The sequence below is a fragment of the Burkholderia sp. SRS-25 genome, assembly GCF_004343765.1.
Lineage (GTDB): Bacteria > Pseudomonadota > Gammaproteobacteria > Burkholderiales > Burkholderiaceae > Burkholderia > Burkholderia contaminans.
The window spans coordinates 170,006-282,010 of the sequence record NZ_PTXM01000004.1 but is presented as its reverse complement, the minus strand read 5'-3'; the positions used below and the strand labels follow the sequence as shown (position 1 = coordinate 282,010).

The following is a 112,005-nucleotide window of genomic DNA, read 5'->3' as shown; positions in this document are numbered from 1 at the left end:
ATGCTCGACACCGTCGCGCCGGTGTGGGACGGCAACGAGACGTTCCTGGTGCTCGGCGGTGCGGGGCTCTACGGTGCGTTCCCGGTCGTGTATTCGACGCTGCTGCCGGCGAACTACCTGCCGCTGGTGCTGATGCTGGTCGGGCTGATCTTCCGCGGGGCGGCGTTCGAGCTGCGCGCGAAGGCCACGCGCACGCAACACATGTGGGATCTCGCGTTCATCGGCGGCTCGGCGCTTGCCGCGTTCTGCCAGGGGATCGTGCTCGGTTCGCTGCTGCAGGGCATCAAGATCGAGAACAACCAGTTCGCGGGCGGGCCGTTCGACTGGCTGTCGCCGTTCAGCCTGCTGTGCGGGATCGGCGTGCTCGTCACGTATGCGACGCTCGGCTGCGGCTGGCTGATCCTGAAGGTCGACGGCGAGCTGCAGCGCAAGATGCGGCTCCTGATGAAGCCGCTCGCGGGTGTGCTGCTCGCCGTGATGGGCGTGGTCAGCCTGTGGACCGTGATCGGGTTGCCGGCGGTCGCGCATCGCTGGTTCGGCAGCGGCAACCTCGGCTGGTTCCTGCCGGTGCCGGTCCTCGTCGTCGCCTGCGTGTGGGGCATCTTCCACACGGTGAAGCGCGCGCACGAGGCCACCCCGTTCCTGCTGACGCTCGCGCTCGTGTTCCTCGGCTACACCGGGCTCGTGATCAGCATCTGGCCGAACATCGTGCCGCCGTCGCTGTCGATCTGGGACGCGTCGTCGAGCCCGTCGAGCCAGAAGTTCGCGCTCGTCGGCACCGTGATCGTGCTGCCGATCATCCTCGTGTACAACGCGATGCAGTACCGCGTGTTCCGCGGCAAGGTGCGCGAGGGCGATATCGGTTATCACTGAGCGGCCATCGCTGAACGCCGCATGATGTGACGGGCATGGCGGGCGCGGGCGTATCATCACGCGCAGCGCGTTGCCCGGCCCGGCATGCACCCGACAGCGGCCCGCCACGCGCGGGCCGTTGCGCATCGGGCGCCGGCGCGCCGTTCGATGCATCTCCTGGCAGTCGAGAAAACACCATGATCGTCCGACCACAACAAAACTGGCTCAGGATGCTGTTCGTCTGGAACGGCTCCGTGCTGCAATCGATCATTCCGCAGCTCGTGTTCATGGCGATCGTCAGCACGCTGGCGGTCTTCACGAACGGGCGCATCTTCGGCGAGAAGATTCCCCTCAACACCGCGCCGTTCACGCTGTTCGGGCTTGCGCTCGCGATCTTCCTCGGGTTCCGCAACAACGCGAGCTTCGAGCGCTTCAAGGAGGCGCGGCATCTGTGGGGCAACCTGCTGATCGCGGCGCGCACGCTGACGTCACAGTTCAATCGCTACCTGCCCGACAGCGTGAACGACGCCGAGCGCAACCGGCTGGCCGACCTGCTGATCGCGCTCACGTATGCGCTCAAGCATCAGCTTCGTCATACCGATCCGACCGCGGACCTGCAGCGCATTCTCGGTGCGCAGCGCACGGCCGAGCTCGGCGGCAAATGCTTCAAGCCCGTCGCGATCCTCGACGAGCTGCGCGGCGGCATCGTCCGCGCGCTGGGCCGTGCGCCCGGTAGCGACGCGACCTGCTGGATGTTCGAGACGCAGCTCGACGAGGTCGGCAAATCGGTCGGTGGTTGCGAACGCATCCTGTCGACGCCGATTCCGTTCTCGTACAGCGTGCTGCTGCATCGCACCGTGTATGCCTATTGCGTGCTGCTGCCGTTCGGTCTCGTCGATTCGACGGAGTTCTTCACGCCGCTGATCTGCGTGTTCATCTCGTACACGCTGATCGCGCTCGAAGCGATCGCGAGCGAGGTGGCCGAGCCGTTCGGCCTCGCGCCGAATGCGCTGGCGCTCGATGCAATGACGCGCACGATCGAACGGTCGGTGCTCGAACTGGGCGACCGTCCGATGCCGGAGGAATTCGTGCCGGCGTCGACGTATCAGATCACGTAGGCGGCGGGGGCGGTAGTGTAGTCGTCGGTAAGGTTGATCGGTCGGATCGGGAACGGTTGTGTAGACTCGGGCTCGTTCAATGGAGCCCACACCATGCAATTGCTCGATCACGTGTCGATCGGCGTTCCGGATATCGATCTGGCACGCCCCTTCTACGATGCCGTCATGGCTGCGTTGGGCGCGGCGAAGGTCTATGACCGAGCCGGTGCGCTCGGCTATGGCGAACGTTGCAGCGCGAATGACCCGGAATCGACTTTTCTAGCGGTGTATCTGGATCCCGCCGAAGTCGGGACGAGCAAGCGGCACTGGTGTTTCAAGGCCGCATCGCGCGAGCAGGTGCATGCGTTTTTCGAGGCGGGCCTGTCCACGGGCGGCCAGTCCGACGGCGACCCCGGATTGCGGCCGCATTACCACGGCGACTACTACGCGGCCTTTCTGATCGATCCGGCCGGCAACCGGGTCGAGGCCGTGTGTCATTCGGCGGGGGCGGTGCGCGAGGGGGCGTGACGGTGGTGAGCCCCCGCGGTCGTCAGTTTTCGATCGCTTCGGAGTCCCACGTCCCGAGCGATATCGCTTTGTTCAGCATGCCGACGGTCAATGCATGTCGCCGGAACGTATGAGGCTTTCCGAGCAGGTATTTTCGCAACGCGTGATAGAGCAGCCCCTCGCCCTCCATCAGGAAGTAACGCCCAAAGTCGTAGTCTCCGCGATCGACGTCGAATCGGGCGAAAAAGCGTTCCATGAAGATGTCGGCGTCGTCTCCGGTCTGCCCAAGGTCGTCCGAGAGGGAGGTTTGCTCTGTAATACGGCGCTTGTCCGGGATAGCGGCTTCCTTGCGAACGAACGCTTCCAGCGCTTCCCAGTTGTGTCGGTCGCCCATTAGAAAATCCTGTCCTCTGGTTTCACAATCCGGTTGTACCGGTAAATGGTGCTCCGGACAATATGGAAGACATCCGTTCCAAGCATCACCCAGCCGACACCCGGTAGGGTTCGTCCGACAAACACAGCCAGCCGATGCGTCAGGATTATCCGCAATCTCTTGATGCTGTTCAGCGTGACGGTCGGCAATACCTTGCGCTTGAATTCATACCGAAACAGCGACCTCGACATGACTGATGCGACCGACGTGCCTCGGGTCGTGCCGGATGGTTTGGCTCGGGTTGGAAGAATAGGAAGACCGGACAGTATCAGAACAACGGCTTCGACATCGTCGATGCCGATCTGCTTGCAGATTTCGTCTGCGGCAATCAGGAAGAACAACTCGATCGGAGTCAGGTCAGGTTCGTTTTGATAGCTATAGGTATTCACGTGGTGCCCGCCGGGATGCAGGCGAGGCAGGCCGTACGCGTTGTACGTCCCGTTCGCCGTCGTGGTTGATGGCGGGCTACGTTAGCGAAGTGCTCTTTGCGGGGCAATGTCGGGGTAGGCCGGCGGCTGCGGTGGCGTTGACGAGCGATTCACGCGAAAACCACACGACCGCCGTTTCCGGTCGCGTGGTGGCGGAAGAGCGGCACGGGACCATCGCGCAGCCGATGTTTATCTTCGATGTGATGCCAGGGATGAAAGGTTTTCGAATCGTTGCCGGGTACGTCCCATATCAACGCCCGGTCCAGCGTGCAGTGCGTGACAGGTGCAATGCACGCCGCGAAGGTCACTCAATCGAAATACGTCAACCCCATCGCACCCTTCACCTCGGCGAGCGTCGCGCCGGCCACGTCCCGCGCATGCAGCGTGCCGCGCTTGAGGATCGCCATCACTTCGGCCTTGTCGGCCTCGAATTCTCGGCGGCGCGCGCGGATCGGCTCGATCAGCGCCTGCAGCCGCTCGTTCAGCACGCGCTTGACGACGCTGTCGCCGAGCCCGCCGCGACGGTAGTGCGCCTTCAACTCGTCGACCTTCTGCACGTCGGGCTCGAACGCATCCAGGAACGTGAACACGACGTTGCCCTCGACCTGGCCGGGATCGCTCACGCGCAGGTGGTTCGGGTCCGTGTACATGTCCTTCACGGCCTGCGTGATCTCGTCCGGCGTCGCGCCGAGCGTGATCGCGTTGCCGAGCGACTTGCTCATCTTCGCCTTGCCGTCGATCCCCGGCAGCCGCGTGACCGCCGACAGCACGGCCTCGCATTCGACCAGCACCAGCTGCTCGACGGTCGCGTTGAAGCGTCGCACGAGTTCGTTGGTCTGCTCGATCATCGGCAGTTGATCGTCGCCGACCGGCACGTGCGTCGCCTTGAACGCGGTGATGTCGGCCGCCTGGCTCACCGGGTAGGTCAGGAAGCCGGCCGGGATGTCACGCTCGAAACCACGCAGGCGGATCTCTTCCTTGATGGTCGGATTGCGTTCGAGGCGCGCGACCGTGACGAGGTTCAGCAGGTATTGCGACAGCTCGGCGAGCTCGGGCACCTGCGACTGCACGACGATCGTCGAGATCGCCGGATCGATGCCGACCGCGAGATAGTCGAGCGCGACCTCGATCACGTTCTCGGTGACGCGCTGGCGGCGGCCCATGTTGTCGGTCAGCGCCTGGGTGTCGGCGAGCAGCAGGAACTGCTTCGCTTCGTGCTGCATCTGCACGCGGGCGCGCAGCGAGCCGATGTAGTGGCCGAGGTGCAGCGGGCCGGTCGTGCGGTCGCCGGTGAGGATGGTCGGTCGGGTCGGGTGGGTCATGTTGGTCGTTGCTCCGGGTTATCGAAGCCGCCAGCCATGGTGTCCGCGCAGAAACGCAAATGCCGCCATCGCTGGCGGCATCACGTTTGGGACATGCAAAAGGAAACGGGCCGCCTGGGTCAGGCGCGCCACCAGCAATGCACGTTCGGCGAGGCGGGTTTCGTTTTCATCGCGGCAGTATAGCGTAGTGGCCGGAAGACCGTGCGCGTGCGCGTCAGCGGATGACCGACTCCATCGCGAGGTACGCGGTTTCGGCCGACGGCCACAGCAGGTACAGCAGGCCGGCCATCAGCAGCAGCGCGCCGGCGCGTGCCAGCGGCGTGCGGTCTTTCTCGCGCGGAGGGCGGGGGAGCTGCTTCGAGTTCTTCATGCTTCAGACTTGCCGGCGCGTAAAGCGCCGCTCCAACGGTTGCTGCAACGGGGTCGGGTGGGGCGACACCGGGGTGTTGCGGGTTTGACTACGGCTGGGGTGCGGTTCAGTGCACCAGCGCGCGAGGGCGGGGTTGCCGGCAGCGCGGCATCAAAAAAAGGGACGGTTGAATGTCCGGCTGCCGTCGATACCGAGGCGACGTGCATCCTACCAAATCGTCGCCATGGGCACAGTCAAGAATTGTCGGGATGGGGTGGCGCGATCCCGGCCATATCGTGCGCGCGCAGCGCCCGACTTCACAGACCTTTCTCGCGGTTCGTCCCTACAGCGGTCCTGCCGAACTTTCCGGCGAGACCGTCGCACGTCCATTTCCGGGAGAACACCATGCGATATCCATTGCAGCCCGCCGACTGGGGCGCCACGCCGCCGCGGGCGGACCTCGAGGGGAGGTAAGCCATGAGCCACGACGCACTCGACCCGCTGCTGCGGCAATTCGCGGAGAAGCGATTGGGGCGGCCCCTCGCGCCGGCCGAAGAACAGATGCTGCTGGAGCAACTGCCGAGCAGGAACGGGAACCCGCCCGCGCCTGCCGCTGCCACGGCCGCACCGCTGCCCGCCGCGAACCGGCCGTTGCCGCAGTCGAAAACCCGGCAGGAGGCACGTGAACAGGTCAAGCATTTCCTGCAGCTCAACCAGCAGAAGGCATACGAGAAGATGCGCGGCATCCTGCAGACGATCGACGCACAGAACGAGACGACCCTCGGCATGCTGGCGTCGGAACAGCGGAAGGTGTCGGGCGTGCTCGACGCGCATGAGCCGCCGGGCGACGCGCAGGCATCCGGCGCGGCCGAGATCCAGGACAGCACCCGCGAGGCGCTGGCGATGATCGGCGAACAGCTGACGGACCTGATCCGGCAGGAAATCGACGCATGCTTTCGGCAATACGTCGATTCGCTCGCCGAACGGCTCATCGCCCGGCTCGACGCGATGGACGCGCGGTCGCGAAATGCCGACGCCGCACCGGTCGAACCGTCCGAACCGGTCGCTGACGTCGCCGCCGCCGTTCACGATCCCTCCGGCCAAGCGTCCATGGAGTAGCACGCGGGGCATTCGGCAGAAAGCAGAATCGGCCGGCCCCCGATGTGCGATCTCTCAACTACGTGAACCAAGGAGCAACAAATGACTGATACGTGCCAAGTGTGCCAGGTCAATCCCGCGATTACCGATGCGGTCACGCAGGTCAACGTCAAGGTGGTCGCGGAAGCGCCGGCAATGGCGATGGGCTCGCTGTACCAGGCCCAGAGCCATTCGCTCAGCATCCTGTTCGAGAACGCGGTGCAGCAGCAGTCGCAGGCCGCGATCCAGTCGCAGACGTCGACGAACGTGGGGACGATGCAGCTCTATACGATCGGACCGGAAAGCGCGGGCGCGGCCGCCACGGAAATCGGCGCGAACGGGATCATCTCCCTCCTGGCCGACGTGATCGCGATCGGGAAGGCAGTCAAGCCCTGACGCGCCATCGCAACGCCGTGGTCGAGCAGCGGCGCAAGCGGCGCGAGCCGCCGCCGTGCCACGGATCCGCAGCATGGCCGCCGGCGCCTGAACAGCGGTGCCGTGCGGTGTTCCGGAGTAACCGACAGAGCGGGCAGCGCCGATTCGATGCGGTGCCTGTTCGCGAACCAGGAGAAATATGATGGCAAACGACGCAATCGACCCGAAAGTACCGACGGACCCGAAGGACCCGAAAGACCCCTGCAACTGCAAGACGTGCGCGGTGAACGCCGCGATCACCGACGCGGTCACGCAGACCAACGTCAAGGTGGTCGGCGAAGCGCCGGCGATGGCGACGGGCTCGTTGTACCAGGCCCAGAGCCATTCGCTCAGCGTGCTGTTCGAGAACGCGGTGCAGCAGCAGTCGCAGTCGGCCGTGCAACTGCCGACTTCGACGAACGTGGGCACGATGCAGCTGTACACGCTCGGGCCGGCAAGCGCGGGCGCCGCCGCGACGGAAGTAAGCTCGAACGGCGTGCTTTCCGTGCTGGCCGACGTGCTCGCGATCGGCAAGGCGCTCGCCTGACGCGTAGCCTGGCGTCGACGCCGGGCGGCGGCCCCGATCGGTGGCTGCCGCCCGGCACCCGATGTCGGCTCGACGCTCGCGACATATCGACGGCCCCGTGCGGCGCACGTCGCCGGCCGCCCCCCTCATGCTTTCGCCGCGACAGCACTGTAGCGGCGAGCCAACCAGGAGCAACGACATGCCGGAACAGGTTTCCGCCGCGGTGACCGATGCGGTCACGCAAGCCAACGTCAAGGTGGTGGGCGAGGCGCCCGCCGTGGCGTTGGGCACGCTCATGCAGTCGAACAGCCATGCATCCGCGATCCTGCTGCACAACGCGGTGCAGATGCAGGCGAACCAGGCGATGTCCAATCTCGCCGCGACGACCGTCGGCGTCATGCAGCTCTATGCCGGCTCGCCGGCGGCGGCGGCCGGTGCCGCGCGGTCGGCGAACGACAGCTTTGCGTCGCAGCTGGCCGCCGTCGCGCAGCTGATGAACGCCATCGGCCACTGGCGCGGCTGATCCTCCCCGCGCGCCGCCCGACCCGGCGCACGCGATGTCCCCGCGCCGCGGCACCGCACGACGTGCGTGCCCGGCCGTCAATTGGCGTCGACGATGGTCCGGAGCTGCTCCGGCTTCTCGATCGTCACGCCGTGTTCGTGAAGCCGGATCAGCCCGTCGCGCTGCATCTTCCGCAGGCTGCTGTTCAGTCGCGGCCGGCTGACGTTGAGCATTGCCGCGAGGACGCTCTGGTTCTCCGGCAACGGCACCTCGAGATCGTTCCCTTGCATGCGGTTCAGCAGATGGCGCGCGAGCCTGGCGTCGAGCCGGTACAGGCATGCCGATTCGACGAAGTCGCTCAGCTGGTGGATATGCCGGCACAGCTGCTCGTGGACGCGCCCCATGAATTCCGGGTTGGCCAGCAGCGGCGCGAAGTACGGGCGATGCAGCAGCGAAATGCGGCAGTCGGCGCTCAACTGGGCGGTGAAGTGGCGCCGGTGTGCGCGAATCAGCGTGTTCTCGCCGATGAGTTCGCCCGGCATCGAGTGGCCGAGAATGATCTCGCGTCCACCGGGTTCGTGCAGCGTCTTGTAAACGTGCCCGCGGTGCACGAATGCGACGAAGTCTCCCGGATCACCCTTGAAGAACAACAGGCGATTGCCGTGTTCGGGCCAGGGTGTGACATGCCGCTCGATATGCGCGATCAGGCTTTCCGGGAGGTCGGTGAGTATCGGGATATGGCGCAGCGTTTGAGCGTCAGCAAGGGCAGGCATGTTTTCCGCGCGAGGTTGTTTGTCGATACGGCTACCTAGCGAAAAACGCTGCCTTCGGCATTGCGTGAAAAATCAATAATGAAAGGATCGAGATAATCGGCAAGCAGTCCGGACAGGGCGGCACGTCGGCGGCAACGGCGCTTGGTCGATCGACATGGGGCGCTGCATGCCGGCGCTCGAGCAGTTCGCGGCGGCAGTCGTTCCGTTTCATCGCAATGCCGTTATTCAGGCCCGGCGCCGCGCCTGAAACAACGGATCGGGCTATGCCGGAGAATTGAAGTTTCCGTTCATAATAATCAAGAAAATTTACTCGGTCCGATTATCGTTATAACAGTGTTACGCGGGTAACAGCGCCATTACCGGAGTCGAATCGATTCTGTGTTTTCCAAAAAAAGGAAGACACGGGATGACAACCTCGAACCAGCACGCTGCCCCGACGCCCGAGTCTTCGGCGCAGCAGCTCGATCGCACGTGGCGCGAAATGCAGGGGAAATTGCGGCGCCGCGCGCGCCTGCTGTGCAAGGGCGATATTCACCGCGCCGACGAACTGCTCTCCGACACCGCCCTCAAGGTCCACATTTACCTGCAGCGCTCGCCCGAGCGCGTTCAGAACCTGGCCGGTTTTCTCTTTCTGGTGCTGAACCACGCGTTCCTCGATGGCGCGCGCCGCCGGCTGCGCGAAAGCGGCATGCTCGAATTCGATCCGGGCTGGGACGACGATCACACCGTCGAGCTGGCCGGCCACGCGCCGTCGGTGGAGCAGCAACTGCTGCTTCGACAGCAGTTGCTGCGTCTCGAGCAGGCGTTGTCCACGCTGCCCCCGCAGCAGCAGATGCTGTTCACGCTCAAGTTCGAGGAGGACCGGCCCTATCTGCACATCGCGGCGACGCTCGGGATCAACGAGCCGCTTGCCCGAAAGCGCGTCGAGCTGTTGCGCAAGAAGTTGCGCGAGGAACTCGCGTAAGGGCGTTCACGAACGCGGGCACGCAGCGTTCCTAACGGCATGTGCGGCATCGCTGGCCTGCCGTTCCTTCAATCGCATGCCGGAGCCGGGTTCCGAGGAGGCCGCGTGGCAGACAAAGTCAATGAGCAGATTACCGACGCGGTGACGCAGAGCAACGTCAACGTCGTCGCGGGATCGCCGGCCCAGGCGCTGGGCACGCTTTACCAGATGTTCAGCCAGGCCGTCGGCATCTCGGCGCAGAACATGACGCAGCAACAGGCCGCGCTGAACCAGATTTCGAACGCCGTCGTGTCGAAAGCGGTGGCCATGATCCTGTCCGTCGAAGCATCGCCGAAGGGCGGGTCGGGCGGTGGATCGGGCGGCGGGGTGGGCGGCTTGCCGCAGGTTCCTGCGGCCGGGCCGCAGACGGGTACCACGCATTAGCGCGCGATGACTCTCGGGATACCTGAATCATGAACATGAAAGGCCTTTTGGGTGGACGCGGTGACGGCGCGACGCAGACGCCGGACGACGTCGCGGACGCCGCAGCCGAAATCGCGACGCCGGCCGATGCCGCGTCGCGCGCCGCAGCACCGAAAGCCGGCGCGCGCGCGTGGCCGGTCAACCGGCTGCGCAGGCTCACCGATGCGCTGAAAGCGCCGAACCAGGTCGCGGATGCGGCCGGCTCCGGCGGCTCGGCGCTGCAGACCGTGCAGGCGATCAACGCGGAGGCGGCGTCCTACGCGACGACGCAGATCGCCGTCGGCCCGAACATGCTGATCACGCAGGCGGGCGGCATGGTCGCGCAGGCCGCGGCGAACTACTTCGAGGCGACGACGTCGCTGGCGATCGCGGGCAAGAGCGTGCTGATGAAGGATCTGGCGCAGAAGACCGTCGACGAGAACGTGGCCGGCATGGCAATGGATGCGGTGGGCCTGCTGTTGACCGATCTGTTCGTGGCGACCGCGGCGATCGTCGCGGGTGCCGCCGAGGCGATCGAAGGGGAGGCCGCCAGTGTCGCACTCGACCGGATCGACGAGAGCCTGCAGAAGTACCAGTCGCTGCTCGACAAGAAGGGTGCGTAGGGTGCGCCGGCGCTGCCGCCGCGCGCTGCGCGGGCCGTGTCGTCGACGGCCCCGGCAGGCGCGAAACGACCGGCATTGAATCGATGCATGCGTGGTCGTCCGCGTGGCGCGGATGATCGCGCCGATGCGGAACGTCGCGGGCAATCGCCGTCCGCACGCACACCGCCGAAGCATCGACCGACACGACCCGCCGGGCCGTCAGGCCCGATCCGGGATGTGAGCGGCGGGACCGACGCACGTTCGCTTCCCCGAACCCGTCGCGGCCCGCTACCGACAGTCCTGTCAGTCACGTGAGGAACCCATGCCCTACATCATTCACAACGTACACGGTCCCGCGCCGCTGGCGGTTGGCGAGCGCACCTGGGGAGATGCGACGGAAATCGATTTCGGTGCGATGACGAGCTGCATCACGCTCGTCGAGCAGGCACCGGCCCAGCCCACGCAGGTGCGCGGCATCCACCTGTCGATCGTCAGCGCCGACGGCACACGGGTCTACGATCCGGCGGCGAACGTGGCCGGCCAGGTCGAGACGATCATGCAGCAGAGCGGCGATCTGCATGCATGTCTCGGCCGTATCGACCTCTGGCAAGCCAGCCAGACGCAGGAACTGCAGGATTTCTTCGTCGGACTGATGCAGAGCCTCGACATGCTCGACTGGGTGCAGGTGCCGGACGGCAACCTGCGGGTGAGGATCCACGGTGGCGTGATGCAGTATCGGCATGGCGCCGGTGCATGGACCAACGTGTAGCCGGCAGGATTCGTTGAAGCCGGCGCCCGCTGAGTGTGCGGGCGCCGGTTCGAATGGCACGGCCAAACTTCGTCATGGACAGGTGGGGCGCAAGAGGGGACGTGGAATGGTTGAGATGCCACCTGCTCGGAATCTCGTCGCCCGGATGTCACGATGCAATCTGCGTTGTCGTCCGCGAGTTTTCACCGGCTCCCGCGACGCGAACCGCATTCACCGGAGACGTGGGTTCCCGGCACCGTCATGCCGCTCGACTCAAGACGCGCTACCGGCCAGAAGCGATTACACCAGCCAAGCACCCGCCGACGATCGTAAGGTAGCCGTCGGCCGATTGCATTAATGAACTCCGTTACGCACACGTGATTATCGTGCGCAGGGTTTTTTGCGATCCCGTCGTGAATGCGCTCGATTATTGACGAAAATAAAACGAGCTCACGGTTGCTTCTTCGCCAACATTTTTTTAATAACTCGGCCTGCCTTGTCCTTGCTAAAACCAACGCCATCTGCTTTATTTACTCATACCAAATCAGGATAAAACGCTACGGGGTATCTCGGCTGCTTTGCCCGGCATTCGTGCCTGGCGAATCGGCATCGATTCACCATGGCATTCCTACGATCTGAAAGCGCAGCCCCTTTCCCGAGGTCGTGCTGCGCCTGCTGCGCGTGTCCGCGCCCCATGGAGGCGATCAGGCGACCACGCGGGCCCGCCTATGGCCCGCCGATTAATGCTTTCAAAATACCAAGCGCCATTTTAATAAAACGAATTCAATTGAACGTGAGTTTGATTGATTTATGAATTACCTGCTTACGTTCAAAACCTGGCGGCCCAACCGTAACGCTACCCACGAAGGGGACTGGACACATCATGAATAACGCACCTGGAGTCAGAGTTCGTCCGTCGATCGAATCGTTGCAAGCCGAATATCTGAAAGGCAACAAAAAGCCGCTGGAAGACGTGATGCGCGCGTGGAAAGGCATCAAGGCATTGCCGCCCGACGATCCGAACTCGTTCTTCATGATCGGCGGCTTCCACGGCGAGCCGTTCCGCGGCGCCGGCTGGGGTTCGGCGTCCTACTGGGGCGGCTACTGCAACCACGGTAACGTGCTGTTCCCCACCTGGCACCGGGCTTACCTGCTGCGGCTGGAACAGGCGCTGCAGAGCATCCCCGGTTGCGAGCAGGTGATGCTGCCGTTCTGGGACGAAACCAGCGAAGAGTCGCTGACGAAAGGCATTCCGTGGGCGCTGACCGCCCCGGATTTCGAGCTCGACGGCGAAAAGATTCCGAACCCGCTGGCCTCCTTCTCGTTCAACCGGGCGATCACCGACAACATCAACGGCGACAATCCGAACTACAGCAAGCCGCTGCCTTACGTCACGGTTCGCTACCCGTTGTCGGGGCTCGTGGGGACCGACAAGGACAAGGCCGCCACCGAGAAGCACAACGCCAAGTTCCAGGACGCCAAGGAGAACGTCGTCATACTGAACCGCAACGTCGTGGACTGGCTCACGTCGTACATCGTCGTGAAGGGCGACGTGGTGCCGACCAACGTGAAGAGCAAGTTCGAGCAGTGCCTGGACGCGCCGAACTACACGGTGTTTTCCAACACGTCGTCCGCGGCCCAGTGGAACGAGAATCTTCCGGACGGCGCGATCCCCGTGGTCCCGCTCGAGTCGCCGCACAACGATATTCACCTTGCCGTCGGCGGGTTCGACGTGCCGCACGGACCGAACAAGGGCGATTTCGCGCCGATTCCGGGCGCCAACGGCGACATGGGCGAAAACGACACGGCGGGCCTCGACCCGATCTTCTATTTCCACCACTGCTTCATCGATCGCGTGTTCTGGCTGTGGCAGAAGCGGCATGGCTACACACAGCACCTCGACGTCATCGCCGAGTATCCGGGCACCAACTCCGTCGACGCGCAGGGGCCGACGCCGGGCGTCGTGCCCAACTCGTGGCTCACGCTCGAAACGCCGCTCGATCCGTTCAAGAAAAGCGAGAACGGCAAGGAGCGCGCCTACACGTCGCTCGACTGCATCAACATCGAGGAACAGCTCGGCTACACGTACGGCCCCGGTTCGCTGGAAAACCTGCCGAAGTTGTCGCTCGCGGCACCGACCGTGCCGGCCGGCAACAGCCGCAAGATCGTGCGCGTGTCCGGGCTGAATCGTGCGCCGATCGCGGGGTCGTTCCTCGTGTCCGCGTACGTCAACGTGGACGGCGAACGGCAACTGCTCGGCACGGAGGCCGTGCTGAGCCGCTGGAGCGTGCAGTCCTGCGCGAACTGCCAGACGCACCTCGAAGTGAAGGCGTTCTTTCCGCTGAATCACTTCGCCGAAAGCGCGGTGCAGGATGCGCAGTACGACGTCGAAATTCATACGCGCGACGGCGTACGCCTGCAGACGCCACCCGCGTCACCGCCCGATTCGCAAGCCGTCGTCGGCGCGGCGCCGCAACCCGTACGGAAACTGTTCCGCCTCGAGGTCCGGTAGCGGCGGCGCGTGACGAACCGGCGCCGTTGCCCGGCGCCGGTTCACCTCGGTACTTCGACAACGTGGACATGACGGGGAGACGCGGGCATGAGCTATACACCCGAAACCGGCAGCCTGGTGGGGCTGTGGACCTATCGCAGCTTCCTGAACGATCCCGACCCGGCCACCGCATTCAACGACCTTGAATTCGGCCTCGGCACGATCGAAATCGCGCATGCGCCGGCGGGCATTTTCAAGGGACGCATTTTCGGTCCGGGATGGGAACTGCAGCTCAACGGCTGGATTACCTACGGGAATCCGGGCACGGTGCGATTCCAGGGGCGCGGCGTGGTCAGCGGCGAGGAATGGGTATACGACTACGTCGGGTACGTGAGCGCGCCCTGGCCCAATGGCGTCGACCAGCGCCCGGCGCTGACGGGTTCGATCGTCCGTACGGTGCCGCATGCGAGCGGCAACGGCGGCGTCGCCCCGGCCGGGGTGGTGTGCTCGTGGTATGCGGTCATGCGAGATCCCGCCTGAGCGGCCATGACTGCGCCGACTGCACCGCCGGCCGACCCGGCCAGGCGTCCGGCGACGGTGACGGTGACGAACGCGATTCGCGCATGCGTCGGGATCGGGCCTGCGCGAACCGCTGTTATTTCGCTATCCGAACGGGTATGCGGTGCGATGGCATTCGCACTCCTCGGCTACCTGGCTTGCGACTTGCCGACCAGGCTGCACGGTGCCCCTTCCAGCTGGATATGGAACGGCATCGGCGCAATGGTTTGCGGCATCGCCGGCTATTCGATGAAAGGCGGAGTGTCCGGCGGGTGCGCGCGCAGGGCGATGCTCCAGTGCGTGGGGGCCATCGGCGCGGGATTGACGCTCGATGCGATACGGTCCCCCGTCGATGCCATTCTCGGCATCTGCGGCGGAACGCTCGATGCCGGCGCCATGTGGAACATGCTCGTGCTGCATCTCCAATGGTTCCCGATGTCGATGCTGGCCATGCTGGCGCTGCTGATCTTGCGCGAGGCCGACCGCAAGGACCGGCGCCGACGTGGCGCGGCAAGCATGCTCGTTGTGGTGCCGGTGCGGGTCGCGCTCGAATTCGCGGGGATGCAGCTCGTCATGGCGCTCGGCATGACCGCGATCAGGGCATCGGCGTTCGCTGCCGGGCTGCGTTGGGATACGAGCGGCGTGGCAGTGTCGATGCTCGCCAGCATGCTGGCGTTCTACGCATTGAGCGATCGGGCGGCGCGCGCAGAGGGGCGTTGAATGGTCGATTGCGAAATAGGAACGGCCATATTAAAGAGGCGCGGCCATCTCTTGTCAGACGAGGCCGCGTCCAGGTTGATCTGGAAAGGTGTGTTGACGCGGTTTGTGCTCAGCTACCGGAGCGCTTTGGGAGCGGAATCCGAGTTTTAACCCGCGTCACACGGACGTTGCACGTACTCCGGGCGGCGGTCGTGACTATTCACGATGCTCGTGCTCGTGCTCGCGCCACGGATCTCGATCGCGCGGATGACGATGCCTCCACTCGTCGCGTTCCCAGTAGCGATGGCCGTCCCAGTAGCGGTCGCCGTGCACGCCGATCTCGACCGATACACCCGCCCCCGGGGCGGGCTCTCGCTGTTCGTACCTCGGTTGCGGTGAACCGTAGCCTTGCGCGAAGGCCGTGCTGGTCGCGGCGAGTGCGCCGCCGGCCACGAGGGTCGCCAGAATTCGACGCGTTGCAATTGTCAGGGGTTTCATCGAGCCGTCCTCCATTGAATGCCGACCACGACTCACGCGCATGATTCGTTCCCGTATGGAGCGGCAGATGCCTCGCTCGCCATTTCGACCCTGCGGCCGCGTCACCTTGCAGCCCGTGCCGACCCGGTGTCGGAACGCATGATGTCTCCGTCTGGAGGCATCACTGATCCCCCAGCTTTTTTCTCGTCAACAACCACAAAAAACATCATTTCGCCCACGTCTGGCTGTCAGCAGAATGTCTCCATTCCCACTCGCACGACGACACGAGCACTCGAGCCTCGCAGCGAGCCGCACCTCAAGGAGACACCCGTGGCAGTCGAAACAACCTCAATCGATACGCTCGTCGTCGGCGCCGGTCAGGCCGGCGTGGCCATGAGCGAGCACCTGGGCAAGCTGGGCGTACCGCATCTCGTGCTGGAGCGCAGCCGCATCGCCGAGCGCTGGCGCACGGGCCGCTGGGATTCGCTGGTCGCGAACGGCCCCGCGTGGCACGACCGCTTCCCCGGCCTCGAATTCGACGGGCTCGATCCGGACGCGTTCGCATCGAAAGACCAGGTCGCCGATTACTTCGAAGCGTATGCGCGCAAGTTCAACGCGCCGATCCGCACCGGCGTCGAGGTGAAGCAGGTCATGCGCAATGCCGGCAAGCCGGGTTTCATCGTCGAGACGTCCGACGGCACGATCGAGGCGAACCGCGTGGTCGTCGCGACCGGGCCGTTCCAGCGCCCGGTGATTCCGCCGATCGCACCGGACGACGCGCGCCTCGTGCAGATTCATTCCGCCGACTATCGCAACCCGGCGCAGCTTCCGGAAGGTGCGGTGCTGGTGGTCGGCGCGGGGTCGTCGGGCGTGCAGATCGCCGACGAGCTGCAACGCGCGGGTCGCCAGGTGTACCTGTCGGTCGGCCCGCACGATCGGCCGCCGCGAGCATATCGCGGCCGCGATTTCTGCTGGTGGCTCGGCGTGCTCGGCGAATGGGACAAGGAAGTCGCGACGCCCGGCCGCGAACACGTGACGATCGCGGTGAGCGGCGCGCGCGGCGGCCATACGGTGGATTTCCGCAAGCTCGCGAACCAGGGCGTGACGCTCGTCGGGCTGACGAAGTCGTTCGACGGCGGCGTGGCCGTGTTCGAACGCGATCTGGCGATCAATCTCGCACGCGGCGACGAAAACTATCTGTCGCTGCTCGACGCGGCCGACGCCTATGCGGCGCGCAACGGCCTCGATCTGCCGGAAGAGCCGGAAGCCCGCCGCATCCTGCCGAACCCCGATTGCGTCGCGCATCCGATCCTCGCGCTCGACCTGGCCGGCGCGGGCGTCACGTCGATCATCTGGGCGACCGGCTACGCGGTCGACTACGGCTGGCTGAAGGTCGACGCTTTCGCCGACAACGGCAAGCCGCAGCACCAGCGCGGCGTGTCGAAGGAGCCGGGCATCTATTTCCTCGGGCTGCCGTGGCTGTCGCGGCGCGGCTCCAGCTTCATCTGGGGCGTGTGGCACGACGCGCGGCACATCGCCGATCACATCGCGATCCAGCGCACCTACCTCGAGTACCACGACGCATCGCGGCGCCGCTCGACCGCGCACGCGGAGCAGGACGGCGCAGCGCCGCCCGCCGCGCCGTCCGCCGATACGCAGCCGCTCGCCGACGCGGTGAACTGACCGACCCCATGCCGCCCCCCGCACCGCGTCTGCTTCCGGTGCGGCGGCGTGCCCCCTGACGACTGAAGGATTCCGATGAGCCAACCCACCCATACCCGTATCCGCATGTTCAACACGAAGGATACCTACCCGAACCAGACGCTCGACAACGACCTGTGCCAGGCCGTGCGGGCCGGCAACACCGTCTACGTGCGCGGCCAGGTCGGCACCGATTTCGACGGCAGGCTGATCGGCCTCGGCGATCCGCGCGCGCAGGCCGAGCAGGCGATGAAGAACGTCAAGCAGTTGCTGGAGGAAGCCGGCAGCGACCTCACGCACATCGTGAAGACGACGACCTACCTGATCGATCCGCGCTATCGCGAGCCCGTCTACCAGGAAGTCGGCAAGTGGCTGAAGGGCGTGTATCCGATCTCGACGGGGCTCGTCGTGTCCGCGCTCGGCCAGCCGCAGTGGCTGATGGAAATCGACGTGATCGCCGTGATCCCGGACAACTGGCAGCCGAACCGCGCACCGGAGGCAACATGACTTTCTCCATCGTCGGGCGTTGCCCGGAGACGGGCCAGCTCGGGATCGCGATCAGCTCGTCGAGCATCGCGGTGGGCGCGCGCTGCCCGTGGGTGCGCGCGGGCGTCGGCGCCGTCGCGACGCAGAACATCACGCTGCCGGCGCTTGGGCCCCAGATCCTCGACCTGATCGAACACGGGCAGCTCACGCCCGCCGCGGCGCTCGACCGTGCGCTGAGCGCGAACGGCTGGAGCCAGTACCGGCAGGTCACGGTGATCGACGGGCAGGGGCAGACGGCGTGCTTCACCGGCAAGGAAGCGCTCGGCACGCATCACGCGGTGCGGGGCGAGCAATGCGTGGCGGCGGGCAACCTGCTGGCCGCACCGGCCGTGATCGACGCGATGGTGCGTGCGTTCGAACAGGCGCCCGGCCTGCTCGCCGATCGGTTGCTGGCCGCGATGCACGCGGCGATGGCGGCCGGCGGCGAAGCGGGGCCGGTGCACTCGGCCGCGCTGAAAGTGGCCGGCGACGTGACCTGGCCGATCGTCGACCTGCGCGTCGACTGGGCCGATGCCGACCCGATCGGGCAGCTCGACGCGCTGTGGCAGGCTTATCGGCCGCAGATGCAGGATTACCAGACGCGCGCGCTGAACCCCACCGCCGCGCCGAGCTACGGAGTGCCGGGCGATGAATGACACGTCGAGCCGCGCACTGCTGGAACGGCTGATCGGTTTCGCGACGGTCAGCCGCGATTCGAACCTCGAGATGATCGGTTTCATCCGCGACTATCTCGCGGGTTTCGGCGTCGAAAGCGAACTGTTCTACAACGCGGAACGCACCAAGGCGAGCCTGTACGCGACGATCGGGCCACGCGATCGCGGCGGCATCGCGCTGTCGGGCCATACCGACGTGGTGCCGGTCGACGGGCAGGCGTGGACGGTCGAGCCGTTCCGGCTGACCGAGCGCGACGGCCGCCTGTACGGTCGCGGCACGGCCGACATGAAAGGCTTCATCGCATCGGTGCTCGCGGCCGTGCCGGCGTTCGTCGCGCGGCCGCTGAGCGTGCCGGTGCATCTCGCGTTCTCGTACGACGAGGAAGTCGGCTGCCTCGGCGTGCGGCCGATGCTCGATGCACTGGCCGCGCGCGCGCACCGGCCGCGCCTGTGCCTGATCGGCGAGCCGACCGAACTGAAGCCGGTGCTCGGTCACAAGGGCAAGCTCGCGATGCGCTGCCACGTGAAAGGCGCGGCATGCCACTCGGCGTACGCGCCGTCGGGCGTCAACGCGATCGACTATGCTGCGAAGCTGATCGGCCGGCTCGGCGAGATCGGTGCGGCGCTCGCGCGGCCCGAACGGCACGACGAACGATTCGATCCGCCGTTCTCGACCGTGCAGACCGGGCTGATCAAGGGCGGCCGCGCGCTGAACATCGTGCCGGCGGAATGCGAGTTCGATTTCGAGGTGCGGGCGCTGCCGGATTTCGATGCGCACGACGTGCCGAGGAAGCTGCAGGACTATGCGGAATCCGAACTGTTGCCGAGGATGCGCGCCGTGCAGCCCGATACCGACATTCAGTTGCAGCCGCTGGGCGCGTATCCGGGGCTTGCGACCGCGCCCGACAGCGAGGCCGCGCGCCTGCTCGCGATGCTGAGCGGCTCCGATGCCTTCGGCACGGTCGCGTTCGGCACCGAGGGCGGGCTGTTCGGGCAGGCCGGTATTCCGACCGTGGTGTGCGGGCCCGGCAGTATGGACCAGGGGCACAAGCCCGACGAGTTCGTCACGCTCGACCAGCTCCACGGCTGCGACGCGATGCTGGGGCGGCTGGCCGCCCATCTCGTTGCGGCCGCCTGACGCGGCGCGCCCGATCGACACGCACGCCCCGCATCCCGCGGCGCGTGCGTTTTCGTGTTCCCTCCGGTTCCCTAGCGCGCCGTTTCCGCGACGATCTGCGCGAGCCGCTCGCGGCAGAAATCGACGAACGACTGCGCCTGCTTCGTGAGTTGCCCGCGTTTCAGCCGCGCGCTCACGAGCCCCGACGGGCTCACCGTTTCGCTGAGGCCGATCGTCACGACGCGCTGGCCGTCGTACGTGTATTCGGAATGCGGGCGCGTGACGAGCAGCGAGAAGCCGAACCCCTGGCCGACCATCCCGCGCACCATCTCGATCGACGGCGACCCGAACACGATGTTCGGCGTGAGCCCGAGTTCGTGAAAGAGGCTGACGAAATACGTGCGGCTCGGCTGCACGTCGAGCAGGATCATCGGCTCGACGCAGAGGTCGCGCAACGACACGTGCGTCTGGCCCGCGAACCGGTGGTGCTCCGGCAGCAGCACGTACGGCTGCTGCGGCGGCATCAGCGGCTCGGTCTCGATCGTGCCGTCGAGATCGTGGTCGTACATGAGCGCGAGATCGAACGTGCCGGACGTCAGGCCCTGCACGAGTTCCTGCTGGTCGCCGTCGCGCAGCCGGATGTTCACGCCCGGGTAGCGCTCGCGAAAGCCCGCGATCAGTTGCGGCAGATAAAGCGGCGCGACCGTCTCGAAGCAGCCGATGTCGATCTGCCCGGTGATCACGTCGTTGTCGGCCAGCGCGTTCTGTTCGAATTCGTGCGCGATGCGCAGCAGTTCCTGCGCTTTCCGGTAGAAGCGCGTGCCGCTCGGCGTGAGCGACACGCCCTGCGCGTGATGGCGGATGAACAGCTTCACGCCGAAGCTTTCCTCCAGACCCTTGATCGCGCTGGAGATCGACGGCTGCGCGATGAAGAGCTGGCGCGACGCCTCGGCCACGCTGCCGGATTCCACCGTCGTCACGAAGTATTTCAGTTGCCGCAAAGTGTAGTGAGCCACAAGCACCTCTGATGCACGGCCCCGGCGTGCCGCCGCGGGCGCAATCTGTCCATGGTTGTGCGTAGCACCTTACCCGAAAGCCTCCCGGTGCCGAAATTTCCGCTGCAGAGCTTTTTCGTATGTCCCGGAAATATTTTTAGTATTTTCCGGTCGCGAGGGTCGTGGCGCACCATCGTCTCCAACCTGGATCACGACGATCACGAAGCGGTTGCCTACGCGGCAACGACGCATGTCTTCCGTTCCCGCATGCGCGTCGTCCGCTTCGTTCGACATCGCCGCGCGTGCACGCGGCGCGTCGTCGCTCGCGCATCCGGACCCGATTGCAGGCGCGACCCCCAACGCGCGCCGGCTGACACGGCAAGCGCGGATCGCCGCGCAGGACAGGAGACATCACCATGACGAACGTGGACCGCAACGCGTCCCCGATGATAGAGAAACACACGATCGGCTACGTGCCGCCCGCGGAGCGCCACGGCAAGGTGCGCGACCTGTTCACGCTCTGGTTCGGCGGCAACATCGCGCCGCTGCCGATCGTGACCGGCGCGCTCGGCGTGCAGCTCTTCCACCTGAACCTGATGTGGGGCATCGTCGCGATCGTCGTCGGCCAGGCGGTCGGCGGCGTGCTGATGGCGCTGCATTCGGCGCAGGGGCCGCAGATGGGCATCCCGCAGATGATCCAGAGCCGCGCGCAGTTCGGCTCGTGGGGCGCGCTGCTCGTGACCGTGATCGCGGCCGTGATGTACGTCGGCTTCTTCGCGTCGAACATCGTGCTCGCCGGCAAGTCGGTGCACGGCATCGCGTCGTCGGTGCCGGTGCCCGTCGGCATCGTGATCGGCGCGGTGGGCTCGGGGCTGATCGGGATAGTCGGCTACCGGTTCATCCACATCCTGAACCGGATCGGCACGTGGGTGCTCGGCATCGGCATCCTGGTCGGCTTCTGGATGATCCTCACGCACGTGACGACCGACGATTTCCTGACGCGCGGCGGCTTCAACTTCGCCGGATGGCTCGCGACGGTGTCGCTGTCGGCGTTGTGGCAGATCGCGTTCGCGCCGTACGTGTCGGACTATTCGCGCTATTTGCCGGAAGACGTCGGCGTGGCGTCGACGTTCTGGGCGACCTATCTCGGCTGCACGATCGGCTCGACGCTCGCGTTCATCTTCGGCGCGGTCGCGGTGCTCGCGGTGCCGGCCGGCGCGGACGCGATGGACGCGGTCAAGCAGGCGACCGGCCCGCTCGGCCCGCTGATGCTCGTGCTGTTCCTGCTGAGCGTGATCAGCCACAACGCGCTGAACCTGTACGGCGCGGTGCTCGCGGTGATCACGTCGGTGCAGACGTTCGCATACAAGTGGATTCCGACCGCGAAGGCGCGCGCGGTGGTGTCGGTCGTGATCTTCGTCGCGTGCTGCTACGCGGCGATCGGCGCGTCGACGAACTTCGTCGGCAACCTCGTCGACCTCGTGCTCGCGCTGCTCGTCGTGCTGGTGCCGTGGACGGCGATCAACCTGATCGACTTCTACGTGATCCACAAGGGCAAGTACGACATCAAGTCGATCTTCATGGTCGATGGCGGGATCTACGGCCGCTTCAACCCGCAGGCGCTGCTCGCGTATGCGATCGGCATCCTCGTGCAGATTCCGTTCATGAACACGCCGATGTATGCGGGCCCGATTCCCGCGCATCTCGGCGGCGCGGACCTGTCGTGGCTCGTGGGGCTCGCGCTGACGTCGCCGCTGTACTACTGGCTCGCGTCGCGCGACAGCGCGTACCGGCGCCGGCAGACGGGCGCGACGATGCCGCCCACGGCGGTGCGGTAAAAACGGGGAAGGGGGCAGGCCACCGCGTCAGTGACGAGACGGTGGCCCGTGGAGGAAGTCGGACGGGCTCGCGGTTGCGGTGCGCCGCGAGCCCGTCCGTGACTCAGACTACCGCCGAGCGCGCGACGCGCACCGGCACCGACTTGTACGACGGCGTGCCGCTTTCCTTGTCGATGTAGTCGAGCGGCACCAGTACGTTCGCTTCCGGGTAGTACGCGCCGACCGAACCCGGCGCGATGTCGTATTCGATCGCGGTGATCTTCTCGAGGCGCAGCGTGCGGCCCGATGCGGTGACCGTCTCGATGTCGACGAGGTCACCGTGTTCGAGCCCGTACTTCGCGAGATCGGCAGGGTTCATGAACAGCACGTCGCGCCGGCCGAACACGCCGCGATAGCGGTCGTCGAGCCCGTAGATCGTCGTGTTGTACTGGTCGTGGCTGCGCAGCGTGATCAGCCGCAGCACCTGCTCGGCGCCGAGCACGTCGGCATCTTCCTTCACGCCCTTGTAGACCGAGAACATCGCCTTGCCGGTCGGCGTCGGCCATACGCGCTCGGTGGGCGGCAGCGGCAGGCGGAAGCCGCCCGGCGTGCGGATGCGCTCGTTGAACGCCTCGAAGCCGGACACCGTGCGGTCGATCAGGTCGCGGATGCGGTCGTAGTCGTCGATCAGGTCGAGCCACGCGACCTTGCTGGCCGGCAGCGTCGCATGCGCGATGCCCGCGACGATCGCCGGCTCCGAGCGCAACTGGTCGGACGCCGGCTTGAGCTTGCCGGCCGACGCATGAACCATCGACATCGAATCCTCGACGGTGATCGACTGCCGGCCGGTGGCCTGCATGTCGAGCTCGGTGCGGCCGAGCACCGGCAGCACGAAGGTTTCCTTCGCGACCAGCAGGTGCGAGCGGTTCAGCTTGGTGCCGAGATGCACGCTCAGGTCGAGCTTCGCCATCGCCGGGAACGACTGTTCCGGATCGGGCAGCGCGACCGCGAAGTTGCCGCCGAGGCACAGCAGCGCCTTCGCGGTGCCGTCGATCATCGCCTGCATCGCCTGCACGGCGTCATGCCCGTGATGGGCGGGCGGCGTGAAGCCGCACACGTCCTCGATCTTCTTCAGGAACTCGGGCGACGGCTTCTCGGTGATGCCGACCGTGCGGTTGCCCTGCACGTTCGAATGGCCGCGCAGCGGGCACACGCCGGCGCCGGGCTTGCCGATGTTGCCGCGCATCAGCAGCAGGTCGGCGATCAGGCGCACGGTTGCCGTGCCCTTGTTGTGCTGCGTGACGCCCATCCCGTACGTGACGATCGTCGCGTTCGACTTCGCATACGCGAGCGCGACCTGTTCGAGCTGCGCCTGGCTGAGCCCGCTCGCGCGCTCGATGTCGTCCCACGACGTGGCTTCGAGATCGGCCGAGAACGCGTCGAAGCCGTTGGTGTGCTGCGCGATGAAGTCGCGGTCGAGCACGTCGCCGCGCTCGGCCTCGAGCTGCAGCAGCGCCTTCATGATGCCCTTCAGCGCGGCCGCGTCGCCGCCGGCGTCGACCTGGTAGTACGTCGATGCGATCCGCGTCGAGCCGAACGACGCCATCTCGATCATGTCCTGCGGATCGGCGAAGCGTTCGAGCGCGCGTTCGCGCAGCGGGTTGAACACGATGATCGGCACGTTGCGGCGCGCGCACTCGTGCAGCGTGCCCATCATCCGCGGGTGGTTCGTGCCGGGGTTGTGGCCGATCGAGATGATCAGCTCGCAGTGGTCGAAGTCCTCCAGCGACACGGTGCCCTTGCCGATGCCGATCGACTGCGGCAGGCCGACGCTGGTCGGCTCGTGGCACATGTTCGAGCAGTCGGGGAAGTTGTTGGTGCCGAGCTCGCGCGCGAACAGCTGGTACAGGTACGCGGCTTCGTTCGACGCGCGCCCCGACGTATAGAACTCGACCTGGTCGGGCGGCAGCGCGCGCAGCACTTCGCCGATGCGCGCGAACGCGTCGTCCCATTCGATCGCGCGGAACGTGTCGGTCGCGCGATCGTAGACGAGCGGATGCGTGAGCCGGCCCATGTTCTCCAGTTCGTAGTCCGACATGCGCAGCAGCGACGACACGGTGTTCGCCGCGAAGAACTCGGGCGTCACGCGCTTGGTCGTCGCTTCCCACGTGACGGCCTTCGCGCCGTTCTCGCAGAACTGGAACGTCGACTTGTGTTCCTTGTCGGGCCACGCGCAGCCGGGGCAGTCGAAGCCGTCGGGCTGGTTGGTCCGCATCAGCACGATCGGCGCCTCGATGGTTTCCATTTGCGTGCGCACCGCATCGGCTGTCGCGCGAAGCGCGCCCCAACCGCCGGCGGGCCCGTCGTATTTCCTGATGCCTGGCACTTCGCGTCGATTTGTCATGTGAATCTCCAATAGCCGGGCCCGGTGCGGGTGGCTCGGTTGCGCCGTGTCGCGGCGTGGGGTGGCTCCGTCCGGTGGACGGAGCCGGTCATGCGTGCCCCGTGCGTGCGGGGCATGCCGGGTTTCAGTGCGCGTCCTTCTTCGCGCCGGACGACTTCTTGCCGGACGCTTTCGCGGCAGGAGCGGGCGGCGTGTCGTCCGCGTTCGCGTCTGCTGCTGCCTTGGCGGCCTTGCCGTTCGGTTTGGCCTTGCCGTTGGCGTCCTTCGTGTCCTTCGCTTCAGGCGCGGCAAGCTTGTTGAACTTCACTTCGTCGCTGGCCTTGTCGTAGTCGACCTCGCACTTGTCGCCCGACTTCAGCCTGTCGGCGAGGATCTCCTTCGCGAGCCGCGTCTCGATGGTCTGGCGGATCTGGCGTTTCAGCTCGCGCGCGCCGAACTCCGGCTGGTAGCCGGCTTCGGTCAGGTGCGCGACTAGCGAGTCGCCCATCACCAGCGTGATGTCCTGCGCGGCGGCCGTGCGCACCACGCGGTCGAGCTGGATCTGCACGATCGCGCGGATGTCCTCCTTCGACAGCGCGTGGAAGACGATCACCTCGTCGATCCGGTTCAGGAACTCGGGGCGGAAATGGCCCTTCAGCACCTGCATCAGCTGCTCGCGGATCGCCTTGTCGGTCTTGCGCGCAGCTTCCGGCTGCGTGAGGTTGTCCATGATGATCGCGGCGCCGAGGTTGCTCGTCGCGATGATGATCGTGTTGCTGAAGTCGACCACGCGGCCCTTGCCGTCGGTCAGGCGGCCGTCGTCGAACACCTGAAGCAGCACGTTGTAGACGTCCGGATGCGCCTTCTCGATCTCGTCGAGCAGGATCACGCTGTACGGGCGGCGCCGCACGCGCTCGGTGAGCTGGCCGCCTTCGTCGTAGCCGACGTAGCCGGGCGGCGCGCCGATCAGCCGCGCGACCGCGTGCCGCTCCATGTACTCGGACATGTCGATGCGGATGATCGCCTGCTCGTCGCCGAACACGGTCTCGGCGAGCGCCTTCGCGAGCTCGGTCTTGCCGACGCCCGTCGGCCCGAGGAACAGGAACGTCGCGATCGGCCGGTGCGTCTGGCCGAGCCCCGCGCGCGACAGCCGCACCGCATCGCTGACGGCCACCACCGCGTCGCTCTGGCCGACCACGCGCTCGCGCAGTTGCTCTTCCATCTTCAACAGCTTCTGGCGCTCTTCCTGCGTGAGTTCGGACACGGGGATGCCGGTGAGCCGCGACACGACCTCGGCCACCGATTCGACGGTGACCTCGAGCGTCTCGGAGCCCGTCTTGCGCTGCCACGCCTCCATCTTCTCGTCGACGGATTTCTGCTTCGCGTTGATCTGCTCCTCGAACTGCTTCGCTTCGTCGAAGCGCTTGCGCGACGTCGCGTAGTCCTGCTCGCGCTTCAGTTGCGCGATCTGCGCTTCGCCTTCCTGAATGTCGACCGGGCGCGAGGTCGCGCCGATCCGCACGCGCGCGGCGGCCTGGTCGATCAGGTCGATCGCCTTGTCGGGGAGGAAGCGCGACGTGATGTAGCGATCGGCGAACTCGGCGGCCGCGACGAACGCATCGTCGGCGAACGTCACCTGGTGGTGCGCCTCGAGGCTGTCGCGCAGCCCGCGCAGGATCACGATCGTCTGCTCGACGCTCGGCTCCGGCACGAACACCGGCTGGAAGCGCCGTTCGAGCGCGGCGTCCTTCTCGATGTACTTCTGGTATTCGTTGAGCGTCGTCGCGCCGATCAGGCTCAGCTCGCCGCGCGCAAGCGCGGGCTTCAGCACGTTCGCGATGTCGAGGCCGCCTTCGCCGCCGCCCTGGCCCGCGCCGACGATCGTGTGCAGCTCGTCGATGAACAGGATCAGTTCGTCCTGTTTCGCCGTGACTTCGTCGATCAGCTGCTTCGCGCGTTCCTCGAATTCGCCGCGATACTTCGCGCCTGCCACCATCGAGTTGATGTTGACTTCGACGAGCCGCTTGTCGCGCAGCACTTCGGGCACGTCGCCGTTGACGATCCGCTGTGTGAGCCCTTCGACGATCGCCGTCTTGCCGACCCCCGGCTCGCCGATCAGCACCGGATTGTTCTTCTTGCGGCGCGCGAGCACCTCGATCGTGCTCTCGATTTCCTGCGCGCGGCCGAGCACCGGGTCGAGCTTGCCCTGGCGCGCGATCGCGGTGAGGTCGCGGCCGAACTTGTCGAGGTTCGGCGTGCCGGTCGGCGCATCGACGCGGCCGTCCTCGGCGCCTTTGCCGACCACCTTCACGACCTTCTGGCGCAGCGCCTCGGGCGTCACGCCGTATTTCTTCAGCAGCGTGCCGGCGACGCTGTCCGGCACCGATGCGAGCCCGATCAGCAGGTGCTCGGGGCCGATGTACGAGTGGCCGAGATCGCGCGACGCCTGGAACGCGTACTGCACGGCCTTCTTCACGCGCGGCGAGATCGACAGCTTGTCGAGCGGCGCATCGGCGGCGGCCGTGCCGGTGTGCGCATGCTCGTCGATGTACGACCGGATGTCCTGCGGCGACAGCTTCAGTTCCTTCAGCAGCGCGGCGCACACGTCGGTGTCCGCGAGCGCGTACAGCAGGTGTTCGGAATCGAGCTCGCTGCGGCGCAGCTCGTGCGCCTTCTCGGCCGCGCGCTGCAGCAGCTCCAGCGTCTGCTCGCTGAACGCGTCGGTCGGGTCGACCGATTCGCGCGGAATCTCGGCGGCGAGCGGCGATTCGTCGTCGAGCCCGCCGAACAGCGACGATGAGCCGCCACCGCCCAGCAGCGAATCGAACGGGTTCAGCATGCTCTGATGCCGCATCAGCTGACGGAAGTGGTAATCGCAGATCGAGATCGTCTTGCGCTCGCCGTCCTGCATCACGGTTGCGCGCGCGACGGCCGGCCGCGCGTGGCAGATATCGCAAAGTGCGGGCATGGTGGTCTGGCTCCTGTCGGTGAAAGTGGGTCGAAGGGTGAAGTCCCGATGCGGTGCGGCGCTTGGCGCATGCCGACCACGAACGCACGACGCGCTGCACGGCGGCCCGCGGGCGGCACCGGTGCTGTCACGCAGCGCGCGTGGGCGTCGTGCACGGTCGCGGTCAGGGCGGCAAGCGTGCGTGCCGGGAGGAGCCCACGGTATCGCTTCGACTGCGTTCAAAATAGCGAATCGGCGGAGGCTATCCAAGGCACAGTTCCGCACCGGCCCGGCGCTGAATTGCACCCTCGCATGCGTGCGCGCACGAGTGGCAAGGAGTACAGACGGGCGGGCGCACGGCTGCACGGGCGTGCGCGGCGTGCGCAGCGTGGGATGACAGGAAGCGGAAGCGGGCGGAGCGCGAACGGATCGCGGTGCGACATCGGCGCGCAGGGCGCCGGTTGCCGGGAGGGGACAGGCACAGCGGGCGGGGAGGCGCGACGGCGGCAGCGCCGCAGGGCTCGCGTGCCGCGAGCGGCCAAGTACGACCACGCACGCATTGCGGACGATGCGTGTGTGGCGGCCGAAGGCGAGGGCGGGTTGCACGGTCCGGGCCGGACGCGGCGCAACCGTGGCGTGCCGCGGTCAGTCCGGGAGCGTCATCGCAAGCCGCTGCCGGGCGATCCGCTTCACGTCCGTTGACAGTGCCGCATCCGGCAGGCCATTGGCCCAGACGGAGAACGAATCCTCGATCAGGTTGCGCGTGTCGGGCGGCAACTCCGCCAGGACCAGCGACAAGACGGTGAACAGCACGGCGGTGTCGCCGGCGTGGCTGCTCGCGTTCGCATCGACCGCCTGCTTCAGCTGATCGACCGACGCCTGCAGCGCCTGCAATGCCTCATTCGACTCGCTCATCACATACTCCATGCAAGATGGGTTTGATCGGCGACGAACATGCGGCCGGCGGTGCGGCCGCTCGCGCGCGACGCCGGGCCGGCATCGCACGCGGGCAACCGCGATCAGGCTGCCGTGTTGCCCTGCGGCGCCACGGCCACCGATGCTTCGCTCGTCAGCATCAGGAACGTGAACGTTTCGCGCAGGTACAGGCGGACGACCTTGTCGGTATGACTCGTGTAGCCGATCGATACGTCTTCCCCGAGGTGCAGCTCGTAATCGCCGCCGCGCGTGGACAGCACGCAGCCGCCGCTGATCGCCGGCGCCCAGATGATCTCGCCGCTGACGATCCGCTTGATATGGCCGAGGACCGGATAGCCCTGGTCGCGCGCTTCGCTGAGCGCCGTGTACGCATCCGAGCCGAGCACGACCGAGTACGGGCCATCGACACCGGCAAGCCGCAGCGCTTCGAGCGCGTCGCTGATCGCGTCGGGATATGCGCTGACGTCGGCCGGCAGCGTGAGCTTGCGGTTCGACGTGCCTTCGCGGATGCCGACGATGCCGGCGGCCGGGTAGCCGTCGAAAATCGCGCCGTCCTCGGCGAACGCGAGCCGCTGCGCGGCGTCCTTCGCCGGTTGCCAGTCGGCGTCGCGCGCGCCGCGCTCGACGCTGTCGATCGCATCGCGGCTCAACTCGAACGGCACCGTCAGCTCGACGATCGTGCGGACTTCGCGCAGCCGCGCATTCACCAGCTCGCGCGGGGCGGCGACGTCGACGAGGTGCCCGGTGCCGACGGCCGACAGCTCGGGCCCCTCGGGGCCGTCGACGTCGACGACGCGGCGGCCGGCCACCGATCGTTTGAACGTGCGTGCCACTTCCTCCTCGATTTGCTCCCAGGCGGAGGACGAGATCGGGGCGAGTTCGCGGTGCAGGTTATTCATGGGTTTGGGTTGCCTCACGTCAGCGGAAACACTTCATGGTGGGCCGATCGGCTGACGGACTGCGCTGAGCCCGGCGGGCCGATCGCGGACGAAAATGAATATTAGCAGGCTCTATTGACACCGCTGCAGCACAAATCCGGACGACATCCTGCTGCGGCGCAACTGTTCTGCAATTCGCGTGTGGGGCGAGGCGGGCGCATGGGCTGAACGGCGCGACCGGATGGCGATACCCGGGTTCGCGCCGGCGCTCGCGTCGCGCGGGCCGCGCTCGATGGCGCGCGGAACCTGTTGACGGCCGAGCGCCCAGCGCGTGTCGTGCATTCTTGCGAACATTCATCCAGCAGGGTTCCCGGACGCCGGGGCTCGGCGGCGTTCAGTTGCACGGACCGTGCCCGGATGAATCATAGGCGCAGCCTATTGAGGCTTCGCAACGAGTGGGGGGCATTCATGGCACGCCCCCGCGTCTCGCCCGGCGCGCGGTTGGCGGGCCGGGCTTTGGCGATGTGCGTTACGACGGTACGCCTTTCAGCGAGCCGATTTTCAGCGAGCCGTCGCGATGCGGCGCGGATGACGCCGGTTCCGGCGCCGCGGCATCGGCGGCCGGCGCCGGGCGATCGGCGAGCGCCTCGAGCAGGTCGGCGGACGGCACGAAGAACAGCGAACCGGTGACCGCGCGGCTGTAGTCGAGCAGGCGGTCGTAATTGCCGGGCGGGCGGCCGACGAACATGTTCTCGAGCATCTGCTCGATCGGCGCCGGCGAGCGTGCATAGCCGATGAAGTAGGTGCCGAATTCGCCCGCGCCCGGGCGCCCGAACGGCATGTTGTCGCGCAGGATCTTCACTTCCTGACCGCCCTCGTCGAGCGTGGTCAGCGAGCTGTGCGAACACGACGGCTTCACGTCCGGCGCAAGCTCGATGTCGGACAATTTGGTGCGGCCGATGATGCGCTCCTGCGTCTCGACCGCGAGCGCGTTCCAGCCGGCCATGTCGTGCAGGTACTTCTGCACGATCACGTAGCTGCCGCCCGTGAAGTCCGCGTCTTCGTCGCCGATCACCGTGAAGTCGACCGCCTCGCGGCCTTCCGGGTTCTCGGTGCCGTCGACGAAGCCGATCATCGCGCGCTGGTCGAAATTGCGGAAGCCGTGCACCTCGTCGACGACCGTGACGGCATCGCCGAGCGCGCCGAGCAGCTGCGTCGCGAGTTCGAAGCACAGGTCCATCGCTTCCGCGCGAATGTGCAGCAGGATGTCGCCCGGCGTCGCGACCGCGACGCGCTGCCCCGCGCCGAATTCACGGAACGGATGCAGCGCGGCGGGGCGCGGGTTGCCGAACAGCGCATCCCACGCGTCGGCGCCGAAGCCGCACACGCAGGTGAGGTTGCCGCCCGGCACGCGCTTGCCGACCGAGCGCACGAGCGCGGCGATGTCGCCGCACCATGAACGGATCGTGTCGGCGTGATCGGCGCCGGGATTGATCGTCGCCACGAGGAAGATCGCGCTGCGCGTGGTCGTGCTGTGAACGTTCTGGGAGAGCGGGGGAGGTGTCTGCATCGTGGGCTGCCGGTCAGTCATGTCGGGACGGAAGTGCCGTGGCGCGCGCAGGCGAACGGTTGAACTGTGTCATGCGACGGTTCTCTTTGTGTCATGCGGATGAAGGACGCTGCGCGAGCATCGCGCAACGGGCCGCAGCGGTGGCGGCCGCACGGGGCGTGTGGCCTGCCCGCACCGCGTAACCTCGTCGAGCAAGCAATCTAGCAGCTTCGGCCGGTCTTTGGAACACGAATTGCCAAACTGTCATGCGAATGCGTCAAACAGGGCCGGATTTTGGCCGGCGCCCGCGCAGCTGTACTCCTGGCGCATGCGGCGCTGTGCTCTTGAGCGTGCGTGCCGCGTGCAGTAGATTAGGTTCCGCTGCGCCCGCCACGAGGAGCGTCATCATGAACCTGCTGGAAGCGATGCGTGTGTATGTCGCGGTGGTCGAGCATGGCGGCCTGTCCGGTGCGGCGTCCGAGCTGCAACTCGACGAAGCGCAGGTGAGCGAACGGATCGACGGCCTCGAACGGTATCTCGGCTGCCGCCTGCTGCTGTGCCGCGACCGCGACGACGTCGCCTGCACCGATGCGGGCGACGCGTTCCACGTGTGCTGCCGGCGGACGCTGTCCGCGGTCGAGCAGGCGGTCGGTGCGGTCGGCCCGCATACACCCGATATGCCGGACAGGCCCGACCCGCACGATACCGTGCATGCCGCCGCGCGCGATGCGACCTTCCCGCCGCCGCCCGGCGCCGCTCATGCCTCAACACAGCGACTGTCACCTTGAATACGACCACCATTCCCTGCTCGCCCGCCGAGCGCATACGCCGCCGCTTCGGCCATTTCCTGCACGCGGCCGAACTGGCCGGGCTGATCGTGATCGGGCTCGCGACCGCGTTCGCGATGGCGCAGGAAGCGTGGAAGGTCGTGCTCGCGGGCGAGGTGTCGCTGACCGACTTGCTGCTGATGTTCCTGTATCTGGAAGTGCTCGCGATGGACGTGCGCTACCTGCGGCTCGGCCGCTTGCCGGTGCGGTTTCCGTTGTTCATTGCGATGACGTCGCTCGCACGCGACCTGATACTGCGCGGGGCAACCGACAGCCCCGAGCGGATGCTGATGACGACCGTCGGGATCGTGCTGCTCGCCGTCGGCGTGCTGATCCTGAGTTTCGGCCAGCACCGCTTCCCGGCCGACGTCGCCGATGTCGAGGACGATGCGCAGGCGCGCAGGTGAAATGCGAGCGGCAAGCCGCACGCATGGCCGATGTCCGTGCAAGGAGGGTGCCCGATGAGTACGTATTCCGTCGAAACGAAACGGGCGATCGAGCTGCAGCACGCGGCATCGGACGCCTACCGGCTGGCGCGCGACACGCGCGATGCCGATCCGGCGCTCGCACGCGCGCAGTCCGTCGCCGCGTTGCAGCGGGAGGCTGCATACGCCCATGCCGATGCGGTGCGTGCACGCGAGGCGGCCATCGGTATCTGAATCGAACCCCGGCGTGCCGCGTCCGGTGCGGCGCCGCCACTGACCATCCAACCGAGCGAGGTAGCGCATGACCAAGCAACTGATCGTCGCCGTGTTCGGCAACGTCGACACGGCCCGCCAGGCCGCGAACGATTTCGAGGCGCTGTCGGAGAAAGACGAAGGATTCCACGTCGAGAACGGCGTCGTCGTCGAGAAGGACGCGACCGGCAAGCTCGCGGTCCTGCACGCCGAATCGCGGCCGTTCAAGGGCGGCGTGATCGGCGCGATCGCGGGCGGCTTGCTCGGCCTGCTCGCTGGGCCGATCGGCGTGGTCACCGGCATGGCGGCCGGCGCGGGTGCCGGCATTCTCGCGGAAGCGGCCGGCAACGCGCTGCTCGACGGCACGTTCGTCGAGACGGTCGCGGCCCGGCTCGTGCCCGGTAGCGTCGCGATCATCCTCGAAGCGAAGGAAGATACGCCGTTCTCGGTCGACAACGTCGTGACGGGATTCGGCGGCAAGGTGTTTCGCCAGTCGCTCGATTGAGCTTGTTGTTGTCGAACCGCAAAGGGAGCACCGCATGCGCATCGATCAATCGTACCGGCGCTTCGACATCGCGGCGACGCTGTCGCCGCTGCCCGGCCACGGCAACCGCGCGATCGCGAGCGTCGACGTGACGACCGACGATCCGGCCCGCATCGCCGATCTCGGCACCGGGCAATTCCTGCAGATCCGCAAGTGGGTCGAGTCGAACGACATCGCGTTGCTGACGGTGGTGTTCGACGAGTGCAAGGTCGCGATCGATCACTACGCGGACAACGTCGACGACGCTTGAGTGCACGCGGGGCCCGCGCATGGCCGGACTTCGCGTGATTGCCGCCCGACTGCCGTCGGCAAACCGCGACGACGCGCGCCGGCACCGCGCCGGCGAATGCTCGCCACGCGATCGCGCGGGGCCGTTTGCCGTCGCGTTCGAATCTGTTCACCACGCCGGCCGGATTTCACGTTTCCTCGCCAAACTGTCACTTACATTCGTCGAAATGACGCAGTAGGATGCCGAACCTTGTCTAGATGAGATTCGCATTGCTATCCGCCTTCAATTTCGATAACGGACGAGGTTCGCACCGGGACGCCCGCGCCCGGGCACGGCTATCCGGCTTCGTGCACCGGCGCGGCCATGCCGCCCTTGCATCGCACGCCGGTTCACCGCTGGCGGGGCGAGGCGGATGAAGCTCTACGAGAAATTTGCAAACGACATAGAGAGACTCATCCGGCAGGGCGTATATCGACACGGCGATCGTGTCCCTTCGGTGCGGCAGGCGAGCCAGCAGCACCGGATCAGCATCACGACCGTGCTGCACGCGTATCTGCTGCTGGAAAGCCGCGGGCTGCTCGAAAGCCGCCCGCAGTCGGGCTACTTCGTGAACCTGCGGCGTGACGACGGCCATGCGCCGGTGCGCGAGCTGCGCCCGTCGAAGCCGATTGCGATCTCGTCGTCGGTGGACGTGAGCCGGCTCGTGCTGTCGACGCTGCGCTCGATCGGCACCGACGACGCGGTGCCGCTCGGCTCGCCGTATCCGGACCCGAGCCTGTTTCCGTTCGAGAAGCTGAACCGCTACGCGTATGCGGCCGGCCGCGACAAGTCGCTGTGGGGCGTGACGGACGGCTTGCCGCCCGGCCATCCGCGGCTGATCCGCCAGATCGCACGCCGCTATCTGGAAAACGGAATGTCGGTGGACCCGAACGAGATCATCGTGACGGTTGGCGCGACGGAGGCGATCAACCTGTGCCTGCAGGCGGTCGCGAAACCGGGCGACACGATTGCAGTTGAATCGCCGACGTTCTACGCGATGCTGCACGCGATCGAGCGGATGGGGATGAAAGCGATCGAGGTCGCGACGCATCCGGAATACGGGATCGACATCGCGGCGCTGGCTGCGATCGCGAAGTCGCAGCCGATCGCCGCGTGCATGGTGATGCCGAATTTCCAGAACCCGCTCGGCTTCCAGATGCCGGACGCGCGCAAGCGCGAGCTGGTCGAGTTCGCCGCGAAAGCCGACCTGCCGATCATCGAGAACGGTGTGTATAACGAACTGTACTTCGGCAACATGCATCCGAGCACGCTGAAGTCGTTCGACCGGCACGACATCGTGCTGCATTGCTCGTCGTTTTCGAAGAGCCTGACGGCCGCATACCGGATCGGCTGGGCGCTGCCGGGCCGCTATCGCGAGCAGGTCGAGAAGCTGAAATTCCTGAACACGCTCGCGACGCCGTCGTTGCCGCAGCTCGCGATCGCGGAGTTTCTCGAACGCGACGGCTACGAGCATCACCTGCGGCGGATTCGCAAGGCCTACGCGCAGCAGGCGAACCTGATGCGCACGATGGTGTCGCGGTTCTTTCCAGAAGGCACGCGTATCTCGAGCCCGGCGGGCGGCTACGTGCTGTGGATCGAGCTGCCTGCGCAGATCGACGCGATGCGGCTGTACCAGCTCGCGCTGGAGCAGGGGATCACGATCGGGCCCGGCTACATGTTTTCGATCACGGACAGCTACCGGAACTTCATCCGGCTGAACTACAGCAGTCCGTGGTCGCCGGAGATCGAACAGGCGGTGATCGCGGTCGGCAAGCTCGCCGCCTACTGCCTCGACTGAGTGAGCCGTCGCGAGTCGCGCGTCGTGCGCCGCGCACGCGGCGTCACGTCAGCCGGTACGACTGCGCACCCGTTCCCGCGAGCGTGCCGCCGTCGACGATCAGGTATTCGTTGCGGATCGGCTTGCCGTCGAACCAGCATTGCAGGATCTCCAGCGTGCCGGCCGCGTAGCGCGCCTGCGCGGACAGCGACGTGCCCGAGATGTGCGGGGTCATCCCGTTGAACGGCATCGTGCGCCACGGGTGATCGGCCGGCGCCGGCTGCGGAAACCACACGTCGCCGCCGTAGCCCGCGAGATGCCCGGACGTGACGGCATGCACGACCGCGTCGCGGTCGACCAGCTTGGCGCGCGCGGTGTTGATCAGGTACGCGCCGCGCTTCATGCGCGCGATCATCGCCGCGTCGAACAGGTGCTCGGTAGACGGGTACAGCGGAATCTGCAGGTTGACGATGTCGACGGCGCTCGCGAGCGACGCGGCATCGGCGTGATACGTGAGCCCGAGCGCCTGCTCGACCGACGCATCGAGCCGGTGGCGCTGCGTGTAGTGCAGATGCAGCCCGAACGGTTTCAGCCGGTGCAGCACCGCGAGCCCGATGCGCCCCGCGCCGACCGTGCCGAAGTGCATGCCTTCGACGTCGTAGCTGCGCGACACGCAATCGGCGATGTTCCAGCCGCCTTGCTGCGCGATCGCATGCGACGGCAAATAATTGCGCACCAGCGCGAGCGTCGTCATCACCACGTGCTCGGCCACGCTGATGCTGTTCGAGCCGGTGACTTCGGCGACGGTGATGTGCGCGCGTGCGGCGGCGTCGAGATCGACGTGATCGGAGCCGATGCCGGCGGTCAGCGCGAGCTTCAGCTTCGGCGCGCGGGCGATTCGTTCGGCCGTCAGGTACGCGGGCCAGAACGGCTGCGAGATCACCACGTCCGCTTCGGGCAGCCGGCGCTCGAATTCGGAGTCGGGGCCGTCCTTGTCGCTCGTGACGATGAGCGTGTGGCCGTGCGCTTCCATATAGGCGCGCAAGCCGAGCGCACCGGACACCGAGCCGACGAGTTCGCCGGGGCGAAAACCGGGCGGGCCGGTGGGCGTCGGCGCGGTTTGTCCGTCCGCGTAGTGCGAGATGACCGGAATCGCATCGCGCACGTAGCGCGGCGGATAGCCGTCCACGGGATCGGGGTAGAGCACGCACAGGACGGTGGCCATCGGGTAGCACTCCGGGTGACGGGGGAAGGCGCGCGGCATGCGGATTGCGCACGATGCGCGACGTGCGCGGCAGGCAGCGGGTGTGTTGCGCCGCAACGTTGATGACGTTCTACGCCCGTCATGGATCGGCGACAAGCTACAGTCCGTGTTTGCGTGCGGTGCGGGGGCGTCTGTACCTGTTCTTTTCAGGAGGGATGTCGATAATGGGATCGTTACCTGACTTTTCGGGAGCCACGTCATGACTGAAAGCGACGATTCGCCGTCACGCCCCGATCTCACGCAAGGCATCGCGCTCGACGATCTTGCCGACGGCGCAATGATCGAGGGCCATGTCGGCGATACGGCGGTGCTGCTCGTGCGCCGCGCCGATGAACTGTTTGCGGTGGGCGCGCAGTGCCCGCACTACGGCGCGCCGTTGGCCGACGGCCTGCTGGAGGGCGACACGATCCACTGCCCGTGGCATCACGCGGCGTTCTGCCTGCGCACCGGCAAGCTGCTGCGCGCGCCGGCGCTCGACGGGCTGCCGTGCTGGCGCGTCGAACGCCGCGACGGCCGCGCCGTCGTGCTCGATGCACGGCCGGCCGCCGTGCCGCCCGCGCTGAATGCGGCCGGACTGCCCGCATCGGTGGTGATCGTCGGCGGCGGTGCGGCGGCCATCGCGGCAGCGGTGACGCTGCGGCAGGAAGGCTATCCGCATCCCGTCACGCTGCTCACGGCCGATGCCGATCCGCCGTACGACCGGCCGAACCTGTCGAAAGACTATCTCGCCGGCACCGCGGATGCCGACTGGTTGCCGTTGCGTGCGCCGTCGTTCTATGCGGACCACCAAATCGACGTGCGGTGCGGCACGCGCGTCGTACGAATCGACCCCGCGCAGCAGGCGGTCGAACTGGCCGACGGCAGCCGCGTCGGATACGGCGCGCTGCTGCTTGCAACGGGCGCCGAGCCGAACCGGCTGACCGTGCCCGGTGCGGACCTGCCGCACGTGTGCGTGCTGCGGTCGCGCGCCGATTGCGACGCGCTGATCGGCAAGCTGAAAACCGCACGCCGCTGCGTCGTGGTCGGCGCGAGCTTCATCGGGCTCGAAGCGGCCGCCGCGCTGCGCACGCGCGGGCTCGACGTGCAGGTCGTCGCGCCCGATGCGCATCCGATGGCGCGCGTGCTCGGCGAAGCGCTCGGCAGCACGATCCAGGCACTGCACGAATCGCACGGCGTCGTGTTCCATCTCGGCGCGACACCAGTGCAGATCACGCCGGACAGCGTGACGCTGTCGACCGGCGACGTGCTGCCGGCCGATCTCGTGGTGGTCGGCATCGGCGTACATCCCAACGTGGCGCTCGCGCAGGACGCGGGGCTGGCCGTCGAGCGCGGCGTGACGGTCGACCGCTTCCTTCAGACGAGTGCGCGCGGCATCTACGCGGCCGGCGACATCGCGCGCTGGCCCGATCCGCTGACGGGTGAGCGGATTCGCGTCGAGCACTGGGTCGTCGCCGAGCGGCAGGGCATCGTCGCCGCGCGCAACATGCTCGGGCAGCAGCGGCCGTTCGACGCGGTGCCGTTCTTCTGGAGCCAGCATTACGACCTGACGGTCAACTATGTCGGGCATGCGGAGCAATTCGATCGTGTCGAGATCGATGGCGACCTCGGCGCGCACGATTGCTCGATCGCGTACTGGCGTGGCAACACACGGCTCGCGGTCGCGACGGTTGGCCGCGATCTCGACAGCCTGAAGGCGGAAGCGGCATTCGAGCGGCAGATTGCAGCCGCGTGACAGCGGTGTGACGACTTGATTCGAACCCGGAGGCGAGATGAATCCCGATGTACGTGCACGTTTCGAAACCGAGTTTGCGCCGCGCATCGCGGCGCGCGTGCTCGGCCTGTATCAGCCTGGCGAAGTGAGGGTGGACGTCGTGCCGCACGACGGGCAAGGTAGCCCGACCTGTGTCGACGTGATCGGGCTTACGTCGACGGTCGGATTGCCGAACCGGTTGAACGCGCGGCTCGCTTGGCGTGACGATGCGATCGATGCGTTGCTGGCCGAGCCCGACCGCAGCCGCTTCGACCGCTATCTCGCGGCGTTGCCGGTCACGATCGAACGCTGGCAGATGGAACTGCCGGTCGATTTCAGCACGCGCACCCAGCGCGATCGCGAGATCCTGATCGGCGACCTGGATTTCGATGCGTGAAACGCGTCGCGCGATGCGCGCCGATGAGCCGGTTGCCGCTACCGGTCGCGTGTCTTGATGATCACGCGGCCCTGGTCGATCCCGCCGCGCAATGCTTCGTCGCACGTGAGCCATTCGGGTGTGACGAGCTCGGGCGCGGGCAGGTCGACCGGCGCGCCGTCGCGGAAGATCCGCACCTGCGCGACCCACGCGCCGTTCGCGTTGCGCGTCGCGTCGACGCGAATCTCGTGATCCATGAAGGTATCGGTGGCTTGCATCGGTCGGAGCCCTCCGTCGTGCGTGAACGCGGTGCGTCGATCGTAGCAGCATGGCGTGCGCCGTGCATCCGAAACGAAGCGGAACGTGCGCGCGATTCGACGCACGTGTCGACACGCGAGACGGGAGCGAACCTGTGGCCTTAGACCTGACTTTCTCCATCAAGGTGTTCGCGGCGCTGTTCGCGATCATGAACCCGATCGCGAACATTCCCGTGTGCCTGTCGCTGACGGAAGGCGCGGCGGACGGCGTGCGCCGCAAGGTCGCGCTGACGGCCGCGATCGGCGTGACGGTCGGCTGCATCGTGTCGGCGGTAGCAGGCGGCGCGATCCTGTACGTGTTCGGCCTGACGATCGACGATTTCCGCCTCGCGGGCGGGCTGCTGGTGCTGCTGATCGCGCTGTCGATGCTGCACGGCGCGCCGAGCCGCCAGCATTCTCCCGGCGATGACGAAGGCGCCGATCCGGCCGCGGCCGACAGCGTCGCGATCTATCCGCTGACGATCCCGCTGCTCGTCGGCCCCGGCACGATCGCGACGATGATCGTGCTCGGGCACAGCGCGTTGTCGACCGGGCAGGAATTCGCGTTCGCGCTCGGGCTCGCCGCGTTTCTCGTATTGCTCGCCGTTACGTTATTGTCGGCACCGCTGATCGGCCATTACCTGTCGCCGCGCGTGACGGCGGTGACACAACGGCTCATGGGGATGATTCTCGCGGCGATCGCGATGCAGATGATCGTCGCGAGCCTGAAGGCCGCGTTCGGGTTGCCGCATTGAACGCGGCGCATCCCGAACCGGCCGCCTGATGACATGGAGTGGCTGATGAACACGCTGATCGTATTGTCCTATCCCGACCTCGCGGCCGCCCATCGCGCGCTCGCCGAACTCGATACGTTGCGCGACCGGCACGTCGTCGCGCTGTCGGGGGTGGCGATCGTCGAGTGCGCAACCGACGGACAGTTGCGCGCGCATGCAGTCGACCCGGGCCGCACGCCGCCCGGATCGCTGCTCGACAGCGTGGTCGAGCATATCGAATCGTCGCTCGATGCATGGCGCGAGAAGCCGGTGGACGATGCGCTGATCGACCGCGTCGCGCGCAAGGCGCGCCCCGGCACCGTGTCGCTCGGGCTGGCCGCGACGCAATTCGATATCTACGCGTTGAGCACCGCGCTCGCACCGTTCGGCGGAGACGTGATCGACACGACGCTGTCGATCGACGACGAACTGAAACTCGTCGAAGCGATTTCGACAGTGCGCGACGGCGGCGGTCAGGCCTCGACCGACTGACGGATCGACGAAGCGGATGGAATGCGCGATGCGCGGCAAGTCACGCGGCAGGGTCTGAATCGAACGCAAGCGATCGCGCGGTCACTGTCGTCATCCGAGGATTTCGACATGCGAAAAACCAGACCGGAAAGTTTGACCGCATTGCGCGTCAAAGCGTGCAAATGACGTGATCTACGCGACTTCACGCCACATGATCCCCTTTAAACGATGACGTTCTTACCGATTGCCGCGCATTGAATCTTGCAATGCAGATGACGTGCGCGGATAGATTTATTCGATGATCGGCGAATGCGCGACATGCCTCTCCTATACTGACAGGGACTGCTTTTCACGGGAGGACAGCCCATCCGCACGAGTGCATCGATCAAGCCATATCGTCGTGCGACCGACGGCCGGACCTCGCTATAATCCGCCGCGGTCCCGGCAGGCAAGCGCGCCGGGCCGCCTCACAAGGAGCCACGATGCCCTACGTCCTGATCGTCGAAGACGACGCCGATACGCGGACGATGCTCGCGGCGCTCGCGCGCACGCAGCAGCTGGCCTGCGACACGGCCGCGACGCTGGAAGAAGCGCGCACGCTCGTCACGACGCATACCCCCGATCTCATACTGTGCGATCTCGTGCTGCCGGACGGCAACGGGATGGATTTGTTCGATGCGTTGCCCAAGCATTCGCACTGCGAAATGGTGATGACCACCGGACACGCGAGCCTGGAGACCGCGATCGACGCACTGCGGCGCGGCGCGACCGACTACCTGGTGAAGCCGCTGAACATGCAGCGGTTGAACAGCATCTTCGCGCGCGTGCCGCGCACCACCGCGCTGCATGAAGAGATTGCCGAGCTGCGCTCGGAGCTGAAGCGCCTCGGGCGCTTCGGCCGCATGCTCGGCAGCTCGGTCGCGATGCAGACCGTCTACGACGCGATCGGCCGGGTCGCCCGCACCGAGGCGTCGGTATTGCTGACGGGCGAATCGGGCACCGGCAAGGAACTGGCCGCGCAGACCGTGCACGACCTGAGCCTGCGCCGGCGCGGCCCGTTCCTCGCGGTGAACTGCGGCGCGATCGCCGCGAACCTCGTCGAGAGCGAGATGTTCGGCCACGACCGCGGCAGCTTCACGGGCGCGGAGCGCCAGCACAAGGGCTTCTTCGAACGCGCGGACGGCGGCACGCTGTTTCTCGACGAAATCACCGAGATGCCGCTCGAGTCGCAGGTCAAGCTGCTGCGCGTGCTCGAGACGGGGCGCCTCACGCGGCTCGGCTCGACGCGCGAGCTCGACGTCGACGTGCGCATCGTCGCGGCGACCAACCGCGATCCGGAAGCCGCGATGGCCGACGGCAAGCTGCGGCCCGACCTGTTCCACCGGATCAACGTGTTCCCGATCCCGCTGCCGTCGCTGCGCGAGCGCGGCGACGACATCCCGATGCTGGCCGATGCATTCCTGCAGCAGTTCAACGCCGAAAGCGGCCGGAACCTGCGCTTCGCGCCGGCCGCGCGCGACGCGCTGAAGACTTATGCATGGCCCGGTAACGTGCGCGAGCTGCGCAACTTCGTGCAGCGCGCGAGCATCTTCTGCGACGCGGACGTGATCGATACGCTGCCGCCGCCGATCATGGACGAACTGTCGAGCCTGGCCGATTCGCACGAGGATCGTGTGACCGTGCCGTTCGGCACGTCGCTCGAGGAAGCCGACCGGCGGCTGATCCTCGGCACGATCGCGCAATGCGGCGGCGTGAAGGCGCAGGCGGCCGAGGTGCTCGACGTCAGCCTGAAGACGATCTACAACCGGCTCGCCCAGCTCGAAGACGAGGCGGGCAAGCCGGAATCCTGATGCCACCGCGACCGACTCGCCGGCAGGAGCATGATCGATGATCGATATTTCGCGCACACGCGCCGGCAACTACGTCACGGCCGTGATGCTGGTTGCGATCGCAACCGTCCTGCAGGCGCTCGCGATCCGCTTCGGCGGCGTGAACCTGCCGCTCGTCCTCTACTATCCGCTGCTCGCGGGCGCCGCGTGGGCGACGTCGTTCCTGTTCGGGATGGCCGCGACCGTCGTCAGCGGCCTGCTCGTGTGGACGCTGTTTCTCTCGGATCCCGCCGCCTATACGCAGCCGCTGCCTGACCGGCTCGTGCGGCTCGGCACCTTCGTGCTGATCTGCGCGCTCGTCTGCGCGATCGCGTCGATGCTGCGCCACGCGCGCTTCACGAACGACGGTGCGCTACGGCGTGAAGCCGCCGCGCGCCGGCGGCTCGAAGCCGTGCTGCAGGCGCTGCCGCATGGCGTGATCGCCACCGATACGAACGGGCGGCTCACCTGCATCAACGCCGCTGCGGCCGCACTCGTCGGCTGCCGGCCGGACGATGCGATAGGCCGCGCCGCGCGCGACGTGCTGCGGATCGTCGATCGCGACGGCCGGCGCGTTCAATCGACACCGCTCGAGCTCGCGCTCGGCGGCGAGGGCGTCGCGTCGGATCGCCACTGGCTGCAGGTAGAGGGTGGCGCGCCGGTGCCGATCGTCGAGGTGGCCGCGCCGCTCGGCGATGCGGACGGCAACGTCGACGGCGCCGTGCTGCTGCTGCGCGATGCCGGTGCCGACCGTACGCGGGCCGATGCGTCGCGGTTGCAGCGCGCCGTCGTCGACGCGTCGCCCGACGCGATCGTCGGCATCGATATCGACGGCCGCATCGTCAGCTGGAACCCCGCCGCGCAGCGCATGTTCGGCTACGACGAAAGCCATGCGCATGGGCGCATGTTCGAATCGCTGGTGGCGATGCGCTGGCTGAAACGCAAGCCGCTCGTCGAGTCGTTCGACGACATGCACGCAGCGGTCGGCCCGATCGACCTGCTGTGCGTGCGGCGCGATGGCCGGCGTTTTCGTGCGACCGTGTCGGCGGGCCCCATACGCGGCGACGTGCGTGTTTCCGTCGCGCTGTCGCTGACGCTGCGCGAAGCCGGCGCGCAGCGCCGCCGCGACCTGCGCGCGCAACGGTCGCTGCAGGGCGCTCGCGACGCGCGTGACCAGGCCGATACGTCGAACCGCCTGAAGGACGAACTGCTCGCGACGGTGTCGCACGAGCTGCGCACGCCGCTGAACGTGATCTACGGCTGGGTCGAGGTGCTGCGCAATTCGGGCGACAGCGCGCTGCAGCAGCAGGCGATCGACGCGATCGACCGCAGCGCGCGCTCGCTCACGCGGATGGTCGGCGACATCCTCGACGCGTCGTCGCTCGCCACCGGCAAGCTGCAGCTCGACGCGATGCCGGTGGACGTCGTGCGGCTGTTCTCCGATTCGGTCGGCGCGTTCCAGACGGCTGCGTCGTCGGCCGGCATCGTGCTCGAATTCGACTGTGCGGTGTCGACCTGCGTGGTGTCGGGCGATGCCGAGCGCTTGCGGCAGATGCTGTCGAACCTCGTGTCGAACGCGCTGAAGTTCACGCCGACGGGCGGCAGCGTGACGGTCGGGCTCGCACGCAACGACGCGCGGGTGGTGCTGACCGTGAGCGACACGGGGCAGGGCATCGTGCCGGCGTTCCTGCCGTACGTGTTCGACATGTTCCGCCGCGCGGAGGATTCGCCGGCGTCGTCGCGGCGCGGGCTCGGCCTCGGCCTGTCGATCGTGCGGCATATCGCCCAGCTGCACGGCGGCAGCGTGACGGTCGAAAGCGCTGGCCGCAATCGCGGCGCGACGTTTACGGTGACGCTGCCAGCCGGCTGGCAGCCGGTCGGCGCGATGGCGTGGGGGGGTGCGCACATGGACGGCCATCGCTCCCCGCTGACGCTCGATACGCATCGCATCCTGATCGTCGACGACGATCCGACGACGCGCGAGAGCCTCACCGCGGCGCTGACGACGTTCGGCGCGGCCGTCGCGATCGCGTCGTCGGGGCGCGAAGCGCTCGCGGTGGCCGCCGACCTGCGGCCCACCGTCGTGCTGTCCGATCTCGCGATGCCCGATGGCGACGGCTTCTGGCTGCTCGACGCGTTGCGGCGCGCCGGCATGAACGTCGGCGGCGGGCCGGCAGGCGTGCGGGTGCTCGCCGTGACCGCGCATGCGGGCCTGGCCGACGAACGTCGTGCGCTCGAGGCCGGGTTCGACGGCTATCTGTGCAAGCCGGTCGACGTGCGCGAACTGGCGGACAAGATCGTGCGCGTGACGAAACAGGACGGCTGACGCGGCGGCCATTCTTCGTTTCGCTGTCGCGAAGGCCTGTTTCGGCGAGGCGGGGCCGAGCTTGAACGAAGGCCGGCAGGCGGCATCGCGCACGGCAATCGACTCGCCATCACGTGTGCTTCGTCTGCGACACGCTTTCGAGCGTGTTCGCGACGTCGTCGCGCGCCGCGCCGGCCGAGCGCGTCGCGATGTCCGCGAGCGACAGCATGCTCACCCGCCGCTTGTCGTGGTTGACGACCGGCAGGCGCCGCCACTGCGCATCGGCCATGTCATGCTGGATTTCGTCCGGCGAATCGTCCTCAAACCTCATTCGATCGGCCCGACGCGACTTCATGAATCCGCGTCTCCGGCGGCTTGCGACCGAGATCGCGCGCACCGCGGGTCGCGGTCCGTCACCATCCCGACCAGCCGGTTGTAGTCGCACACGGGGAGCGCGCCGATGTCGTAGCGCTCCACGGCTGCGCGCGAACCTTTCCGCAACGGCCATGCCCGGGTTCGCACGCGGCACGCGACTTGCCGCACCGACGCGCAAGACCACGAAGATGACGACGACCACGCGCGGCGCGACCCGTGCCGGCCGCGCGCACATCACACGGAGGCACGATGACGATTCCAAAACGGCGAGAGGGCGTGCGCTATGAACTGAACGTTTGTGGCGGCGGGTTCGATTCGGTGAAGAACCGCTTCAAGGAATGGAAGCGCGAACCGCTGATCTACCGGCCCGAGCGCAGGATGTTCGAAGGCAAGGCCGACGTACGGCCGCTCGGAGATGAGACGTTCGGCTCGACCGAGCCGGCGCGATTTGCGCTGCAGCGCGCATGCGAGCCCGCCGACACATATGCGCTCGCGGCGCGCGTGCGTGACGACGGCCGCGAGCTGTGGCTCGTGATGGCCGCTTACGACGCATAACGGCGGGCAGGCAGGCACCGCAGCGAACAACGTCCGAACGCCGGCGCACCGCGGAAAGCGCGCTTGGCGCGTGAACGGACGGCACGGGGATTGCGGATTGACTGACACCTGCCCAACCGATTCCGCGGCTGCCGCGGATGTCAGGAGGTGTTCGATGAAACCGACCCGCACGATACGCACGGGTGCATGCCTGGTCGCCGCCGCGTGCGCGCTGGCCGCGTGCACGCAACCTGCTCCCTACGGCGCGCGAGGCGCGCCGCCCGCGCCGCCAGGCGCCAACCCGCCGTCGCCTGGCGTGACGATGCCCGATGCCAATACGCGTTACGAGACGCGCCCGTCGCCGGGCAACACGATGCCGCCCGGCGCGGTTGGCGGCGACCCGGCCGACGTGCCGCCGCCCGGCCCGAACGGCACGCCGGGCGACCCGCCGCTGCCGGGCACGCCGCCGCCGGTGCAGTACTGATTCATTCCACGGCCTGCGCGTGGCGGTGCGCGAAACGCGTGCCCAAAACTTGCCGACAGCTTGTAAAAAAGCGGCTCCGCCAGTCTGCAACGCGGGGTACGAACCCGCGTGACGCGCGGCGCGCAGCGATCGGCCTGCTTGGCATGGAAACTGCATGAATCCTGACCGAATACGAAGCGAACCCCCGAAACGTCAGGAGGACCATCGATGTCCGTCTCGCTTGCGCTGCAGATGCGACAGCATCTGGCACTTACGCCGAGGCTTCAGCAGTCGCTGCGGTTGCTGCAGTTGTCCTCGCTCGAATTTCAACAGGAGTTGCGGCAGGCGCTCGATCAGAATCCGTTCCTCGAGGATGGCCAGGGAGACGAGGAGGCTGCAGCCGACGCACCCGTGCAGCCGGCCGAAACCACCGCGCCCGAAGCGGCATCCGAGCCCGACGATGCTCGCCCGCAGGACGGCGAAGTCCCCGAAGTGCCCGAGTTGTCCGAAGTGTCGTTGACGGCCGCGCCCGCGCCGCGCGGCACGAGCCGCCAGGGCGACGATGCGGGTGGCCAGTCGCCCGGCGAATGGCTGGCCGCGGAGCCGTCGCTGAATCAGCAGTTGCACGATGCATTGCGGCTCTATCCGTTGAACCGGCGTGACCGCGAAGCCGCGCGCATCGTGATCGACGCGCTCGACGACGACGGCTACCTGCGCCAGGAACTGGCCGAACTGCTGGTGGCGGCCGATCCCGCACTGCTGCTGTCGGAGCAGGATCTCGCGATCGCGCTGCGGCTCGTTCAGATGCTCGACCGCCCGGGCCTGGCCGCGCGCTCGCTGTCCGAGTGTCTCGTGCTGCAACTCGACGCGATTCCGGCCGGCACGCCGGCGCTCGCGGAAGCGAAGGCCATCGCGCGCGAGCATCTCGAGCGTCTTGCACGCCGCGAGACGGCCGAGATCCAGCGGCGGATCGGCTGCAATGCACCGACGCTGCAGGCGGCCTGTGCGCTGGTGCGCGGGCTCGACCCGCGCCCCGGCAATCATTACGGCAGTACGCGCGGCGACTACGTGGTGCCCGACGTGATCGTGCGCCAGGTGCGCGACGAGTGGATCGTGACGATCAACCCGGCCGTGCTGCCGCGCGCGCGGCTGCATGAACGCTATGCGACGCTGTTCGCGCAGTCGAGCGGCGAACGCGATTCGCCGCTCGGCCAGCAACTGCAGGAAGCGCGCTGGCTGATCCGCAACGTGCAGAAGCGCTTCGAGACGATCCAGCGCGTCGGCGAATGCATCGTCGCGCGGCAGCGCGATTTCTTCCGCTACGGCGAGATCGCGATGAAGCCGCTCGTGCTGCGCGACATCGCCGAGGAACTCGACCTGCACGAATCGACCGTGTCGCGCGCAACGGGCAACAAGTACATGGCCACGCCGCACGGCACGTTCGAGTTCAAGCACTTCTTCCCGCGCAAGCTCGAGGCGGCCGGCAAGGGCGTGTGCTCGGCGGCGGCCGCGAAGGTGCTGATCCGCGACATGATCGCGGCCGAGCGGCACACCGATCCGCTGTCCGACGTCACGCTCGCGCAGAACCTCGCGGGCCGCGGCATCCTGCTTGCGCGTCGCACGGTGACGAAGTATCGCCAGGCGATGAAGATTCCGCCGGCCGACCTGCGGCGCCGCGACGCCGCATGATGGCCGCCCGGAAGAGCGCATCGCGTGCGCGTGCCGACCGTCGCGTCGATGCGTGCGCGCACGACAGGCGCGCAACCATGCCGGCAAAGGCACCGGCTCGACGGCGCACGGCGGGCGCCGCGCTGCCGGCCGGACGAGGCAAGACGAACATGCAGGACCTCATGCCGCCGGCGAAGGCGACGGCCGGGTCGATGAGTGCAAGCAAGCGCGTAAAAACGGCATCGATGCCGAAGCGCGGCAAACCGGAGCACAAGCACGATGCGTGACCGGCGACGACGTGTATTGACCACTGCTGCCATCCAGGAGGTATCCATGCTGCGATACGCCGTCATCTTCTTCATCATCGCGATCGTCGCGGCCGTGTTCGGCTTCGGCGGGATCGCGGCCGGCGCGGCCGAGATCGCGAAGATCCTGTTCTACATCTTCGTCGTGATCTTCCTCGTCACGCTGCTGCTGGGCGTCGTGCGACGATGAGCGGTGCACCCGTCCGGTCGCAGCGCATCGCGGAGCTCGAGCACGCGCTCGCGAACGGTTTTCCGTCGGAATCGACCGTCGTCGTGCACGTGGACGACGCGTCCGGGCGGCTGACGATCCAGGTCTCATGGGTGCGTGTGCCGTCCGACGAGGATGCGCGCGAATGGCGTTGCACGGTCGACCTGCGGTTCGAGCCGGACGTGATCACGCGCTATGCGTCGCTCGGCGCGGCCGACCGGCTGCGCGTGCGCACGGTTCTGTGCGACCACGCGCGGCGCGCGGTGGACGAGCGCAAGCCGCGCGTCGAGGAGGCGGCGATCGAATGCAACGTCGCGCTCGACGTGACGCGCGCCGAACTCGACGCGGCGCTGCGCGCGCCCTGACGCCGCTGCCGCTCGCGGGGGGCGACGCGACGATCGGCGCGGCCGCTGCATCCCGAACGCGGCGAGCGCAGGTCGATGCTTCCCTCACACCCCGGCGCTCCCACCCGAATGGCAGTCATGCACGCCTCAGCGCCGCTGCTGCAGCCGGTGATACCAGTTCATCAGCGGCGTCGCCGTGATCCCGTGCGCGATCACCGATGCCGACACGACGGCCAGCACGGGAGCCGCCAGCGGGCGCACCGTGTCGGCGGGCCCGTGTTCGAGCGCGAACAGCAGGTAGTAGAACGAGCCGATTCCCCGGATGCCGAACCATGCCATCAGCCGCCGCTGCGCATGCGTCGCGCGCGACCCGGTGAGCGTGGCCAGCACCGCGAGCGGGCGCACGGCGACGAACAGCACGACGGCCAGCGCGGTCGCGCCCCACGTGAGCAGCGGGCCGGGCAGGGTCGCGAGCAGGCTGCCGATCATCGTCATCACGATGGCTTCCGCGATCCGTTCGAGTTCGATCGTGAAGCCAAGCACCGATTCGGCCATGAAGGCATGTGCTTTCTCCGGATGCTTCTCGGTCGCGACGACGTCTTCCGAGTCGATCTGCCCGATCGCTTCGCGCGGCTTGCGGTCGCCGCTCGCGCGATGCTCGACCCGGCGCATCGCGACCCCGGCCGCGAACGTCGCGATGAAGCCGAACGTATGCGCGAGCTGTGCGGCGCCGAACGACAGCACGATCAGCGCGAGCGCGAAGAAGCCTTCGAGGCCGAGCGCCTGGGCGTGACGCGTGCGCAGCCACCCGATCGTCATCGTCGTCATCCAGCCGAGCCCGCCGCCGATCGCGGCCGCGCCGGCGATGCCCCACAGCGTGACGAGCGCGAACGTGCCGGACAGGGGCGGCAGCCCGTCCGTCGCGTCGCGCACGCCGCACAGCGCGAGCCCCGCCAGCGCGAACGGCAGCGCGATGCCGTCGTTCATGCCGCCTTCGCCGGACAACGCGAAGCGCACGAGATCGCGGTCGCCCGGATCGTGCACCTGTACGTCGTGCGCGAGCACGGGGTCGGTCGGCGCGAGGATCGCCGCGAGCAGCAACGCGGGGCCCCAGCCGAGCCCGAGTGCCAGCACGGCGCAGGCGGCGAGCAGCGGCACCGTGACGATCATCGCGAGCAGCCCGAGGCGGCACGGCACGAGCCACAGCCGGTCGGTAAGCGGCACGCGCAGCCGCAGCCCGATCGCGAACAGCGAGACGAGCAGCGCGATCTCGACGATTTCACGCAGCAGCCGTGCGTCGCGTTCGAGATCGAGGTTCAGCAGGCCCGCACCGGCCGGGCCGAGCGCGATGCCCACCGCGAGATAGATCATCGCGGTGCTGACGGGCAGGTGGCGCAGCGCGGACGTCGCGACGCCCATGCCCAGCAGCACCGTGCCGACGATCAGGTACCAGAGGGTTTCGTGCATGTGAGCCGTAACAGGACGATGACGTGGCCGCGTGCCGTCACGGCTTGCGGCCGAACGCCTCGCGCAGCTTCCGCTTCGCGCGTTCGAGCGTTGCGCGGCGCGTTTTCGGCAGGTTGCGGCCCGCGCGGTTCACGTAGAAGTTCAGCATCGACATCGCCGACTGGAACGGCGACGTCTTGCGGCGGCGGCTGTGTTCGGCCGAATGCTTGAGCGACGCGGCGATCGCGGCCGGGTCATCGGACTTGAAGATGTCGGGTTCGATGTCGAGCGCATCGCTTTTTTGCGTGACGTCGGCGGACCAGCGCTTGCGGTGGTGCGGGTCGGTGCCGCGGGCGCGGCCCGGGCGTCGCGTCAGACGTTTGCCATGCGCGTGGGTAGCGGTAGCGGAAGGCATTACGTGGGCTCCATTGGGGGACAGGGGTGTAGTGACGAGTGTTGGCGGCGCAAGCCCCGTGCCGCGCGGCGTGCGTCATCCGTACGACGAACCCGTGCGGGCCGCGGCACGGGTGTTGCTGGAAAAGACCGGCAGGACATGCGATCCCGCCATCCCGCAGGAGGACATCATGCAATCGCATTCCCGGATCTGGCTGGAAAACGACGAGATCGACCACGATGCCGATGGCGACACGATCGACGCGGACGATCTCGATACGACGGTCCAAGTCGACGTCGCAACGGGCAGGATCACGTTTCAGGCGGCGTGGGCGGAGGCGGCCGATCCGCCGCCCGAGACCGCGCGGCATTCGGTCGAGCTCGTGCTCGACTGCGACACGATGGAGCGCTATGCAGATCTCGACGAAAGCACGCGGATGCGCGTGCACGCGATCCTGCACGCCACGGTGGAGGATCTGGTCGACCGCCTGCCGGACGAACACGTGACGCTGACGATCGAGCTGACCGATGCAATGCTCGATGCCGCGAGCCGTCTGCAGTAGCCGCGACGATCGGCCTTTCGATACGCGATTTGCGCGAGCGCACAGGCTTGCAGGCACGCCGCTTGCGACGCGACACGCATGGCGCGACGCGTGCCACCACGCTGATGGAGGGTCTCATGAGCAGCAGGTCGGGTCATTGCAGGGCAGCCATTCTCACGGTCGGGGACGCACCGGCCGATCGCCTTTCGGCGCGGGGCGCCTGAGACCATGGCCACTCATTCCGCACGCCGCGTGACGCTGGTCGACGAGCCGCCGGTGTTCGACGGGGCGGCGCTGCAGTTGCGTTTCGTCGTCGATGTCGATGGCGAACTGCAAACCGGCGCAATCACGGTCGAAGCGCTGGAAGATCATTTCGGCGCACGTTCCGCGCTGGAGGCCGACTTGCGCGACGCGTTCGAACAGGGCCGCGCGCGCATCGAAGCCGCATGCGCCGACGTGCTGGGCGACAGCACCGGGGGCGGCAACGGTAACGGCGGCGTGGTGCTGCACAGCGGCTATTTCCGTGCGCCGGCCGGCCGTGCGCGAGCTGGCCTGTTCCGGTCCCGGCGATCCTGACCCGGCTGGTGTTCCCGGCGTGGCGTGCGCCGGTTTGCCTTCCGCCGGTTTTCCTCCCGCATTACACGCCATTGAAAACTTTGCACCGCGCCCAGGCCGGCCGTGTGGTGCCACATCGCGCCGCGCGCACGCGGCATGGATGACGGAGGCGCCACGCAAACCGGCATGGTCCGTGCATGCATAGCTCGTCGCCGGCGCGCATCTCGCGCAGCCGCCAACGGGGAACGAGCATGCTGACCGCACATGAATTTGCCACGCTGCTCCTGGTGCATCGCGCACCGGAGCAGATCCAGATCGACCGAGAAGATGTCTTCGCGCTGGTCGAACAGCACCTGATCGTGATGCAGCACGACGACGCGTCCGGCGAGCGTCGGCCTGCGTTGACTGCCGACGGACTGTCGGTCGTGCAATGCGTGCAGCGCAACGACGCGAGCGAGCCCGACCTCACCGACGCGTGACGGGCGGATGCGGGTTGCCCGTGTAGCGGCTAGCTGCGGGTTGCCGGCGGGCGGATTGTCGTGAGGCGTGCTCCTGTTGGTTGGCCCAGCCAGTGCACAAAACCGATTAGGGAAGCTCGTTTCGGGCGTAAATCGATTTTGAATGCACAAAAACGGTTATACGCAGGCCATTTTGCCCAAATTCGATTTTTTACTCGTGGTTTGGGGAACGACCGGAGTGATGATGGGGCGACGGCCGCCCGGCGCTTCATCGGTCGGAAACGAGTGTGCGCTGGACGATCACGATTCGCTTGTTCAATGCACGGCCACCAGCACGGCAACCGGTAGCGCGGTCAGCCAGTCACCGAGCTTGATCAACCCTCCCGCCACGTCGACCGCATCCCGCGCATCCAGCCCGTCCATCCATGACCCGTCGATATCGCGCGGCAGCACGACCGCCGTATCGCCCCATTGCGCGGGTTCCACGCGCGGCAATTCCGGCGCGTCGCCGAGCAACCGGCCCGCAAGCCGTGTCGCGACCACCACCACGGTGGCCTCGTCGCTGCACCGCGCGAACGCCACTGCATGACGCCCGAGCGGGCCGCGTACGTGCAGCGGCACGTACGCGCCGTCCGCGAACGTCACCGGCCATCGCGCGCGCAGCGCCAGCATGCGCTCGACCAGTGCCCGCTTCACGCGCGCATCGGGCCACGCCGCCAGATACGACGCGACCGGCCCGTCGACCCGTTCCGCCGCAAGCGCCGCGAACGGCACGTCACGGCGGTTGTCCGGATCGACGAGCGAGTGATCCCATGATTCAGATCCTTGATACAGGTCGGGCACGCCGGGCGATGCCATCCGCAGCACGGCCTGCGTCAGGCTGTTGACGACGCCCGCCGGCGCGATCCGCGCGACGAACGCATGGAGCCGGTGCGCGAAGTCGCCGGCGCCTCGGGGCCTCAGGATCGCGCGGACGAACGCTTCGCAATCGCGCTCGTAGCGCATGTCGGGCGCGAGCCAGTCGGTGTGACGCTTCGCCTCCCGCAGCGCTTTCGTCTGCCATTGCACGACGCGTTCGGTGAGCGCCGCGAGCCCCGCCGCGTCGTCGGGCGCGAGTCCAGGCGGCCAGCATCCCGCGAGCGTCTGGTACAGCATCGTCTCGGCGGCCGGCCCCGGCGCCCATGCGAGGTCGCGATGCGCACCGCCGCGATGCGGCCGGTTGAGCGCGGACCAGTCGAGCGACACCGCGCGCCACGCGTCGGGGATCTCGCTGAGCACGGCCAGCCGCGCACGGGCATCCTCGCCGCGCTTGTGGTCGTGCGTGGCGGTGGCGAGCAGCCCGTGCGGCACGGCGCGGGCGCGGCGCCGGTTGCGCGCATGGAACGCGCCGCGCGACAGGCTGAAGTCGCCCGCGTCGGCACCGACCTCGTTGCGCGACAAGAGCCGGCCGTAACGGTAGTGGGCCGTATCCTCGACGCCCTTCGCGGCCAGCGGCGCGGTGAGCTGCGCGAACGCGACGCACGCCGCGTGCAGCGCGGCGGCGTCCGCGCGCGGCACGCGTGCGACCGGCCACCCGAGCCAGGTTGCGACGTGATCGAGTGCGAACCGGTCGGCAGGATCGACGGCCGCATACGCCCGTTCGTACGCCTGCGCGAGCACGCGGCGGTCGGCGTCGGCGGGTTCCTCGTCCTGCACCGGATACATCCGGTATACGGGCAGCTGCACCGCGAGTTCACCCAGCACGCGTCGAATCGCGATCAGGCTGACGTCGCGCGTCGCGGGCGCCGCACGCGCGACGCCGTGCAACGCCCGCGCGGCGCGCGCATGCTCGACGGCGAGCTGGTGCATCAGCACGCGCCGCTTGCCGTCGAGCGCTTCCTGCGCGAACGTGCGCGACGAACCCGACACGTGCGCCCAGTGCGCGGCGAGCGGCGCGGCGCCGGCCGGATCGTGCAGCAGCGCGCCGACGTCGTTCATGAAGTCGTAGCCGGTCGTGCCGTCGACGGCCCAGTCGGCGCGCAGCGTTTCGCCGGGGGCGAGGATCTTCTCGACGACGATGAACGGCCGCGCGTCGCGTTGCGCGGCAAGCCGCTCATGCAGCCGCCGGCAATACGCGCGCGGATCGGCGAGGCCGTCCACGTGATCGACGCGCAGGCCGTCGATATAACCGGCCGCATGAAGCCGCAGCGGCAGCGCATGGACGGCATCGAACACCGCATCGTCGTCGACGCGGACGGCCGCGAGCGTCGCGATGTCGAAGAAGCGCCGCCAGTTCAGCTCGTCGGCAGCCGTGCGCCACCATGCGAGCCGGTAATGCTGGCGTTCGAGCAGCCGGTGCAGGCAGGCGCGGGAGCGCGCGCGGCGCGGATCGGCGCCCCGCAGCACCGCGTCGAGCGCATGCGGGCCGTGCGTGGCCGCGTGATCGCGCAGCGCCGCATGCGCGGCGGCCAGGCGCGTGCTGTCGCGCGGCGGCGCGGCGTCGAAGCGTTCGGCGAGCGCGTTCAGGTCCGCACGGTTCGCGATGCGCAGGAGCTCCGCGTAGGTGGCGGCGGCCACCGGCAGCCGTCGCCCGGGGCACGACACGAAGAAGCGTCCGGTGGCCGGATCGGCCTCGAGCGTGATGTCGCCGGCCACGAGCGCTTCACCGTACGGCGTGCCGAGGCAGGGCAGCAGCACCTTGCCGTCGAGCGCCGCGTCGGGAGAGTGCCAGTCGATGTCGAAGTGGTGCGCGTACGGGCTCGCGGGGCCCCATTCGAGCACGTCGTTCCACCAGCCGTTCGACGAACCGCCGACGCCCATGTGGTTCGGCACGATGTCGACGATCACGCCCAGCCCGTGTGCGCGCAGCGCATCGACGAGCCGGACGAAGCCGGCTTCGCCGCCGAGTTCCTCGCTCAGCATGCCGTAATCGACGGTGTCGTAGCCGTGCCGCGAACCGGGTTCGGCCGTCGCGACCGGCGACAGGTACAGATGGCTCACGCCGAGCCGCGCGAAATAGCCGGCGTGCGCGGCCGCGTCGTCGAACGTGAAGCCCGCATGCAGCTGCAATCGCAGCGTCGCGCGTGGCGTCATGGGCCGGGCTCCCGCGAACCGCGTGCGCGCACCACGGCCGCGATGCGGTCGCGTACGCCGGCGTCGAACAGCGCGTCGATCGCCCGTGGCAGGCGCTGCCGCCAGTTCGGGTGCCCGCAGGGCGGCCCCGGCAGGTTCGGCTGCATGTCGAGCGCAAGGAGATCCTCGAGCGGCAGGATCGCGAGCGGCGACGGGCTGCGCGCGACGTACGCGAGTATCTCGGCGACGGGCGGCGAAGCAGCGGGCGGGGCGGCGTCTCCGGCCGGCGCGCAGCCTGCTTCCTGCAACGCTCGCCACAGCGCTGCGCGTTCGGTGGCGCGCGCGGCATGCGCGGCGACGACGTCGGGGTCGACGGCGGGCGGCGGAGCGGCGGGGCCGGCTTCCGGGGGCGGCGTGGTGTCAGCCGAAGTGGCCGCGCGGGGCACGGTGTCGTCCTGCTCGTGCCCGGTCATCCCGTCCGCCCGCGCAGGCGGCGCCACGTCGCGCGCATCCGTGTCGTCGGACTGCTGCCCCGCCTCGGCCGCGATCCGCCGCCAGGCCAGATCGATCCCGCGCCACCAGCCGGCCACGGTCGGCAGATCGTGCGTCGACGTCATCGCGATCGCGTCGCGACCCCATGCCGACGGCGGCCGGAAGGTGCCGTCGGCATCCCGCTCGAACCACAGCACGCGCATCCCGGCGATGCCCTGCGCGCCGAGCCGTTCGCGGAAGCCGGCCGGCACCGTGCCGAGATCCTCGCCGATCGCGAGCGCGCGATGACGGGCCGCCTCGAGCGCGACGAGCCGCACGAGATCGTCGACCGGATAGCGCAGGTAGGCGCCGTCGCGCGGCGAGCCGCCGTCCGGCACGATCCACATCCGCGCGAAGCCCAGCACGTGATCGATGCGGATGCCGCCCGCATGCGCGAACGCCGAGCGCAACAGCTCGACGAACGGCACGAAGCCTCCCGCACGCAGCGCGGCGGGCGTCCAGGTCGTCACCCCCCACGCCTGGCCGGCCGCATTGAACAGGTCGGGCGGCGCCCCGAGCGACACCCCGCGCAGCAGCGTCGCGCCGTGAGCCCACGCGTCGCTGCCCGCGTGATCCGAGCCGACCGCGAGATCGGCGATCAGCCCGGTGGCCATGCCCGCACCGCGTGCCGCGTGCTGCGCGTCGCCGAGCGCGCGCGACGCGCACCATTGCAGGTACGTGTGGAACGCAACCGTGTCGGCATGGGCGTGCGCGAACGCATCGACTTCAGCCGATCCCGGCTCATGCCACGGCGCCGGCCATTTCCGCCAGTCGGCGCCCGCCCCGTGCTCGAGGCAGAACGACTGCAATGCGTCGAAGCGCGCATGCGCATCGAGCGCCGCCCCGCCCGTGGCGCGAAACCGCTGGAATGCGTCACGTGACGGGTCGTCGCTGGCGCGCCATGCGTCGAAGCACGCACGCAGGCGCCGCAGTTTCAGCGGCAGCACGTGCGGCCAGTCGATCAGCGGTGCGTCGGCCGCGGCACCCGTTGCGTGATGCACGGCAGCGGCGCCCGGCACCGCGTCGCAGTCGAGATACGCGACGTTGTGCCAGCGCCGCGACGACGGCGAATACGGGCTGTCGTGCGCGGGCAGCGCCGGAAAGCCGGCGTGCGTCGGGCTGATCGCCACCGCCTGCGCGCCGTGCCGTGCCGCATGGGCGGCCAGCCGCGCGAGCGCGGTGTAGTCGCCCGCGCCGTCGTCGCCGGTGCGGCGCAGGCCGTAGAGCTGCGCCGCGATGCCCCAGCGGCCGCCCGCATCCGCCGCGCGCGGATCGACCGGTTGCGGGCGCGGCGGCGCGATCGTGAGTCCGATGCGCTGGTCGCCGACGTCGAGCGCGTGATAGCCGGGGATCGCGAGCGGCGGCAGCGTGCCGTGTTCGCCTTCGCCGCCCACACGCCCGTCCACATGGCCGCCTGCTTCGAACGTGATCCGGAAGCGCGCGCCGGGCGGGGCGATCGCGGCCGGCAGGGTCAGCGGCAGGCCGGCGTCGCCGGTGACGATGCGCGGGGGCGCCGCGTTCGCGTCGGCCAGCGCGGCGGCGCTTTCCACCCGCTGGGTCGCCGTACCGCACGGCCAGCCGAGCGCGTCGACGAGCGCGACAAGGGCTTCATCGTCCACCCGCCGCGCGACGCCGCCCGCATCGGTCCAGTCGGGTTCCAGGCCGGCGGCGCGCGCGAGTTCGGCGATCGACACGTCGGAAGTCATGATCGTCCCTGCCCATTCATGCTGTGCTGCCGCGCATCGTGGTTGACCTCGCCGTCGCGCCACGCGATGCACGCGCGAGGCGGCAGCCGCAGGTCGCGCAACCGGTCGCGTGCACGTGGCGGCGTCTCGAACACGATCTTGCCGACCGGCAGCGCGGGCAGCACCGCGTCGTGCGAGCCGAGGTTCAACGCGATCGTCAGCGTGCTGCCGTCGCCGAGGCGCCAGCGCGCGGCGAGCGCCTGCGGGTCGCCGTCGCCCGTGAGCAGGTCGACGCCGAGTGCGCGCGCGCCGGGCAGGTTCGGCGTCACGAGCGCCGCACGCACGGTCAGCGCGCTGCGGTAGAAGCGTCGCCATGCGTCGGTGTCGGGCGTGGTTTCGTCGCTGCTGCCGTGCAGCGTCGAACGCACGAACGTCGCGATGTCGTTCGGATCGGGAATCGCGTCGCGATGCGCGGCGTCGGTGAACGCCGGAAAGGCCGCGAACTCGCGGCGCCGGCCTTCGCGCACCGCGTCGGCGAGCCCGCCGCGATAGTCGGTGAAGAACTGGAACGGCTGCGTGCTGCCGTCTTCCTCGCCCATGAACAGCAGCGGGATCGACGGCGCGAGCAGCAGCAGCGCGGTCGCCGCGCGCACCGCGTCTTCGTTGGCGAGCGTGCGCAGCCGCTCGCCGAACGCGCGGTTGCCGACCTGGTCGTGGTTCTGCAGGAATGCGACGAACGCGGTCGGCGGCAGGTGCGCGCTCGGTTCGCCGCGCGGGGCGCCGTCGTGCAGCGGCGACGGTTCGCCCTGGTACGCGAAGCCTTCGCCGAGCGTGCGCGCGAGATGGCGCAGCGGCGCGTCGGCGTACGCGCGGTAGTAGCCGTCGCGCTCGCCGGTCAGCAGCACGTGCGCGCTGTTGTGGAAGTCGTCGTTCCATTGCGCGTCGAAACCGCCGGGCCCGAGCAGGCTCGCCGCGTTGCGCTCGTTCTCGAGCACGAGGTGCACATGGCGCGTGTCGCCGGCGGTCGCGCGCACGCGGCGCGCGAGTTCGCGCAGCCATGCGTCGTCGTCGATCGCGTGCGCGGCATCGATGCGCAGCCCGTCGAAACGGAATTCGTCGAGCCAGTACAGCGCGTTCTCGATGAAGAACGCGCTCGTCTGCTCGCGCGAAAAGTCGATGGCGGGCCCCCACGCGGTTTGCCGGTCCGCGCGGAAGAACGCGGGCGCGTAGCGCGGCAGCAGATTGCCTTCCGGGCCGAAGTGGTTGTAGACGACGTCGAGAAACACCTGCAGCCCGAGTCCGTGCGCGGCGTCGATCAGCGCCTTCAGTTCCTCGGGCCGTCCGTACGACGGATCGGGCGCGAACGGCAGCACGCCGTCGTAACCCCAGTTGCGCGCGCCGGGAAACGTGTTGACGGGCATCAGTTCGATCGCGGTCACGCCGAGCGCGGCGATGTCCGGCAGCCGTCGCTCGACGCTCGCATGGCCGCCGCAAGCGCCGATGTGCAGCTCGTACAGCACGGTCTCGTGCCACGGGCGGCCGCGCCATGCGTCATGGCGCCAGCGGTACGCAGCCGGATCGACGACCTGGCTCGGGCCGTCCACGCCGCCAGGCTGGAAGCGCGACGCGGGGTCGGGCACCGCGAGATCGCCGTCGAGCCGGTAGCGATACAGCGTACCGGGGCCGCACGGCACGACGGCCTCGAACCAGCCGTCGCCCACCGCGGTCATCGGGACGGCGGGCAGGTTTTCGCCTTCGATTTCGACGGCGGCCGTGCGGCTCGCGGGCGCCCATAGCCGGAAGCGCGTGCGGTCGGCTTCGACGCAGGTCGCGCCGAACGACGTGTCGAACGCGTGCGAACCCGATGGACGGGCGGGGCGTGATCTCATGTCGGGTCTCCCGGAGACAGGTCGGGCGGCACGGCGGCCACCGCGATCGCGGCCGCGTGCGCGGCGACGTCGAGGCCGTCGGCCGGCCACGTGCGCGGGCCGGCGTCCGGCGTGGCCGTGTCGACCAGCACGCGATAGTCGAGCGCCGGCGCGGGCGGCGCGAACACGACCGTCTCGGACGACGCGTTCAGCATCACGAGCAGCGCCTCGGTGCGCCCGGTGCGGCCCTTGCCGACGCGCCGCATCGTCAGCGCGCGGCGCTCGCGGTCCTGCCACGCAGGCACGGTCATCGCGTCGCCGTGCTCGTCGAACCAGCCGATCTCGGCCATGCCCGGCGCGGCGTCGCGATCACCCGACGGATAGCCCGGCGTGGACATCACCGGATACATGCGCCGCAGCGCGGCAAGCCGCGACACGAAGCGCATCAGCGTCACCGCTTCGTCGCTGCGCGCCAGATCCCAGTCGAGCCAAGACAGCTCGTTGTCCTGGCAGTACGCGTTGTTGTTGCCGTGCTGCGTGCGGCCGAACTCGTCGCCCGCCACCAGCATCGGCGTGCCGAGCGCGGTGAACAGCGTCGCGAGCATCGAGCGCGCGACGCGCGCGCGCACGTCACGGATCGTCGCATCGTCGCTCGGCCCTTCGACACCCCAGTTCGCGCTGCAGTTGTCGTCGCGGCCGTCGCGGTTGTCCTCGCCGTTGGCTTCGTTGTGTTTCGTCGAATACGACGCGAGATCGGCGAGCGTGAAGCCGTCGTGCGCGGTGACGAAATTGACCGACGCCCAGGTATGGCGACGCTGGTGGTTGAACAGGTCGGCCGAGCCCGCAAGGCGCGCGGCGAGCTCCGGCCGCTGGCCCGGGTCGCCGCGCCAGAAGCGCCGCACGGTGTCGCGAAAGCGGTCGTTCCACTCGGCGAAACCGGGCGGGTGGCGGCCGAGCTGATAGCCGCCGGGGCCGAGGTCCCACGGCTCGGTGATCAGCTTGCGCTGCGCGAGCACCGGGTCCTGCCGCAACGCGTCGAAAAAACCCGCGCCGGGATCGAAGCCGTGTTCCTCGCGGCCGAGCGTCACGCCGAGGTCGAAGCGGAAGCCGTCGATGTTGAATGCGGTGGCCCAGTAGCGCAGCGAATCCATCACCATTTGCACGACGCGCGGATGCGACAGGTTCAGCGTGTTGCCGCAGCCGGTTTCGTCGACATGAAAGCGGCGGTCGTCCGGCATCAGCCGGTAGTAGCTCGCATTGTCGAGGCCGCGCCACGACAGCGTCGGGCCGAGCTCGTTGCCCTCGCACGTATGGTTGTAGACGACGTCGAGCACGACCTCGACGCCGGCCGCATGCAGCTGGCGGATCGCGATGCGCATCTCGTCGAGCCGCCGGGTCGCGAGATACGCGGGCTCCGGCGCGAAGAACGCGGCCGTGTCGTAGCCCCAGTAGTTGCGCAGCCCGCGGTTCACGAGCGCGCGCTGCTGCAGGAACGCGTGGACGGGCAGCAGCTCGACCGTCGTCACGCCGATCGACAGCAGGTGATCGATGAACGCCGGATGCGCGAACGCCGCGAACGTGCCGCGCTCGGGCGGGCGCAACCCGGCACGCCGCATCGATGCGCCGCGCACGTGGGTCTCGTAGATCACCGTGTTGCGCCACGACACGCGCGGGCGCCGGTCGGTGCTCCAGTCGAACGCTTCGTCGACCACCACGCACTTCGGCATCGCGGGCGCCGAGTCGCGTCGGTCCATCGACAGGTCCGCGCGGTTCGAATGCAGGCGATAGCCGAACAGCGCGTCCGACCAGCGGAACTGGCCGACCAGCTTGCGCGCGTACGGGTCGAGCAGCAGCTTGGTCGGGTTGAAGCGATGGCCGTGCTGCGGCTGGTACGGGCCGTCCGCGCGAAACCCGTACACGGTGCCCGGATGCGCGTTGGGCAGGTAGCCGTGCCAGATCTCGTCGGTGCATTCGGGCAGGTCGAGGCGCGCAAGCTCCTTGCGGCCGGTCGGATCGAACACGCACAGCTGGATGCGCTGCGCGTGCGCGGAAAACACCGCGAAGTTGGTCCCGAGGCCGTCCCAGGTCGCGCCGAGCGGATAGCTGCGGCCGGATTCGAGACGGGTGGGCAGGGCGGTCGGCATGGGGCGGATCTCCGTGTCGAAGGCACGCGTCATCAGGCAGGCGTCAGCCACAGCGTCGCGAGCGGCGGCAGGCGCAAGGTCGCCGACCACGCCTCGCCGTGGGCGGGCAAGGCTTCGGCCCACACGGCGCCGTCGTTGCCGGCGTTGGTGCCGCCGTACGGCGCGGCATCGGTGTTCATCAGTTCCCGCCAGTGGCCGGGCGCGGGCAGCCCGACGCGATAACCGGCGCGCGGCACGGGCGTGAAGTTGCAGACCGCGACGACGAGATGCCCCGCATCGTCGCGGCGCGCGAACGCGAACACGCTGTTGTCGCGATCGTCGCCGATCAGCCAGGAGAAGCCGGCCGCGTGGCAGTCGAGCGCATGCAGCGCCGGTTCGGCCGCGTACGTGCGGTTCAGGTCGCGCACGAGCCGCTGCACGCCGCGATGCGCAGGGGCGTCGAGCAGATCCCAGTGCGGCGTCGCGTCGTGCGCGAATTCGGCCCATTGCGCGAACTCGCTGCCCATGAACAGCAGCTTCTTGCCCGGGTGAGCCCACATGAAGCCGAAGTACGCGCGCAGCGTCGCGAGCCGCTGCCATGCGTCGCCGGGCATCTTCGCGACGAGCGAGCCCTTGCCGTGCACGACTTCGTCGTGCGACAGCGGCAGCACGAAACGCTCGGAGAACGCGTACACGAGCCCGAACGTCATCCGGTCGTGGTGATAGCGGCGGTGGATCGGGTCTTCGTGCAGATACGCGAGCGTGTCGTGCATCCAGCCCATGTTCCACTTGAAGTCGAAACCGAGCCCGCCGTCGCCGGTCGGCGCGGTGACGCCCGGCCACGCGGTCGATTCCTCAGCGACGGTGACGACGCCCGCCGGCGCGGCCGCACCGTGCAGCGTGTCGTTCAGCATGCGCAGGAACGCGACCGATTCGAGGTTCTCGCGGCCGCCGTGCACGTTCGGCACCCATTCGCCTTCCGCACGCGAATAGTCGCGGTACAGCATCGACGCGACCGCGTCGACGCGGATGCCGTCGACGTGATACCGCCGCGCCCACGCGAGCGCCGACGCGACGAGGAACGCGCCGACTTCGGTGCGCCCGACGTTGAACACGCAGGTGTTCCAGTCGGGGTGCATCCCTTCGCGCGGATCGGCATGCTCGTACAGCGCGGTGCCGTCGAATTGCGCGAGGCCGTGCGGATCGTCGGGGAAATGCGCGGGCACCCAGTCGACGAGCACGCCGATGCCGGCCGCATGCGCGCGGTCGACGAAGCGCGCGAAACCGTCGACCGGACCGAAGCGCGCGGACGGCGCGAACTGCGCGAGCGGCTGGTAGCCCCACGAGCCGCCGAACGGGTATTCGGCGATCGGCATGAACTCGACGTGCGTGAAGCCCATCCCCTTCACGTATGGAATAAGCCGCTCGGCGAGTTCGTCCCAGGTCGCGCTGCGGTTCATCTCCTCGGGCACGCGTTGCCACGATTCCGCATGCACCTCGTAGATCGACCACGGCACGCGGTAGCGGTCGGCGTGCGGCCGCGCGTGCATCCAGCCGTCGTCGTGCCACGCGAACGCGTCGAGCGCCGCGACGTCGGCGACGACCGACGCCGTGCGCGGCGGCGCCTCGGTCGCGCGCGCACAGGGATCGGCCTTGTGCGGCAGCACGCGCCCGTCGGCCGCGCGCAGCTCGTACTTGTAGCACTCGCCCGCGCCGATGCCCGGCACGAACAGCTCCCACACGCCCGACGGCCGCCGCAGCCGCATCGGATGCCGGCGGCCGTCCCATCCGTTGAAATCGCCGACCACCGACACGCGCTGCGCGTTCGGCGCCCAGACGGCGAAGCGCACGCCGTCGGTGTCGTCGATGCGCGCGGGCGCGGCGCCGAGGCAGTCGAGCACGGCGGCCGGGTCGCCGGCGGAGAAGCGGGCGAGCACCGCGTCGTCGAGCAGCGTGCCGAACGCATATGCATCGTCGATCACCTGCCGCGCGTCCGGCCAGTCGATCGCGAGCAGATAGTGGGGCGCGCCGCCGTTGCGCGGGATTGTTCCCGCGAAGCAGCCGGCACGATCGACGCAAGCGAGCGTGCCGAGTTCGGCGCCTTCCGGCGACAGCGCGTGCACGCTTTTCGCGCCGGGCAGCAGTGCGCGCACGACGACCTGGTCGGCCTGCCCGTGCGGGCCGAGGCACGCGAACGGATCGGGATGACGGCCGGCGAGCAGCGCATCGATGTCGGATCGTTCGAACAGCGTCCCGGTCATTGCTTTCCTCCTTCGTCGGATGCGCCGCCGTCATCGAGCAGCCGTTCGACCAGCGCGGCGAGCCCGCCGACCGGCACGCTCAGCCAGTCGGGCCGGTTCGCGGCTTCGTAGCACAGCTCGTACGACGCCTTGTCGATCAGGAACAGCGCGAGCAGGCGATCGGCGTAGCGCGGGTCGACGAAACGCGCGGGGGCCTGCTCGGCGGCCGTGCGATAGCAGTCGACGAAGCGGTCGGCGGCGGCCTGCCCGAAGCGGTCGAACAGCGCACGCTTGCGGCCGGCCGCCTGCGGCGGCGCCTTCTCGATCGCGAATTGCGCGGTCGCGCTCACGTACGACAGCGAACGCAGCAGGCCCGCTACATCGCGCAGCGGATGCGATTTCGCGCGGCGATGTTCGAGCGGGCGCGCCGGCTCGCCTTCGAAGTCGATCAGCAGCGCGTCGCCCTGCACGTCGAGCACCTGGCCCAGATGGAAATCGCCGTGGATCCGCATGCATTGCGCATCGAGCGTGCGCGGCACGAGCTCGCCGAGCGCGCGGACGGCCGCATCGCGCGACGCGAGCAGCGTGTCGGCCGCCGCGCGCATCGCGGGATCGAGCGCCTCGAGCCGCGTATGCAGCACATCGAGCGCGTGCTCGAACGACGCGATCGCGTCCGCGCACCAGCCGTCGACGTGGCCGGGCGTCGCGTGCTCCGGCGCGAACGCGGAATCGTCGGACGGCTGCGCGAGCGCGACGTGCAACTGGCCGAGCCGCGTGCCGATGATCCCCGCGAACGCTGCATAGCCGAGCAGCGCGTCGGGTTCCTCGTTCGCGTCGCCGGTCTCGTCTTCGCCGGCCGCCGGCAGCGCGAGCTCGTCCACTGCGCGTCGCAGGAAGTCGAACGAGCGCGTCCACGCGTCGCCCTGGTTGTCGACGTAGCGCTGCAGGATCGCAACCGTGTGCGGCCTGCCGTCCGGATCGACGTGCACGACTTCACCCGCGAGCGTCGCGGTGTTCGGGTAGCCGATCCGCGTCAGGTACCGGCTCATTTCCGCTTCCGGATGCACGCCGTGCGCGACCTTGCGCACCAGCTTCAGCACGATCGCGTCGCCGATCACGAGCGAGCTGTTGCTTTGCTCGGCCGCGAGCCAGCGCACTTCGGCGTCGTCGCCGGGATCGAGTGCGGCGAGCGCATCTTCCGGCAGGAATGCGAGCCGGCCGCCGTCGGTGGTCGGCACCGTCGCGCCGTCGCGCAGCTTGCGCAGCATCCCGTGTGCGAACGCCGGCAGCGCGAACGCGTCGGTCAGGTAGCCGACCGAATGGCCGCGCCGCACGCGCGCCAGCGCAAGCTGCGCGAACAGCGGATGCGAGGTCTCGCCGCCCCACGCGGCCGCGAGCGGCACGACGTAGCGTTCGACATCGCCCGACTCGTCGGATTCGACCCAGGCCTCCGCATACTGGAACGGTTCGCCCGGCACCGGCGTGACGACGTTCAACCGGGCCGTGCCGATCGCACGGTCCTTCGATGCGAACCAGCGCCGCCGCGCGAGCCAGGAGGGCAGTGCATCGTGCGCGAGCACGTGCAGCTGTTCGACGTCCGGCCGCGCATCGCCGCGCCGCATCACGAGCGTCACGTATTCGGGCAGCGGCTCCGCATGGGGCTGCCGCCACGACGGCTCGCGGCCATGCTCGGCGAGCACGAACCACAGGAACCCGTACGGCGGAAAGGTGAGCAGGTACGTGAGCTGCCCGATCGGCGGAAACGGCGAATCCGACGTCATCTCGATCGGCACGCGGCCCGCGAATTCGGACAGGTCGAGCTCGACGGCCTGCGACGCACGCGACAGGTTCGCGACGCACAGCACCGGATCATGGCCGTCCAGCTCGCGCAGGTACGCGAGCACCTTGCGGTTTTCCGGGCGCAGGAAGCGGATCTTGCCGCGCCCGAACGCCTGCGACGCGCGGCGCGTCGACAGGATGCGGCGCGTCCAGTTCAGCAGCGAATGCGGGTCGCGCGTCTGCGCCTCGACGTTGACCGCGTCATAGCCGTACAGCGAGCCCATCACCGGCGGCAGCACGAGCTGTTCGGGGTCGGCGCGCGAGAAGCCGCCGTTGCGGTCCGACGACCATTGCATCGGCGTGCGCACGCCGTCGCGGTCGCCGAGATGGATGTTGTCGCCCATCCCGAGCTCGTCGCCGTAGTAGATCACCGGCGTGCCCGGCATCGACAGCAGCAGCGAGTTGATCAGCTCGATGCGGCGCCGGTCGCGTTCCATCAGCGGCGCGAGCCGGCGCCGGATGCCGAGGTTCAGCCGCGCGCGCCGGTCGCTCGCATAGGTCTGCCACAGCAGGTCGCGCTCGGAGTCGGTGACCATTTCGAGCGTCAGCTCGTCGTGGTTGCGCAGGAACACGGCCCACTGGTTGCTCGGCGCGAGTTCCGGCGTCTGCCGCATGATGTCGACGATCGGGAAGCGGTCCTCGCTCGCGATCGACATGTAGATGCGCGGCATCAGCGGGAAATGGAATGCCATGTGGCATTCGTCCTCGTTGCCGAAATATTCCTGCACGTCTTCCGGCCACTGGTTCGCCTCCGCGAGCAGCATCCGGTTCGGATACTCGGCGTCGATCGTCGCGCGGATCCGCTTCAGGATCGCGTGCGTCTCGGGCAGGTTCTCGTTGCTGGTGCCTTCGCGCGCGACGAGATACGGCACCGCGTCGAGCCGCAGCCCGTCGATGCCGAGGTCGAGCCAGAAGCGCATCACCTGCATCACCTCGCGCACGACGGCCGGGTTGTCGAAGTTCAGGTCCGGCTGGTGCGAATAGAAACGGTGCCAGTAGTACTGGCCGGCGATCGGGTCGTGCGCCCAGTTCGACGTTTCCGTATCGAGGAAGATGATCCGCGTGCCCGCGTATTTCGTGTCGGTGTCCGACCACACGTAGTAGTCGCGATGCGTCGAACCCGGCTTCGCGCGGCGCGCGCGCTGGAACCACGGATGCTGGTCCGACGTGTGGTTGATCACCAGCTCGGCGATCACGCGAATGCCGCGCGCATGCGCTTCGCGGATGAAGCGCCGCACGTCGGCGAGCGTGCCGTAGTCGGGATGCACGCCGCGGTAGTCGGCGATGTCGTAGCCGTCGTCGCGGCGCGGCGACGGGTAGAACGGCAGCAGCCAGATCGTGTCGACGCCGAGTTCGGCGATGTAGTCGAGCTTCGCGATCAGGCCGGGGAAATCGCCGATGCCGTCGTTGTTCGAGTCGAAGAACGACTTCACGTGCACCTGGTAGATGATCGCGTCCTTGTACCACAGCGGATCGTCCGCGCAGAGCGCCGGCGCGCGGCGGCGTGCGCGGCGACGGCGCGGCGTGCCGGCCGGCGCCAGCGACGGGAATTGCGCGCGGCGTACGTCGTCGAGGGAATCTTCGCGTTTCATCATCCATGGGCTCCCGAAGGTGGCCGGGCGTCGCCCGGTTCGCGCGCCGCCGCCCGCGCGGCGCCTGGAGACGGCGTGAGCCGCCAGATCGCATACGGGCGCACATGCGGATCGAGCGAGACGTACTGGCGATGCCCGCGCCAGGTTTCCGCATGCGTGGCGTCCTGTTCGAGCGCGTCGAGCGGTTCGCCGTCGACGAGCCCCAGGCCGCGCCACAGCGACGCATCGAGCGTGAAGTTCGCGACCTGCGGATGCCACGGATCGGTGCTGATCGCGACGACCACCACGCTGTCGAACGCCGGCGTCGCCTTCACGAACACGAGCACCGTGTCGTTGTCCGCGTCGGCGAACGTGAGACCGAGATGCGTCTGCAGCGCCGGGTGGGCGCGCCGCGCGCGGTTCAGCCGCGCGACTTCGGCGCCGATGTGCGCGGCCTTGCTCCAGTCGCGCGCGCGCAGCTCGTACTTCTCCGCGTTCGCGTATTCCTCGCTGTCCGGCAGCGGGGTCGATTCGCCGAGCTCGAAGCCCGAGTACATGCCCCATGAGCCGGCCAGCGTCGCCGCGAGTGCCGCGCGGATCACGAACTGCGTGCGCGGCGCGTTCTGCAGGTGGCGCGGATTGATGTCGGGCGTGTTGACGAAGAAGTTCGGCCGGAAGAAGTCGCGCGCGGGGCCGGTCGTCAGCTCGATCAGGTAGTCGACGAATTCGCGTTTCGACTCGCGCCACGTGAAGTACGTGTACGACTGCGAGAAGCCGACTTTCGCGAGCCGGAACATCATGCCCGGCCGCGTGAACGCTTCGGACAGGAACACGACGTCCGGGTGCCGGCCGCGCACGTCGTCGATCATCCACGCCCAGAACGGCAGCGGCTTCGTGTGCGGATTGTCGACGCGGAAGATCCGCACGCCCGCGTCGACCCAGAACAGCACCGCGTCGCGCAGCGCGAGCCACAGGTCGGGCAGCGCGTCCGGTGCGTAGAAATCGGGGTTCACGATGTCCTGATAGCGCTTCGGCGGATTCTCCGCGAAGCGCAGCGACCCGTCGGGCCGCCACGCGAACCAGCCCGGATGCGCGGCGAGCCACGGATGGTCGGGCGAGCACTGGATCGCGAAATCGAGCGCGATCTCGAGCCCGTGGCCGCGCGCGGCCTCGACCAGCGCGCGGAACGAGTCGAGCGTGCCGAGCTGCGGATGCACGGCCGTGTGGCCGCCGTCCGGCGAGCCGATCGCGTAAGGGCTGCCGACGTCGTCGGGGCCGGCCGTCAGGCTGTTGTTGCGCCCCTTGCGCGCGGTTGTGCCGATCGGATGGATCGGCGGGAAATACAGCACGTCGAAACCCATGTCGCGGATGCGCGGCAGGTGCGCGATCACGTCGTCGAACGTGCCGTGCCGGTGCGGATCGTCGCTCGCCGAGCGCGGAAACATCTCGTACCAGCTGGAGAAGCGTGCCGCGCGGCGCTCGACGTCGACCGGGAAGGTCGTCGTGTCGTGTGTGACGAACGGCCGGTAGCGCAGCGCCGCGAACGCATCGGCGAGCGGCGCCGCGCCGAGCTGTGCGAGCCGCGCGTCGGCTGGCGCGTCCTTGAATTCGGCGACGAGTCGTTTCATCCGGGTGAGCGCGCGCGCATCGAGCGGATCGGCGAGCTTGAGCGCGGCCGCGAGCAGCAGTTGCGCTTCGCGCAGTTCGAGCGTCACGTCCTGGCCGGCCGCGTGTTTCTTCGCGACATCGTGGACGAGCGATGCCCAGTCGTCGCGCCAGGCAATCACGCGAAATTCATGGCGGCCGAGGCGATCGAGCACGACGCGCGCGTGCCAGCGGTCGTTCGGTTCGGCTTCGAACGGGATTTCGCGCCAGTCGTCGTCGCCGGCGGCACGCCACTGCAGCACGGCCGCGAGATGCGCGTGCCCGTCGGTGAAGATCGATGCGTGGACGACGAGCGTCTCGCCGATCACGCGCTTGACCGCGAAGCGGCCGCCGTCGACCGACGGCTCGACGCGCTCGATCGCGATCCGGTCGGCCGCGAGCGCCGCCGACAGCGCGCCGCGCTCGTGTGCGGTGTCATGGCGTGTCGTGACGGGCGGCGCCTGCCACGCATGCAGCAGCGCGTACGCGCCGGGGTCGAGCGTGAACGGTTCGAGCGCGGCCGGCGGGTGGGTGTGCGTGCCGTCGTGCGTGGCGACGCGCGTGAATCCGCCCGGCACGCCGGGCAGGATCGTCGCGGGGTCGACCGTCACCGCGGCGTCGAGATCGGGATTCAACGCGATCAGCAGCGCCGCTTCGTCGTGTTCGAGCGATGGCCCGGTGCCGCGCAGCAACGCGGTCGCCGGTGCGCCGGGCGCGCTCAACTGCACGATTTCGCCGCGCGCGGCCGCGACGGGCGTGGCGCGGCGCCACGCGTTCGCATCGGCGATCGTGCCCGACAGGTCGAAGCGCGCGCGCTCGAACGCGGCGCGGTAGCGCGCCGCATCGGCGTCGCGCGCCATCAGCGGCACCGTGACGCCGCGCTCGAAGCCCATCGGCACGAGCCAGCCGGTACCGACGGCGGCAGCGGTCCACAGCGCGCGGCGATAGGCGCGGGCGAGGGTGTCATCCGGCGCGTCGGGCCAGGCGTCGGCGAGGCGCGCGCCGTCGAATGCGTCGGGAAACGCGATCGGCGAGCCGATGCGCCGCAGCAGCCGGTGTTCGTCGACGAACCACGGCGCGCGCAGATCCCACCAGCGTACCGATGAAAACACCGCGTCGAACCCGGCGCCTTCGAGCTGCGCCAGCGCGTCGCGCGCATGGCCGGGCACGCCGGCGAGCACCGCGACGTCCGGGCGCGTACGGCGCAGCGCCGCGCGCCAGCCGGGCCACCAGCCGGCCGGCAGGTGATGCGTCGCATCGATCAGGAAGCCGGCCGCGCCCGCATCGGCGAACGTGGCGAGGTGCTTGCACCACCACGCGGACAGCGCGTCGCGCGCGGTTTCATCGCCGAGGTTCGCGTGGGCGACATCCGTCGCGTGCGCGGTGCCGCGCGGATCGATCAGCGCGTCGTCGTGCGTGCGCTCGACGTACCAGTCCGGATGCTCGGCGCGCAACGGGTTCTCGCGCGCGACACGATCCGGCACGACTTCGAGCAGCAGGCGCAGCCCGTGGCCGTGTGCGAGCTGGGCGAGCCGCGAGAAGGTTTCGAGCGCGCTCGCGCGTGTCGCGAACGATTGCGACGGCCGGCGGAAATCGGCCACGTGGCGCGGAAAGCCGGCGACGCTCGCGGCCCAGAACGCGCCGACGAGCACATGATCGAAGCCCATGCCGGCGACATGCGCGAACATCTGCGGCCATGCGTCGAGCGGCCCGACGAGGCGGGCGTCGCAGAAGTAGAGGTGCGGAGAAAAAGGCGGCGTGGAGTCCATGGCGCGGGCGTACGGGCGGCAGTCAATGACGCCGGTTCGTCGCAACGCGCGTGCCTGCCGGGTGGTTTCCCGTCGGACAAGGGCGGAAGGGACCATCCGCAGCGGCGGGGACTGTCGTTTTTACATGACTGCCGGGTACGTGCATGCAGCATGCACTTACATGCGCGGCACTGAGCGGATATCCGTGCTGTCGCCCGTGGCACGATCGTCATCGGTTTCGGGAAGCGGCACGCCGGGATCGCAGCGCACCACCGCACCGTGTTCGATTCGGTGCGGGAACGGCGGCGGTGCGTCGATTTCGTCGCCAAAGCGTGCACGCACGAACGCCCGCAGCAGTGCCAGGCGCGCATCGCGCCCGTGCGCGCCGCAGGTGGACGGGCCGTCGACGAAGGTCGCGTCGCATTCGACGTCGTCGCCGTGCCGCGCGATTCGAAGATCGTCGACCCGGTCGAGCACCGCGCCCGCGTCGGACCACGACGCCGACGGCGCGAAACATGCGTCGAGCCGCCTGAGTGCGTCGCATGCAGCCGTCACGACCAGGTGCGGCGCGACGGCGGTGAACCGCAGCGTGTCTTCGTCGTCGGCGCACAGCGCGCGTGCACACCAGTAGTCGAGATCGTTTCCGTCGAGTGCGTCGGTTCGCATGGGGCGGCTCCGTCGGATCAAAACGGGCTCACCGCGCAAGCGGCGTGCCCGTCGCGCGGCCCGCCACGATCATCATGCGTCGACGTCCCGGTTGCCGTCGATCCGCTGCAGCAGCACATCGCAACGTTCGCGCAGCGCGTTCAGTTCCGGCGAATCGGCGTCGAGCCGCACACGTTCGCCGCTGTCGGGATCGCGGTTCGCGACCGCGATGTCGTAGATTCCTTGCGCGATCGTCGCGGACGCGTCCGCGATCCTGACCCGCGCAAGCCATCCGCATTCGGCGTGATGGCACGCGAGCCACATCCGCTGCACGTCGACGAGCTGACCGGTCGTGAGCCATGCGCCGGACCGCATGCGCGCGGCCAGTTGGCTCGTCACGAGATAGGAGAGCAGATCGGTCGTTTGATTCACACGAGGCTCCTTGGCGAAGGGTCGGGACGGTCGATCCGCGAACCGGGTCGCGGGAGCGGGAGCCGGGGAAGGCGTCGGTGCGCGGATCGTCGTCCGGTTGCAGGAGGAACCTGTCACGGGCTCGCGGCGCGTGCCCGTGGCGGTTCGGACCGCGATCGGCGCGCAAACCGCGTGCCAGCAGGCGGGCGCCGGGCACGGCGCGTGCGCACCGGGCCGCCGGGGCGCGCGGCGATCATGCGGCGCGTATTTTTTGCATCGTCATCGCAGATAGGTACAGGAGGCCACCGTGCAAAATCAACAGGACGCACAGATTCGGGACCCGTATCGCGGGCACGAGATACGCGTGTGGGCGCGGCGCAACGACCGCGGCGCATGGCGCGACGAAGTACAGGTGTATGTCGGCGGCGAGCGCATCGAGCTGGTCGCGCCGGCGGCCGATGGCCCCGACTGGATGACCGAGAACGAGGCGCTGCTCGCGGGCGTCGAGCGGGGCCGTTATCTGATCGACAAGCGCATTGACGACGATTGAACCGCCGGGCGGCCTGGTGCCGATACGGCGGGGATGTGGCCGATGGTCGTTCGCGACCTGACGAAACCGACGGCGATCCGGCGCAGACGCCGTCGGCAAAGCAGGCGTTTCAGGGCCGCGCAGCAATCTCGTCGAGATGCCACAGCAGATCCGCCGGATCGTCGTACACGCGCAGCGCGCCCGCGCGCTCGAGTTCGTCGCTGCCGTATCCGCCCGACAGCAGCCCGACGCCGAGCGAGCGGCAGCGGGCGGCGGCGAGCATGTCCCAGATGCTGTCGCCGACCACGACCGTGTGCTCGATCGGCACGTTCAGTTGCGCGGCGGCCGTCAGGAACAGATCGGGGTCGGGCTTCGCGTACTTGACCTGGTCGCGCGTGACCACCACGTTCTTCGCCGGATCGACGCCGAGCGCCTCGAGGTTGATGGCGGCCGTTTCCATGCGCCCGCTGGTCGCGATCGCCCAGCGGATGCCCGCCGACGACAGCGCGGCCAGCAGTTCGCGCGCACCCGGCAACGGCCGGACCTGCGCGCGCAGCCGCTGGTACGCGGCCGCATGGAGGCGCGCCAGCCGCTCGACGCGTTCGGCGTCGAGGTCGCCCGACGTCTCGCGCAGCAGCTGATTCAGGAACAGGCCGCCGCTCATGCCGATCTTGCGGTGGATGCGCCACACCGACAGTTCGATGCCTTCGGCATCGAGCGCTTCCTTCCACGCGAGCACGTGCTGGTAGACGCTGTCGACGAGCGTGCCGTCGAGATCGAACAGAAAAGACGTTTCAATGCGCATGTGTATCTCCTGGCTCGAAAGGGGGCGAGCGAACGGGTCGCGAGAAGCGGGTCCGCACATTATCGGCGCACGGCGATGTCATGACCATGTCCCGCGGCCCACCGACGCGACGCCACCCCGCGCCGCGCCGTGTCATGTGCCGCTGGTACAATCGCGGCGATCGCCGGGCCGGGCTCTCCGCACCGCGCGCCCCCAACCCTCGTCTCGCCGATTCCAGGTATGGCTACACCGGACGCCGTCAGTTCCAAGCACTCGTGGTGGGGTGTCCTGACCCTGGCACTCACCGCCTTCATCTTCAACACCACCGAATTCGTGCCCGTCGCGCTGCTCAGCGCGATCGGCGACAGCCTGCACATGCAGCCGACCGACGTCGGCCTGATGCTGACGATCTACGCGTGGGCCGTGGCCGTCGTGTCGCTGCCGCTGACGCTGGCCACGCGCCACGTCGAGCGCCGCAAGCTGCTCACGGGGGCGTTGCTGGTGTTCATCGCGAGCCACGTCGTGACCGGCGTCGCGTGGAATTTCACGGTGCTGATGGTCGGCCGGCTGGGCATCGCGTGCGCGCATGCGGTGTTCTGGTCGATTTCCGTGCCGCTGGCCGTGCGGCTTGCGCCGAGCGACCGGAAAAGCCGCGCGCTCAGCCTGCTGGCGATGGGCACGGCGATCGCGATGGTGGCCGGCATTCCGCTCGGGCGCGTGGTCGGCGAGACGTTCGGCTGGCGTGTCACGTTCCTGATCATTGCCGGCGCGGCGGGCGTCGCGTTGCTGCTGCTGCGCGCGACGTTGCCGGTATCGCCGAGCCAGGGCGCCGGGTCGCTCGGCAGCATCGGCGTGTTCCTGCGCAAGCCCGCGCTGGTGGCGTTGTACGCGATCACCGTGCTCGTCGTGACCGCGCACTTCACTTCGTACACGTACATCGAGCCTTTCGTCCAGAGCGTCAACCACGCGAGCAGCAGCCGGATCACGTATGTGCTGATCCTGTTCGGCGTCGCCGGCATACCGGCCGCGATCTGTTTCAACCGCATCTATCCGCACCGGCCGGACGACTTCCTGCTCGGGTCGATCGTCGCGCTGGCGGGATGCCTGCTGATCCTGTTCCCGTGCGCGCTGAACATCGTCACGCTGTCCGTGCATACGCTGGTCTGGGGCGGGGCGATCGTATGCTTCGGGCTGGCGATGCAGGCATGGGTGCTGAAGCTGGCGCCGGAGGGGACCGACCTCGCGGTGTCGATCTTCTCCGGGCTGTACAACGTCGGGATCGGTGCGGGCGCGCTGATCGGCAACCATATCGCCGGCGATTTCGGGCTGCCGTGGGTCGGCACGTTCGGCGGCGTGGTCGGCGCGGTGGCGGTCGGGATCGCGTGGCTCGCGTTGCGGCTGCATGCGCGGCAGGCGGCGGCGTAGCCGACGCCGGGGGGCGGCGTGCGGCATGTGGCGCAGGTCGCCACGGCCCGGCCTCGCGCTTCGCGGGTCATGCCACCGAGTAGCCGCCGGCGGTCACGATTTCGTCGACCAGTCGATCGAGCTCGGGCTTGCGCCGCGCGGAGACGACGACCTTTGCGCCACGGCGCGCGAGTTCGATGGCCGACGCGCGGCCGATGCCGGAGCTGGCGCCCGTTACCAGGGCGATGCGGCCGTCGAGTTGGGCCGGTTTCGTGCTTGCGGTCATGATGAAGTTCTCCAGAGTGGTGTTTGAAAGCGACGCATGTGGCTGAGTTGAATCGGTTGCGATGCACGCTTGATGAGCATTGTGGTCGCTCGCGAGTCGTAAAAAAATGGAACAATGGTGCATTCAGAATTCCCATTTTGGGAATGAAACGCGAAGCCGCATGCGCGCGCCAGGAGGGTTCTCCATGCTCAATCGACTCGACATCCTGAAGATCTTTGCCGCGGCCGCCGCGGCGCCTACGTTCCGCGAGGCGGCCGCGCGCCTCGGCGTGTCGCCGCAGGTCGTGACGCGTGCGGTGCGCGACCTGGAGGAGATGCTCGGCGAAACGCTGTTTCACAGGACGACCCGGAGCATCCGGATCACCGCGTTCGGGCAAGCCTTCGCGCGCGACGCGCAGACGGCGCTGGCCGCCGTCGACGGGCTGTTCGGGCCCGCGACGGGGCAGGCCGACGAGCCGGTGGGCGTCGTGCGGATCACGGCGCCGTCGGGCATGGGGCGTCGTTACGTCCAGCCAATCCTGAGCGATCTCATGCAGCGGTATCCGGGGCTCGTGCCCGACTTGCGGCTGTCGGACGTGCCGTCGCCGGTGGTCGACGAGCAGATCGACATCGGCGTGCGCGTCGGGGCGATCGGCGACAACCGCTTCGTCGCGCGCATGGTTGGGCCGTTGCCGATGTGGATCGTCGGCGCGCCGTCGCTGATCCGGCGGTTGGGCGAACCCAAAAACCGCAAGGACCTCGAATCGACGCCGGTGACGTGCCTGATCGATCGCGCGAGCGGCCGCCCGTGGCCGTGGATGTTTCGGGGGGAGCAGCAGTTCGTCCCGTCGTCGCCGGCGTACCTGACGGACGATACCGAGGTGGAGATCGAGGCCATCTGTGCGGGGGTGGGGCTGGGGCAGTGCTCGGAGTACCTCGTCCGGCCGTACGTCGACAACGGGCGCCTCGTGCGGCTGCTGCCCGGCCTCGAGCCCGAACCGTGGAAGCTGCACGTCTATCGCCCGCGGCGCGGGCCGATGCCCCGGCGCATCCGGGTCGTGTACGACGAGCTGGTGGCGAAGCTCGCGAACGCGACGTGGCGGGGGTAGGCGGTGCGGCCCGGCCGCGGGTCGCGTTGGCGCGAAGCGGTGTCAGCCACCGCTCGACGACGTCGGCGCACGTGCGAACCAGTAGCGCGCGGCCATCCGGCCTGGCATGGTCGCGCCATTCGCCGCGATGCACGCGGCAAGCCGACATATTGCGGCATCATCATGGATGCCGACGCACCGGTATTCGGTGCCCGATATTCGACTGGAGACGTTGCATGCCGATACCCCGGATTGAAACCCGCGACGCGATGGGCGACCCCGATGTGGTCTATCTCAACCCGGATCACGTGCTGTGGATGTCACAGCCGACCGCTGCGCAGCGGCGGCCGGGCGGCACGGCCATTCGCGTGGACGACCGCGTGAAGGGCGGTTCGTTGCTGATGGCCGACAATCCGCCGGCCGCCCAACTGCTGCAGGATCTCGGGCCGTTCGTGACGGTGACGCTGGCGAACCCGTCGTCCGACTATCCGGACGGTCTCGTCCATGTGCGTGCGCAGGCGATCGTCAAGATCGCGACGGACGACCATGACAAGCCGCTCGCCGAGCGCACGCTCGGCTGGGTCCACGTCAAGGACGGCTCCGCGTTCAAGGTCAGGGATTACGCCGGCGTGGCCGCGCAATGGCAGGCGTCGGTGGCGGGTGCCGGCCGCTGAACGGGGCTTCACGCCTGCGTAATGACGCTGCGGCCCGTCGGGCGGCAGCCGGCCGTGGTTCTCCTCGGGGAAACGGGTGCGTTGCTTCGCGCGCCCGGGCACGCTGCACAGGTGCCGGCTGGCCGGGCGAACCATGAGCCCACCCGGCCCCGCATTCGATACGCAATGCACCGATCCCCCGAGTAACATGGCGCATCGCGACGAACCGGCGCCCGTTCGGGCCTTCGCCGCGAACGCGCCCGTCGAAGCGCCCGATGCAGGTGTTCTCCACCGGCTTGCCGAGGAACCATCCGTCATGAACCTTTCCGCGTCCGATATCACACCGGAGGAACTCCGGCTGTTCGGCGACATCGTCGCCCGCCTGGAAGAACTGGGGCCGGTCGTCGACGTGAGGACGGTCGTGCTGCCCGCGATCACGCAACTGCTCCGCGCCGATTTCGCCGCGTCGTTCGATTGCGACGTACACACCGGCCTGTGGCGCAACGGCTTCTCGTACAACGTCGATCCGTTGCAGATCGCCCGGTACGAAGCGTGGTTCCAGCATATCGATCCGGTCACATCGCAACTGCGCGCGCGCCGCGTGGCGACCTGCGTCGACGAGGTGGTGAGCCGGTGCGAACTGGAACGGACCGAGTTCTACAACGACTTCCTGTGCCGCGACGGCATGCATCACGGCATCAACGTCTATGCGTTCGACGGCGCGACGCATGTCGGCGACCTGCGCATCTGGCGGGCGAAAGGGCGGCCCGATTTCACCGAGCGCGACAAACTGCTGCTGAACGGCATCGAGCCGTTCTTCCGGCGCGCGCTGCTGCGGCGGCGCCATGCGTGCGCGGGGCTGACCGAGCGCGAGAGCGACGTCGCGCGGCTGGTTGCCGCCGGTTATACCGACAAGGACGTCGCGCGCACGCTCGGCATCGGGGTGCCGACGGTCCGCACGCATCTGCGGCGCGTGATGGCGAAGAAGGGCGTCGCCAACCGCGCGAGCCTGGCGGCCGCGCTGGCGTGACCGGCTGCTCGGCCTCCGGTGGCCGACCGGGGTCATCCATTGTGATGATGGGCGTCAAAATCGGCGCACCCTACCTTGTGACGATCCCCTGTTACGAGGAACGACGACGATGCCAATCCTGGGAACCCTGACGCTCACCGAAGCCCGGAACGCAATCTTGCGCCGTGAGTTTTCCTGTGTCGAATACGCGTACGCAACGATCGAGCGGCACGCACGCTGGCGCTACCTGAACGGCTTTACGTGCGTCGACGATGCGCGGCTGCTCGCCGAAGCGGCGCGCTGCGACCGCGACCTCGCGACGTCGTCCACCCCGCACGCGTTGCTGGGCCTGCCGATCGCGATCAAGGACAACATCGACACCGCTTGCCTGCCGACCGGCAACGGTACGCTGGCGCTGCACAACCGCGTGCCGCCGCAGCATGCGCCGGTCGTCGCGCGGCTGCTCGCCCAAGGGGCGCTGATCGCGGGCAAGGCCAACCTGCACGAGCTGGCGTTCGGCGTGTCGGGCAACAACCGCGTGACGGGCGCGGTACGCAATCCGTACGATTTCAACCGGATTCCGGGCGGCAGCAGCAGCGGCTCGGGCGCGCTGGTCGGCGCGGGCGTGGTGCCCGCCGCGCTCGGGACGGATACCGGCGGTTCAGTCCGGATTCCGGCGGCACTGTGCGGTGCCGTCGGTCTCCGGCCAACCGTGGGGCGCTACCCGTCAGGCGGCGTGGCGCCGATTTCGCGTACGCGCGACACCGTCGGCCCGATCGCACGGTCGGTCGAGGATATCGCGCTGCTCGACGCGATTCTGTCGGGCACCGGCACCGGTGCGGGCGAGCCGACGTCGCTGCCGAACCGCAGCGCGACGCGCCCCGTGCGCCTGGCGGTTCCGCGCACGACGTTCTGGCGCGGCCTCGCTCAAGATGTCGAGATGGTGGCGAATGCCGCTGTGGCGAAACTGGCGCAGGCGGGATTCGAGTGCGTCGATATCGACCTGAACGACTATCCGGGGTTCTTCGACGACGAGCCGGCGATCATCGCCATGTACGAGTTCCGTTCGTCGATGCACGCCTATCTGGTCGAGAACGGCTACGACCTGTCGGTCGACGACATCGTCGCGAACGTGGGGAGCCCGGACGTCGCGAAGATCGCCCGCCATGTCACCGGCCCCGACGGTATCGGCGAAGCGGCGTACCGCACCGCGCTCGACCGGCGTACGCGGTCGCGTGCCGCGTATCGGCAGTGCCTCGCCGACAGCGGTGCCGATGCGCTGGTGTTTCCGACCACGATCGCCGCCGCGTGCCCGATTCCGTCGGGCGACACGATGATGCTCAACGGCGAAACCGCGTCGGTGTTCTCGACTTACATCCGGAATACCGAGCCGGGCAGTAACGCCGGCGTACCGGGCATGACCGTCCCGGCCGGCCTGACGGCGGCCGGGCTGCCGGTCGGCCTCGCCCTCGATGGGGCGGCCGGCACCGACCGCGAACTCATCGCGGTCGCGCTGGAGGTCGAGCGGGTGCTCGGCCGGTTGCCGCCGCCGGACGACGGGTATGGGGTAGAGGGCAGGTTGGGTGGGTACGCAGGCGTCAATGGGGAATCGTGACGCCGAGCCGCCGTGCGCGGGGGGCGGTGCGGCGGTTGAGTTGCCGGAGCCGGTGATGTTCGCCATGAAGCCGGCCAGCATGCGCGCGAGGCAGACCGCCCTGATGCAAGCCCCTTCGCGTGCCTGACCCGATGCGCAAGCACCGCTGACGGAAACCCCGCCAGCGCCACACACTCTTGAGCCGACAACCGGCGAACAAAGCGCACGCGAAGCCGGCCGCCAACCGCGCATATCGAGAAATTCGCCCACGAGCCCTCCGGGTGAGGCATCAGGAAAACCCTGACAGCGCCCGCCGAGGCCACTTTTTTGCGTCGCCGCGCGCGTGGCGACCGATGCCATTCCCGTCTCCGGCTGCCCGTACCCCGGGTGGCCGCTCCCCCCGATCCAGCATGGCTTCCTGACCGTATTACCTGTCATGGCGGGTATGGCAAGCAGCGACTTCAAGCGAATATTCCCGAATTTCAATACCTGTCGGGTATTGAAATGACCGCCTAAAAGTATTGGACGCTCGCTCTGGCCGAGACGTATAAATCGCCTCAAGAACTTCACCCACACGGCGTGCCCCATGTCCTCCGTCACCATCGAACGCATCGAAACCCGCCTCGTCGACCTGCCGACGATCCGCCCGCACAAGCTGTCGGTGGCCACGATGCACGGCCAGACGCTGATGCTCGTGAAGGTGTTCTGCAGCGACGGCGTGACGGGTCTCGGCGAAGGCACGACGATCGCCGGCATGGCGTACGGCCCGGAAAGCCCCGAAGCGATGAAGCTGGCGATCGACACGTATCTCGCGCCGGCGATCATCGGCAAGGACGCGACGCGCATCCAGACGCTGATGGCATTCCTCGGCAAGCTCGCGAAGGTCAACCACTTCGCGAAGAGCGCGCTCGAAACCGCGCTGCTCGACGCGCACGGCAAGCGGCTCGGCGTGCCGGTGAGCGAACTGCTCGGCGGCCGCCGCCGCGATCGCCTGCCGGTTGCATGGACGCTCGCATCGGGCGACACGTCCACCGACATCGCCGAAGCCGAGCGGATGCTCGACCAGCGCCGCCACAACGTGTTCAAGCTGAAGATCGGCGCGAAGGCGCCCGAGGCCGATATCCGCCACGTGGCCGCGATCAAGCAGGCCGTCGGCGATCGCGCGTCGGTGCGTGTCGACGTGAACATGGCGTGGAGCGAAACGCAGGCCGCGCGCGCGATTCCGGCGCTGGCCGATGCGGGCTGCGAACTGGTCGAGCAGCCGGTGGCCTCGGCCGCGGCGCTGGCGCGCCTGATGCGTCGCTTCCCGGTCGCGCTGATGGCCGACGAAATCCTGCAGGGCCCCGACAGCGCATTCGACATCGCGAAGCATCACGGCGCGGACGTGTTCGCGATCAAGATCGAGCAAAGCGGCGGCCTGTTCGCCGCGCAGCGCGTCGCCGCGATCGCGGATGCGGCCGGCATCGAGCTGTACGGCGGCACGATGCTCGAAGGCGCGTTCAGCACGGTGGCGTCCGCGCACCTGTTCGCGAGTTTTGCGAACCTGCAGTGGGGCACCGAACTGTTCGGGCCGCTGCTGATCACCGAAGAAATCCTGACGCAGCCGCTCGATTACAGCGACTTCGAACTGACCGTGCCGGACGGCCCCGGCCTCGGCATCGAACTCGACGAGGACAAGGTCAGGCGTTTTACCCGCGACGGGCTGACGAAAGTCGCGCGATAACCCGAGCCAGGCAACGGCCGTCAATCCCCCCAATACACGTGGAGACACCATCATGAGCGTCAAAGTTTTCGATACCCGGGAAGTGCAGGATCTGCTGAAGGCCGCGTCGAACGCGGGCGCGAGCGGCACGAAAGGCGGCAACGCGCGCACGCAGCAGGTCGTGCTGCGGCTGCTCGGCGACCTGTTCAAGGCGATCGACGATCTCGACATCACGCCCGACGAAGTGTGGGCCGGCGTCAACTACCTGAACAAGCTCGGCCAGGACGGCGAAGCGGCGCTGCTCGCGGCCGGCCTCGGCCTCGAGAAGTTTCTCGACATCCGGATGGATGCCGCGGACAAGGCGATCGGCCTCGACGGCGGCACGCCGCGCACGATCGAAGGGCCGCTGTATGTAGCCGGCGCCCCGGTGCGCGACGGCGTGTCGAAGATCGACCTCGACGCGGACGACGGCGCGGGCCCGCTTGTCATCCACGGCACGGTCACGGGCCTCGACGGCAAGCCGGTCGCGGGCGCGGTGGTCGAATGCTGGCACGCGAACTCGCACGGCTTCTATTCGCACTTCGACCCGACCGGCAAGCAGAGCGATTTCAACCTGCGCGGCGCGGTGAAGACGGGCGCCGACGGCAAATACGAATTCCGCACGCTGATGCCGGTGGGCTACGGCTGCCCGCCGCAGGGCGCGACGCAGCAACTGCTGAACGGCCTCGGCCGCCACGGCAACCGTCCGGCGCACGTGCACTTCTTCGTCGACAGCCACGACCACCGCAAGCTGACGACGCAGTTCAACATCGAAGGCGATCCGCTGATCTGGGATGACTTCGCGTATGCGACGCGCGAGGAGCTGATCCCGCCCGTGGTCGACAAGACCGGCGGCACGGCGCTCGGCATGAAGGCCGATGCGTACAAGGACATCGAGTTCGACTTCGTGCTGACGCCGCTGGTGCAGGGCAAGGACAACCAGATCGTCCACCGCCTGCGCGCGGCCGCGACGGCGTAACCGCCAACCGCCCGCCGGCGCGGCGCCGATACGCCGCCGCCGGCCGGGTTCCCGCGAGATTCAACCGATTACCGATGCGAGCGTGCTTGCAGGACGCGGCACGCGCATGGGAGGAGCCAACATGTCCGCCACGACCGACCAAGCCACCGACCTGGATCACCTGCTCGCCACCGCCGTGCAGGACGACAAGGAAGCCGGCGTATTCCGCTGCCGCCGCGACATCTTCACGAACGCCGAGCTGTACGAGCTCGAGATGAAGCACATCTTCGAGAGCAACTGGGTGTACCTGGCGCACGAAAGCCAGATCCCGGCCAACAACGATTACTACACGACGTGGATCGGCCGCCAGCCGATCGTGATCACGCGCGACAAGTCCGGCGAGCTGCACGCGGTGATCAATGCCTGCGCGCACAAGGGCGCGATGCTGTGCCGCCGCAAGCACGGCAACAAGGGCAGCTTCACGTGCCCGTTCCACGGCTGGACGTTCTCGAACACCGGCAAGCTGCTGAAGGTGAAGGACGAGAAGACGACCGAGTACCCGGTGCAGTTCAACACGCACGGCTCGCACGACCTGAAGAAGGTCGCGCGCTTCGCGAACTACCGCGGCTTCCTGTTCGGCAGCCTCAGCGCCGACGTGCTGCCGCTCGAGGAGTATCTCGGCGAAGCGCGCGTGATCATCGACCAGATCGTCGACCAGGCGCCGAACGGGCTCGAAGTGCTGCGCGGCAACTCGTCCTACATCTACGAAGGCAACTGGAAGATGCAGATGGAGAACGGCTGCGACGGCTACCACGTCAGCACCGTGCACTGGAACTACGCGGCGACGATGGGCCGCCGCAAGGAGGACGGCACCAAGGCCGTCGATGCGAACAGCTGGAGCAAGTCGGTCGCGGGCGTGTACGGCTTCGACAACGGCCACATCCTGCTGTGGACCAAGACGATGAACCCCGAAGTGCGGCCCGTGTATCAGCACCGTGAAGAGATCAAGGCGCGCGTCGGCGACGCGCAGGCCGACTTCATCGTCAACCAGACGCGCAACCTGTGCGTGTACCCGAACGTGTTCCTGATGGATCAGTTCAGCACGCAGATCCGCGTGGTGCGGCCGCTCGGCGTCGACAAGACCGAAGTCACGATCTTCTGCTTCGCGCCGAAGGGCGAGAGCGAGGCCGACCGCACGGTGCGGATCCGCCAGTACGAGGATTTCTTCAACGTGACGGGCATGGGCACCGCCGACGATCTCGAGGAGTTCCGCGCATGCCAGGCCGGTTACGCGGGCATCACGGCGATGTGGAACGACCTGTCGCGCGGTGCGCCGCTGTGGGTCGACGGGCCGGACGAGAACGCGAAGAAGATGGGGCTGAACCCGCGCATTTCCGGCGAGCGAAGCGAGGACGAGGGGCTGTTCGTGTGCCAGCACGAACACTGGGTGAACGTGATGCGCGATGCGCTGAAGAAGGAACGCGGGGAGGTGGCAGCATGAGCTTCGATTACCGGACTGTCTGCGCGGCGCTGTATCGCGAAGCGCGCCTGCTCGACGATCGCCAGTGGGACGAGTGGCTGACCTGCTACACGGAGGACGTCACGTACTGGATGCCCGCATGGGACGACGACGATCGGCCGACCGACGATCACCAGAGCCAGATCTCGCTGATGTACTACCCGGACCGCGGCGGCCTCGAGGATCGCGTGTTCCGGATCAAGACGGAGCGCAGCGGCGCATCGACGCCCGAGCCGCGCACCAGCCACAACGTGACGAACGTCGAGGTGCTGGCCGAACGCGACGACGAGGTGGACGTGCGCTACAACTTTCACACGCTGAACCACCGCTACCGCGTGACCGATCACTTCTTCGGCACGATGTTCGTCACGTTGCGCAAGGCGAGCGATGAATTGCTGATCTCGTACAAGAAGATCGTGCTGAAGAACGACTACATCCGGCAGGTGCTCGACGTCTATCACGTCTGACGCCCGTTGTTTCGTCATGAAAGACAAGGAAGTGGAGACGACGCCATGTCCAGCTACAAGATTGCACTGAACTTCGAGGACGGGGTAACCCGCTTCATCGACTGCAAGGCCGGCGAGAAGGTGCTCGACGCGGCCTTCCGCGCGAAGATCAACCTGCCGATGGATTGCTCCGACGGCGTGTGCGGCACCTGCAAGTGCCGCGCCGAAAGCGGCCGCTACGACCTCGGCGACGACTACATCGACGACGCGCTCACCGAAGACGAAAAGGACGGCGGCCTCGTGCTGACGTGCCAGATGGTGCCGCAAAGCGATTGCGTGATCGCGGTGCCGACGTCGTCGGTCGCGTGCAAGACCGGCCAGAGCGGCTTTGCCGCCACGGTGACGAAGGTCGAGCAGCACAACGATGCGGCCGTCGTGCTCGAACTCGACGTCGGCGCGGCCGCGCCCGTGTTCCTGCCGGGCCAGTACGTGAACATCGACGTGCCCGCGAGCGGGCAACATCGTTCCTATTCGTTCTCGTCGGCACCGGCCGATGCGAAGGTCAGCTTCCTGATCAAGAAGATTCCCGGCGGCGTGATGAGCACGTGGCTCGAATCGGCGCAGCCCGGCGACACGCTGCAACTGCACGGGCCGCTCGGCAGCTTCTACCTGCGCGACGTAGCGCGGCCGCTGCTGTTCCTCGCGGGCGGCACGGGGCTCGCGCCGTTCCTGTCGATGCTCGAGGTGCTCGCGCGCACCGGGTCGCAGCAGAAGGTGCACCTGATCTACGGCGTGACGCGCGATCTCGACCTCGTGCTGGTCGACGCGATCGAAGCCTACGCGGCGAAACTGCCGAACTTCAGCTTCGCGACGGTCGTCGCGGATGGGGCGTCGAGCCATGCGCGCAAGGGCTGGGTCACGCAGCACATCCCGGCCGATGCGCTGAACGACGGCGACGTCGACGTGTATCTGTGCGGGCCGCCGCCGATGGTCGACGCGGTGCGCAAGTATTTCGACGACGAAGGCGTGAAGCCGAACAGCTTCCACTACGAGAAGTTCACCCCCAACGTCACGGCAAAGGCGGCGTGATCATGCAACGATTCTCTGGCAAGGTCATCGTCGTCACGGGCGCCGCGCAGGGCATCGGCCGCGGCGTCGCGCTGCGCGCGGCGGCCGAAGGCGGCAGGGTGCTGTTCGTCGATCGCGCGGATTTCGTCGCCGAGGTCGCGGCCGAAGCGGCGGGGGGCGAGACGGCCGGCTTCGTCGCCGATCTCGAGACGTACGACGGTGCGCATGCGGCGATCGCGCACGCCGTGCAGACGTTCGGCGGCATCGACATCCTGATCAACGGCGTCGGCGGCGCGATCCGCATGCGTCCGTTCGCCGAATTCGAACCGGCGCAGATCGATGCGGAAATCCGCCGTTCGCTGATGCCGACGCTTTATACGTGCCACGCGGTGCTGCCGCACCTGCTCGTGCGCGGCGGCGGCACGATCGTCAACATCTCGTCGAACGCGACGCGCGGCATCCGCCGCGTGCCGTACTCGGCGGCGAAAGGCGGCGTCAATGCGCTCACGGCGGCGCTCGCGATGGAATACGCCGCGCACAACATCCGGGTCGTGGCCACCGCGCCGGGCGGCACCAGCGCGCCGCCGCGCCGCGTGCCGCGCAACGCGGCCGGCGACAGCGAGCAGGAACAGGCATGGATGGGCGAAGCCGTGCGCCAGGTCACGGAATCGACGTTCTTCAAGCGCTACGGCAGCCTCGACGAACAGATCGCGCCGATCCTGTTCCTCGCGTCCGACGAGGCGAGCTACATCACCGGCACGGTGCTGCCGGTCGCGGGCGGCGATACGGGTTGAACGGCGTGTCGTGACGCCGCTTGCACGCGTTCAACGTGCATTCATCGACAACCCACCGGCCGGCGCGAAGACGCCGGCCACGGAGACTCCCATGAGTAATCGCAAAGCCATCGTTCCGGCGGGAATGGAAGCGGTGTACGAGAAAATCGGCTATGCACCGGGCCTGAAGGTCGGCGATACGCTGTACGTATCCGGCCAGATCGGCCGCGATGCGGCAATGCAGCTCGTCGCAGGCCGTGAAGCGCAGATCGTGCAGGCATTCGAGAATTTGAAGCGCGTGCTGGAGGCGGCAGGCGCATCGTTCAACGACGTGGTCGACCTGACGACCTTCCATACCGACATGCGCGACCTCCCGTTGTTCATGCAGGTGCGCGACCGTTACCTCGCTGCGCACCCGAAGCCGGCGTGGACGGCGGTCGGTGCGCACATGCTGGGCGGCGCGCCCGGCTATATCGTCGAGATCAAGGCGGTGGCCGTATTGCCGGCGTGATCGGCGGTGACGAGGAGCGGGCGCGAGAGGCCCTCGTCCACGCATCGAACGGGCTCGTCGCGAGCTGACCGGGAGCGGCAGGCTTCGCGACGCAAGACGGAATTCTGACGAATGGCTTTCTCGCGACCTTCGGCGTGAATCGTTGCGCCACGTCAGCGACAAGCCGGGCGAGTTCGTTTATGTTTCGAGGAAACGCAGCGTCGTCCCTTTTCTTCCGTCGAGAATCCGCGATGAAATGCCTGCCACGCGTCGTCTTCGCCGCCCTCGCTTTCACTGTCGCGCAAGCCGCGCTTGCCCAGGCGCCGGCAACGGTGCAGCTCGAAGACATGACCTGGACCGAACTGCGCGACAGCATCCGGGCCGGCAAGACCACCCTCCTGATTCCGATCGGCGGGACCGAGCAAAGCGGGCCGTACGTCGCGCTCGGCAAGCACAACGCGCGGGTCAGGGTGCTGTCCGAGCGGATCGCCGAAGGCCTCGGCAACGCGATCGTCGCGCCAGTCATCGCCTATGTGCCCGAGGGCGGCTATGCGCCGCCGACGTCGCACATGCGCTTCCCGGGCACGATCACCGTGCCCGACGACGTCTTCGAAAAGACCCTCGAATCCGCGGCCAACAGTTTCCGCGTGCACGGCTTCACGAACATCGTGTTTCTCGGCGACCACGGCGGCTACCAGAACGACATCAAGCAGTCGGTCGCCAGGCTCAACAAGTCGTGGGCCGGCACGGGCGCGCGCGCGTTCGTGCCGGCCGCGTATTACGGCACCAGTTCCGACGGCTATGACCAGATCCTGCGCGAGCATGGCGTGCCGGCCGCGGATATCGGCACGCATGCGGGGCTGGCCGATACGGCGCTGCTGCTGGCGGTCGAGCCGCGCATGGTCAGGGTCGACAAGCTGCGCAACGCCGCGAAGCCGGGCGCCGTCGACGGCGTCTACGGCGGCGATCCGCGTCATGCGAGTGTCGATCTGGGCCGGCTGGGCACCGACGCCATCGTGTCGCGCACCGTCGACGCGATCAGAAAGGAAATCGCCGGCCGCTGACGCGGCCGCGCCATCGCGCTACTTTTGTCGTCGTTCCACTCAATCGAACCGGGGCATCGTCATGCAACCGCGCTTTCGCCGTCACCTCCGCTTCTCCCGCCCCGCGATCGTCATCGTGGCGGCGTTGGCCTTCGGCGCCCGCGGCGCGATCGCGGCGGCCGCCGTCGCGACCGTACCCGGCATGCCGCCCGTCCTCCATCCCGACAACCTGTACAGCGAGGCGCAGGCCGGCCGCATGAGCGTGGCGGTAGCGGGCGCGTTGCCGCGCATCTACGTGCCGAACCTGAGATCGAACGACGTCTACGTGATCGACCCGGCCACGTACAAGGTCGTCGACCGGTTCGCGGTCGGCCGTAGCCCACAGCACGTCGTGCCGGCATGGGACCTGCACACGCTGTGGGTCGCGAACAATGCCGAAGGGCGAACCGACGGCAGCCTGACGCCGATCGACCCGAAGACGGGCAAGCCCGGCCAGACAGTGAACGTCGACGATCCGTACAACATGTATTTCACGCCCGACGGCAAGGACGCGATCGTGGTGGCCGAGGCGCATGCGCGGCTCGACTTCCGCGACCCGAAAACGATGGCGCTGAAATCGAGCGTCGATGTGCCGCAATGCAAGGGTATCAACCATGCCGACTTTTCGATCGACGGCCGGTACGCGCTCTTCACGTGCGAGTTCGGCGGCAAGCTGGCCAAGATCGATTTCGTGAACCGCAAGGTGGTCGGCTATCTCGAACTCGACCGCAAAGGGATGCCGCAGGACATCCGCGTGTCGCCCGATGGCAAGGTGTTCTATGTCGCCGACATGATGGCGGACGGTGTCTACGTCGTCGATGGCGACGCCTTCACGAAGATCGGCTTCATCCCGACCGGCGTCGGGACGCATGGCCTGTACCCGAGCCGCGACGGCACGAAGCTCTATATCGCGAATCGCGGCTCCAATCGGGTCCACGGGCCGCGTCACGGCAAGGGCAGCGTATCGGTGCTCGATTTCGCGACGCGCAAGGTGGTCGCAACCTGGCCGATTCCCGGCGGCGGCAGTCCCGACATGGGCAACGTCAGCGCGGACGGCAACACGCTGTGGCTGTCGGGCCGCTTCGATGACGTCGTCTACGCGATCGACACCGCGAGCGGCGCGGTCCGGTCGATTCCCGTCGGCATGGAGCCGCACGGGCTGACGGTGTGGCCGCAGCCGGGGCGCTATTCGCTCGGTCATACGGGAAACATGCGGTAGGGCGGCAGCCGGCCAGCGCGTACCGGCACGGCCGTTCGACACGCGGGCCGCATGGCTCGTCGATGAAACCCGTGCACGCGGCAGCCGCGGCGCAAACGGCGCGCGGCTGGCGCACATGCCGGGCCTGCCCGAACAAAGACACCGGGCGAGTTGCCCACCGCCGGCCGGTGTCACGGTCGTGACAGGCGACCCTCCAACCGGCCGTGGACAACTCGTCCGCACCACGATAAACGGAGGAACTCCGCCTGCGTGGAAGTCAACGGCCCAACCGCTCACGGAAACGAGTCAACCTCATTCACCCGTTGGTCGCCACGAATTCCGTCCGAGCTCGGGCTGAACGCGTGACTTCGAGTTGTCCGTCGTTTCTTCCGCGCGTCGTTTCGCGAATGGGCACGATTTCGTTGCGGCCAAATCCCGTGGACAGCGCATTCAGCCTCAACAAGAACGCTTCATGGAAGCGTTATGGTTCTCCCTTCCGTGACAACTGCAGAACCAGATGCTCCCGAACCGTTCTGCCAAACAATAAAAAGGCACTTGTCGTGGCCGGGGGACGGATCCCCCCAATTTTTGTTGTCTGCACGAAAACTTCTGATGCCGTCCGCATACATTTTCGTTACCTGGCTCGTCACGTCGTATGTGTCAGTATTTACGCCATAACCTGCAAAAGATACCTTGATCATTATTTCACCCCGTTAGGCAGTAATGCGAGTCGTCAACACAATCGAAATTCTCAACATGAATCCGATACTCGCAGGTGCGAAAAGGCCAGTCCGGCGGTCGAAGTGACAGGGAAAGCTGTAACCCGCGACCGCGCCGAAAAACTCACCATTTATTTCACGCTCTTTACTGCTCGTGACGCCGTTTCCTCAAGAGGCAATTGCAAACGCCGATTGAGTTTTTCTCAAGGTGAGTGAATAAAAAATAAGCCACGTTTGCGGAAAATTCCAGCCCGACACAGTCTTTTTCGGTGGGTGGACCGTTCGCATGCGGAGAGTGGTGCAGGTTGGCTCGAGAGCAGGCGGTCTTTTGACCACGTCCCCCGGAGGTCACGCGCTGTCGGCCGTATCCATGGGATGAGCGCCGCGTCTGGGCGTTGTTGCATTAGTCGGGCGTAGTGACGAGGCAAGGGCCTGGGGGCACGATTTCAGGCAATGCGAACGGATTGCGGACGTGCGAGGTCCGCCATGCGGTTCGGCACGCCCACGCGGATGGCAACCGCGGCTGCCAGCGATTCGGTGCGTCGTGCCCGCCGGCAGTTACGACGGCGCGCCGAACAAGTCGATCGGCGCACCATCGAAGCATGGGTCAGATCACTTCTTGAAAGAGTCCTGGGGGACGGGAGCCGGGCTCCAGATCTCCGCATCCGATGCGTTTGCCGCGAATATCCAGATGGGCGTGCCGTTCGCGACCGTTCTCCATTGGAGGTCGAAGACATATTGCGAATTGGCCACGCTTTGGATGTAACCGGATTGCGGGTCGTCCGATTGCGGGGTGAATTGCCATTGCTGAGAAGCCGACGCGCGGTTTTTCACGTAGGTGTTCAGGGCAAGGTATTGCTCGTTGGATACCGTTCCGCAGTCGATGGCGAGCGAGGGGTCGCTGTGCAGCGTGATTCCGCCATCCGCCTGGAAGTCCCACTCGGTATACAGGGGGTTCGTAGTGGCGGGAACGAGCACCACCCGGTTGCCTTTGACGCGATCGGTGACGCCGATGAGCCAGTCGGTATTGGCCGTGTAATGAATTTTTGCCATTTTTCCCTCGGAGGGTAATTGGATGATTCGATAAATGAATGCTTCCTTCTCGACAGCAGCCTCACATGGAAATCATCCTTGTCGCAAGAACCTTGACGCATCTGCATATAATCGACGAAATCGTCGGCGCTTTATTGGCAAGGTTTGAGGATGGGCTTCTGTCTGGGATAAACATTAGGCCCGTCACATCGCGGAATCCATTACATGCAATTACATGACAGGATGGCGTTGTCGCATAAATCGGGCGAGCAAGCGGCCGGCTGACGTTTACGCACGACAGCCGGGCCGGCACCTCTTTTAACCGTTCGGGTTCCTGCGCAGGTTTTCGATTTTTGGCTTCGAGAAGGTGCGCCGGGACAAGGGCAAGACGAGCGGACCGAAGGCTCGCTACCGTGTCGGGAGTCGGTCTGGAAATCAGGACGTTCCCGCCGGAGCGCTTGATCCACTACGCGAGTCGATCAATTTGACGCGGGTACGGGCGAGTGGACGACATCATTTCGACGATATTGCCAATACAGCCGTCAATTCGCACGTCGAGCCGCTTGCGGGACATTCATCTCGTGTCGACAACTTCAATTTGCTCTACGCGTGACGGCAGCACGTCATTCCCACGCGTGCTTGCTGAACTGATAGCCCTTGCAGCGGATCGTCTTGATTCGCTTCGGCTCCGTCAGGTCATCACCCAGCTTGCGGCGCAGCTTCGAAATGCGGCCGTCGATCGAGCGGTCGAAGCCGTCGAACTCGATGCCGCGTAGCAGCAGCGTCAGGTCTTTTCGGCTGACCACCTCGCCGGCGCGGCAGACGAGCGCCCACAGCAGGTCGAACTCGGTCGACGTCAGGCGGGGTGCGCTGCCGTCGGGAAGACGAACCTTGCGATCGGCCCGGTCGATCGAAAACTTGCCGAACTCGAAACGATGAGGCGATGCCGGCTCGACGTCGTCCGGACGCATGCGCACCCGTCGCAGATGGGCCTTGATCCGTGCGAGCAGGATGCGCGGCTCGACCGGCTTGTGGAGAAAGTCGTCCGCGCCGAATTCCAGGCCGAGCAACTCGTCGAACTGTTCGTCGCGGGCCGTCATCATGATGACGATGCCGTCGTACTGCATGCGTGCCTCGCGACAAATCTCGAAGCCGTCCTTGCCCGGCAGGTTGATGTCGAGCAGCACCAGGTCGGGGTGACGCGCGACGATCGTGGCTACGGCGTCGGTGCCGTCGAACAAGCGGTCTACCTCGTACTGATGCGTGCGCAGATAGTCCGCGATCAGTGCGGACAAGTGGACGTCGTCTTCGACGAGCAGGATTCGGATGGGCATCGCTAAACGAGGGGATGAAACGGGATGGTGGCGAGCGCTCACGCCCAGTCCGACGTGGGGTAGCTGAAGAGACGCGCATGATACTTCTGAACATTCCCGTGGAATGTGGCGAAATCTGCATCGCCGGGCCGCTCCGTCCGCACGCGAATCACCACGCCCATGCAGCCAGGCAAATGGGCGAAAGTGTGGAATCGTGTCATCGCGGAACGGGGCGATGGCTGGGCGATAAGGCCAGGCGTGTTATCCGGCTCAGGGCCGGCAGCAATGGCGGGCGCGGTGTCGTGCGCGCGGAAACGTTTGCGGAAAAATGGCGCGTGGAAAGCACGCCCGCCCGGGCCGCCATCCGGTAAAGATTGCTCGACATATCATTACAAAATATTACGAACCGGGCAACGGACAGGTCCTTACAATCGTGGCGACTCGATGGCGAGCATGAAGCACAGCCGCTTCCGGCTGGCCACAGAAGGGAATGCAGATGCGAAGGCGGTGACCGCAGCGTGTCATCGCTCGCCCGTTGCGCCCGTTCGGCGAGGCACTGCCGGTGTTCGACGCGTGCGAATCAATGTCGACGTCACCCCGGCCTTCCGGAAGCAAACGTAAGGCTCGTACGATGTTCTGATAGAAATGCGAAATGACGCCGCTTCAAATCATCCGGAGTCTCGATTCACTCACGAACGCGATCGAAGTCGCGGTCGCCCGCGCCGACTGGAGCGAGGCCGTCCGGGCAGCAGAAACACGTTCGGCATTCCTGATGGCGCTGTCACCCGATCAACCCGACGAGGTTCACACGGCGATCGGGAGAATGCGGGAGATCGATATCCGGATCTCGATCACCGCACGGGAAACGCTGGAGGCACTCGTCGCGGAGGGCCGGAAGGCGTTGCACGAAACCCGGCTGGCGCCCCGGCCGCCGTCGCCCGGCGCGGATGTCATGGCCGCCCGATCCCTTTCGTGGCGCGCATCCATTTCACGGCGTTTCGCGCCGCACATGCATTGACACGGACAGGTTTTTGAACGTGCCGGTCAGGTCTCAACATTTCGGTGGCGGTATGCGATTTCGAAAACGCATCAGTTATGTCGATGCAACACGGTGGTTCGCTGATGGCGACCATGATCGGGTGGAAACCCGTGAAGGCGGACGAGCGATCGCTACGCCGGAGGGCTGGCGTTCGGTAAAGTCGGGCGACTGGATCTTGCGCGATGATTGCGGCAACTGCTGGCCGATGGACAACAGGCTCTTTACGAGCCTTTATGAACCGGCAGTGGATTGAGCAGGGAGGGCGCGCCGGCGCCGCCAGTCGATGCGGTATGCCGGCGGCAACCTGCCAGTCGTCAACAGCCTATCGGCTCGCGCGCGAAAACAGCAACGAATCGGTGTCGTTGAACCGGATCTGCACCGGCTCCCCGTAACCCGCTTTTTCCGCCACGCGGATCGACGCGACGTTGGTCGGCGCGATCAGGCACACGCTGCGCTCGAACCGGTGTTGCCCGTCGAGCCATGCCAGCGCGGCCGAGAGCGCCTCGGTCGCGTAACCCTTGCCGTGCGCCCACGTCGAAAGGGCCCAGCCGGCTTCCGGCACGCCGCGAATCGACGGCTCGATGAGCCGGTGGAAATCGGCGAAGCCGAGATCGCCGACATAGCGGCCCGATGCCTTCTCGCGAATCGCCCAGTAGCCATAGCCGAGCAGCGGCCACAGCCCGCGATACGCGAGCATGCGCATCCACGAGTCGCGCGGCGCGGACGGCTCGCCGTTGAAGATGTGCTCGACGACCTTCGGCTCGGCCCACATCGTGGCGAGCGCCTCGAAGTCGCCGAGCGGATGGCCTTCGAGGATGAGACGCGGTGTGTCGAGAACGGGCGGGGAGGAGACAGGCGGCATCGTGGTTTCCGGAAAGGAGGGGGGCGGGACGGCCAGACCGTCAGCATGTCGATGCCGCGCTGGTTGGGTCCCGTTCACGCACCGGCAGGCAGATCGGGCGGCGCTGTTCCTCGGCGAGCGACGACGTGCGATTGACGGCAGGCAACGGCGGCCCGCTGCGAGCGGGCATGTCCGATTCGGCAAGACAGGGAGCCGGAATGATAGCAAAACCCTTGCACGGACGGGCTGCGGTGCGCGCGGCCGGAGGTGGTGCCGCCGCATCGACGACGTCCACGGGAAGCGGGCGCGATTCCATCGGCTTCCCGCACGATGATCGGACTTTCAGGCGATGCGCGCCGCCGTCCGGTGTGCCTCCCTCACTCTGCATGATGCTCGAATCCGACTGGCTCAGCCGCTTCATGGCGCTCGTCGTGATCACCGGGAAGCTCGAAATACGCTGCGCGTTCGGTGCGCCGTGGGCGATCACGTATGAGCGATCACCTGCGTGCGAGATCCCGTAGCACGTCGTGTTGCGCGGCCGCGCGATCCTCGGGAATCCCGACGACGGCAGGGTGCGCGAACTCGACGGCGGCGAACAGGTTGGGGACGGTGCCGCCGGCGACCTTGCGGACTGGTGCGTACACGTCAGCGGTTGCGCCGGTGGCGATTTCGACGGCGGGGATGGCGATGCGGCTCATGACTGGCTCCCTGATCGGAAGGCCGAGGCCCGGTGACTCCGCTTCAGAAGCGCAGGACGCTCCTCATGCGACGCAAAATCGCCATGTCGATGCTCAAAAGGATCAAGCTGATTCGCGGCCGCCGGCGGTCTACTTCCGGTTCTTCAGGAAGGTCCGACCTTCGGCCGTGATCGACGCGCCCGAGCGGCCGTGCGCGGAATGGCTGACGAAGCCTGCGCTGACGAGTTCGCTCGCGATCGACCAGCCGAGCGCCGGTGCGTCGCGCCCGTAGCGGACATCGGCGAGGCGTTCGAGCGCCCAGATGGCGGAGGCCGAAAGGTTCGGGGTGTTGGACGTGAAGTTATCGCTCATCGCTTCCTCGCGAAAAGGGGATTCGGGGTGGGCGGGATGCCGTGACATCGGGTGGCGCGCCGGTCAGCGCGCTTGCAGCACGGGCAGCAGCGCCTGCAGTGCCGCCTCCTCGTCGGGGCCGGTGGCCAGCACCTGTGCGGACGTGCCGCCGTGCACCTGCAGCGCCGCGACGGCGGCGCTGTCCTTCGCATCGCTGCTGATCCCGTTCGCGATCAGCAGGATGTCGCTTGCGAAGCCGCGCGCCGCGTCGACGGCTGCTTCTCGTGCGGCGTAGCCGCGGTTGCGGTTCCACGCGGCGCCGATTTCAACGTACACAACGGTTGCCACGATGTCGGAGAGCCTCTGGACGAAACGTCGGGATCGGTATGCGGCACCCGACTGCCGGGGCGCGGGGGGCGCGGGGGGCGCGTGAAATGCGCTTTCCAGCACGAGTCAGGGCAGCCGGCCGCACGGACGGGGCGTGTCATCCTGCGTGGATGTGCCGGCATTCTCGGCGAAACGGGCCACAAGTCCGGCGAACGGCGCGAAAACGCTGATTATAATACAGCAACCAAGATATGTGTATTGCATTATAATGCTGTGTGCGCCGGAGGCGGCTCGCCGCCCCGTCGGCGCGTGCCTTCAGGCCGGCCGGGCCGCGCTGCCAGCGCGCCCGGCCTTTTTATCGACGACTCAACTCCCCCTGAATGGAAGCTGCAATGAACGCCGCCCCCGCCTGCCCGCAATGCGCGATGGAAAACACTTACCCCGACGGCACGCTGACCGTATGCGCGGACTGCGGCCATGAATGGTCGGCCGGCGCCGGCGCCGAAACGGGCGACGAACCGGCGGGCGACGTCGTCAAGGACGCCAACGGCAACGTGCTGTCGGATGGCGACTCGGTCGTGCTGATCAAGGATTTGCGCGTGAAGGGCTCGTCGATCACGCTTAAGATGGGCACCAAGGTCAAGAGCATCCGGCTTGTCGGCGGCGATCACGAGGTCGACTGCAAGACCGACATGGGCGGCTTCATGCTGAAGGCCTGCTACCTGAAGAAAGTCTGAGCGCGCACGCTCCAATCCACCGTCAGCAATCGACTGCCCGTTCATGGCCGAGGATCGAATTTCCTACGACGCGTTCGTCAGGTTCCTGGCGACGCCGCTGAACGACGGCCGGCCGTTCGTGCTGGAGACGCAGCACGCGCTGTCGCTGCATTTCGACCATCTCGGCACGCAGAGCTTCATGTCGCTGCGGGATCCGGGCCGGCTCGAGCTCGGCTACACGCGCGTGATGATGGGCTTTCTGCTGCTGCAGCCCGAGCCCGCGCACATCTGCATGCTCGGGCTCGGCGGCGGTTCGCTGGCGAAGTACTGCTACCGGCACTTGCCCGGTTCGACGATCGACGCGGTCGAGATCAACCCGGACGTGATCGCGCTGCGTGACGTATTCCGGATTCCCGCTGACGACGGCCGGTTCACGGTGGTGTGCGCCGACGGCGCGGATCATCTGGAAAGGGCGGATGTCAGGACGGACGTGATCCTGCACGATGCATTCGTCGCCGACGGCATGCGGGGCCGCTGTACGGGCGCCGCCTTCCTCGCCGCATGTCACGCGCGCCTGAGCGAAAACGGCGTGCTGGCAATCAACTTCATGGACGACGATCCGGCGCTGCCCGAGCATCTCGAGCAGTTGCGAGCGGTATTCGGTGTGTCGTATACGCTGGTGCCGTGCGGCGACGACACCAACTTCATCGCGTTCGCATGGAAGGGCGGCAACCGGCTGCCGTCGCTACGCATCCTGCTCGAACGCGCACTTGCGTGTGCACGGGCCGGCGAGCTCAAGCTGGCGGCCACGGCGAGGCGGATGAAAGCCGGGGAGGGCGTTGACCCGCAACGGCTGGTGATGCGTGCGCAGCCGCATGGGCGATGGGAAATCGGCGCGTAGCCGGCAGGCAGTCGCCGCTGCCCGCGCGGCCCTGTACGGCCGCGCTTACTTCACGCGTTTGCCGAGCGCGCTCTTGGTCTTGTACGTCACGCCGTGGCGGTCGAGATACTCACGGATCAGTTGCCGCACGACTTGCGAGGGCGTGAGGTCCTGCTCTGCGCAGAGCATCTCGAAGGCTTCCTTTTTCGCGGGGTCGATCAGGACGGTCAGGCGGGCGGTTTTCGTTTCCATTACGAGGCGAGGGTGGTCGGTATGTTAATCAAATTATAATCGATCCGCCTTCGGCACCACCGCCGAAAGCGCTCTCCCGGTGCGCGATCAGCGCCTGCTGCGGAGCAATACGAGCAGGTCGTCGATCACCGGTACGATCGCGAGCGTGACGAGTACCGCGGCGAGCGGCACGGTCGATACGTAGCCGACATGCTTGAAGCCGATGGCGCCGGCCAGGCCGCCGATGAAGAACGACGCGAGCATCGTCGCGTGAATCCGCAGTTTCGAGCGGTTGGCGATGACCGCATGCGCGTCGACGTCGACTGCCGACCGGTTCCAGTAGAACAGCTTCCCGAGCTCGATGCCGAGGTCGGTCACGATGCCGGTCATGTGCGTCGTGCGGATCTCCGCGCCCGACAGCTTCGTGATCGTCGCGTTCTGCAGCCCCATGATGAAGCACAGCAGCGTCACGGTCACCGGCACGAAGAAGGTTTCCCACAGCGCGAGGTGGCTGCCTAGCAGCCCGAACAGGAGCAGCAGCGCGGCCTCGACCAGCAGCGGCAGCATGAACTGGCTGTGCAGGCCGCGGCGGCGGCCCCAGTTGACGAGGATCGCCGAGCAACTGGCGCCGATCAGGAACGATCCCAGCGAGCTGATGCCGGCCAGCGCGAGCCGCACGTCGCCGAGCGCCGTCTGGTCGGCGATCGCCGACACGATGCCGCTCATGTGCGACGTATATTGCTTGACCGCGAGGTAACCGCCGGCATTGGCCGCGCCGGCGACGAACGCCAGCGAAAACCCGAGTTGACGGTTCGCGGTCGCGCTGCGGTGTTTTCCCGTCAGGTTTCGAAAGTACTGCGCTGGCATAGGGGCTCAGGGGCTTCGCTCAATCGCCGCGGATCGCGGGCACGGACATGACGACCGGCACCGGACGGCAGGGCGGGCATGCCGCCTGCGCACAGGTGCCGGGTCTCGAATCATGTGATGAACATGATAATGCCATTATCATACTCTGTTAGTCCAATAGGGCATTCAGTACAATGTCACCCGACGCGGCCGGCCTGCGGCTTCGCTGCCGCACGGCCGCGCCGACCGCCTTCGCGATCACTTCTGGCCACCGTTTCATGACCCCGATCAAGTTCATTCTCCGCTACACGGCGATCCCGTTCACGGCCATCGTGGCCGTGGTGATCTGGACTGTCATACCATCGTCGAAAGAGATCGATGCGAGACAATATGCGGCGCTGTCGCGCGCGTACGCGAGCTTCCCGCTGCCGTTCCGGCGCGAGATCTCGGAAACGATGGACCACGGCCGGATCAACGACCGGCGCTACCAGGCGCTCGTGCGCGATTCGCTGGGCAATGGCGTCGCGCTGGACTGGCCGGCGTCGGGCGTCGGCGCGCTCGCCGACGAGCGGCAAAAACTGGCCGAACTGATTCAGGCCGATTCCGATCTTCAAGGGCATCACCAATGAAAACTCTGCTGGTTTCCGTGGCATTCGCGATGATCATTGCGAGCCTGATCTTCGCGCTGTACTTCATGAATCACGATCGCGGCAAGTCCAAGCGGATGGCATGGTCGCTCGCGGCACGCGTCGGGCTGTCCGTCACGCTGTTCCTGTCGCTGCTGATCGCTTACAAGCTGGGCTGGATCGAGCCGACCGGGTTGCCGATCGGGCGCTGAAAGGCGAACGCCTCGTTGCATGCGGGGCGTTTGCACAAATGCGAGTTCGGCTCTCCAATCGAGCTATTGTGATAAGAAAACTTATCCTGATGGCGTGACCTGCATGATCAAAATCGGGTTTCGCACAACGCGAGCAACGATGCTGACGCACGGAGGCCCCGTGGCCAAACCCGCCGCGCGCGCTCGCCTGCCACGGCGTGCTACTCTCGCGAATGGCACCGGCCAGGACAGTTCAGTGGTGCGCGACCAGTGAACATTGTGGATTCACGCATATGTACTCGATCTTGCCTGCGTTTGTATCTGCGTTGTTTCTCGGGTTTGGCCTCTACGTGCTGGCCACCAAGGGCCTCACGCGGGTATCCGTCCCGTTCGCCTTGATGTGCGCGACGACCTTCGTCTGGCAGGGAACGTGGGCCTTCCTGTTCCAGACGACCGACGCGGACGTCGCCAACGTGTTGGTCAAGGCAGGCTATCTGTTCATCGTTTTTCTGCCGACGACCTTCTATCATTTCGTGACGGAGGTCGTGTCGCGTCGGGGCGAGCGGCCGTTCATATTCGCGTCCTACGGACTCTGCGTCCTGCTGGCCGTGCTGCTGGTCACGAGCAATGCAGTCGTCGATGGATTCCGCCCGCATTTCTTTGGCCCGTATCCCAACGCGGGCCCACTGCATCCGTTGCACGTCGCGCAGACGGTACTCCTGGTCGTCCGCAGCGGTTGGCTCCTGATCGACGCAAGACGCGAGGGGCGGGCGCGCGACGTCCGGCAGTTGCTCACGCAATGTCTCGTCAGCCTCGGCCTCTACTCGCTCGCGGCGACCGACTATGCGGTGAACTACGGCGTCGAGTTCTATCCGGTGGGGGTGCTGTTTATCGCGATCAGCCTCGGGATTCTCGCGACGTCGATCGTCCGCTATGGCCTGATGGGCCCCTATCTCCTGGCTGCGACGGTCGCGCACGAAGTGGCCACGCCGCTGGCGGCGATCGGCCTGCATGCGGACGAGCTGCGCACCGTCCTGCCGGTGCTGCTGCGCGGCTATCGGCTGGCGGTGGAGCACCGGTTGTGCGCCGACGGCTTGTATCCGGGGCAGCTGGAGCGGCTACCGGCGCTCGCGTCGTCGATCCGGCGCCAGGTCGACACCACGAGTACGGTGGTCGAGATGTCCCTGGCGTCCTTTACGCTGGACCGACTCGATCGCCACAGCTTCGCGGCCTATCCGATACGGGCCTGTGTCGACGCCGCCGTGGATCGCTTTCCCTTCCGTCCGGGTGAGCGGGACCGCGTATCGGTCGACGCGATCGATACGGACATCCAGTTTTTCGGATCCGACTCGCTCGTGATCTTCGTCATCTTCAATCTGCTGAAAAATGCCCTGTACGCGATCCATGCAAACGGCCGTGGGCAGATCGAGATCGACGCGCATCGCAGCAACGGTTACTGCGTGATGCGTTTCAGCGATACGGGCCCGGGCATCGCCCCGGATGTGCTACCTCAAATCTTCGACGCCTTTTTCTCGACCAAGTCGCATGGGCGCGGCGCCGGCATGGGACTGAGTTTTTGCCGCCGCGCATGTGAAGCGCTCGGTGGCACCATCACGTGTGAATCCGTCCCCGGCGTGCGGACCACGTTCACGATTCGGCTGCCGGAGCCCGGAGCGCCCGCGGACCATGCATTGCGCGATCCGCCGGCGCTCCCCCGGCGCTATCGCATCGGGTAAGTCGGTCTCACATTCAGTTCGCGGCGGACGGCAGGATCAGTTCATACGCCTTGACCCGCTCGATGATGCCCGGCGGAAACCGGCGGATCCGCTTGTCGGGACCGGCAAACACGATTTGCTGATACCCCAGCGACACCTGTCGGCCGTCAACGTAGAAGCGAAACAGCAGGTAGGCCGAACATTGCCGGACCTCGAACGTATTGAGAAAGCAATCCACGCGTTGGAACGGAAACGTCTCGTGGATGTATTCCTGATGCGCGCGCTTCGTCACGAATGCCCCGCCGGCCGCCATCAGGTTGTTGTGGATGCATTCGTGAAACCAGCGTTCACGGCACACGCCCTGCCATTCGAAATAGCGTGCGAAATAGGTATTCATGAAGGCATTGGAATCCTTGAGGTAAATGTCGACCACGTGGTGGAAGGTTTTCTCGGACAGATGTGCCGTTTCGTTGGAAAGGACGTGAAGAATCGCGTCTCGCGTCAACATGGATAACTCCTTGAATCGCTACTGGCGGTAGCTGCGCATTCCTTCAACGAGAAGGAATGGCCCGATTCTCCCCGTGCAATTCTGCTGCGCGGCGCGTTTGAAACGTGCCGAATTCACGGATGCGGAACAGTTGATGTGCGTCTCGTTTTCACCGGATAATTGCGGCGATAATCATTCGCGGTAAAGCGTCTCCGATACCGCTTCTTTTTCTGCTGATTTATCGAGACCCATATGCAACCCTTCGTTAGGCAGCCGGTGCTCTATCCCGTGTCCGTGGTATTTGTCGACGACAATCCGGATTTCCTGCAGGCGCTGCGGGGCGCATTTCCGGACGAACGCCTGAACCACTTTTTTACGCACCCCCAGGCGGCGCTCGACTTCGTGTCGTCGCGTGACACGGAGATGCCGCCAACGGCTGCGGACTATTTCGGTGCGGAGAAAACAGGCGGGAATGCGATCGGCGAGGATGCGCTCGCCGATCCTGCCCGATTCGAGGCGGTGGGCGCGGTGGTCGTCGATTATTCGATGCCGGAGGTCGACGGCATCCAGTTTCTGACCTCCATCCGCAACGCGAACTGCACGAAAATCCTGCTCACCGGCATCGCCGACGAGCGCGAGGCGGTGGCCGCGTTCAACGCGGGGCTGATCGATTGCTATCTGAAGAAAAACGACGTCGAGATGGCGCGCAAGCTGGCAACCGCGCTGGACGACGCGAAACGCAAGTGCTGCGCGGCCCGCGGGCACATCAGCCTGCATGAGGCGGGGGCGACCTACCAGGATCCCCGGATCGTCAAACTGATCGACGAGGTGGCCGCGCGGGAAGGCATCGTCGAATACTACTGGCGCCCCAATCAGGACGCGGTGCTGATGTTCGATGCCGTCGGCGCGCCAAGTGTATTTCTCGCCTGGAGCGAAGAGGACTGGTCGTTCCACTGCGATATCGTGTCCGACGCGGGCGGACCGGCCGAATTGCGCCAAGGCATGGAAGCGCGCCGCATCATGCCGCTGTTCTGGCCATCGCAGGCCTATCGGCCGGGCCTCGCGGACATTCGCTGCGCGGCCCCGCTACCCGTTCCGGGATGGCACGGCACGTTTTATAGCTGGATCCGTCTGGATGATCCGGCCGCCGAGCGCGATCTGCCTACATTGGCAAAATGGCGTCACGCGTAAAAGCTCATCCGCCCATTTCCAAACGGAAAGGATCGGCGAGGCGGTGCTGTCGTCGATTCGGCCGCCACTCGAATTGGAACAATCCCTGTCAATGTTGACAGTTATCAGCGGCGCGGGATTTTGTTCCAATTACACCTTGTTCCGAGGGCCGCCCACTTTTCCAATATTCCAATAGACGGCACATCCATTCAGTGCAGACCGTTGATCAACGGTCTGCACGCGCTTCCAATATCGATCGATTCTCGATCCGATATTGTCATCAGGCTTCACAAAAACTGCAGCGACAAACGATCCGCAAATCTACGACTGGATTTCAACGGCCTGCTAACCGCGGGACTCGCTCGCAAAGTCATGGCGATACGCGCGGGGAGAGCAGCCCACGATGCGCTTGAAAGCATGTCCGAACGCGCTATCCGAGTCGTAGCCGAGCATCTGTGCGATCGCCGATATCGACGCGTTCGAGCGTCGTAGCTCCCGCATCGCGAGCTGCACGCGCCAGCGCAGGACGTACTCGAGCGGCCCGAATCCCAGCCGCCGCTTGAAATGCAGCGCGAACGTCGAACGCGATACGTGGCAGCAGGTCGCGAGTTCGTCGACGGTCCAGCGTCGCGCGGGCTCCGCATGAATGGCGACAAGTGCCGTGCTCACCCGGGAATCCGCGAACCCGGCAAGCCACCCGACATCGCTGCTCGCGCCGTCGTCCACGTAGCGCCGCAGGATCTCGACCAGCATCATGTGACCGAGATGCCGAACCATCAACGATGCCCCCGGCGATGGCTTGCCGAATTCATGCGCGAGCCGCTGCAGCGCCCAGCGCAGCACCGCCGCCTGCTCTGAGTCCCCGCTCACGACGACTACGGGCGGCAGGCTGCCCAGCAGCAGCGGCATGCCTTCCTCGTACGAGAAGCGGCCACCGATCAGGAAGCAGTTCACCGGGTCGCCATGGTGCGCGATACCGCGTTCGACGTTCCGGTACACGTCGGCGGCAGGCACCGGCGTAACCGACGGATCGCTCGCCAGCCGGAATGCCCGCGGCGAGGCGAGCAGGAAGCAGTCTCCGGTGTGCAGCTGAATGGGCGGTCCCGCACCGTCGACGGTCAGCCAGCAACTTCCTTCGACAACCGCATTGAACTTGATGCCCTCGGGCGGCGGAATGGCAACCGCCCACGCGCCGCCTGCTTTCAGGCCGGTGAAATACGAATCGCGCGTTTCCAGCAGCGACAGCACTTCCGATAGAGGATCCACGCTCACGCTCCGGACGATCTCGCCGAAAAACCGGATTCTATTGCATTCACAGTCCGGGGGCATCGCTGGAGAATGACTTCGTGCAGTGACGCGACCGACAGGCGGGCGCGTGCTTCACGCATCGTTCCAGGAGCCTTCGATGACGAGCAGGCAACACCCCCTTCATTCCGGATTCGGCGCCGCATCGACGGCAAGCGACGTACTGGCCGATCTCGACCTTCATGGCAAGACCGCGATCGTCACGGGCGGCCATTCGGGTCTCGGCCTGGAAACGACGCGCGCACTGGCGGAAGCCGGTGCGACCGTCATCGTCGGCGCACGGAGCGTCGATGCCGCGCGCGAAGCAACGCGTGGCATCGACAGTGTGGAGGTTGCGGCGCTCGACCTCGCCGATCTCGCGAGCGTGGCCGCATTCGCGGCGCGGTTCGTCGACGCGCGCCGCGACGTGGACATCGTCATCAACAGCGCGGGCGTGATGGCGTGCCCGGAGACGCGGGTCGGCGATGGCCGAGAAGCGCAGCTGGCCGTCAACCATCTTGGGCACTACGCGCTCGTCAACGGACTGTGGCCCGTGCTCGCGCAGGGTGACGGCGCCCGCGTGGTCGCGGTGTCGTCGCTTGGGCACCGCCTGTCACCGATTCGCTGGGATGACGTCCAGTTCGCACACGGCTACGACAAATGGCTGGCGTACGGGCAGTCGAAGACCGCCAACGCGCTGTTCGCGGTGCACCTCGACGCGCTCGGCACCCCGTTTGGCGTGCGCGCCTATTCGCTGCATCCGGGCAAGATCGCGACCCCGCTGCAGCGTCACCTGACACGCGAAGAGATGATGGCTCAAGGCTGGGTGGACGAACACGGCGTGCCGATCGATCCGACCTTCAAGACGCCTGCCCAAGGGGCGGCAACCCAGGTCTGGGCGGCAACGTCGCCGCGCGTTGCCGGGATCGGCGGGGTCTATTGCGAGGATTGCGACATCGCGGTTGTCACGGAGGGAAACGAGGAGTCGGGCGTGCGGCCGCATGCGATCGATCCGGAGCAGGCGGTGCGTCTGTGGGCGTGGTCCGCGGAGGTGGCCGGGATCGATGCCTTTGCGGCGCGCCGTTGATGCCCGGGCACTCACGCTGGAGTGCATGGGCATCGGCGGCGACACGGGCAGGCGGCCGGTACGAAATCCGCGCGAATCCGGATGCAACGACGCGCTCAGGTTGTCGCCCGCAACCTGACAACGCCCATTCTGCGGGCCGGTACCGTCGACTCGCGATTCGTCTCCCGGCCCGGGTGGGCTTGAAGCCTTGCATGACGCACATCGCCGGCTGGCCTGTGCAGCACGCGAATGTCCCGAAGGGGCCGGGTCGGCGCACGTCCGCATGGTTAGAATGACCGCCGCACCTCCGTTCATTCCGTCGCCCGTCACCGGGCCGGCACGAGCCCATGACCTTGCACGAACTCGAAAAACTGATGCGACGCCTGTTCGAGGATGAGAGCCTCGACGTCGTCGGCGACACCGGCTACAGCCTTTCCTTCCTGGTGCCAGGGAAGGTCCGCGCCGTCAGAACTTCACGCGCAGCCCGCTGACGAACGCGACCTGGCGGTTCGTCGACGAAGCGCTCCCGATGTTCGAGATCGCCGCGATCCTGCGATAGCCGCCCGCCGTCGCCGTGCTCGGATCGCCGGCCGCGAGCTGATAGATGCCGGACAGGTAGATATCCGTGCGCTTCGACAACGCGTAGTCGAACCCGAGCGTGAACTGGTGCCAGCGCGGCTTCAGCGTCTGGCCGCCGGTGCCCGGCAGGCCGCTCGCGCGCCCGTCGGTGAACGTGTAGACACCGATCAGCGTGGCGGCCGGCGTGATCTGGTAACGCGCGTTCACGTCGTAGTTGTTGAACTTGCGCGACGAACGGTCGAGATAGTCGAGCTGCGTGTGGCTCCACGCGAAGCCCAGCGTCGCACGGCCGAGCGCGTAGTTCGCGCCCACCACGCCGATCTGCTGCTTGAGCACGCCGCCGTTCAGCCCGTAGAAGAATCCGCCGCTGTAATCGTTGCCGGTGGTGGAGGTCGCACCGCCCACCGCGCCGCTCGTATTCGACGTCGAATTCGGATGATTGATGCGGACATAGCCGGCGCCCACCGACAACGGGCCGTTCACGTAGTTCGCCGCCGCGCCCCACGCGTTGTTGTTCGAGAACCCGGTGCCCGCGCCACCGTTGGCCTGGTTGCTGAACGCATAGAGCAGGTCGGCCGTGAAGCCGGCGATCGTGTCGCTGCGGAACTTCACCGCGTTGTTCAGGCGGAAGCTCTGGTTCATGTTGTCGTTGTCGCCCACGTGCGTGGCCGGCGACCAGAAGCCGGACCCCGAGTACTGCGCAACGAGGTCGGTGATCGGCTCGTACTGGCGGCCGAAGGTCAGCGTGCCGAGCCCCTTGCTGGCCAGGCCCACGTATGCGGAGCGGCCGAACAGGCGGCCGCCCTGGCCGAGCCCGCCGTCGCTCGGCCGGAACCCGCTTTCGAGCGTGAAGACCGCCTGCAGCCCGCCGCCGAGATCTTCCACGCCTTTCAAGCCCCAACGGCTGCCGCTCAGCTTGCCGCTCGTCTGCTGGATGTTGCTTGCGCCACCCTGGTTGTTCGTATAGGCGAAACCGGCATCGACGACGCCGTACAACGTGACCGAACTCTGCGCATGCGCGCTGACCGAACCGATCGAAACCAAACCCAGGACTACCGATTTTCTGATCATGACTATCCTCTTTTTTATGGGTACATCTGCGAGGATCACGATCCTATTGATGACGGCGGCGCCGGCGAACGGTCGATCCGTGGTTTGCAAATCGCTACGCGGCCGATTTGCAATAGGCGTTGCCGCAAGCCCTGCATGTGCGCCGCGATCGCGTCCGGCACCCATGCTGCGGCGAACGTATCGCGCGAACGGCGAACGTCGGGCACCGGATACACTCGGGCGCCGTCATATCGATCGCTGAAATCGTTCGATGTACGCAATACCTGCGTCCCGGCGCGCGATGTTTTTACGCAACGCCCGCTGTGCGGCGGGCGCCCGATGCGCTACGCGTGGCCGCATATCGATTCCGCAAAACGTTGGTAGGGCCGTGCGACGCGTGACGGTAGAGTCTGGCATCCGGCCTCGGGCCGGCATGCTCCGGGAACAGAAGGGCGCCCAAGCGCATTCATCCCGGCTGAACAACGAACACGGGAGCTGTCTGTCATGAGTCGCGATGTGCTGTTTCTGCTGGAACCGGGTTTTGCCGATCCGAAGCATCCGGGCCAGCGCTTCGTCTGCCCGCATGGATTGTCGATCGAGGGGCTGCTGGCGAGCGCGCCCGATCGGGCGGGTCGAATCGACGTGAAACGTGTCGGCTTCGAGCGGCCGCGGCACGCGGTGATCGACGCGCTCGACGATGCGCACCAGGGGCTGCCGGTCCTCGTGCTCGGCCGCGACCAGCCGGCGCCGGACGACGCACAGACGCTCGGCGACGTGCGCTTCGTCACCGACGCGCGCCGCATCCTCGAACTGCTGGCCGAACGCCACGGATTTCCGGTGCTGCATTGACGCGGCGATCTTCACTTCCCGTTTGATCGATCGACAGGAGCATCCGATGTCGTCAATTTCGGCGGCGCGTCGCCGTTTGCTGTTTGCCGGCGCCGCGGTGGCGGCGGCGCCATGGGCCGCGAAGGTCGCGTTCGCCACGCCCGCTGCCAACACCGATCTCGCCGGCACCACGCTGCGCGTCGCAACCTACAAGGGCGGCTGGCGCGCGCTGCTGCAGGCGGCCGGGCTGGCCGACACACCGTACCGGATCGACTGGCGCGAGCTGAACAACGGTGTGCTGCACATCGAGGCGCTCAACGCGGATGCGCTCGACATCGGTTCGGGCAGCGAAATTCCGGCCGTATTCGCCGCGCGGCAGAAGGCCAACGTCCGGCTCATCACCCGCGTGCGCGAAGACCTGAACAACCAAGTCACGCTCGCGCGCAAGGACACGCCGATCCGCAGCATTGCAGACCTGAAGGGCAAGCGTGTCGGGTACGTCCGTGCGACGACGTCGCACTACTTCCTGTATCGCCAGCTCACGGAGGCCGGCCTGAGCTTCGACGACATCCTGCCGATCAACCTGTCGCCAAGCGATGGCTTGTCCGCATACGATCGCGGCGACATCGACGCGTGGGCAATCTACGGCTACAACGGCCAGCTCGCGCGCAATCGCTACGGTGCGCGTGTGCTGAAGACGGGGAAGGGCTATCTGTCGGGCAATTTCCCGGTCTATGCGAACCCGCGCACGCTCGACGATGCGCGCCGTCGCGCGGCAACGGGCGATCTGCTGCTGCGATTCCGGCGCGCGTATGCGTGGGCGAACGGGCATTTCCGAGACTATGCGCTCGCGCAGAACAGCGAGACGCGCGTGCCGGTCGCCGATCTCGTCGCGATGTTCGATCAGCGCAGCGAAGACTACGCGCTGCTGCCGGTGACGCCCGACGTGGTGGCGCAGCATCAGCAGGTCGCGGATGTGTTCGCTCGGATCGGTGTGCTGGATGGGCCGGCCAATGTTGCGCCGCTGTGGGATACGTCGTTCAATGCGCTGGTCGCGGCGACGTGATCGAGGGTAACGAGAAGGCACCCGAGTAAATGGGGGATGCGGGTGAACACGTGCTTTCGAAGGCGCTGTTCACCGCGCGCGAACCCGGCATCACGCCTGCAGTGAGTCTCGTCGGGACATCCTGTCGACCGGATCAGGCGAACGTCGTCGCGACCATGATGCCGAACACGACGCCGATCGCAATCCCGCAGAGCCGGCCGTAAATCGATGCGCGCACATTGTCGTCGAGCACGAATGGCGAGCGTTTGTGCTTCCACACCGTGCTGAAAGCGACCGGGCGCGTCAGCAGGGTGACGCACGCGATCAGCACCGGCGTGGCGATGAGCATCGCGATGCGCGGAGCGTTCCAGTCGACGCCGTGCATCGCCAGCGAAACGACCGCGGCAAGCGGAACCTCGACGCACAAGCCCAGCAACGAACCGTTGACGAATGAATCTCCGGGGGACTGGAACATGATCGGTCCTGGCGTTCGGATGAAATCGGCGCCCGGCTCGAGCTTCCGAAGTTAAAGAAACCGTGGCCGTTGCCCAAGGTCAGTCGACCGTATTCGACATCAGCCAGGATGACGGGCGGATAGTACGTCAAATCATTCGCACGTTGGCGGTCGCTCAAGCTATTTAACAAACGTCCCGGGTAGGCGCGCATTTTCATGCTGCGTCGGGATATCGCGCCGTGATAAAAATCGGGCACCTTGTCGAGGTTGGCGCGCGTGGAGGCTGCGTGATCGACCTGGCTGCAGGGCATTGCCGTTCCGGCACGAAATATGATCCGTACGAGGCCATCGCGGTGTGGATCTCGCGCATTCGCCGATCCGGCGTACGCGGGGATTGATGGCGCCAACCGTCGCGGCCCGAGGAAGCAGGGTCGACCGTGCCGAGCCGCCTGTCATATTTTGACAGTTCTTGACAGCCCGGGACGAGTGCAGCGCTATGATCTAACTCCTTTTCGGATGGGCACCCTGGAGGATCTCCCATGAGTTTGGCACGCTCGCTCAGCATCGGTATCACAATTGGCCTTCACCACGCGGCAGAGAGTCTCTGGGTCAACGGCATCAAGCAGAATGCCTTGTATCTGATGAAGCTCTTTCAACACTCGCCGCTTGGCCATCAGGTAACCCTCGTCAATACCACGAACGTCAAGATCACGTCGGAACTTCCGTGGGATACCACGCAGTATCCGATCCGCTCGTTCGACGATGCGAAAGATTCGCTCGATGTGCTGATCGAACTCGGGGGACAAATTGACCAGCAGCAAACCGCGTATCTGCAGGTACGCGGCACAAAAGTGGTGAGTTACTGCTGCGGGCCGGAATACGTGCACATGATGCAGGCGATGATTTTTGGCAGACGCCACGCGGAAACGGTATTCATCAACCAACGTTATGATCAAGTGTGGATCATCCCGCAAGTTGTCGATACCAGCGCGAGCTACTTCAGCGTATTACGGCGCCAGCCGGTTCGTGAAGTCCCGTTCGTCTGGGACCCGATGTGCGTCGAAGAGCGGTCGGCAGCGCTCCCTCATCACGGGGAGTATCGTCCAACCGGGCAGCCGAAGCGCCTCTCCGTCATGGAGCCGAATATCGACGTGACGAAGTTCTGCCTCTATCCGCTCTTGATCGCAGAACTGGGCTATCGAAAATTTGGCGAGAAGATAGCTTATGTGCATGCAACGAACACCGAGCATCTTGCAAAAAACAGCCCCGAATTCATTGGCATCGCGCACCACCTCGACCTGGTGCGAGATTCGAAAATTAGCTTTGTCGGCTATTACAACACCCCTCAATTTCTTTCCGAATTCACCGACATCGTAATATCCCATCAATCAGGACTCGCACTGAATTACTTCTATTTCGATGTTTGCTGGAACGGGTATGCATTGATTCACAACGCATACCTGTGTCGTGAGCTCGGTTATTTTTATAATGAACAGGATGCGGAGGAGGGTGCCCTGCAACTCGGTCAGGCAATCGATTCACACGATGAAAAATGGGTTGATTACAAGAATCGACAGCGTGAATTCATCGGTGGATTTCTGTCGACAAACTCGAAGCAGATCGAGTCATATGACAGGCTGTTGGTCGGTCTTTTTGATTAAATTCACGACATTTTGGACCTGTACCACGGCATATCGCGATAGCTGTTGGACAACCGCTCATCTCATGCAGCCGACAGCAACACCCACACGGGCCGTCCGAGTGCTCCGGCGAGGTGGGCCGGTCTCGCGTCCACTGCAATCGAGAATTATCGCTCATTTGACATAATGATGATTATCGACATATCGGATTGTAGCGGCTAAGTTGTAATGTCCGCTTCTAGCTAAGTTCAAATGTCCGCTTTCGTGCCGCGTAAGCTTGCCGGCTCCCGGTCAGATCATGGAGTCGGCGATGCACCGAACAGCCCTGGTGACATTGAACATGCGAGAACTCTACCGTCTGAAGGTGATCCAGGCTGTGGTGGATATGGGCTTGAAGCCCGGCCGTGCAGCCGAACGGCTGGGGCTGACAGTGCGGCAGATCGAACGCCTGGTGATCCGCTATCGGGAATCCGGCGCAACTGAACTAGCTTCGCGTAAGCGTGGCGGTCCCGGCAACCGTCGCCTGGACCCAGGGGCCGCCGACCGGGCGCTGTCGATCATCCGCGATCGCTACGCCGATTTCGGGCTGACGCTGGCCTGCGAGAAGCTCTGGGAGTGTCACGGCATTCGGCTAGCCAAGGAAACGGTCAGGAAGCTGATGACGGACGCTGGCTTGTGGATTCCGCGCCGACAGCGTCCGCCGAAGGCCTACCAGCCGCGAGCGCGGCGCTCTTGCCTCGGTGAACTGATTCCAGATCGACGGCAGCGATCATCGGTGGTTCGAGGAACGGGCGCCTGCCTGCACGCTGCTGGTGTATGTCGACGATGCGACGAGCCGATTGATGATGCTGCACTTCACGCAGACCGAATCGACGTTCAGCTACTTCGAAGCGACATGGGCGTACATCGAGCGCCATGGCAAGCCAGGGGCGTTTTACAGCGACAAGGCCAGCGTGTTTCGCAACATGAAGCCGGGCAAGACTGGCAATCGCGTTACGCCGTTTGGCCGGGCGATGTACGAGCTGAACATCGACACGTTCTGCGCGAACAGCAGCTCGGCCAAGGGGCGTGTGGAGCGAGCGCACCTGACGTTGCAGGACCGATTGGTCAAGGAGATGCGACTGCGTGGGATCAACACGGCGGCCGACGCCAAGGCTTATGCGCCCTCCTTCATGGCCGCCTACAACGCGCGCTTCGCGAAGCCGCCGAAGAGTGACTTCAACGCGCATCGGCCGCTACAGGCCGACGAGAGTCTGGACTTGGTGCTGACGTGGCGTGAGCCGCGGAAGGTAACGAAGTCGCTCACGGTGCAGTACGACCGGGTGATGTACTTGCTGGAGGATACGCCGAGCAACTGAAAGCTGATCGACCGCCAGATCGAGGTGTGGGAATACCCGAATGGGCGAATCGAGATCCGGGCTGATGGTCGTGTGTTGCCCTACAGGCAGTACGACCGGCTGGCGGAAATCGATCCAAGTGCCGTCATTGAGCACAAGCGTTTGAGCCATGTGCTGCAGGTCGCTCAAGCGCTGCAGGCGCAACGCGATAACAGTCGAATCGGTAAAGCCCGTCTCGAACGCATCGTGGCGACGCGACGCGGACCAATCGAAACGAGGCTGAACCGGGCAAGAAGAAGCAACGCGAGATCACGCAGGCCGACGTCGAGCATGTGATCGTGGATCTGGCGCACCGTCGGCAAACCGCAAAGCCGCCAAACAAACCCGGCCGTCGGTCTGCAAAAGCTGGAGAAACGAACGTGAGCGCCCTGCCCGTTCAGGCGCCGACCTTCGGCACTGCGTAACGCTCAAAACGAGGAAAGAGACGCAGCCAACCAACCTTAAAACCGGACATTTCTATCTGGCTGGCGCCCCGACATCTTGAAATGGCTACGACACGGCCTGGCCCATCACACGACCGTCTTTTCATCATCGAAGGACACGACAGGCGACAAACGGACCGGATCTATTTGGTCGACGATGTTGGCTCGCGAACGCACACGTATGCTCGAACGGCCTCTCAGCGCGTGTCGCCCCACCCTCGACGGATCTCGCGACGGCTTCTTCATCCGACACCACAGTTGACGTATCAGTACCTGGCTTTCTCGACGTTCGTACGTTAGATGGCCAGCCGTTTCGGCTCTTCAACTTCCGAAACGACATCCCGGTTGCTGCAATCCCTTCCGTTAATCGACGCCAGCACGGATGCGAGAACGATCAGCCCACCGCCGATCGATGCAAGCACGGATACCCGTTCTCCAAGCCATGCACACGCGAACAAAGCGCCAAAAACAGGCTCGCTACCCATCAATAGTGCGACGCGTGTCGGGGTGCTACGGCTGACCGCGTAGTTCTGCACGAAGAACGCGAACAACGTGCAGCCCGCGACCAGATAGATGATGATCATCCAAAAATGCTCATTCCCGGCGAATGCAGGTAAGGGCTGCCATTCTGACCTCGCGACGCTCAGAGCAAGCACGGCGCAGCCAAACGACACGACGCCGGATTGCACGGCAGTCATTGCCAGCGGAGAAACGGCCTTATCCTGCATGACGCGCTTCGTTGCGCACACGTTGATCGCGCGTAACAGTGCGGCAAGTACCACCAGCGCATCCCCAGGTGTGAAATGGAATCGGCCGCCCCCAAGCAGAAAGGCGCCCAGTACGGAAAGTCCGGTTGCCGCCCACTCGACACCGCGCGGCGTGCGTCTGAGCCATGCCCATTCAACCAGCGGCGTCATCACCACGCACAGGCTGATCAGAAACGCAGCGTTCGACGCGCTCGTTATCCTCACACCGAACGTCTCGGCCAGGAAAATCCCGAGCAATACACACCCGGCGCCTACGATTCTGCCCCACTGAGAAAGTGACAATCCGCGTATCGACCACAGGGATGGCGACAGCAGAACAAACGTAATGCCGAAGCGCAACGCGAGAAGGCCCAACACCGGGTAGACGACCAATGCGCTTTTCACCACGGCATAGCTCGTGCCCCAGATAAAGGCCACGACAAGGAGCAACAGATCGGTAGATGTGCTAAATCGGAAGCGCATGACGAACCTCCCATATGAAAGATTCGCATTGTCCAATAGTGCACTGACAGTGATAATCCGGTCGAAGAGCACAAGTTTTGTGCGTGTCGCGCATAAATAGATCGGATATCCAGCCTAGCCTTGATACACCCATGACACCGACCGAACTTCTCCCGTTGTTGCCGGATCTCGCAACCTTCGCACAGGTAGTCGAGGCCGGTAACTTCTCGTCAGCCGCGCGGCCGCTTGGCACGACACCTTCGACAGTCAGCCGTCAAGTGCAGCGGCTTGAACGAGCTCTGGGAGTGAGATTGTTCGAACGCACGACCCGACGCATCCGGCTAACGGAGTCCGGCATGCAAATCTATCGCCACTGCAGGGACATGATGGATGCAGCGTCCGGGGCCGTCGATGCGGCAAGCCTGCTAACCGCGCAGCCGCGCGGCCGGGTCAGCATCGGTGCGCCGATTTCGATCGCGAAGAGCCTGATTCATCCGAGGATTCCAGGATTCTTGCGGACCTACCCGGAAGTAGAGGTAAGGGTCGTATTCGACGACCGCGATTTAGATCCGATACGTGATCACGT

At 66.8% G+C, this 112,005-nt stretch carries 111 protein-coding genes and 4 pseudogenes (2 of these 115 only partly in view); 72 read left to right on the top strand and 43 right to left on the bottom strand.

Annotated elements, in window-relative coordinates:
• The 3 genes from cydB to C5O79_RS05955 all read left to right on the top strand — a co-directional run.
• Positions 1–873: the 3' portion of a cytochrome d ubiquinol oxidase subunit II gene (cydB, locus tag C5O79_RS05965; RefSeq protein ID WP_122477654.1), read on the top strand. Its footprint begins 135 nt before the window's first position; 873 of the gene's 1,008 nt are visible here — the last part of the coding sequence; the start codon falls outside the window, past its left edge; its stop codon occupies positions 871–873.
• 176 nt (positions 874–1,049) lie between these two features.
• On the top strand, positions 1,050–1,970 hold the full coding sequence (locus C5O79_RS05960; protein ID WP_122477656.1) for a bestrophin family ion channel: 921 nt from the start codon (positions 1,050–1,052) through the stop codon (positions 1,968–1,970).
• Positions 1,971–2,063: 93 nt separating this feature from the next.
• On the top strand, positions 2,064–2,477 hold the full coding sequence (locus C5O79_RS05955; RefSeq protein ID WP_071336189.1) for a VOC family protein: 414 nt from the start codon (positions 2,064–2,066) through the stop codon (positions 2,475–2,477).
• Between the two features lie 22 nt (positions 2,478–2,499).
• Here the strand turns inward: C5O79_RS05955 and C5O79_RS05950 are convergent, their stop codons facing one another.
• From C5O79_RS05950 to C5O79_RS38030, 4 genes are all read right to left on the bottom strand, one after another.
• Positions 2,500–2,850 (bottom strand): DUF1493 family protein, encoded by a 351-nt coding sequence (locus C5O79_RS05950; protein WP_039342404.1) that lies wholly within the window; start codon positions 2,848–2,850, stop codon positions 2,500–2,502.
• Positions 2,850–3,278 carry an STM2901 family protein gene (locus C5O79_RS05945; protein WP_039342407.1) on the bottom strand — a complete coding sequence of 143 codons (429 nt, stop codon included), beginning with the start codon at positions 3,276–3,278 and terminating at the stop codon, positions 2,850–2,852. Before C5O79_RS05945 ends, C5O79_RS05950 begins: the two co-directional genes overlap by 1 nt.
• Before the next feature lie 347 nt (positions 3,279–3,625).
• Positions 3,626–4,639 (bottom strand): tryptophan--tRNA ligase, encoded by a 1,014-nt coding sequence (trpS, locus tag C5O79_RS05940; RefSeq protein WP_122477658.1) that lies wholly within the window; start codon positions 4,637–4,639, stop codon positions 3,626–3,628.
• Between the two features lie 214 nt (positions 4,640–4,853).
• On the bottom strand, positions 4,854–5,009 hold the full coding sequence (locus tag C5O79_RS38030; protein ID WP_163009061.1) for a hypothetical protein: 156 nt from the start codon (positions 5,007–5,009) through the stop codon (positions 4,854–4,856).
• 456 nt (positions 5,010–5,465) lie between these two features.
• Here C5O79_RS38030 and C5O79_RS05935 point away from each other — a divergent pair, with 456 nt between their 5' ends.
• The 4 genes from C5O79_RS05935 (at position 5,466) to C5O79_RS05920 (ending at position 7,588) form a co-directional block, all read left to right on the top strand.
• Positions 5,466–6,107: a hypothetical protein gene (locus C5O79_RS05935; protein WP_047853626.1), complete on the top strand. Its 642-nt coding sequence runs from the start codon at positions 5,466–5,468 to the stop codon at positions 6,105–6,107.
• An 81-nt stretch (positions 6,108–6,188) separates the two neighbouring features.
• Entirely contained in the window at positions 6,189–6,521 is a 333-nt protein-coding gene (locus C5O79_RS05930) for a RebB family R body protein (RefSeq protein ID WP_047853625.1), read from the top strand.
• A 181-nt stretch (positions 6,522–6,702) separates the two neighbouring features.
• The gene (locus tag C5O79_RS05925; protein WP_122478947.1) at positions 6,703–7,086 is read left to right on the top strand and encodes a RebB family R body protein; all 384 of its coding nucleotides are present in this window, start codon (positions 6,703–6,705) and stop codon (positions 7,084–7,086) included.
• A gap of 178 nt (positions 7,087–7,264) precedes the next feature.
• Positions 7,265–7,588, top strand: coding sequence for a RebB family R body protein (locus tag C5O79_RS05920; protein WP_046546764.1), 324 nt, complete (start codon positions 7,265–7,267; stop codon positions 7,586–7,588).
• A 77-nt stretch (positions 7,589–7,665) separates the two neighbouring features.
• On the opposite strand, the gene C5O79_RS05915 is transcribed toward C5O79_RS05920, so the two are convergent.
• On the bottom strand, positions 7,666–8,340 hold the full coding sequence (locus tag C5O79_RS05915) for a Crp/Fnr family transcriptional regulator (RefSeq protein ID WP_046546765.1): 675 nt from the start codon (positions 8,338–8,340) through the stop codon (positions 7,666–7,668).
• A 406-nt stretch (positions 8,341–8,746) separates the two neighbouring features.
• Between C5O79_RS05915 and C5O79_RS05910 the strand changes: the two genes are divergently transcribed.
• The 7 genes from C5O79_RS05910 (at position 8,747) to C5O79_RS05880 (ending at position 14,864) form a co-directional block, all read left to right on the top strand.
• Positions 8,747–9,304, top strand: coding sequence for a sigma-70 family RNA polymerase sigma factor (locus C5O79_RS05910; protein WP_046546766.1), 558 nt, complete (start codon positions 8,747–8,749; stop codon positions 9,302–9,304).
• Between the two features lie 105 nt (positions 9,305–9,409).
• Complete coding sequence (locus C5O79_RS05905) at positions 9,410–9,727, top strand: RebB family R body protein (protein ID WP_046546767.1); 318 nt, start codon at positions 9,410–9,412, stop codon at positions 9,725–9,727.
• 29 nt (positions 9,728–9,756) lie between these two features.
• Positions 9,757–10,368 carry a hypothetical protein gene (locus C5O79_RS05900; RefSeq protein WP_122477661.1) on the top strand — a complete coding sequence of 204 codons (612 nt, stop codon included), beginning with the start codon at positions 9,757–9,759 and terminating at the stop codon, positions 10,366–10,368.
• Between the two features lie 301 nt (positions 10,369–10,669).
• Positions 10,670–11,116, top strand: a complete 447-nt coding sequence (locus C5O79_RS05895; protein WP_122477663.1) for a hypothetical protein — start codon at positions 10,670–10,672, stop codon at positions 11,114–11,116.
• A gap of 862 nt (positions 11,117–11,978) precedes the next feature.
• Entirely contained in the window at positions 11,979–13,607 is a 1,629-nt protein-coding gene (locus tag C5O79_RS05890; protein ID WP_046546770.1) for a tyrosinase family protein, read from the top strand.
• 87 nt (positions 13,608–13,694) lie between these two features.
• Positions 13,695–14,126: a hypothetical protein gene (locus tag C5O79_RS05885; RefSeq protein ID WP_046546771.1), complete on the top strand. Its 432-nt coding sequence runs from the start codon at positions 13,695–13,697 to the stop codon at positions 14,124–14,126.
• A 6-nt stretch (positions 14,127–14,132) separates the two neighbouring features.
• Complete coding sequence (locus C5O79_RS05880) at positions 14,133–14,864, top strand: hypothetical protein (protein WP_131931244.1); 732 nt, start codon at positions 14,133–14,135, stop codon at positions 14,862–14,864.
• Positions 14,865–15,059: 195 nt separating this feature from the next.
• Here C5O79_RS05880 and C5O79_RS05875 read toward each other — a convergent pair whose 3' ends face one another.
• Positions 15,060–15,341 (bottom strand): hypothetical protein, encoded by a 282-nt coding sequence (locus C5O79_RS05875; RefSeq protein WP_122478949.1) that lies wholly within the window; start codon positions 15,339–15,341, stop codon positions 15,060–15,062.
• A gap of 309 nt (positions 15,342–15,650) precedes the next feature.
• On the opposite strand from C5O79_RS05875, the gene C5O79_RS05870 reads away from it, so the two are divergent.
• From C5O79_RS05870 to argE, 4 genes are all read left to right on the top strand, one after another.
• Entirely contained in the window at positions 15,651–17,003 is a 1,353-nt protein-coding gene (locus C5O79_RS05870) for an NAD(P)/FAD-dependent oxidoreductase (RefSeq protein ID WP_047853620.1), read from the top strand.
• A gap of 75 nt (positions 17,004–17,078) precedes the next feature.
• Positions 17,079–17,528 carry a RidA family protein gene (locus C5O79_RS05865; RefSeq protein WP_046546774.1) on the top strand — a complete coding sequence of 150 codons (450 nt, stop codon included), beginning with the start codon at positions 17,079–17,081 and terminating at the stop codon, positions 17,526–17,528.
• Positions 17,525–18,202 carry a DUF1028 domain-containing protein gene (locus C5O79_RS05860; RefSeq protein WP_047853619.1) on the top strand — a complete coding sequence of 226 codons (678 nt, stop codon included), beginning with the start codon at positions 17,525–17,527 and terminating at the stop codon, positions 18,200–18,202. Before C5O79_RS05865 ends, C5O79_RS05860 begins: the two co-directional genes overlap by 4 nt.
• Positions 18,195–19,358 carry an acetylornithine deacetylase gene (gene argE / locus C5O79_RS05855; protein ID WP_122477665.1) on the top strand — a complete coding sequence of 388 codons (1,164 nt, stop codon included), beginning with the start codon at positions 18,195–18,197 and terminating at the stop codon, positions 19,356–19,358. The genes C5O79_RS05860 and argE overlap by 8 nt, the downstream gene beginning before the upstream one ends.
• Before the next feature lie 71 nt (positions 19,359–19,429).
• On the opposite strand, the gene C5O79_RS05850 is transcribed toward argE, so the two are convergent.
• Positions 19,430–20,353, bottom strand: coding sequence for a LysR substrate-binding domain-containing protein (locus C5O79_RS05850; protein WP_039342428.1), 924 nt, complete (start codon positions 20,351–20,353; stop codon positions 19,430–19,432).
• Between the two features lie 395 nt (positions 20,354–20,748).
• Here C5O79_RS05850 and C5O79_RS05840 point away from each other — a divergent pair, with 395 nt between their 5' ends.
• A complete protein-coding gene (locus C5O79_RS05840; RefSeq protein WP_131931242.1) occupies positions 20,749–22,170 on the top strand; it encodes a cytosine permease in 1,422 nt (473 codons plus the stop codon).
• 103 nt (positions 22,171–22,273) lie between these two features.
• Here C5O79_RS05840 and C5O79_RS05835 read toward each other — a convergent pair whose 3' ends face one another.
• The 5 genes from C5O79_RS05835 to C5O79_RS05815 form a co-directional block, all read right to left on the bottom strand.
• Positions 22,274–24,553 (bottom strand): FdhF/YdeP family oxidoreductase, encoded by a 2,280-nt coding sequence (locus C5O79_RS05835; RefSeq protein ID WP_131931240.1) that lies wholly within the window; start codon positions 24,551–24,553, stop codon positions 22,274–22,276.
• 124 nt (positions 24,554–24,677) lie between these two features.
• Positions 24,678–27,500, bottom strand: coding sequence for an AAA family ATPase (locus C5O79_RS05830; RefSeq protein WP_131931238.1), 2,823 nt, complete (start codon positions 27,498–27,500; stop codon positions 24,678–24,680).
• 624 nt (positions 27,501–28,124) lie between these two features.
• A complete protein-coding gene (locus tag C5O79_RS05825; protein WP_124618172.1) occupies positions 28,125–28,394 on the bottom strand; it encodes a hypothetical protein in 270 nt (89 codons plus the stop codon).
• Between the two features lie 104 nt (positions 28,395–28,498).
• Positions 28,499–29,314 carry a family 1 encapsulin nanocompartment shell protein gene (locus tag C5O79_RS05820; RefSeq protein WP_039342440.1) on the bottom strand — a complete coding sequence of 272 codons (816 nt, stop codon included), beginning with the start codon at positions 29,312–29,314 and terminating at the stop codon, positions 28,499–28,501.
• A 508-nt stretch (positions 29,315–29,822) separates the two neighbouring features.
• A complete protein-coding gene (locus C5O79_RS05815; RefSeq protein WP_046546782.1) occupies positions 29,823–30,884 on the bottom strand; it encodes a Dyp-type peroxidase in 1,062 nt (353 codons plus the stop codon).
• A gap of 365 nt (positions 30,885–31,249) precedes the next feature.
• On the opposite strand from C5O79_RS05815, the gene C5O79_RS05810 reads away from it, so the two are divergent.
• From C5O79_RS05810 to C5O79_RS05780, 7 genes are all read left to right on the top strand, one after another.
• On the top strand, positions 31,250–31,630 hold the full coding sequence (locus C5O79_RS05810; protein ID WP_047852728.1) for a LysR family transcriptional regulator: 381 nt from the start codon (positions 31,250–31,252) through the stop codon (positions 31,628–31,630).
• The gene (locus C5O79_RS05805; protein WP_039342451.1) at positions 31,627–32,076 is read left to right on the top strand and encodes a phosphate-starvation-inducible PsiE family protein; all 450 of its coding nucleotides are present in this window, start codon (positions 31,627–31,629) and stop codon (positions 32,074–32,076) included. Before C5O79_RS05810 ends, C5O79_RS05805 begins: the two co-directional genes overlap by 4 nt.
• A 54-nt stretch (positions 32,077–32,130) precedes the next feature.
• Entirely contained in the window at positions 32,131–32,328 is a 198-nt protein-coding gene (locus C5O79_RS05800; protein ID WP_131931236.1) for a hypothetical protein, read from the top strand.
• Positions 32,329–32,395: 67 nt separating this feature from the next.
• Entirely contained in the window at positions 32,396–32,851 is a 456-nt protein-coding gene (locus C5O79_RS05795) for a DUF1269 domain-containing protein (RefSeq protein WP_046546785.1), read from the top strand.
• Between the two features lie 34 nt (positions 32,852–32,885).
• Positions 32,886–33,140 carry a hypothetical protein gene (locus C5O79_RS05790; RefSeq protein WP_047852725.1) on the top strand — a complete coding sequence of 85 codons (255 nt, stop codon included), beginning with the start codon at positions 32,886–32,888 and terminating at the stop codon, positions 33,138–33,140.
• A 19-nt stretch (positions 33,141–33,159) separates the two neighbouring features.
• The gene (locus C5O79_RS05785) at positions 33,160–33,357 is read left to right on the top strand and encodes a hypothetical protein (RefSeq protein WP_046546787.1); all 198 of its coding nucleotides are present in this window, start codon (positions 33,160–33,162) and stop codon (positions 33,355–33,357) included.
• A gap of 174 nt (positions 33,358–33,531) precedes the next feature.
• The gene (locus tag C5O79_RS05780; RefSeq protein ID WP_046546788.1) at positions 33,532–34,956 is read left to right on the top strand and encodes a PLP-dependent aminotransferase family protein; all 1,425 of its coding nucleotides are present in this window, start codon (positions 33,532–33,534) and stop codon (positions 34,954–34,956) included.
• A 43-nt stretch (positions 34,957–34,999) separates the two neighbouring features.
• Here C5O79_RS05780 and C5O79_RS05775 read toward each other — a convergent pair whose 3' ends face one another.
• The gene (locus tag C5O79_RS05775; RefSeq protein WP_046546789.1) at positions 35,000–36,160 is read right to left on the bottom strand and encodes an NAD-dependent formate dehydrogenase; all 1,161 of its coding nucleotides are present in this window, start codon (positions 36,158–36,160) and stop codon (positions 35,000–35,002) included.
• Between the two features lie 238 nt (positions 36,161–36,398).
• Between C5O79_RS05775 and C5O79_RS05770 the strand changes: the two genes are divergently transcribed.
• The gene (locus tag C5O79_RS05770; RefSeq protein ID WP_131931234.1) at positions 36,399–37,931 is read left to right on the top strand and encodes an FAD-dependent oxidoreductase; all 1,533 of its coding nucleotides are present in this window, start codon (positions 36,399–36,401) and stop codon (positions 37,929–37,931) included.
• 37 nt (positions 37,932–37,968) lie between these two features.
• A complete protein-coding gene (locus C5O79_RS05765) occupies positions 37,969–38,346 on the top strand; it encodes a DUF5594 family protein (protein WP_089449437.1) in 378 nt (125 codons plus the stop codon).
• Between the two features lie 38 nt (positions 38,347–38,384).
• Here C5O79_RS05765 and C5O79_RS05760 read toward each other — a convergent pair whose 3' ends face one another.
• Positions 38,385–38,603, bottom strand: coding sequence for a DUF6566 family protein (locus tag C5O79_RS05760; RefSeq protein ID WP_011349700.1), 219 nt, complete (start codon positions 38,601–38,603; stop codon positions 38,385–38,387).
• 134 nt (positions 38,604–38,737) lie between these two features.
• Here C5O79_RS05760 and C5O79_RS05755 point away from each other — a divergent pair, with 134 nt between their 5' ends.
• The 4 genes from C5O79_RS05755 to C5O79_RS05740 all read left to right on the top strand — a co-directional run bounded on the left by C5O79_RS05755 (position 38,738) and on the right by C5O79_RS05740 (position 44,059).
• Positions 38,738–39,376 carry a MarC family protein gene (locus C5O79_RS05755; protein ID WP_131931232.1) on the top strand — a complete coding sequence of 213 codons (639 nt, stop codon included), beginning with the start codon at positions 38,738–38,740 and terminating at the stop codon, positions 39,374–39,376.
• Between the two features lie 45 nt (positions 39,377–39,421).
• A complete protein-coding gene (locus C5O79_RS05750) occupies positions 39,422–39,886 on the top strand; it encodes a DUF1269 domain-containing protein (protein ID WP_046547333.1) in 465 nt (154 codons plus the stop codon).
• 461 nt (positions 39,887–40,347) lie between these two features.
• On the top strand, positions 40,348–41,715 hold the full coding sequence (locus C5O79_RS05745; RefSeq protein WP_124618187.1) for a sigma-54 dependent transcriptional regulator: 1,368 nt from the start codon (positions 40,348–40,350) through the stop codon (positions 41,713–41,715).
• A 37-nt stretch (positions 41,716–41,752) separates the two neighbouring features.
• Positions 41,753–44,059, top strand: a complete 2,307-nt coding sequence (locus C5O79_RS05740; RefSeq protein WP_122477687.1) for an ATP-binding protein — start codon at positions 41,753–41,755, stop codon at positions 44,057–44,059.
• A 109-nt stretch (positions 44,060–44,168) separates the two neighbouring features.
• Here C5O79_RS05740 and C5O79_RS05735 read toward each other — a convergent pair.
• Positions 44,169–44,521 (bottom strand): annotated as a pseudogene (locus tag C5O79_RS05735) (CBS domain-containing protein); the annotation flags it as partial.
• A gap of 141 nt (positions 44,522–44,662) precedes the next feature.
• Between C5O79_RS05735 and C5O79_RS05730 the strand changes: the two are divergent.
• The 6 genes from C5O79_RS05730 (at position 44,663) to C5O79_RS05705 (ending at position 47,956) form a co-directional block, all read left to right on the top strand.
• On the top strand, positions 44,663–44,968 hold the full coding sequence (locus C5O79_RS05730) for a hypothetical protein (protein WP_047853610.1): 306 nt from the start codon (positions 44,663–44,665) through the stop codon (positions 44,966–44,968).
• Positions 44,969–45,122: 154 nt separating this feature from the next.
• A complete protein-coding gene (locus C5O79_RS05725; protein ID WP_047853609.1) occupies positions 45,123–45,431 on the top strand; it encodes a hypothetical protein in 309 nt (102 codons plus the stop codon).
• A gap of 207 nt (positions 45,432–45,638) precedes the next feature.
• The gene (locus tag C5O79_RS05720) at positions 45,639–47,099 is read left to right on the top strand and encodes an RNA polymerase factor sigma-54 (RefSeq protein ID WP_046546796.1); all 1,461 of its coding nucleotides are present in this window, start codon (positions 45,639–45,641) and stop codon (positions 47,097–47,099) included.
• Positions 47,096–47,365 carry a DUF3008 family protein gene (locus C5O79_RS05715; protein ID WP_346428590.1) on the top strand — a complete coding sequence of 90 codons (270 nt, stop codon included), beginning with the start codon at positions 47,096–47,098 and terminating at the stop codon, positions 47,363–47,365. Before C5O79_RS05720 ends, C5O79_RS05715 begins: the two co-directional genes overlap by 4 nt.
• Before the next feature lie 46 nt (positions 47,366–47,411).
• Positions 47,412–47,573: a DUF1328 domain-containing protein gene (locus C5O79_RS05710; RefSeq protein ID WP_011349711.1), complete on the top strand. Its 162-nt coding sequence runs from the start codon at positions 47,412–47,414 to the stop codon at positions 47,571–47,573.
• Positions 47,570–47,956, top strand: coding sequence for a DUF3022 domain-containing protein (locus C5O79_RS05705; RefSeq protein WP_046546797.1), 387 nt, complete (start codon positions 47,570–47,572; stop codon positions 47,954–47,956). The genes C5O79_RS05710 and C5O79_RS05705 overlap by 4 nt, the downstream gene beginning before the upstream one ends.
• Before the next feature lie 126 nt (positions 47,957–48,082).
• On the opposite strand, the gene C5O79_RS05700 is transcribed toward C5O79_RS05705, so the two are convergent.
• Both C5O79_RS05700 and C5O79_RS05695 read right to left on the bottom strand, forming a co-directional pair.
• Positions 48,083–49,402 carry a cation:proton antiporter gene (locus C5O79_RS05700; protein WP_122477691.1) on the bottom strand — a complete coding sequence of 440 codons (1,320 nt, stop codon included), beginning with the start codon at positions 49,400–49,402 and terminating at the stop codon, positions 48,083–48,085.
• Positions 49,403–49,439: 37 nt separating this feature from the next.
• Positions 49,440–49,796, bottom strand: coding sequence for a DUF3175 domain-containing protein (locus C5O79_RS05695; RefSeq protein ID WP_122477693.1), 357 nt, complete (start codon positions 49,794–49,796; stop codon positions 49,440–49,442).
• A gap of 169 nt (positions 49,797–49,965) precedes the next feature.
• Here C5O79_RS05695 and C5O79_RS05690 point away from each other — a divergent pair, with 169 nt between their 5' ends.
• The 3 genes from C5O79_RS05690 to C5O79_RS05680 all read left to right on the top strand — a co-directional run bounded on the left by C5O79_RS05690 (position 49,966) and on the right by C5O79_RS05680 (position 51,350).
• The gene (locus C5O79_RS05690; RefSeq protein WP_122478957.1) at positions 49,966–50,337 is read left to right on the top strand and encodes a DUF3022 domain-containing protein; all 372 of its coding nucleotides are present in this window, start codon (positions 49,966–49,968) and stop codon (positions 50,335–50,337) included.
• 207 nt (positions 50,338–50,544) lie between these two features.
• Entirely contained in the window at positions 50,545–50,892 is a 348-nt protein-coding gene (locus C5O79_RS05685) for a DUF1488 domain-containing protein (protein ID WP_047853606.1), read from the top strand.
• Between the two features lie 230 nt (positions 50,893–51,122).
• On the top strand, positions 51,123–51,350 hold the full coding sequence (locus C5O79_RS05680) for a hypothetical protein (protein ID WP_122477696.1): 228 nt from the start codon (positions 51,123–51,125) through the stop codon (positions 51,348–51,350).
• Positions 51,351–51,644: 294 nt separating this feature from the next.
• On the opposite strand, the gene treY is transcribed toward C5O79_RS05680, so the two are convergent.
• The 9 genes from treY to C5O79_RS05635 all read right to left on the bottom strand — a co-directional run bounded on the left by treY (position 51,645) and on the right by C5O79_RS05635 (position 70,649).
• Positions 51,645–54,401: a malto-oligosyltrehalose synthase gene (treY, locus tag C5O79_RS05675; protein ID WP_122477698.1), complete on the bottom strand. Its 2,757-nt coding sequence runs from the start codon at positions 54,399–54,401 to the stop codon at positions 51,645–51,647.
• The gene (gene malQ / locus C5O79_RS05670; RefSeq protein ID WP_122477700.1) at positions 54,398–56,617 is read right to left on the bottom strand and encodes a 4-alpha-glucanotransferase; all 2,220 of its coding nucleotides are present in this window, start codon (positions 56,615–56,617) and stop codon (positions 54,398–54,400) included. The genes treY and malQ overlap by 4 nt, the downstream gene beginning before the upstream one ends.
• Positions 56,614–58,485, bottom strand: a complete 1,872-nt coding sequence (treZ, locus tag C5O79_RS05665; RefSeq protein WP_046546804.1) for a malto-oligosyltrehalose trehalohydrolase — start codon at positions 58,483–58,485, stop codon at positions 56,614–56,616. The genes malQ and treZ overlap by 4 nt, the downstream gene beginning before the upstream one ends.
• Positions 58,482–60,608 (bottom strand): glycogen debranching protein GlgX, encoded by a 2,127-nt coding sequence (gene glgX, locus C5O79_RS05660; RefSeq protein WP_122477703.1) that lies wholly within the window; start codon positions 60,606–60,608, stop codon positions 58,482–58,484. Before glgX ends, treZ begins: the two co-directional genes overlap by 4 nt.
• 32 nt (positions 60,609–60,640) lie before the next feature.
• Positions 60,641–62,848, bottom strand: coding sequence for a 1,4-alpha-glucan branching protein GlgB (gene glgB / locus C5O79_RS05655; protein WP_122477705.1), 2,208 nt, complete (start codon positions 62,846–62,848; stop codon positions 60,641–60,643).
• On the bottom strand, positions 62,845–66,258 hold the full coding sequence (gene treS, locus C5O79_RS05650) for a maltose alpha-D-glucosyltransferase (protein ID WP_122478960.1): 3,414 nt from the start codon (positions 66,256–66,258) through the stop codon (positions 62,845–62,847). Before treS ends, glgB begins: the two co-directional genes overlap by 4 nt.
• Positions 66,258–69,650 carry a maltotransferase domain-containing protein gene (locus C5O79_RS05645; protein ID WP_122477708.1) on the bottom strand — a complete coding sequence of 1,131 codons (3,393 nt, stop codon included), beginning with the start codon at positions 69,648–69,650 and terminating at the stop codon, positions 66,258–66,260. Before C5O79_RS05645 ends, treS begins: the two co-directional genes overlap by 1 nt.
• A gap of 156 nt (positions 69,651–69,806) precedes the next feature.
• Positions 69,807–70,295 carry a phage protein NinX family protein gene (locus tag C5O79_RS05640; RefSeq protein WP_122477710.1) on the bottom strand — a complete coding sequence of 163 codons (489 nt, stop codon included), beginning with the start codon at positions 70,293–70,295 and terminating at the stop codon, positions 69,807–69,809.
• A gap of 72 nt (positions 70,296–70,367) precedes the next feature.
• The gene (locus C5O79_RS05635) at positions 70,368–70,649 is read right to left on the bottom strand and encodes a hypothetical protein (protein ID WP_046547337.1); all 282 of its coding nucleotides are present in this window, start codon (positions 70,647–70,649) and stop codon (positions 70,368–70,370) included.
• A 343-nt stretch (positions 70,650–70,992) separates the two neighbouring features.
• Here C5O79_RS05635 and C5O79_RS05630 point away from each other — a divergent pair, with 343 nt between their 5' ends.
• On the top strand, positions 70,993–71,235 hold the full coding sequence (locus C5O79_RS05630) for a DUF6566 family protein (RefSeq protein ID WP_039371596.1): 243 nt from the start codon (positions 70,993–70,995) through the stop codon (positions 71,233–71,235).
• Positions 71,236–71,344: 109 nt separating this feature from the next.
• On the opposite strand, the gene C5O79_RS05625 is transcribed toward C5O79_RS05630, so the two are convergent.
• The gene (locus C5O79_RS05625) at positions 71,345–72,019 is read right to left on the bottom strand and encodes an HAD family hydrolase (RefSeq protein ID WP_011349726.1); all 675 of its coding nucleotides are present in this window, start codon (positions 72,017–72,019) and stop codon (positions 71,345–71,347) included.
• Between the two features lie 219 nt (positions 72,020–72,238).
• Between C5O79_RS05625 and C5O79_RS05620 the strand changes: the two genes are divergently transcribed.
• Positions 72,239–73,423: a sugar transporter gene (locus C5O79_RS05620; protein ID WP_122477712.1), complete on the top strand. Its 1,185-nt coding sequence runs from the start codon at positions 72,239–72,241 to the stop codon at positions 73,421–73,423.
• Between the two features lie 82 nt (positions 73,424–73,505).
• Here C5O79_RS05620 and C5O79_RS38510 read toward each other — a convergent pair.
• Positions 73,506–73,811, bottom strand: a pseudogene (locus C5O79_RS38510) (SDR family NAD(P)-dependent oxidoreductase); the annotation flags it as partial.
• 61 nt (positions 73,812–73,872) lie between these two features.
• Here C5O79_RS38510 and C5O79_RS05610 point away from each other — a divergent pair.
• From C5O79_RS05610 to C5O79_RS05550, 13 genes are all read left to right on the top strand, one after another.
• Positions 73,873–74,775, top strand: coding sequence for a LysR family transcriptional regulator (locus C5O79_RS05610; protein ID WP_122477714.1), 903 nt, complete (start codon positions 73,873–73,875; stop codon positions 74,773–74,775).
• A 215-nt stretch (positions 74,776–74,990) separates the two neighbouring features.
• On the top strand, positions 74,991–75,428 hold the full coding sequence (locus C5O79_RS05605) for a hypothetical protein (RefSeq protein ID WP_124472738.1): 438 nt from the start codon (positions 74,991–74,993) through the stop codon (positions 75,426–75,428).
• A gap of 295 nt (positions 75,429–75,723) precedes the next feature.
• Positions 75,724–76,437: a helix-turn-helix transcriptional regulator gene (locus C5O79_RS05600; protein ID WP_046547338.1), complete on the top strand. Its 714-nt coding sequence runs from the start codon at positions 75,724–75,726 to the stop codon at positions 76,435–76,437.
• 109 nt (positions 76,438–76,546) lie between these two features.
• Positions 76,547–78,031 (top strand): indoleacetamide hydrolase, encoded by a 1,485-nt coding sequence (gene iaaH, locus C5O79_RS05595; protein ID WP_122477719.1) that lies wholly within the window; start codon positions 76,547–76,549, stop codon positions 78,029–78,031.
• Between the two features lie 565 nt (positions 78,032–78,596).
• Positions 78,597–79,733, top strand: a complete 1,137-nt coding sequence (locus tag C5O79_RS05590; RefSeq protein ID WP_047853594.1) for a muconate/chloromuconate family cycloisomerase — start codon at positions 78,597–78,599, stop codon at positions 79,731–79,733.
• A gap of 52 nt (positions 79,734–79,785) precedes the next feature.
• Positions 79,786–80,730, top strand: coding sequence for a catechol 1,2-dioxygenase (gene catA, locus C5O79_RS05585; RefSeq protein WP_122477721.1), 945 nt, complete (start codon positions 79,786–79,788; stop codon positions 80,728–80,730).
• A 121-nt stretch (positions 80,731–80,851) separates the two neighbouring features.
• On the top strand, positions 80,852–82,210 hold the full coding sequence (locus tag C5O79_RS05580) for a Rieske 2Fe-2S domain-containing protein (RefSeq protein WP_122477724.1): 1,359 nt from the start codon (positions 80,852–80,854) through the stop codon (positions 82,208–82,210).
• Entirely contained in the window at positions 82,207–82,695 is a 489-nt protein-coding gene (benB, locus tag C5O79_RS05575) for a benzoate 1,2-dioxygenase small subunit (protein ID WP_047853592.1), read from the top strand. Before C5O79_RS05580 ends, benB begins: the two co-directional genes overlap by 4 nt.
• A gap of 45 nt (positions 82,696–82,740) precedes the next feature.
• On the top strand, positions 82,741–83,763 hold the full coding sequence (benC, locus tag C5O79_RS05570; RefSeq protein ID WP_122477726.1) for a benzoate 1,2-dioxygenase electron transfer component BenC: 1,023 nt from the start codon (positions 82,741–82,743) through the stop codon (positions 83,761–83,763).
• Positions 83,764–83,765: 2 nt separating this feature from the next.
• Positions 83,766–84,536 carry a benzoate diol dehydrogenase BenD gene (benD, locus tag C5O79_RS05565; RefSeq protein ID WP_046546819.1) on the top strand — a complete coding sequence of 257 codons (771 nt, stop codon included), beginning with the start codon at positions 83,766–83,768 and terminating at the stop codon, positions 84,534–84,536.
• 91 nt (positions 84,537–84,627) lie between these two features.
• Positions 84,628–85,026, top strand: coding sequence for a RidA family protein (locus C5O79_RS05560; protein ID WP_046546820.1), 399 nt, complete (start codon positions 84,628–84,630; stop codon positions 85,024–85,026).
• Between the two features lie 230 nt (positions 85,027–85,256).
• Complete coding sequence (locus C5O79_RS05555) at positions 85,257–86,069, top strand: creatininase family protein (RefSeq protein WP_122477728.1); 813 nt, start codon at positions 85,257–85,259, stop codon at positions 86,067–86,069.
• 61 nt (positions 86,070–86,130) lie between these two features.
• Positions 86,131–87,306 carry a YncE family protein gene (locus C5O79_RS05550; protein ID WP_122477730.1) on the top strand — a complete coding sequence of 392 codons (1,176 nt, stop codon included), beginning with the start codon at positions 86,131–86,133 and terminating at the stop codon, positions 87,304–87,306.
• Between the two features lie 1,144 nt (positions 87,307–88,450).
• Here C5O79_RS05550 and C5O79_RS05545 read toward each other — a convergent pair.
• The 3 genes and pseudogenes from C5O79_RS05545 to C5O79_RS05535 form a co-directional block, all read right to left on the bottom strand.
• A pseudogene (locus tag C5O79_RS05545) lies at positions 88,451–88,564 on the bottom strand (IS5/IS1182 family transposase); the annotation flags it as partial.
• 52 nt (positions 88,565–88,616) lie between these two features.
• The gene (locus C5O79_RS05540) at positions 88,617–89,057 is read right to left on the bottom strand and encodes a hypothetical protein (RefSeq protein WP_122477732.1); all 441 of its coding nucleotides are present in this window, start codon (positions 89,055–89,057) and stop codon (positions 88,617–88,619) included.
• Positions 89,058–89,659: 602 nt separating this feature from the next.
• Positions 89,660–90,370 (bottom strand): response regulator, encoded by a 711-nt coding sequence (locus C5O79_RS05535; RefSeq protein ID WP_046546824.1) that lies wholly within the window; start codon positions 90,368–90,370, stop codon positions 89,660–89,662.
• Between the two features lie 77 nt (positions 90,371–90,447).
• Here C5O79_RS05535 and C5O79_RS05530 point away from each other — a divergent pair, with 77 nt between their 5' ends.
• The 3 genes from C5O79_RS05530 (at position 90,448) to C5O79_RS05520 (ending at position 91,641) form a co-directional block, all read left to right on the top strand.
• On the top strand, positions 90,448–90,720 hold the full coding sequence (locus tag C5O79_RS05530) for a hypothetical protein (protein WP_131931230.1): 273 nt from the start codon (positions 90,448–90,450) through the stop codon (positions 90,718–90,720).
• A gap of 401 nt (positions 90,721–91,121) precedes the next feature.
• Positions 91,122–91,367 carry a hypothetical protein gene (locus tag C5O79_RS38505; RefSeq protein ID WP_226148505.1) on the top strand — a complete coding sequence of 82 codons (246 nt, stop codon included), beginning with the start codon at positions 91,122–91,124 and terminating at the stop codon, positions 91,365–91,367.
• Between the two features lie 19 nt (positions 91,368–91,386).
• Positions 91,387–91,641: a hypothetical protein gene (locus C5O79_RS05520; RefSeq protein WP_236862433.1), complete on the top strand. Its 255-nt coding sequence runs from the start codon at positions 91,387–91,389 to the stop codon at positions 91,639–91,641.
• Positions 91,642–91,710: 69 nt separating this feature from the next.
• Here the strand turns inward: C5O79_RS05520 and C5O79_RS05515 are convergent, their stop codons facing one another.
• The 5 genes from C5O79_RS05515 to C5O79_RS05495 all read right to left on the bottom strand — a co-directional run bounded on the left by C5O79_RS05515 (position 91,711) and on the right by C5O79_RS05495 (position 93,605).
• Complete coding sequence (locus C5O79_RS05515; RefSeq protein WP_047853587.1) at positions 91,711–92,250, bottom strand: GNAT family N-acetyltransferase; 540 nt, start codon at positions 92,248–92,250, stop codon at positions 91,711–91,713.
• A gap of 40 nt (positions 92,251–92,290) precedes the next feature.
• Positions 92,291–92,716, bottom strand: a complete 426-nt coding sequence (locus C5O79_RS05510) for a hypothetical protein (RefSeq protein ID WP_131931228.1) — start codon at positions 92,714–92,716, stop codon at positions 92,291–92,293.
• A gap of 10 nt (positions 92,717–92,726) precedes the next feature.
• On the bottom strand, positions 92,727–92,927 hold the full coding sequence (locus tag C5O79_RS38500) for a hypothetical protein (RefSeq protein WP_236862413.1): 201 nt from the start codon (positions 92,925–92,927) through the stop codon (positions 92,727–92,729).
• Positions 92,928–93,056: 129 nt separating this feature from the next.
• Positions 93,057–93,278: a hypothetical protein gene (locus C5O79_RS05500; RefSeq protein WP_046546827.1), complete on the bottom strand. Its 222-nt coding sequence runs from the start codon at positions 93,276–93,278 to the stop codon at positions 93,057–93,059.
• Between the two features lie 63 nt (positions 93,279–93,341).
• Positions 93,342–93,605 carry an HPr family phosphocarrier protein gene (locus C5O79_RS05495; protein WP_039371647.1) on the bottom strand — a complete coding sequence of 88 codons (264 nt, stop codon included), beginning with the start codon at positions 93,603–93,605 and terminating at the stop codon, positions 93,342–93,344.
• A gap of 371 nt (positions 93,606–93,976) precedes the next feature.
• On the opposite strand from C5O79_RS05495, the gene C5O79_RS05490 reads away from it, so the two are divergent.
• Together C5O79_RS05490 and C5O79_RS05485 are read left to right on the top strand one after the other, a co-directional pair.
• On the top strand, positions 93,977–94,321 hold the full coding sequence (locus C5O79_RS05490) for a zinc ribbon domain-containing protein YjdM (RefSeq protein WP_021158207.1): 345 nt from the start codon (positions 93,977–93,979) through the stop codon (positions 94,319–94,321).
• A 43-nt stretch (positions 94,322–94,364) separates the two neighbouring features.
• The gene (locus C5O79_RS05485) at positions 94,365–95,201 is read left to right on the top strand and encodes a spermidine synthase (RefSeq protein WP_122477736.1); all 837 of its coding nucleotides are present in this window, start codon (positions 94,365–94,367) and stop codon (positions 95,199–95,201) included.
• Positions 95,202–95,246: 45 nt separating this feature from the next.
• Here the strand turns inward: C5O79_RS05485 and C5O79_RS05480 are convergent, their stop codons facing one another.
• Positions 95,247–95,432: a ribbon-helix-helix protein, CopG family gene (locus tag C5O79_RS05480; RefSeq protein WP_021158209.1), complete on the bottom strand. Its 186-nt coding sequence runs from the start codon at positions 95,430–95,432 to the stop codon at positions 95,247–95,249.
• A gap of 87 nt (positions 95,433–95,519) precedes the next feature.
• Positions 95,520–96,278 carry a YoaK family protein gene (locus C5O79_RS05475; RefSeq protein WP_046546829.1) on the bottom strand — a complete coding sequence of 253 codons (759 nt, stop codon included), beginning with the start codon at positions 96,276–96,278 and terminating at the stop codon, positions 95,520–95,522.
• Positions 96,279–96,535: 257 nt separating this feature from the next.
• On the opposite strand from C5O79_RS05475, the gene C5O79_RS05470 reads away from it, so the two are divergent.
• From C5O79_RS05470 to C5O79_RS05460, 3 genes are all read left to right on the top strand, one after another.
• Positions 96,536–96,886 carry a hypothetical protein gene (locus C5O79_RS05470; protein ID WP_027792574.1) on the top strand — a complete coding sequence of 117 codons (351 nt, stop codon included), beginning with the start codon at positions 96,536–96,538 and terminating at the stop codon, positions 96,884–96,886.
• Positions 96,883–97,095: a twin transmembrane helix small protein gene (locus C5O79_RS05465; protein ID WP_006489184.1), complete on the top strand. Its 213-nt coding sequence runs from the start codon at positions 96,883–96,885 to the stop codon at positions 97,093–97,095. Before C5O79_RS05470 ends, C5O79_RS05465 begins: the two co-directional genes overlap by 4 nt.
• Positions 97,096–97,367: 272 nt before the next feature.
• Positions 97,368–98,810, top strand: coding sequence for a sensor histidine kinase (locus C5O79_RS05460; RefSeq protein ID WP_046546830.1), 1,443 nt, complete (start codon positions 97,368–97,370; stop codon positions 98,808–98,810).
• A gap of 13 nt (positions 98,811–98,823) precedes the next feature.
• Here the strand turns inward: C5O79_RS05460 and C5O79_RS05455 are convergent, their stop codons facing one another.
• Positions 98,824–99,297 (bottom strand): thioesterase family protein, encoded by a 474-nt coding sequence (locus C5O79_RS05455; RefSeq protein ID WP_039371669.1) that lies wholly within the window; start codon positions 99,295–99,297, stop codon positions 98,824–98,826.
• Positions 99,298–99,528: 231 nt separating this feature from the next.
• On the opposite strand from C5O79_RS05455, the gene C5O79_RS05450 reads away from it, so the two are divergent.
• Entirely contained in the window at positions 99,529–100,467 is a 939-nt protein-coding gene (locus C5O79_RS05450; RefSeq protein WP_122477738.1) for a response regulator, read from the top strand.
• Positions 100,468–100,791: 324 nt separating this feature from the next.
• Here C5O79_RS05450 and C5O79_RS05445 read toward each other — a convergent pair whose 3' ends face one another.
• Entirely contained in the window at positions 100,792–101,712 is a 921-nt protein-coding gene (locus C5O79_RS05445) for an AraC family transcriptional regulator (protein ID WP_174242190.1), read from the bottom strand.
• A 139-nt stretch (positions 101,713–101,851) separates the two neighbouring features.
• On the opposite strand from C5O79_RS05445, the gene C5O79_RS05440 reads away from it, so the two are divergent.
• Both C5O79_RS05440 and C5O79_RS38025 read left to right on the top strand, forming a co-directional pair.
• On the top strand, positions 101,852–102,817 hold the full coding sequence (locus C5O79_RS05440; RefSeq protein ID WP_122477743.1) for an SDR family NAD(P)-dependent oxidoreductase: 966 nt from the start codon (positions 101,852–101,854) through the stop codon (positions 102,815–102,817).
• A gap of 326 nt (positions 102,818–103,143) precedes the next feature.
• Positions 103,144–103,287: a hypothetical protein gene (locus C5O79_RS38025; protein WP_163009062.1), complete on the top strand. Its 144-nt coding sequence runs from the start codon at positions 103,144–103,146 to the stop codon at positions 103,285–103,287.
• On the opposite strand, the gene C5O79_RS05435 is transcribed toward C5O79_RS38025, so the two are convergent.
• Entirely contained in the window at positions 103,262–104,446 is a 1,185-nt protein-coding gene (locus tag C5O79_RS05435; RefSeq protein WP_122477745.1) for a porin, read from the bottom strand. The two genes, C5O79_RS38025 and C5O79_RS05435, sit on opposite strands and share 26 nt — an antisense overlap.
• A 483-nt stretch (positions 104,447–104,929) precedes the next feature.
• Between C5O79_RS05435 and C5O79_RS05425 the strand changes: the two genes are divergently transcribed.
• Positions 104,930–105,274, top strand: coding sequence for a DUF3088 domain-containing protein (locus C5O79_RS05425; protein WP_046546845.1), 345 nt, complete (start codon positions 104,930–104,932; stop codon positions 105,272–105,274).
• Positions 105,275–105,320: 46 nt separating this feature from the next.
• Positions 105,321–106,319 (top strand): ABC transporter substrate-binding protein, encoded by a 999-nt coding sequence (locus tag C5O79_RS05420; protein WP_122478963.1) that lies wholly within the window; start codon positions 105,321–105,323, stop codon positions 106,317–106,319.
• Positions 106,320–106,452: 133 nt separating this feature from the next.
• On the opposite strand, the gene C5O79_RS05415 is transcribed toward C5O79_RS05420, so the two are convergent.
• The gene (locus C5O79_RS05415; protein WP_240687900.1) at positions 106,453–106,683 is read right to left on the bottom strand and encodes a hypothetical protein; all 231 of its coding nucleotides are present in this window, start codon (positions 106,681–106,683) and stop codon (positions 106,453–106,455) included.
• A gap of 608 nt (positions 106,684–107,291) precedes the next feature.
• Between C5O79_RS05415 and C5O79_RS05410 the strand changes: the two genes are divergently transcribed.
• Positions 107,292–108,413 carry a DUF2827 domain-containing protein gene (locus tag C5O79_RS05410; RefSeq protein ID WP_122477752.1) on the top strand — a complete coding sequence of 374 codons (1,122 nt, stop codon included), beginning with the start codon at positions 107,292–107,294 and terminating at the stop codon, positions 108,411–108,413.
• Positions 108,414–108,702: 289 nt separating this feature from the next.
• Positions 108,703–110,193 (top strand): annotated as a pseudogene (locus tag C5O79_RS05405) (ISNCY family transposase).
• Between the two features lie 314 nt (positions 110,194–110,507).
• Here the strand turns inward: C5O79_RS05405 and C5O79_RS05400 are convergent.
• On the bottom strand, positions 110,508–111,440 hold the full coding sequence (locus C5O79_RS05400) for a DMT family transporter (RefSeq protein WP_122478966.1): 933 nt from the start codon (positions 111,438–111,440) through the stop codon (positions 110,508–110,510).
• A gap of 131 nt (positions 111,441–111,571) precedes the next feature.
• Here C5O79_RS05400 and C5O79_RS05395 point away from each other — a divergent pair, with 131 nt between their 5' ends.
• On the top strand, positions 111,572–112,005 hold the 5' portion of the coding sequence (locus C5O79_RS05395; protein ID WP_081421353.1) for a LysR family transcriptional regulator. Its footprint extends 490 nt past the window's final position; the window shows 434 of its 924 coding nt (coding positions 1–434); the start codon lies at positions 111,572–111,574; its stop codon lies off the right edge, out of view.

Coding starts and splice junctions, on each gene's coding strand:
- C5O79_RS05935 (WP_047853626.1), top strand. CDS start 5,466: ATGAGCCACGACGCACTCGACCCGCTGCTGCGGCAATTCGCGGAGAAG.
- C5O79_RS05760 (WP_011349700.1), bottom strand. CDS start 38,603: ATGCAAGCCACCGATACCTTCATGGATCACGAGATTCGCGTCGACGCG.
- C5O79_RS05910 (WP_046546766.1), top strand. CDS start 8,747: ATGACAACCTCGAACCAGCACGCTGCCCCGACGCCCGAGTCTTCGGCG.
- C5O79_RS05625 (WP_011349726.1), bottom strand. CDS start 72,019: ATGCGCATTGAAACGTCTTTTCTGTTCGATCTCGACGGCACGCTCGTC.
- C5O79_RS05490 (WP_021158207.1), top strand. CDS start 93,977: ATGAACGCCGCCCCCGCCTGCCCGCAATGCGCGATGGAAAACACTTAC.
- C5O79_RS05765 (WP_089449437.1), top strand. CDS start 37,969: ATGAATCCCGATGTACGTGCACGTTTCGAAACCGAGTTTGCGCCGCGC.
- C5O79_RS38500 (WP_236862413.1), bottom strand. CDS start 92,927: ATGAGCCGCATCGCCATCCCCGCCGTCGAAATCGCCACCGGCGCAACC.
- C5O79_RS05750 (WP_046547333.1), top strand. CDS start 39,422: ATGAACACGCTGATCGTATTGTCCTATCCCGACCTCGCGGCCGCCCAT.
- C5O79_RS05880 (WP_131931244.1), top strand. CDS start 14,133: ATGACTGCGCCGACTGCACCGCCGGCCGACCCGGCCAGGCGTCCGGCG.
- C5O79_RS05875 (WP_122478949.1), bottom strand. CDS start 15,341: ATGAAACCCCTGACAATTGCAACGCGTCGAATTCTGGCGACCCTCGTG.
- C5O79_RS05885 (WP_046546771.1), top strand. CDS start 13,695: ATGAGCTATACACCCGAAACCGGCAGCCTGGTGGGGCTGTGGACCTAT.
- C5O79_RS05485 (WP_122477736.1), top strand. CDS start 94,365: ATGGCCGAGGATCGAATTTCCTACGACGCGTTCGTCAGGTTCCTGGCG.
- C5O79_RS05600 (WP_046547338.1), top strand. CDS start 75,724: ATGAACCTTTCCGCGTCCGATATCACACCGGAGGAACTCCGGCTGTTC.
- benC (WP_122477726.1), top strand. CDS start 82,741: ATGTCCAGCTACAAGATTGCACTGAACTTCGAGGACGGGGTAACCCGC.
- C5O79_RS05900 (WP_122477661.1), top strand. CDS start 9,757: ATGAACATGAAAGGCCTTTTGGGTGGACGCGGTGACGGCGCGACGCAG.
- C5O79_RS05825 (WP_124618172.1), bottom strand. CDS start 28,394: ATGAGCGAGTCGAATGAGGCATTGCAGGCGCTGCAGGCGTCGGTCGAT.
- C5O79_RS05895 (WP_122477663.1), top strand. CDS start 10,670: ATGCCCTACATCATTCACAACGTACACGGTCCCGCGCCGCTGGCGGTT.
- argE (WP_122477665.1), top strand. CDS start 18,195: ATGAATGACACGTCGAGCCGCGCACTGCTGGAACGGCTGATCGGTTTC.
- C5O79_RS05410 (WP_122477752.1), top strand. CDS start 107,292: ATGAGTTTGGCACGCTCGCTCAGCATCGGTATCACAATTGGCCTTCAC.
- C5O79_RS05775 (WP_046546789.1), bottom strand. CDS start 36,160: ATGGCCACCGTCCTGTGCGTGCTCTACCCCGATCCCGTGGACGGCTAT.
- C5O79_RS05560 (WP_046546820.1), top strand. CDS start 84,628: ATGAGTAATCGCAAAGCCATCGTTCCGGCGGGAATGGAAGCGGTGTAC.
- C5O79_RS05890 (WP_046546770.1), top strand. CDS start 11,979: ATGAATAACGCACCTGGAGTCAGAGTTCGTCCGTCGATCGAATCGTTG.
- C5O79_RS05840 (WP_131931242.1), top strand. CDS start 20,749: ATGACGAACGTGGACCGCAACGCGTCCCCGATGATAGAGAAACACACG.
- C5O79_RS05605 (WP_124472738.1), top strand. CDS start 74,991: ATGCCGATACCCCGGATTGAAACCCGCGACGCGATGGGCGACCCCGAT.
- C5O79_RS05685 (WP_047853606.1), top strand. CDS start 50,545: ATGGCCACTCATTCCGCACGCCGCGTGACGCTGGTCGACGAGCCGCCG.
- C5O79_RS05745 (WP_124618187.1), top strand. CDS start 40,348: ATGCCCTACGTCCTGATCGTCGAAGACGACGCCGATACGCGGACGATG.
- C5O79_RS05635 (WP_046547337.1), bottom strand. CDS start 70,649: ATGCGGTCCGGCGCATGGCTCACGACCGGTCAGCTCGTCGACGTGCAG.
- C5O79_RS05800 (WP_131931236.1), top strand. CDS start 32,131: ATGAGTACGTATTCCGTCGAAACGAAACGGGCGATCGAGCTGCAGCAC.
- C5O79_RS05590 (WP_047853594.1), top strand. CDS start 78,597: ATGTCCTCCGTCACCATCGAACGCATCGAAACCCGCCTCGTCGACCTG.
- C5O79_RS05555 (WP_122477728.1), top strand. CDS start 85,257: ATGAAATGCCTGCCACGCGTCGTCTTCGCCGCCCTCGCTTTCACTGTC.
- C5O79_RS05460 (WP_046546830.1), top strand. CDS start 97,368: ATGTACTCGATCTTGCCTGCGTTTGTATCTGCGTTGTTTCTCGGGTTT.
- malQ (WP_122477700.1), bottom strand. CDS start 56,617: ATGACTTCCGACGTGTCGATCGCCGAACTCGCGCGCGCCGCCGGCCTG.
- C5O79_RS05450 (WP_122477738.1), top strand. CDS start 99,529: ATGCAACCCTTCGTTAGGCAGCCGGTGCTCTATCCCGTGTCCGTGGTA.
- C5O79_RS05925 (WP_122478947.1), top strand. CDS start 6,703: ATGGCAAACGACGCAATCGACCCGAAAGTACCGACGGACCCGAAGGAC.
- C5O79_RS05930 (WP_047853625.1), top strand. CDS start 6,189: ATGACTGATACGTGCCAAGTGTGCCAGGTCAATCCCGCGATTACCGAT.
- benD (WP_046546819.1), top strand. CDS start 83,766: ATGCAACGATTCTCTGGCAAGGTCATCGTCGTCACGGGCGCCGCGCAG.
- C5O79_RS05680 (WP_122477696.1), top strand. CDS start 51,123: ATGCTGACCGCACATGAATTTGCCACGCTGCTCCTGGTGCATCGCGCA.
- C5O79_RS05440 (WP_122477743.1), top strand. CDS start 101,852: ATGACGAGCAGGCAACACCCCCTTCATTCCGGATTCGGCGCCGCATCG.
- C5O79_RS05865 (WP_046546774.1), top strand. CDS start 17,079: ATGAGCCAACCCACCCATACCCGTATCCGCATGTTCAACACGAAGGAT.
- C5O79_RS05425 (WP_046546845.1), top strand. CDS start 104,930: ATGAGTCGCGATGTGCTGTTTCTGCTGGAACCGGGTTTTGCCGATCCG.
- C5O79_RS05700 (WP_122477691.1), bottom strand. CDS start 49,402: ATGCACGAAACCCTCTGGTACCTGATCGTCGGCACGGTGCTGCTGGGC.
- treY (WP_122477698.1), bottom strand. CDS start 54,401: ATGACGCCACGCGCGACGCTGCGATTGCAGCTGCATGCGGGCTTCACG.
- C5O79_RS05920 (WP_046546764.1), top strand. CDS start 7,265: ATGCCGGAACAGGTTTCCGCCGCGGTGACCGATGCGGTCACGCAAGCC.
- C5O79_RS05515 (WP_047853587.1), bottom strand. CDS start 92,250: ATGCCGCCTGTCTCCTCCCCGCCCGTTCTCGACACACCGCGTCTCATC.
- benB (WP_047853592.1), top strand. CDS start 82,207: ATGAGCTTCGATTACCGGACTGTCTGCGCGGCGCTGTATCGCGAAGCG.
- trpS (WP_122477658.1), bottom strand. CDS start 4,639: ATGACCCACCCGACCCGACCGACCATCCTCACCGGCGACCGCACGACC.
- C5O79_RS05725 (WP_047853609.1), top strand. CDS start 45,123: ATGAAACCGACCCGCACGATACGCACGGGTGCATGCCTGGTCGCCGCC.
- C5O79_RS05815 (WP_046546782.1), bottom strand. CDS start 30,884: ATGACTGACCGGCAGCCCACGATGCAGACACCTCCCCCGCTCTCCCAG.
- C5O79_RS05475 (WP_046546829.1), bottom strand. CDS start 96,278: ATGCCAGCGCAGTACTTTCGAAACCTGACGGGAAAACACCGCAGCGCG.
- C5O79_RS05550 (WP_122477730.1), top strand. CDS start 86,131: ATGCAACCGCGCTTTCGCCGTCACCTCCGCTTCTCCCGCCCCGCGATC.
- C5O79_RS05810 (WP_047852728.1), top strand. CDS start 31,250: ATGAACCTGCTGGAAGCGATGCGTGTGTATGTCGCGGTGGTCGAGCAT.
- C5O79_RS05415 (WP_240687900.1), bottom strand. CDS start 106,683: ATGCACGGCGTCGACTGGAACGCTCCGCGCATCGCGATGCTCATCGCC.
- C5O79_RS05830 (WP_131931238.1), bottom strand. CDS start 27,500: ATGCCCGCACTTTGCGATATCTGCCACGCGCGGCCGGCCGTCGCGCGC.
- C5O79_RS05860 (WP_047853619.1), top strand. CDS start 17,525: ATGACTTTCTCCATCGTCGGGCGTTGCCCGGAGACGGGCCAGCTCGGG.
- C5O79_RS05795 (WP_046546785.1), top strand. CDS start 32,396: ATGACCAAGCAACTGATCGTCGCCGTGTTCGGCAACGTCGACACGGCC.
- glgX (WP_122477703.1), bottom strand. CDS start 60,608: ATGCCGACCGCCCTGCCCACCCGTCTCGAATCCGGCCGCAGCTATCCG.
- C5O79_RS05820 (WP_039342440.1), bottom strand. CDS start 29,314: ATGAATAACCTGCACCGCGAACTCGCCCCGATCTCGTCCTCCGCCTGG.
- C5O79_RS05955 (WP_071336189.1), top strand. CDS start 2,064: ATGCAATTGCTCGATCACGTGTCGATCGGCGTTCCGGATATCGATCTG.
- C5O79_RS05465 (WP_006489184.1), top strand. CDS start 96,883: ATGAAAACTCTGCTGGTTTCCGTGGCATTCGCGATGATCATTGCGAGC.
- C5O79_RS05730 (WP_047853610.1), top strand. CDS start 44,663: ATGACGATTCCAAAACGGCGAGAGGGCGTGCGCTATGAACTGAACGTT.
- C5O79_RS05580 (WP_122477724.1), top strand. CDS start 80,852: ATGTCCGCCACGACCGACCAAGCCACCGACCTGGATCACCTGCTCGCC.
- C5O79_RS05715 (WP_346428590.1), top strand. CDS start 47,096: ATGATGGCCGCCCGGAAGAGCGCATCGCGTGCGCGTGCCGACCGTCGC.
- C5O79_RS05690 (WP_122478957.1), top strand. CDS start 49,966: ATGCAATCGCATTCCCGGATCTGGCTGGAAAACGACGAGATCGACCAC.
- C5O79_RS05705 (WP_046546797.1), top strand. CDS start 47,570: ATGAGCGGTGCACCCGTCCGGTCGCAGCGCATCGCGGAGCTCGAGCAC.
- C5O79_RS05480 (WP_021158209.1), bottom strand. CDS start 95,432: ATGGAAACGAAAACCGCCCGCCTGACCGTCCTGATCGACCCCGCGAAA.
- C5O79_RS05455 (WP_039371669.1), bottom strand. CDS start 99,297: ATGTTGACGCGAGACGCGATTCTTCACGTCCTTTCCAACGAAACGGCA.
- catA (WP_122477721.1), top strand. CDS start 79,786: ATGAGCGTCAAAGTTTTCGATACCCGGGAAGTGCAGGATCTGCTGAAG.
- C5O79_RS05950 (WP_039342404.1), bottom strand. CDS start 2,850: ATGGGCGACCGACACAACTGGGAAGCGCTGGAAGCGTTCGTTCGCAAG.
- C5O79_RS05785 (WP_046546787.1), top strand. CDS start 33,160: ATGGCCGGACTTCGCGTGATTGCCGCCCGACTGCCGTCGGCAAACCGC.
- C5O79_RS05915 (WP_046546765.1), bottom strand. CDS start 8,340: ATGCCTGCCCTTGCTGACGCTCAAACGCTGCGCCATATCCCGATACTC.
- C5O79_RS05470 (WP_027792574.1), top strand. CDS start 96,536: ATGACCCCGATCAAGTTCATTCTCCGCTACACGGCGATCCCGTTCACG.
- treZ (WP_046546804.1), bottom strand. CDS start 58,485: ATGAGATCACGCCCCGCCCGTCCATCGGGTTCGCACGCGTTCGACACG.
- C5O79_RS05770 (WP_131931234.1), top strand. CDS start 36,399: ATGACTGAAAGCGACGATTCGCCGTCACGCCCCGATCTCACGCAAGGC.
- iaaH (WP_122477719.1), top strand. CDS start 76,547: ATGCCAATCCTGGGAACCCTGACGCTCACCGAAGCCCGGAACGCAATC.
- C5O79_RS38505 (WP_226148505.1), top strand. CDS start 91,122: ATGGCGCTGTCACCCGATCAACCCGACGAGGTTCACACGGCGATCGGG.
- C5O79_RS05500 (WP_046546827.1), bottom strand. CDS start 93,278: ATGAGCGATAACTTCACGTCCAACACCCCGAACCTTTCGGCCTCCGCC.
- treS (WP_122478960.1), bottom strand. CDS start 66,258: ATGAAACGCGAAGATTCCCTCGACGACGTACGCCGCGCGCAATTCCCG.
- C5O79_RS05540 (WP_122477732.1), bottom strand. CDS start 89,057: ATGGCAAAAATTCATTACACGGCCAATACCGACTGGCTCATCGGCGTC.
- C5O79_RS05645 (WP_122477708.1), bottom strand. CDS start 69,650: ATGGACTCCACGCCGCCTTTTTCTCCGCACCTCTACTTCTGCGACGCC.
- C5O79_RS05535 (WP_046546824.1), bottom strand. CDS start 90,370: ATGCCCATCCGAATCCTGCTCGTCGAAGACGACGTCCACTTGTCCGCA.
- C5O79_RS05720 (WP_046546796.1), top strand. CDS start 45,639: ATGTCCGTCTCGCTTGCGCTGCAGATGCGACAGCATCTGGCACTTACG.
- C5O79_RS05530 (WP_131931230.1), top strand. CDS start 90,448: ATGATACTTCTGAACATTCCCGTGGAATGTGGCGAAATCTGCATCGCC.
- C5O79_RS05790 (WP_047852725.1), top strand. CDS start 32,886: ATGCGCATCGATCAATCGTACCGGCGCTTCGACATCGCGGCGACGCTG.
- C5O79_RS05435 (WP_122477745.1), bottom strand. CDS start 104,446: ATGATCAGAAAATCGGTAGTCCTGGGTTTGGTTTCGATCGGTTCGGTC.
- C5O79_RS05740 (WP_122477687.1), top strand. CDS start 41,753: ATGATCGATATTTCGCGCACACGCGCCGGCAACTACGTCACGGCCGTG.
- C5O79_RS05610 (WP_122477714.1), top strand. CDS start 73,873: ATGCTCAATCGACTCGACATCCTGAAGATCTTTGCCGCGGCCGCCGCG.
- C5O79_RS05400 (WP_122478966.1), bottom strand. CDS start 111,440: ATGCGCTTCCGATTTAGCACATCTACCGATCTGTTGCTCCTTGTCGTG.
- C5O79_RS05960 (WP_122477656.1), top strand. CDS start 1,050: ATGATCGTCCGACCACAACAAAACTGGCTCAGGATGCTGTTCGTCTGG.
- C5O79_RS05835 (WP_131931240.1), bottom strand. CDS start 24,553: ATGACAAATCGACGCGAAGTGCCAGGCATCAGGAAATACGACGGGCCC.
- C5O79_RS05695 (WP_122477693.1), bottom strand. CDS start 49,796: ATGCCTTCCGCTACCGCTACCCACGCGCATGGCAAACGTCTGACGCGA.
- C5O79_RS38030 (WP_163009061.1), bottom strand. CDS start 5,009: ATGAAGAACTCGAAGCAGCTCCCCCGCCCTCCGCGCGAGAAAGACCGC.
- C5O79_RS05780 (WP_046546788.1), top strand. CDS start 33,532: ATGAAGCTCTACGAGAAATTTGCAAACGACATAGAGAGACTCATCCGG.
- C5O79_RS05710 (WP_011349711.1), top strand. CDS start 47,412: ATGCTGCGATACGCCGTCATCTTCTTCATCATCGCGATCGTCGCGGCC.
- C5O79_RS38025 (WP_163009062.1), top strand. CDS start 103,144: ATGACCTTGCACGAACTCGAAAAACTGATGCGACGCCTGTTCGAGGAT.
- C5O79_RS05640 (WP_122477710.1), bottom strand. CDS start 70,295: ATGCGAACCGACGCACTCGACGGAAACGATCTCGACTACTGGTGTGCA.
- glgB (WP_122477705.1), bottom strand. CDS start 62,848: ATGACCGGGACGCTGTTCGAACGATCCGACATCGATGCGCTGCTCGCC.
- C5O79_RS05420 (WP_122478963.1), top strand. CDS start 105,321: ATGTCGTCAATTTCGGCGGCGCGTCGCCGTTTGCTGTTTGCCGGCGCC.
- C5O79_RS05620 (WP_122477712.1), top strand. CDS start 72,239: ATGGCTACACCGGACGCCGTCAGTTCCAAGCACTCGTGGTGGGGTGTC.